This is a genomic window from Planotetraspora silvatica (assembly GCF_016863315.1).
GTDB classification, from domain to species: domain Bacteria; phylum Actinomycetota; class Actinomycetes; order Streptosporangiales; family Streptosporangiaceae; genus Planotetraspora; species Planotetraspora silvatica.
This window is the reverse complement of record NZ_BOOQ01000042.1, coordinates 57,672-139,697: the sequence shown is the minus strand read 5'-3', so window position 1 is coordinate 139,697 and position 82,026 is coordinate 57,672. Positions and strand designations below refer to the sequence as shown.

Annotated in this window: 75 protein-coding genes and 1 pseudogene; 37 read left to right on the top strand and 39 right to left on the bottom strand. The window is 69.8% G+C overall.

The window, feature by feature from the left end; all coding sequences use genetic code 11:
- Window positions 1-95 precede the first annotated feature (95 nt).
- Window positions 96-872, bottom strand: coding sequence for a DUF4190 domain-containing protein (locus Psi02_RS29505; protein ID WP_203979108.1), 777 nt, complete (start codon window positions 870-872; stop codon window positions 96-98).
- Window positions 873-933: 61 nt separating this feature from the next.
- Window positions 934-2,913, bottom strand: coding sequence for a HelD family protein (locus Psi02_RS29500; RefSeq protein WP_203979107.1), 1,980 nt, complete (start codon window positions 2,911-2,913; stop codon window positions 934-936).
- 111 nt (window positions 2,914-3,024) lie between these two features.
- On the opposite strand from Psi02_RS29500, the gene Psi02_RS29495 reads away from it, so the two are divergent.
- The gene (locus tag Psi02_RS29495; RefSeq protein ID WP_203979106.1) at window positions 3,025-3,330 is read left to right on the top strand and encodes a hypothetical protein; all 306 of its coding nucleotides are present in this window, start codon (window positions 3,025-3,027) and stop codon (window positions 3,328-3,330) included.
- Window positions 3,331-3,507: 177 nt separating this feature from the next.
- Here Psi02_RS29495 and Psi02_RS29490 read toward each other — a convergent pair whose 3' ends face one another.
- Window positions 3,508-5,163: a DNA repair helicase XPB gene (locus Psi02_RS29490; protein WP_203979105.1), complete on the bottom strand. Its 1,656-nt coding sequence runs from the start codon at window positions 5,161-5,163 to the stop codon at window positions 3,508-3,510.
- 49 nt (window positions 5,164-5,212) lie between these two features.
- Entirely contained in the window at window positions 5,213-7,582 is a 2,370-nt protein-coding gene (locus tag Psi02_RS29485) for a helicase-associated domain-containing protein (protein ID WP_308442282.1), read from the bottom strand.
- A 72-nt stretch (window positions 7,583-7,654) separates the two neighbouring features.
- On the opposite strand from Psi02_RS29485, the gene Psi02_RS29480 reads away from it, so the two are divergent.
- Window positions 7,655-8,530, top strand: a complete 876-nt coding sequence (locus Psi02_RS29480) for a hypothetical protein (RefSeq protein ID WP_203979104.1) — start codon at window positions 7,655-7,657, stop codon at window positions 8,528-8,530.
- Between the two features lie 147 nt (window positions 8,531-8,677).
- Window positions 8,678-9,076, top strand: a complete 399-nt coding sequence (locus tag Psi02_RS29475; RefSeq protein WP_203979103.1) for a cold-shock protein — start codon at window positions 8,678-8,680, stop codon at window positions 9,074-9,076.
- A 17-nt stretch (window positions 9,077-9,093) separates the two neighbouring features.
- Here the strand turns inward: Psi02_RS29475 and Psi02_RS29470 are convergent, their stop codons facing one another.
- Complete coding sequence (locus Psi02_RS29470; protein ID WP_239095257.1) at window positions 9,094-10,248, bottom strand: MFS transporter; 1,155 nt, start codon at window positions 10,246-10,248, stop codon at window positions 9,094-9,096.
- 227 nt (window positions 10,249-10,475) lie between these two features.
- On the opposite strand from Psi02_RS29470, the gene Psi02_RS29465 reads away from it, so the two are divergent.
- Window positions 10,476-11,276 carry a DUF3027 domain-containing protein gene (locus Psi02_RS29465; protein ID WP_203979101.1) on the top strand — a complete coding sequence of 267 codons (801 nt, stop codon included), beginning with the start codon at window positions 10,476-10,478 and terminating at the stop codon, window positions 11,274-11,276.
- Window position 11,277: 1 nt separating this feature from the next.
- Entirely contained in the window at window positions 11,278-14,316 is a 3,039-nt protein-coding gene (locus tag Psi02_RS29460; protein ID WP_203979100.1) for a sacsin N-terminal ATP-binding-like domain-containing protein, read from the top strand.
- A 34-nt stretch (window positions 14,317-14,350) separates the two neighbouring features.
- Here Psi02_RS29460 and Psi02_RS29455 read toward each other — a convergent pair whose 3' ends face one another.
- The gene (locus tag Psi02_RS29455; protein ID WP_203979099.1) at window positions 14,351-14,563 is read right to left on the bottom strand and encodes a DUF2530 domain-containing protein; all 213 of its coding nucleotides are present in this window, start codon (window positions 14,561-14,563) and stop codon (window positions 14,351-14,353) included.
- 176 nt (window positions 14,564-14,739) lie between these two features.
- Here Psi02_RS29455 and Psi02_RS29450 point away from each other — a divergent pair, with 176 nt between their 5' ends.
- Window positions 14,740-16,137 carry an NCS2 family permease gene (locus tag Psi02_RS29450; protein ID WP_203979121.1) on the top strand — a complete coding sequence of 466 codons (1,398 nt, stop codon included), beginning with the start codon at window positions 14,740-14,742 and terminating at the stop codon, window positions 16,135-16,137.
- A gap of 102 nt (window positions 16,138-16,239) precedes the next feature.
- On the opposite strand, the gene Psi02_RS29445 is transcribed toward Psi02_RS29450, so the two are convergent.
- Together Psi02_RS29445 and Psi02_RS29440 are read right to left on the bottom strand one after the other, a co-directional pair.
- Window positions 16,240-16,710: a hypothetical protein gene (locus Psi02_RS29445; RefSeq protein ID WP_203979098.1), complete on the bottom strand. Its 471-nt coding sequence runs from the start codon at window positions 16,708-16,710 to the stop codon at window positions 16,240-16,242.
- Between the two features lie 28 nt (window positions 16,711-16,738).
- The gene (locus Psi02_RS29440) at window positions 16,739-17,302 is read right to left on the bottom strand and encodes a TetR/AcrR family transcriptional regulator (RefSeq protein WP_203979097.1); all 564 of its coding nucleotides are present in this window, start codon (window positions 17,300-17,302) and stop codon (window positions 16,739-16,741) included.
- A 221-nt stretch (window positions 17,303-17,523) separates the two neighbouring features.
- Between Psi02_RS29440 and Psi02_RS29435 the strand changes: the two genes are divergently transcribed.
- From Psi02_RS29435 to thpR, 3 genes are read left to right on the top strand one after another with little or no spacing between them, the layout of a single operon-like run.
- A complete protein-coding gene (locus Psi02_RS29435) occupies window positions 17,524-17,967 on the top strand; it encodes a MarR family winged helix-turn-helix transcriptional regulator (protein ID WP_203953264.1) in 444 nt (147 codons plus the stop codon).
- Between the two features lie 5 nt (window positions 17,968-17,972).
- Window positions 17,973-19,226, top strand: coding sequence for an MFS transporter (locus tag Psi02_RS29430; RefSeq protein ID WP_203979096.1), 1,254 nt, complete (start codon window positions 17,973-17,975; stop codon window positions 19,224-19,226).
- Window positions 19,189-19,746, top strand: a complete 558-nt coding sequence (thpR, locus tag Psi02_RS29425; protein WP_203979095.1) for an RNA 2',3'-cyclic phosphodiesterase — start codon at window positions 19,189-19,191, stop codon at window positions 19,744-19,746. The genes Psi02_RS29430 and thpR overlap by 38 nt, the downstream gene beginning before the upstream one ends.
- Window positions 19,747-19,857: 111 nt before the next feature.
- Here the strand turns inward: thpR and Psi02_RS29420 are convergent, their stop codons facing one another.
- Both Psi02_RS29420 and Psi02_RS29415 read right to left on the bottom strand, forming a co-directional pair.
- Window positions 19,858-20,829, bottom strand: coding sequence for an aldo/keto reductase (locus tag Psi02_RS29420; protein ID WP_203979094.1), 972 nt, complete (start codon window positions 20,827-20,829; stop codon window positions 19,858-19,860).
- A gap of 171 nt (window positions 20,830-21,000) precedes the next feature.
- On the bottom strand, window positions 21,001-21,255 hold the full coding sequence (locus Psi02_RS29415) for a GntR family transcriptional regulator (protein ID WP_239095256.1): 255 nt from the start codon (window positions 21,253-21,255) through the stop codon (window positions 21,001-21,003).
- A gap of 284 nt (window positions 21,256-21,539) precedes the next feature.
- Here Psi02_RS29415 and Psi02_RS29410 point away from each other — a divergent pair, with 284 nt between their 5' ends.
- Complete coding sequence (locus Psi02_RS29410) at window positions 21,540-21,875, top strand: hypothetical protein (protein ID WP_203979093.1); 336 nt, start codon at window positions 21,540-21,542, stop codon at window positions 21,873-21,875.
- A gap of 211 nt (window positions 21,876-22,086) precedes the next feature.
- Here Psi02_RS29410 and Psi02_RS29405 read toward each other — a convergent pair whose 3' ends face one another.
- Window positions 22,087-22,395, bottom strand: coding sequence for a hypothetical protein (locus tag Psi02_RS29405; protein ID WP_203979092.1), 309 nt, complete (start codon window positions 22,393-22,395; stop codon window positions 22,087-22,089).
- A gap of 440 nt (window positions 22,396-22,835) precedes the next feature.
- Between Psi02_RS29405 and Psi02_RS29400 the strand changes: the two genes are divergently transcribed.
- Window positions 22,836-23,873, top strand: a complete 1,038-nt coding sequence (locus Psi02_RS29400) for a hypothetical protein (protein ID WP_239095255.1) — start codon at window positions 22,836-22,838, stop codon at window positions 23,871-23,873.
- Between the two features lie 24 nt (window positions 23,874-23,897).
- Here the strand turns inward: Psi02_RS29400 and Psi02_RS29395 are convergent, their stop codons facing one another.
- A complete protein-coding gene (locus tag Psi02_RS29395; RefSeq protein ID WP_203979091.1) occupies window positions 23,898-24,266 on the bottom strand; it encodes a hypothetical protein in 369 nt (122 codons plus the stop codon).
- A gap of 118 nt (window positions 24,267-24,384) precedes the next feature.
- Between Psi02_RS29395 and lhgD the strand changes: the two genes are divergently transcribed.
- The 3 genes from lhgD to Psi02_RS29380 are packed head-to-tail and all read left to right on the top strand — an operon-like array spanning window position 24,385 to window position 27,885.
- Entirely contained in the window at window positions 24,385-25,575 is a 1,191-nt protein-coding gene (gene lhgD / locus Psi02_RS29390; RefSeq protein WP_203979090.1) for an L-2-hydroxyglutarate dehydrogenase, read from the top strand.
- Between the two features lie 13 nt (window positions 25,576-25,588).
- Window positions 25,589-26,299, top strand: coding sequence for a response regulator transcription factor (locus tag Psi02_RS29385; protein ID WP_203979089.1), 711 nt, complete (start codon window positions 25,589-25,591; stop codon window positions 26,297-26,299).
- Window positions 26,300-26,304: 5 nt separating this feature from the next.
- Window positions 26,305-27,885 (top strand): HAMP domain-containing sensor histidine kinase, encoded by a 1,581-nt coding sequence (locus tag Psi02_RS29380; protein ID WP_239095254.1) that lies wholly within the window; start codon window positions 26,305-26,307, stop codon window positions 27,883-27,885.
- A gap of 269 nt (window positions 27,886-28,154) precedes the next feature.
- Here Psi02_RS29380 and Psi02_RS40845 read toward each other — a convergent pair whose 3' ends face one another.
- Window positions 28,155-30,110: an efflux RND transporter periplasmic adaptor subunit gene (locus Psi02_RS40845; protein ID WP_203979088.1), complete on the bottom strand. Its 1,956-nt coding sequence runs from the start codon at window positions 30,108-30,110 to the stop codon at window positions 28,155-28,157.
- 132 nt (window positions 30,111-30,242) lie between these two features.
- On the opposite strand from Psi02_RS40845, the gene Psi02_RS29370 reads away from it, so the two are divergent.
- The 9 genes from Psi02_RS29370 (at window position 30,243) to Psi02_RS29330 (ending at window position 40,067) form a co-directional block, all read left to right on the top strand.
- Entirely contained in the window at window positions 30,243-31,424 is a 1,182-nt protein-coding gene (locus tag Psi02_RS29370) for an efflux RND transporter periplasmic adaptor subunit (protein WP_203979087.1), read from the top strand.
- Window positions 31,421-32,158 (top strand): ABC transporter ATP-binding protein, encoded by a 738-nt coding sequence (locus Psi02_RS29365; protein WP_203979086.1) that lies wholly within the window; start codon window positions 31,421-31,423, stop codon window positions 32,156-32,158. Before Psi02_RS29370 ends, Psi02_RS29365 begins: the two co-directional genes overlap by 4 nt.
- Window positions 32,155-33,435 carry an ABC transporter permease gene (locus tag Psi02_RS29360; protein WP_203979085.1) on the top strand — a complete coding sequence of 427 codons (1,281 nt, stop codon included), beginning with the start codon at window positions 32,155-32,157 and terminating at the stop codon, window positions 33,433-33,435. The genes Psi02_RS29365 and Psi02_RS29360 overlap by 4 nt, the downstream gene beginning before the upstream one ends.
- A gap of 16 nt (window positions 33,436-33,451) precedes the next feature.
- Window positions 33,452-34,042 carry a hypothetical protein gene (locus tag Psi02_RS29355; RefSeq protein WP_203979084.1) on the top strand — a complete coding sequence of 197 codons (591 nt, stop codon included), beginning with the start codon at window positions 33,452-33,454 and terminating at the stop codon, window positions 34,040-34,042.
- Entirely contained in the window at window positions 34,039-34,731 is a 693-nt protein-coding gene (locus Psi02_RS29350; protein WP_203979083.1) for a response regulator transcription factor, read from the top strand. Before Psi02_RS29355 ends, Psi02_RS29350 begins: the two co-directional genes overlap by 4 nt.
- Window positions 34,715-36,154, top strand: a complete 1,440-nt coding sequence (locus Psi02_RS29345) for a sensor histidine kinase (RefSeq protein WP_239095253.1) — start codon at window positions 34,715-34,717, stop codon at window positions 36,152-36,154. Before Psi02_RS29350 ends, Psi02_RS29345 begins: the two co-directional genes overlap by 17 nt.
- A 9-nt stretch (window positions 36,155-36,163) precedes the next feature.
- Complete coding sequence (locus Psi02_RS29340; RefSeq protein WP_203979081.1) at window positions 36,164-36,697, top strand: hypothetical protein; 534 nt, start codon at window positions 36,164-36,166, stop codon at window positions 36,695-36,697.
- An 80-nt stretch (window positions 36,698-36,777) separates the two neighbouring features.
- Window positions 36,778-38,493: a GTPase domain-containing protein gene (locus Psi02_RS29335; RefSeq protein ID WP_203979080.1), complete on the top strand. Its 1,716-nt coding sequence runs from the start codon at window positions 36,778-36,780 to the stop codon at window positions 38,491-38,493.
- Window positions 38,490-40,067 (top strand): GTPase family protein, encoded by a 1,578-nt coding sequence (locus tag Psi02_RS29330; protein WP_203979079.1) that lies wholly within the window; start codon window positions 38,490-38,492, stop codon window positions 40,065-40,067. Before Psi02_RS29335 ends, Psi02_RS29330 begins: the two co-directional genes overlap by 4 nt.
- Here Psi02_RS29330 and Psi02_RS29325 read toward each other — a convergent pair.
- From Psi02_RS29325 to Psi02_RS29300, 6 genes are all read right to left on the bottom strand, one after another.
- Complete coding sequence (locus Psi02_RS29325) at window positions 40,028-41,152, bottom strand: SPFH domain-containing protein (RefSeq protein WP_203979078.1); 1,125 nt, start codon at window positions 41,150-41,152, stop codon at window positions 40,028-40,030. The two genes, Psi02_RS29330 and Psi02_RS29325, sit on opposite strands and share 40 nt — an antisense overlap.
- 3 nt (window positions 41,153-41,155) lie before the next feature.
- Window positions 41,156-41,587 carry an NfeD family protein gene (locus Psi02_RS29320; RefSeq protein WP_203953283.1) on the bottom strand — a complete coding sequence of 144 codons (432 nt, stop codon included), beginning with the start codon at window positions 41,585-41,587 and terminating at the stop codon, window positions 41,156-41,158.
- Window positions 41,588-41,645: 58 nt separating this feature from the next.
- Complete coding sequence (locus Psi02_RS29315; protein ID WP_203979077.1) at window positions 41,646-42,767, bottom strand: L,D-transpeptidase; 1,122 nt, start codon at window positions 42,765-42,767, stop codon at window positions 41,646-41,648.
- Window positions 42,768-42,803: 36 nt separating this feature from the next.
- The gene (fahA, locus tag Psi02_RS29310) at window positions 42,804-43,904 is read right to left on the bottom strand and encodes a fumarylacetoacetase (protein ID WP_203979076.1); all 1,101 of its coding nucleotides are present in this window, start codon (window positions 43,902-43,904) and stop codon (window positions 42,804-42,806) included.
- A complete protein-coding gene (locus Psi02_RS29305) occupies window positions 43,901-45,073 on the bottom strand; it encodes a homogentisate 1,2-dioxygenase (protein ID WP_203979075.1) in 1,173 nt (390 codons plus the stop codon). Before Psi02_RS29305 ends, fahA begins: the two co-directional genes overlap by 4 nt.
- 87 nt (window positions 45,074-45,160) lie before the next feature.
- The gene (locus Psi02_RS29300; protein WP_239095252.1) at window positions 45,161-45,829 is read right to left on the bottom strand and encodes a helix-turn-helix domain-containing protein; all 669 of its coding nucleotides are present in this window, start codon (window positions 45,827-45,829) and stop codon (window positions 45,161-45,163) included.
- A 27-nt stretch (window positions 45,830-45,856) separates the two neighbouring features.
- Here Psi02_RS29300 and Psi02_RS29295 point away from each other — a divergent pair, with 27 nt between their 5' ends.
- Window positions 45,857-46,984 carry an NAD(P)/FAD-dependent oxidoreductase gene (locus Psi02_RS29295; RefSeq protein WP_203979074.1) on the top strand — a complete coding sequence of 376 codons (1,128 nt, stop codon included), beginning with the start codon at window positions 45,857-45,859 and terminating at the stop codon, window positions 46,982-46,984.
- Here the strand turns inward: Psi02_RS29295 and Psi02_RS29290 are convergent.
- Window positions 46,944-47,153 carry an EF-hand domain-containing protein gene (locus Psi02_RS29290; protein ID WP_203979073.1) on the bottom strand — a complete coding sequence of 70 codons (210 nt, stop codon included), beginning with the start codon at window positions 47,151-47,153 and terminating at the stop codon, window positions 46,944-46,946. The genes Psi02_RS29295 and Psi02_RS29290 overlap by 41 nt on opposite strands.
- A gap of 103 nt (window positions 47,154-47,256) precedes the next feature.
- On the opposite strand from Psi02_RS29290, the gene Psi02_RS29285 reads away from it, so the two are divergent.
- Window positions 47,257-47,925: a response regulator gene (locus tag Psi02_RS29285; protein ID WP_203953326.1), complete on the top strand. Its 669-nt coding sequence runs from the start codon at window positions 47,257-47,259 to the stop codon at window positions 47,923-47,925.
- Window positions 47,926-47,929: 4 nt separating this feature from the next.
- On the opposite strand, the gene Psi02_RS29280 is transcribed toward Psi02_RS29285, so the two are convergent.
- From Psi02_RS29280 to Psi02_RS29270, 3 genes are all read right to left on the bottom strand, one after another.
- On the bottom strand, window positions 47,930-48,910 hold the full coding sequence (locus Psi02_RS29280; protein ID WP_203979072.1) for a ketopantoate reductase family protein: 981 nt from the start codon (window positions 48,908-48,910) through the stop codon (window positions 47,930-47,932).
- Window positions 48,911-49,164: 254 nt separating this feature from the next.
- Window positions 49,165-49,731 (bottom strand): TetR/AcrR family transcriptional regulator, encoded by a 567-nt coding sequence (locus tag Psi02_RS29275; RefSeq protein ID WP_203979071.1) that lies wholly within the window; start codon window positions 49,729-49,731, stop codon window positions 49,165-49,167.
- Complete coding sequence (locus tag Psi02_RS29270; RefSeq protein WP_203979070.1) at window positions 49,724-50,545, bottom strand: alpha/beta fold hydrolase; 822 nt, start codon at window positions 50,543-50,545, stop codon at window positions 49,724-49,726. The genes Psi02_RS29275 and Psi02_RS29270 overlap by 8 nt, the downstream gene beginning before the upstream one ends.
- Window positions 50,546-50,665: 120 nt before the next feature.
- On the opposite strand from Psi02_RS29270, the gene Psi02_RS29265 reads away from it, so the two are divergent.
- From Psi02_RS29265 to Psi02_RS29245, 5 genes are all read left to right on the top strand, one after another.
- Window positions 50,666-52,561: an APC family permease gene (locus tag Psi02_RS29265; protein WP_239095251.1), complete on the top strand. Its 1,896-nt coding sequence runs from the start codon at window positions 50,666-50,668 to the stop codon at window positions 52,559-52,561.
- Between the two features lie 123 nt (window positions 52,562-52,684).
- Window positions 52,685-53,968, top strand: coding sequence for an extracellular solute-binding protein (locus Psi02_RS29260; protein ID WP_239095250.1), 1,284 nt, complete (start codon window positions 52,685-52,687; stop codon window positions 53,966-53,968).
- 6 nt (window positions 53,969-53,974) lie between these two features.
- Window positions 53,975-54,970 (top strand): carbohydrate ABC transporter permease, encoded by a 996-nt coding sequence (locus tag Psi02_RS29255; RefSeq protein WP_239095249.1) that lies wholly within the window; start codon window positions 53,975-53,977, stop codon window positions 54,968-54,970.
- Window positions 54,967-55,824, top strand: a complete 858-nt coding sequence (locus Psi02_RS29250; RefSeq protein WP_203979069.1) for a carbohydrate ABC transporter permease — start codon at window positions 54,967-54,969, stop codon at window positions 55,822-55,824. The genes Psi02_RS29255 and Psi02_RS29250 overlap by 4 nt, the downstream gene beginning before the upstream one ends.
- Before the next feature lie 95 nt (window positions 55,825-55,919).
- Window positions 55,920-56,504, top strand: coding sequence for a superoxide dismutase family protein (locus tag Psi02_RS29245; RefSeq protein WP_203979068.1), 585 nt, complete (start codon window positions 55,920-55,922; stop codon window positions 56,502-56,504).
- An 87-nt stretch (window positions 56,505-56,591) separates the two neighbouring features.
- Here Psi02_RS29245 and Psi02_RS29240 read toward each other — a convergent pair whose 3' ends face one another.
- Complete coding sequence (locus Psi02_RS29240; RefSeq protein WP_203979067.1) at window positions 56,592-57,245, bottom strand: SH3 domain-containing protein; 654 nt, start codon at window positions 57,243-57,245, stop codon at window positions 56,592-56,594.
- 276 nt (window positions 57,246-57,521) lie between these two features.
- Between Psi02_RS29240 and Psi02_RS29235 the strand changes: the two genes are divergently transcribed.
- Window positions 57,522-58,682, top strand: coding sequence for a ZIP family metal transporter (locus tag Psi02_RS29235; protein WP_203979066.1), 1,161 nt, complete (start codon window positions 57,522-57,524; stop codon window positions 58,680-58,682).
- A gap of 32 nt (window positions 58,683-58,714) precedes the next feature.
- Here Psi02_RS29235 and Psi02_RS29230 read toward each other — a convergent pair whose 3' ends face one another.
- The 3 genes from Psi02_RS29230 to Psi02_RS29220 form a co-directional block, all read right to left on the bottom strand.
- The gene (locus Psi02_RS29230; RefSeq protein ID WP_203979065.1) at window positions 58,715-60,709 is read right to left on the bottom strand and encodes a multicopper oxidase family protein; all 1,995 of its coding nucleotides are present in this window, start codon (window positions 60,707-60,709) and stop codon (window positions 58,715-58,717) included.
- Window positions 60,706-61,152: a DUF6220 domain-containing protein gene (locus Psi02_RS29225; RefSeq protein ID WP_203979064.1), complete on the bottom strand. Its 447-nt coding sequence runs from the start codon at window positions 61,150-61,152 to the stop codon at window positions 60,706-60,708. The genes Psi02_RS29230 and Psi02_RS29225 overlap by 4 nt, the downstream gene beginning before the upstream one ends.
- Before the next feature lie 556 nt (window positions 61,153-61,708).
- Window positions 61,709-62,068: an STAS domain-containing protein gene (locus tag Psi02_RS29220; protein WP_203979063.1), complete on the bottom strand. Its 360-nt coding sequence runs from the start codon at window positions 62,066-62,068 to the stop codon at window positions 61,709-61,711.
- A gap of 421 nt (window positions 62,069-62,489) precedes the next feature.
- Here Psi02_RS29220 and Psi02_RS29215 point away from each other — a divergent pair, with 421 nt between their 5' ends.
- On the top strand, window positions 62,490-63,854 hold the full coding sequence (locus tag Psi02_RS29215; RefSeq protein ID WP_239095248.1) for a sensor histidine kinase: 1,365 nt from the start codon (window positions 62,490-62,492) through the stop codon (window positions 63,852-63,854).
- Here Psi02_RS29215 and Psi02_RS29210 read toward each other — a convergent pair.
- Complete coding sequence (locus tag Psi02_RS29210; RefSeq protein ID WP_239095247.1) at window positions 63,851-65,647, bottom strand: sensor histidine kinase; 1,797 nt, start codon at window positions 65,645-65,647, stop codon at window positions 63,851-63,853. The genes Psi02_RS29215 and Psi02_RS29210 overlap by 4 nt on opposite strands.
- A 160-nt stretch (window positions 65,648-65,807) precedes the next feature.
- On the opposite strand from Psi02_RS29210, the gene Psi02_RS29205 reads away from it, so the two are divergent.
- Entirely contained in the window at window positions 65,808-66,485 is a 678-nt protein-coding gene (locus Psi02_RS29205; RefSeq protein ID WP_239095246.1) for a response regulator transcription factor, read from the top strand.
- Here Psi02_RS29205 and Psi02_RS29200 read toward each other — a convergent pair.
- The 7 genes from Psi02_RS29200 to Psi02_RS29170 all read right to left on the bottom strand — a co-directional run bounded on the left by Psi02_RS29200 (window position 66,482) and on the right by Psi02_RS29170 (window position 72,551).
- Entirely contained in the window at window positions 66,482-66,940 is a 459-nt protein-coding gene (locus tag Psi02_RS29200) for a response regulator (protein WP_203979059.1), read from the bottom strand. The two genes, Psi02_RS29205 and Psi02_RS29200, sit on opposite strands and share 4 nt — an antisense overlap.
- 252 nt (window positions 66,941-67,192) lie before the next feature.
- A complete protein-coding gene (locus Psi02_RS29195; RefSeq protein WP_203979058.1) occupies window positions 67,193-67,507 on the bottom strand; it encodes a DUF6510 family protein in 315 nt (104 codons plus the stop codon).
- A gap of 1 nt (window position 67,508) precedes the next feature.
- Window positions 67,509-68,240 carry a ferredoxin reductase gene (locus tag Psi02_RS29190; protein WP_239095245.1) on the bottom strand — a complete coding sequence of 244 codons (732 nt, stop codon included), beginning with the start codon at window positions 68,238-68,240 and terminating at the stop codon, window positions 67,509-67,511.
- Complete coding sequence (locus Psi02_RS29185; RefSeq protein WP_203979056.1) at window positions 68,237-68,836, bottom strand: molybdopterin-dependent oxidoreductase; 600 nt, start codon at window positions 68,834-68,836, stop codon at window positions 68,237-68,239. The genes Psi02_RS29190 and Psi02_RS29185 overlap by 4 nt, the downstream gene beginning before the upstream one ends.
- An 88-nt stretch (window positions 68,837-68,924) precedes the next feature.
- Entirely contained in the window at window positions 68,925-70,712 is a 1,788-nt protein-coding gene (locus Psi02_RS29180; RefSeq protein WP_203979055.1) for a bifunctional metallophosphatase/5'-nucleotidase, read from the bottom strand.
- 84 nt (window positions 70,713-70,796) lie between these two features.
- Window positions 70,797-71,672, bottom strand: coding sequence for a helix-turn-helix transcriptional regulator (locus tag Psi02_RS29175; protein WP_203979054.1), 876 nt, complete (start codon window positions 71,670-71,672; stop codon window positions 70,797-70,799).
- 21 nt (window positions 71,673-71,693) lie between these two features.
- Complete coding sequence (locus Psi02_RS29170; RefSeq protein WP_203979053.1) at window positions 71,694-72,551, bottom strand: helix-turn-helix transcriptional regulator; 858 nt, start codon at window positions 72,549-72,551, stop codon at window positions 71,694-71,696.
- Window positions 72,552-72,822: 271 nt separating this feature from the next.
- On the opposite strand from Psi02_RS29170, the pseudogene Psi02_RS41170 reads away from it, so the two are divergent.
- Window positions 72,823-73,077, top strand: a pseudogene (locus Psi02_RS41170) (histidine kinase dimerization/phospho-acceptor domain-containing protein); the annotation flags it as partial.
- Complete coding sequence (locus Psi02_RS29165) at window positions 73,054-73,848, top strand: sensor histidine kinase (RefSeq protein WP_373317705.1); 795 nt, start codon at window positions 73,054-73,056, stop codon at window positions 73,846-73,848. The pseudogene Psi02_RS41170 and the gene Psi02_RS29165, both read left to right, overlap by 24 nt.
- A gap of 63 nt (window positions 73,849-73,911) precedes the next feature.
- On the opposite strand, the gene Psi02_RS29160 is transcribed toward Psi02_RS29165, so the two are convergent.
- From Psi02_RS29160 to Psi02_RS29145, 4 genes are all read right to left on the bottom strand, one after another.
- The gene (locus tag Psi02_RS29160) at window positions 73,912-76,287 is read right to left on the bottom strand and encodes an RICIN domain-containing protein (protein WP_203979051.1); all 2,376 of its coding nucleotides are present in this window, start codon (window positions 76,285-76,287) and stop codon (window positions 73,912-73,914) included.
- Between the two features lie 262 nt (window positions 76,288-76,549).
- Window positions 76,550-77,008: a nitroreductase family deazaflavin-dependent oxidoreductase gene (locus tag Psi02_RS29155; protein ID WP_203979050.1), complete on the bottom strand. Its 459-nt coding sequence runs from the start codon at window positions 77,006-77,008 to the stop codon at window positions 76,550-76,552.
- A gap of 110 nt (window positions 77,009-77,118) precedes the next feature.
- On the bottom strand, window positions 77,119-77,889 hold the full coding sequence (locus Psi02_RS29150; protein WP_203979049.1) for an HpcH/HpaI aldolase/citrate lyase family protein: 771 nt from the start codon (window positions 77,887-77,889) through the stop codon (window positions 77,119-77,121).
- Window positions 77,886-78,431, bottom strand: coding sequence for a MaoC family dehydratase (locus tag Psi02_RS29145; protein WP_203979048.1), 546 nt, complete (start codon window positions 78,429-78,431; stop codon window positions 77,886-77,888). The genes Psi02_RS29150 and Psi02_RS29145 overlap by 4 nt, the downstream gene beginning before the upstream one ends.
- 331 nt (window positions 78,432-78,762) lie before the next feature.
- Between Psi02_RS29145 and Psi02_RS29140 the strand changes: the two genes are divergently transcribed.
- Window positions 78,763-80,043 (top strand): Nramp family divalent metal transporter, encoded by a 1,281-nt coding sequence (locus Psi02_RS29140; protein WP_203979047.1) that lies wholly within the window; start codon window positions 78,763-78,765, stop codon window positions 80,041-80,043.
- A gap of 207 nt (window positions 80,044-80,250) precedes the next feature.
- Window positions 80,251-81,399: an oxalate decarboxylase family bicupin gene (locus Psi02_RS29135; protein WP_203979046.1), complete on the top strand. Its 1,149-nt coding sequence runs from the start codon at window positions 80,251-80,253 to the stop codon at window positions 81,397-81,399.
- The last annotated feature ends 627 nt before the right edge of the window (window positions 81,400-82,026 follow it).

Below are 82,026 nucleotides of genomic sequence, written 5' to 3'. Positions count from 1 at the left end.
ACTTCTAAGTCTTCGCTGTACCTGAGAAGGGGCGGTTCCCGACGGGAGCCGCCCCTTCTTCGTGTCTCAGTCCTCCACGCCCCGGCTTCCTGAGATCAGGGGCGCGCCGAGCCGGTCAGCTTGCCGGCCTGACCGTCGACCACCAGGCAGGTGACCGCACGGCCCCGGTTCCAGCTGAGCTCGTTCGGCGGATACAGGGCGAAGGCCCTGAGCCGCTCGATCATCGGACTGTCCGCCAGCACCTGGGAGAGCCGCTCCTCGCACGCGGAGGACGCCTGCTCGCCGGCCGCCTGCACCCCCGGCCAGTCGTGCGCCGGCAGGGTGATCTTGATGATGACCTCGGCGTCGTGAGGTTGGGCGCACGGCAGGGCCGCCAGCCGGGTGACCACCTTGCCGTCGACCACGCCGTCCACGCAGTCGCCCTCGTGCAGGCTGGTGCTCGACACCGAGCCGCCGCGGGTCACCGTGCCCGTGTCGTCGCGGTGCGCGGCGCCGAGGGCGGCGCCGATGAAGAGCAGGGCGACCAGGACGATCCACAGGCCGGAAAGGATCAGGCCCGCGATCGCGAGGCCCTTGCCCTTGTCGCCGCGCCTCCCGATCTGCACCAGCGCCACGATGCCGAAGATGATCGAGAACAGGACGCCGCCGATGATCCCGAAGACGAGGGCTGTGATCGCGAAACCGTTGGTTCGCGGGGAAGGCGGCGGATATCCGTACGGCGGGGGATAGGGGGACCCGTACGGACCGGGCTGGGGAGGGTTCGGCGGAGGATACGGGGACCCGTACGAGCCGGGCGGCGGGGGGTAGGGGGACTCGTACGAGCCGGGCGGTGGCGCCGCCGGCTCATTTCCCCCGGAATAAGGTTCACTCACGGCACCTAATAGTGCCGTGTCATGATTTATTGCGACAAATAGGTAATCGCTTTGTGGGCGGTCAAAGCAACTCGGCCGGAAGTTCGGCGGTGTGGAGCACGCTCAGAGATGTGACGGCTCGGGTCAGCACGACATAGAGCCGGGCCAGGCCGCGCTTCTCCGCCGCCACGATGTCGGCGGGCTCCACCACGACGACGTGGTCGTACTCCAGGCCCTTGGCGAGGCCGGCGGGCACGACGAGCACACGCTCCTCGCCGGTGGAGTCGGCGCCGAGGACGCCGTGCGGGATGTCCCCCAGAGCCGCGGAGACGGCCGGAACCGAGTCGTCCGCCACGATGACCCCGATCGAGCCCTCACGCTGGAGTGCCTGCCGTACCGCGTCGGGAACGGCCGCGGCCGCGTCGGGCGACCGTCGTACGGAAAGTGAGCCCGCGCCCGGACGGAGCGAACGGGGGGCGGCGAGGTCGGGCGCGACCGAGGGGAGCAGCCGGGCGGCGTAGTCGAGGACCTCGCGCGGCACGCGGAAGCCGAGGGTCAGTTCGGTCACCTCGCCGGACGGCTGGCCGAGGTGCTCGAGCACGGTCTTCCACGACTGGGCCGACCACGGCGTCGTGCCCTGCGCGATGTCGCCCAGGACCGTCGCGGATCCGGTACGGCAGCGCCGTCCGAGCGCCCGGAGTTGCATGGCGGACAGATCCTGCGCCTCGTCGACGACGACGTGGCCGTGGGAGGCGGTCCGCTCGATCAGGTCGGCCAGTTCGTCGAGCAGCGCGGCGTCGGCGGCCGACCACTTCGCCGACCTGTGCGACTTGGCCGGCTTGCGCCACAGGACGGCCTCCTGCTCCTCCGGCGACAGGTCGGTCCTGGCGGCCCGGGCCAGGAAGTCCGCGTCCGAGAGCAGCCGGAAGAGCACCTGCTCGGGGGTGAGCTTCGGCCAGACCGTGTCGAGGATCTGCTTGACCGGCTTGGAGCGGGCGACGGCGTCCTGCACCCGGTCGTCCGGAGACTCGCCGCGCCGCTCCATCTGGACGAGCACGGCGTGGGCGAGTCGCTGGGCGAGCGTCGCCCGGCCGGGGGCGTACCGGATCGTGCCGCGGAGCGAGGCGACGATCTCGCGTACCGCGTGATCGGCGAGGCGGTAGCGGTTGATCCCCTTGGTGTAGAGAACGCCCTCCTCGGGCTTGGTCACGTGCAGCCAGAGGGCGCGTTCGAGGACGGCGGCCATCCGGGCGTCCCCCTTGATCGCGGCCGTGACCGGGTCCTCGGGGAAGGAGTGGTCGCCGAGGATCCCCGCGACGGTGGTCTGGTCGACCTTCACCTCGCCGAGTGCCGGGAGGACCGAGGAGATGTACGACAGGAAGGCCCGGTTGGGGCCCACGATCATCACGCCGTTCCTGGCGAGCCGCTCGCGATGGGTGAAGAGCAGGTAGGCGGCCCGGTGCAGGCCGACGGCCGTCTTCCCGGTGCCCGGCGCGCCCTGGACGCAGACGGTCACGCCGAGATCGGCTCTGACGATCTCGTCCTGGTCGGGCTGGATGGTCGCGACGATGTCGCGCATGGGGCCGTTGCGGGGCCGTTCGATCTCCTCGGCCAGCAGCCTGCTCTGCGCGAGCTCCCTGCCGTCCATGGGCTCGTCCTCGTAGGCCGTCAGCTCGCCGCCCTGGTACCCGAACCTGCGGCGGAGCGTGACGCCCATCGGGTCGGACGGGCTGGCCTGGTAGAAGGCGCGGGACACCGGGGCACGCCAGTCGATCACGAGGGCGCGCCTGTCGTCGTCGTGGACGTGCCGGCGGCCGACGTAGATCGTGCCGGGCAGGTCGCCCCCCGCCGACAGTTCGAGCCGGCCGAAGAAGAGCGGCGTGTCCCTGTGGTCGGCCAGCGCGGCGACCCGCTGGTCGAGCAATCCCTGGAGGATCTGCTGGGAGACCCAGTCGCCGGCGGCGTCGGCGGACAACGACTGGGCGTGCTCGCGCATCGATGTGAGAGCGGCCCGTGATACCGCGAGATGGGCGCGCTCGGCTTCTAGGACGTTTTCCGGCATGCCGAACTCCTTCAGGACGCGGGAAAGACAAGAGCTTACAGACGGCCTTCCGGCGAACCCAAATGGTTTTCTTGTGCGTGTTGCACCTTCTGTCCGGGTACCTGTATCGAGGTGACGCGGACCTGGGTGCCTCCGGCCATTCCCACCATGGCGAGCCTGCTGCTCGCTCTCCTCTGGGTGTTGTCGGTCTTCGGAGGCTGGGGGGTGGAGGCCTTCTGCCCGGCCGCCGACTCGCCCGGGACGTGTGCCGACCGGATCGCCTCCGTCGTCGTGGTCTCCGGAGCGATCGCGCTTTTCGCCGCGGTCTCGACGGCGGCCGCCTGGTTCACCCGGAGGCAGGGTCTGCTCGGTGTCGCGGTGATCGCGTGGGTGGCGGCGGTCGGAGCGCTCTTCGTCGGGGGAGTGATCGCCCAGTAATCACCCCAATACGCTGCGATTTCTACCAAATTGGCATGGCTTGGGTAGGGCGAATTGCGTGATTTGCCACAAAGATGGGGTATGGGCGTTCCTGCTGTTCTGGTGTGGGGGGGTGATGCGGTTGTCTGGGGCCAAGGGGATTTCCTGGACCTGACCTGGCACCCGCACCCGGCGAGATCACCTCGCCGGGTTCTCCTCGCCCACGTCGTCGGCGTCCACGATGCGATAGGCGTATCCCTGCTCGGCGAGGAACCGCTGCCTGTGCGCGGCGAACTCCTGGTCGACCGTGTCGCGGCTCACGATGGAGTAGAAACGCGCGCCCCCGCCGTCGGCCTTGGGCCGCAATACGCGACCGAGCCGCTGCGCCTCCTCCTGCCGTGAGCCGAAGGTGCCCGACACCTGGATCGCGATGGACGCCTCAGGCAGGTCGATCGAGAAGTTCGCGACCTTCGACACCACCAGGACCTGGATCTCCTTGTCCCGGAAGGCCTGGAACAGGCGCTCCCGCTCGCGCACGCGCGTCTCACCCTTGATCACCGGGGCGTTGAGATGCTCCCCCAGCTCGTCGAGCTGGTCGATGTACTGGCCGATCACCAGCACCTGCTCGCCGCCGTGGCGGCGCACCAGGGCCTCGGTCACCCGGGTCTTCGACGGCGTGGTGGAGCAGAACCGGTACCGCTCGTCGGACTCGGCCATCGCGTAGGCCAGTCTCTCCTCGTCGCTGAGGGTCACCCGGACCTCGACGCAGTCGGCGGGCGCGATCCAGCCCTGCGTCTCCATCTCCTTCCACGGCGCGTCGTAGCGCTTCGGTCCGATGAGGGAGAACACGTCGCCCTCGCGACCGTCCTCGCGGATCAGCGTCGCGGTCAGGCCCATCCGGCGGCGGGCCTGCAGGTCGGCCGTCATCCGGAAGATCGGCGCGGGCAGCAGGTGTACCTCGTCGTAGATCACGAGCCCCCAGTCGCGGGCGTCGAACAGCTCCAGGTGGCGGTACACGCCCTGCCGCCTGGTCGTCATGACCTGGTAGGTCGCGATCGTGACCGGGCGGATCTCCTTCTTGGTCCCGGTGTATTCGCCGATCTCGTCCTCCGTGAGGGAGGTGCGCTTGATCAGCTCCTGCTTCCACTGGTGAGCGGAGACGGTGTTGGTCACCATGATCAGCGTCGTCGCCTCGGCGTGCGCCATGGCGGCCGCCCCCACGATGGTCTTGCCCGCGCCGCAGGGGAGCACGACCACGCCGGATCCGCCGTGCCAGAACGCGTCCGCCGCCTCCTTCTGGTACGGCCGCAGCGTCCAGCCGTCCTCGGCCAGCGCGATCGCGTGGTGCTCGCCGTCGACGTATCCGGCGAGGTCCTCGGCGGGCCAGCCGATCTTGAGCAGCAGTTGCTTGATGTTGCCGCGCTCCGACGGATGCACGGCGACGGCGTCGGATCCGATCCGGTCGCCGAGCAGCGGCTGGATCTTCTTGGACCGCAGGACCTCCTCAAGGACGGCCCGGTCCGTGCTGGTGAGGACGAGCCCATGGGTGGGGTGCTTGTCCAGGCGCAGCCTGCCGTAGCGGGACATGGTCTCCGCGACGTCCACGAGCAGCGCGTGCGGCACCGGATAGCGGCTGAATCCGATCAGCGCGTCGACGACCTGCTCGGCGTCGTGGCCGGCGGCCCGCGCGTTCCACAACGCCAGGGGGGTGACCCGATAGGTGTGCACGTGCTCGGGAGCACGCTCGAGTTCGGCGAACGGCGCGATCGCCTTGCGGCATTCGTCGGCTCGTTCGTGATCGACTTCGAGCAGCAGTGTCTTGTCCGACTGAACGATCAGTGGCCCGTCATTCAAAGGTCGCTCCCTTGTCCGGATAACCGCATAACAAACTACCGAGCCGAAATCAGCTCACGTCCGCGATGCCGGTTATCCGGTGCAGGGCGAACCGGTGGACGGCCGCCCGGGTCTCGTCGTAGGCGGTGAGGTAGCCACCCTCCATCCGGGCGGGTTCGAGGATGCGGCTGGTGGCGTGTCCCTGTGCGTCAAGGTAGCCGATCCAGACCCGCGAACCCTGGCGGATGGCGTCCTGGAGGGCCTGGATCGTCGCCGTCGCGGGCGACCGCGGCACCTGCCCGTCGGGACCGTGCGACGGGCGGCGGCGGGTGCGGTGGGCCTCGTCACCAGCGCGCATGGCGCGGATGGCGGCCGCCGCGACGTCGGGTTCCGGCCCGGTGGGGCCTGCGCCGCGGGCGACCGGCGGGCCGTCGGTCCGCCGGCTGTCGGCCCTGGAGACCAGCACGTCGCCTTCCAGGGACTCGGCGACCGGCGCGTATCCCATCGCGCGGAGCGAGTCGATCAGCGTGGCCCTGGACGTCTTCGACGCCAGCACGGTGGGCGCGAGCCGCCGCAGCCGCAGCAGCCCGGCCCGCTTGTCCGCCAGCACCTCGTCGAGCACGGAGGGGTCGTCGCACCGGACGTAGGCGGACGCCGTCCCGACGCGGATGCGTCCGTGGCGGCGGGCCACGTCGGAGATCAGGTAGCGCAACGGCTGGGGGACGGCGGTGGCGGAGTGGCGCTCCAGCATGCCGGCGACGTCGTCGGCCGACTGCCCGGCGTCGAGCGCCCGCCGGATCGAGCGTTCGCTGAAGCGGTAGACGGTCGCGCCCCCCTTCGACTCCACATCGGCGGTCAGGGCGAGCCAGCGTCCGAGATCGCTGGTCAGAGGCCCGGGGGCGACCGCGGTCAGGTCCGCCTGCAGCAGCACATGATCCACGGGCTCGGGGAGCAGCGGCGCGAGCAGCCCGGCGGCCGTGCCGTCCCCGCGCACGATCCCGTGGCCGTGCGCCGAGAGGACTCCCAGCCCGGTGACGCCCACCTGCTCGGCCTCCCGCAGGGTGAGCTCGGCGAGCCGGTCGCGCTGGGCGCCCCTGCGCCTGGGCTGCTCCCAGGAAAGCCTGGCGAGGACGGACGCGGCGGCGGGCGCGAGGCCGGGACCCGCGGACGCGAGAACGGCCAGCGTCTGGGCGCGCACCTGAGCGGCGGCGGGCCTGCGGAGATCGGGATGGAGCGCGTTCAGCGGCCGGTCGCGGTCGTCCCGCTCGCCGATGAGTCCGGGGACCCGATCCATGCCGGCCCAGGCGGAGGCCAGCAGGGCCCACCGGTCCTCGGTGCTCTTCACCCGCCAGCCGTCGTAGGCCGGCGTGGGCAGCCACTCGCCGTCGACCGATCCGCCGGACGCGACGAGCCCGGCGGCGTAGGCGATCTCCACGACCAGCCCGGCAGCCCATTCCGGCAGATCGAGCGACTGCGCCGTCCTCTTCAGGTCCCGGATGGCGAGACCGCCCGTTCGCAGGACCCCCGGAGGTTCGACGCTCCAGTGCTCGCACAGCTCCTCCACCGTCCGGACCAGGGTGAACGCCTGGCCAGCCGCGGTCCTGTCGGCGAGGACCTGGTCCCGCCGGGCGCCCTCGAGGTCCGGTGGGCGGGGGGACAGGTCGCGATGGACCCGCCCGTCACGGAGGAAGAGCGCCACCTCGCGGGGAAGGGCCACACTCTCGTCGCCGGTCGCGCCCAGCAGACCGCGCGCGAGAAGCTGCTCGATCGGCGACTGGGCGGTGGCCGTCCGGATGTCCCTGCGGGCGTTGGGCAGCCGTCCGCTCGCCGGGCCCCAGGACAACTCGTCGAGGGCGGCCCGCGCCTGCGGCGAGACCTCGGCGACCAGGCGGCCCACCGTCGTGGGATCGGCGAGGAGCTCGGCCAGCCTGTCGCGGGGAGACCCGTCACGCCGGGGCGCCCCGATGTCGTCCAGCAGGACTTCGAGGGCCTCCGGCGAATGATGCCGGAACACCTCCGCCGCGGGCGGCCCGAGCCCGGCAGGGGGGTCGAGCGCCTCGACGACACCCGGGGCGGGAAGCAGCGCGTCGTCGGGCCCGAAGGCGAGGCCTCTGGTCCTGAGCCGGTCGAGCGCCTCGTCGAGCGCCGCGTCCAGCTCCTTCTTGCCCGCCGTACCGGCCGCGGCCTTGTCCAGTGACGACCTGAGCGCCTTGCGGGTGATCGGGCCCGGCTGGAGAGTCAGCGTCTCCACCACGGCGAGGGTGAACCGGTCGAGACGGTCGAGCGCCCGGCCGAGGGCGGAAGGGCTGCCGGCGCGGGCGGCGAGCCCGTCGACGTGGGCGGGCACGGGCGTGATGAGCTCGGGCCGCGCTGTCACGAGGGCGCGCAGTTGCTCGTCCGTCCGGCCACGCAGCCACTCGGGGAACTCGGTGCTCATCATCCGTTCCATCGTAGGGCCGCATTTTTCGAGCATCACTCGACCAGGCGCGAGCGCTGAGGCAGTATGACGAGCATGATCGAGCGTGCGGACCAGCTCGTTCTCGAGTTCGTCAGCAAGGTGGCAGACGCCGCTCATGGCAGGCTGCGCCCCGAACAGCGGCTCGACTACGTCCAGCGGCTCCGGGCCAGCGTCGAGCGGGCGCGCGGAGGCAGCGAGGACGCCAGGCACGTCGCGAAGGTCATCGCCGGGTTCGGAACGCCGGACGATCTGATCGACCGGGAGATCCGCAGGCTCGCGGCCGCCGAGCATGCCGTCCAGCCGACCGCGCACCAGGCCGCCCAACCGGTCGGGGAGGACGACACGGCGGTGTTCCCGGTCGTCGTCGACGACGGGGAACCGAGGCGAGGGGTTCCTCCCGAGGTGGCCGACTACAGGCGGCCGCCTCCCGGCGTGAGCCACGGCCGCCGGATCGCGAGGGAGCGGATCTCCCGCCAGGCCGATCGGCCGGCCCCGCTGACGCGGTTGCGCCGGGCGGCGATGGCGGGGGGAAACCCGATGGCCACCGGGGGGAGGGACGCCCGGACGATCTTCCTGAACAACCGCCGCGAGACGCTGGCGCTCGTCCTGCTCGTGGTGGCCGGCCTGCTCGTCCCGTTCCGCCTGGCGACCGTGGCGATCTTCCCCGTGCCCGGGATCGTGTGGGCGGCGGCCGCCCTGACCCTGCTCTCCTGCCAAGGCTGGTCGTTCTCCGACCGGCTGATCGGCTTGGCCGCCCCGGTCGTGGCGTACGCGGTCGGCGGGGTCCTGCTCGGAGCGGCACGTTCGGAGGGCGGAGGCGTCCAGGCGTTCATGGTGTCGTTTCACAACGTGAGCGGTGTGCTGTTCATTCTCGGAACCGCCGCCGCGGTGTCCTGGCTGGCCTTTCGACTGCTCGATCCGCCCCCCTGAGAAAGCGGAAACAATCGCCGATAAACCACTCGCGCGTCGATCTCGTGATGTGCAGGCTTACTTCCCAGAGTGGGGGTCCGCAGGGGCCCTCTCAGGGCATAACCTACTTCCAATCACCTTCACGACAGTCTGAACGAGGTCACCCCTGTGCCGAGTGGCAAGGTCAAGTGGTATGACGCCGACAAGGGTTTCGGCTTTCTCACGCGCGATGACGGCGGTGAGGTATTCGTACATTCTTCGGCGCTTCCCAGGGGCACGGAGGCGCTGAAGCCGGGGCAGCGGGTCGAGTTCGGTGTGGCCGAGGGACGTCGCGGCCAGCAGGCCTTGTCGGTCCGGGTCCTGGAGCAGCCGCCCACGCTGGCGAAGGCCGCCAAACCCAAGGGCAAGCGGAAGGGTCCGGACGAGATGGTGGTCATCGTCGAGGATCTGATCAAGCTCCTCGACGACATCTCGAACTCCTACCAGAGGGGTAAGCATCCCGACGTGGCCCACGCCAAGAAGGTGGCGACGGTGCTGCGGGCGGTGGCCGACGACATCGACGGATAACGCGGCAGGCGGCGCGGCTATCCGGCCGGCTCGGGGGTGACGGTCGCCAGCCGCCTGCGTCGTACGGCGAGAAGCCAGACGAAGGAGAACGCGAGCCCCACGGAGACCACCGCGAGTCCCGCGGGGCCGGGCGTGAACAACGACATCACGAGGCCGAGCAGGCCGCCGAACACCCAGGCGATCTGCAGCAGCGTCTCCACGACGCCGAAGGTGGACGACCGGACCTCCTCGCCGATCTCCCGCTGGACGATGGCGTCGAGCGCGAGCTTGCCGAGGCTCTGGCCGAAGGCGCCCACCAGGGCGACGACGAGGGCCGTCCACAGCGAGAAGAAGAACGCCGCCGCGACAGTGGTGACGGTCGTGACGGCGAGCGTGACCAACACCGTCAGGAGCGGAGAGCGGGAGCGGGACCACGAGGCGACCGCCGCGCCGGCCAGGCCGCCTCCCCCCGCCGCGAGCGCGAGCAGGGTCAGGGCGGCCTCGGGGGCGAGTCCGTGGAGATGGTGGTCCTGCACCAGGAAGAGCAGGAAGAACACCAGGAAGCCGGCCTGGACGCGGATGGCGGCGTTCGCGGTCATCGCCTCGCCGACCACCTGGCCCACGCTGAGGGTGGTCCGCCATCTCGGCGGCCTCACGGGCTCGTCGGCCTCCACCTCCACGTCGGGCGAGTCGACGTGCCGCGGGAGCCGTACGGCGACGACGCCGGCGGCGAGAAAGAGCGGCATCGTGGCGCGCAACACCCATTCGGGTCCCACCAGGGCGGCCACCCCGGTCGACGCCGCCGCCCCCACCCCCGCGGAGACCAGGGCGAAAAGGGAGACCCTGGCGTTCGCCGTCACCAGCGGGATGTCGGCGGGCAGCACGCTCGGCATGATCGCCGCCCGGGACACGTTGTAGGCCTTGGACAACACGAGCACCGCCAGGGCGGACGGGAAGAGCGTGAGCGCGTCGGAGGAGTGGACGGCGCCGGCCATGCCCCAGCACAGCAGTCCGCGCGCGAAAAGCGTCCCGGCCATGATGTAGCGGCGCCCGGAACGGAAACGGTCGAGCACGGGCCCGACGAAGGGCGCCACGACGGCGAACGGGACCATCGTGATCAGCAGGTAGAGCGCGACCTGGCCGCGCGCCTGTCCGACGGGCAGCCGGAAGAGCAGCGCGCCGGCCAGCGACACCGTGATCAGCGCGTCGCCCGCCGAGTGGGCGGCGGTCAGTTCGATCAGTCGTCCGAGGCCGGTTCGGTCAGCGCCATTCGCATGTGTGAGCCGCCGTGTAGCCCGACCCGGCGCTCCCACAGCACGCACAACTTTCGGCCAAAAATTCACCATAGGCACCGACATCCCTTTCAGTGTTACCCCATAGAGCCGGTGCGGTCCGCTCTCGGCGTGGGTGAAAATGGAGTGTGAGTCGTACCCGAATCCGAAGCACTCCAGTCGACCAGGCGTGTGCCGATGCCGTCGACTTGGCCCGAGCAGTTGCCGAGGAGATGGCCCGCCCGGGTGAAGTGGGGGCGCATCTGGGCTTCGAGGGCGATGGCGATCGGCTGGTCACCCACTACTTCGAATGCCTGGAGCGGGCCTACTCGGGCTGGCGATGGGCGATCACGGTCACCCGGGCCTCCCGCGCGCGCAACGTCACCGTGAGCGAGACCGTGCTGCTGCCCGGGACGGGCGCGCTGCTCGCTCCGGCGTGGGTGCCGTGGAACGAGCGCCTGCTCCCCGGCGATCTCGGTGTCGGCGACCTGCTGCCGGCCGAGGCCGACGACGACCGCCTCACTCCCGGCTACACCGCCACCGGCGACGATCTCGACGAGCAGATGATCTTCGAGTACGGCCTGGGCCGGGCCCGTGTGCTTTCGCCGGTCGGCCGGGACCTGGCCGTGGAGCGCTGGCATTCCGGAGAGGCGGGCCCGCACACCCCGCTCGCGCACGCGGCTCCCGCCCAATGCTCGACCTGCGGGTTCTACTGGCCTCTGTCGGGCACCCTGCGGCTCGGCTTCGGCGTCTGCGCGAACGAGTACGCCCCCGACGACGGCCGCGTGGTCGCCGCCGACCACGGATGCGGCGCCCACTCCGAGGCGACCACGGTCCCCTCGATGGTCGTGGAGGCCCAGCCGCCGATCCTCGACGACCTGGGTTACGACGACCTCATGGAATCAGGTTCGGTCGACGCGACCGGCTCCGAGCCGCTCGGTCACTCCTGACATGTTCGACACCCGGAGATTGCGCGAGACGGTCCTCGCCGCCTGGACGGCCTCGCCCGCCCGCTTCCGTGAGGACGCCAACGCGGAGGAGGACTTCGCGCTCGGCGGCTATCGCGACCGGCTGGTCGTCGAGTTGGCCCAGAACGCGGCGGACGCCGCTCTGCGCGCCGGAGTGCCGGGCCGCCTGAGGCTGTCGCTGCGGCACGGCGTGCTCCTGGCGGCCAACACCGGCGCCCCGCTGGACGAGGCGGGGGTCGAGGGCCTTTCCACGCTGCGCGTCTCCGGGAAGAGGGACGAGGCGGGCGCCGCCGGTCGCTTCGGCGTCGGCTTCGCCGCCGTGGTGTCGGTCTGCGACGAGCCCTCGATCGTCTCGCGGGAGACCGGAGGCGTCCGCTGGTCGCGCGCGGAGACGAACGCCCTCGTGGGCGCCCGTCCCGAACTCGCCGGCGAGCTGGCCGGCCGTGATGGCCACGTGCCGCTGCTGCGCCTGCCGTTCCCCGTGGAGACCGGCGAGACCGCCGAGACGACCACTGAGACGGCCGCCCGGCCCTCCGAGACCACGGAGGCCGTGGCGGTCCCCGAGGGCTTCGACACGCTGGTACGGCTCCCGCTCCGCGATGACGCGGCCGAGCAGGCCGTACGGCGGATGCTGGAGGAGGCCGGACCGGCGCTGCCCCTGGCGATGCCCGCACTCGAGACCGTCGAGATCGAGATCGACGGGCACGCCCGCACGATCTCCACTGACGGCTGGCGGATCGCGACGGAGTCGGGGGCGTTCACGCCCGAACAGGTCGCCGAGCTCTTCGCCGGACGGCCCACCGAGGAGCGGGCCCGGCCGTACTGGGAGGTCCGGTGGGCCGTCCACCCCGAGGCGCGCACCCCGAGAGTGGTGCACGCGCCGACGCCGAGCGACGAGCCCCTCGATCTGCCGGCCCTGCTGATCGCCACGTTCCCGCTGACCACCGACCGGAGGCACGTCGCTCCCGGACCGCTCACCGACTTCCTCGTCGGCCGGGCCGCGCAGGCGTACGTCCGGCTGCTCCAGGACCTGCCCGCCACTCCGGCCCTGCTCGACCTCGTGCCCGGGATGATGGGCAAGGGAGAGCTCGACGCCGCCATCCGCAGGGAGATCGTCAGGCTGCTGCCCGGCACGCCGCTGCTCCCGTCGATCTCCGGAGTCCTTCCGGGCAACCAGGCGCGGGCGGTCGCGGGGTCGCAGGAGTTCCTCGACAAGATCGCGGACATGGTGCCCGGGCTGCTGCCCGCGGGCTGGGCGTCACGCAATCCCGCCCTCACCACCCTGGGCGTCAGGAGGGTGGAGCTCGCCGACGTCGTGGACATGTTGTCCGGCGACGCCGTACAGGACAAGGACCCGTCGTGGTGGCGGTCGTTCTACGCGGTGCTGCCCGCCGACGACCTCGAGGCCATCGGGGCGGTCCCGGTGCCGCTCGCCGACGGACGGCTGGTCCGCGGGCCCCGCGGCACGCTGGTGCTGTCTGGGACGCTCTCAGAGGCTCTCGACGGGGCTGAGGGCTCCGGACCGGGCTCGGATGCCCGGCCGCCCCTCGACCCGGCCCTGCTCGGCCCCCTGGGCCTGCGGATCGTGCACCCCGACGCCGTGCATCCGCTGCTGCTCCGGCTGGGCGCGGCCGAGGCGACGCCGAGGACGGTCCTCGAGGACCCGCTCACCCACGCCGCCGTGACCGAGTCGCTCGACAGCGCCGATCCCGAGCCGGTGTCCCAGGCCGTGCTGGCTCTGGTCGACGCGGCGGGGCTCACGGCCGGCGAGGCCCCATGGTTGTCGGAGCTGGCGTTGCGAGGCGCCGACGGCGAGCTCTACGCGGCGGGCGACCTGCTCCTCGAGGGCGGTTCGCTGGCCGGGCTGATCGACCAGGACGTGCCCTTCGGCGTCGCCGCGGCCGACCTGGTGGAGAAGTACGGCTCGCACGTTCTGGCGGCGGCGGGAGTGCTCGACGGGTTCGCCGTGGTCAACGACTCCGACGTCCTGCTCGACCTGTCCGAGTGCGATCACGACCTCGATCTCGAGGACGAGTGGATCGAGGCCGTCCTCGATCTGCTGCCCGAGTTCGACGTGCCGCCGGTGGCCAGGGAGTTCACCGCCGTCCGCGACCTGGAGTATGTCGCCGACTGGACCTCCGCGCTGGGCCTGCTCTCCCGGCCGCCGCTGCGTGCCGCGCTGCGGCCGCTCCGCGTGCTCGTGGCCGGCGAGACGGTCGAGGTTCCGTCGTACACGTCCTGGTGGTTGTCGCGCCATCCGGTGCTCGACGGCCGCCTGCCCACGACACTCAGGCTCGCCTCCGGCGACCCTCTGCTGTTCGGCCTGTACGGCGACGCCCCGGTGGGGATCGACGAGAGCGCGCTGAAGATGATCGGCGTCAGGTCGTCGCTCGAGGAGTTGCTGGCCTCGCACGGCGGGCCTGAGGAACTGCTCGACCAGCTCGCCGACTCCTCGGCCGAGGTCGACCGGGCGCAACTGCGCTCCCTGTGGACGGCGCTGGCGGGGGTGGACCCCTCCCGGGTGAGCCCGCCGGACGCGGTCCGGGCCGTGCTGAAGGGGGCGATCGTGGTGGCGGAGGCCGAGGAGGGCCCCGTCGTCGTGGAGGCGCCCGACCTGCTGCCCCTGGTCGAGGACCGGCCGCTCGTGCTGGCGCCGTTCGACCTCGCGGAGGCGTTGTCGGAGGTGCTCGACCTGCCCCTGGTGGGAGAGGTCGTCACGGGGGCGGTGACGTCGTCAGGGGTGGAGCGGCCGGTGCCGCCGGAGGTGCGCTCGCTGCTGCCTTCGACGCCGCTGAGCTATGTCGAGCACGACGATCTGCTGGTGGACGGCAGGCCGGTGCCCTGGCGCTTCTTCGAGGGCAAGGTTCACGCCTCGGGCGTGGAGGGCCTGGCCAGAGGCCTCGCGTGGGCGTCCGGGCAGTGGGGCGACCGGCTCGCGGTGGCCGCGCTCCTGCGGGATCCCGGCAGGGTTCCGCTGCTGCTGGCCGAGGCGGATCTCGATCCGGTGACCGCGCTCGGCTGACAGGGCCCGGCTCCGGCGGTGTGCCGCCGCCGCGTCAGCGGCGGCGGGAGTCGCGGCGGTGGACGTAGTAGACGCCGAACAGGCCCAGGCCGATCCCTGCCACGCAGGTCCAGATCGACCACGTGTGCACCGGTCGGATGATCAGCAGCACCACCAGGGCGATCGCCCATAGGGCTGTTCCCACCACGAAGGTCGTGGTGTCGTTCGTCTTGAGCGGTTGGGGATCCGGTCGGCGCGGCTGGGTCACTCCGCAAGCTTAAGAGGTCGCGGGAATCGGGATGACCCCGGATGACGAATTAGTCACAAAAGGACAACTGCGTCTTTTCGTCAAAGGTGTCACCCTGTCACTCTGCGCGCGTGAAGCAGACCAGCAGTTCCACTGCACTTGATCGCTATTTTTCGATCTCAGCGCGTGGCTCCACCATGGGCCAGGAGATCCGCGGCGGCGTCGCCACCTTTTTCACGATGGCCTACATCGTCGTCCTCAACCCCCTCATCATCGGAACCGTCGCGGACAAGACCGGGCAGTATCTCGGCGACGGCAGCGCCTCCAACACCCCGCTGGTCGCGGCCGCGACGGCGTTCGTGGCCGGAATCGTCACGATCGCGATGGGCGTGTTCGGCCGGGTGCCGTTCGCCCTGGCCACCGGTCTCGGCCTGAACGCCTTCCTCGCCTTCGGCATCGCCAGCCAGATGTCCTGGGAAGACGCCATGGGCCTGGTGGTGCTGGAGGGCGTCGTCATCGCCATTCTGGTGGTGACCGGCTTCAGGGTCGCGGTGTTCAACGCCATCCCCGCCCAGCTCAAGACCGCGATCAGCGTCGGGATCGGATTGTTCGTCGCGCTCATCGGGTTCGTCGACGCGGGATTCGTACGGCGCATCCCCGACGCGGCGAACACCACCGTCCCCGTCCAGTTCGGCTCGCTCGGCAACGGCTCGCTGACCGGCTGGCCGACGCTGGTCTTCGTCGTCGGCCTGATCGCGACGGCGTTCCTGGTCGCGCGCAAGGTGAAGGGCGCCATCCTCATCGGCATCGTCGGGACGACGATCTTCGCGGTGGTGGTGGAACTGATCGGCAAGCTCGGGTCCCAGCCCGCGAAGCCGAACGGGTGGAGCCTCAACGTGCCCGCCCTGCCGTCCAAGATCATTGAGGTTCCCGACCTCTCGCTGCTCGGCCAGTTCAGCCTGTTCGGCGCCTTCGCCCAGATCGGCGGTCTCGCGGCGGTCCTGCTGGTCTTCACGCTGATGCTGGCCGACTTCTTCGACACCATGGGCACGATCGTCGGCGTCGGCCGCCAGGCCGGGCTCGTCCGGGAGGACGGCACGATGGAGCGGACCCGCGAGATCCTGCTGGTCGACTCCCTCGCCGCGGCGGCGGGCGGCGCGGCCAGCGTCTCGTCGAACACCACCTACATCGAGTCGGCCTCGGGTGTGGGGGAGGGCGCCCGTACGGGACTGGCGAGTGTGGTCACCGGAGTGCTCTTCCTGCTCGCGATGTTCTTCGCGCCGTTGACCGAGATCGTGCCGTTCGAGGCGGCGACGCCCGCGCTCGTGATCGTGGGCTTCCTGATGATGACCCAGATCAAGGAGATCGATTTCAGCGACTTCGAGATCGCGATCCCGGCGTTCCTGACGATCGTGCTGATGCCGTTCACCTACTCGATCACCGTGGGAATCGGCGCGGGCTTCGTCAGCTACATCGTGATCAAGGCCCTGCGCGGCAAGGCGAAGGAGGTCCACCCGCTGCTGTGGCTCGTGGGGATCCTCTTCGTCGTCTACTTCGCGCTGGAGCCGATCAAGAGCCTTCTCGGGATCGGCTGATGTCGCAGGCCGTCATGGTGTCGGATCGACCACCATGACGGCCTGGTCGTGCAGTCCGGGCCGGCCGTCCCGCACGGAGGCCAGCCCCGTGACGGGAGGGCGTCACACCGCGCCGGCGGCGGCGAACGTGCAGATCGCGGCGGCGAGGATGAGGATGTGCAGGATCATGTGCTCGAGGTTGGGGCGCGGCCGGTCCTTCCGGGCGGGGAGCACGATGATGGTCTTCGCGTAGGTCCGTGCGTGCAGTCCGGCCCAGCTCTCTCCGGTGCCCGCGGTCGCCCAGGGCACCGTCACTCCGACGAGATAGGGCAGCCACCACAGGGCCAGGCCGCCGAGGACGACGAGCAGTTCGAGGCCCCCTCCGGCGTAGGCGAGGACCGGCAGTCCGGTGAGGCCCGCCACCCCGAGGAGCACGGCGGGGACAAGCATGACGGGCCCGTTGACGGACACCTCGGTGATCTGTTCCGACCTCTTCGCCTCCCGCACGTTATTGAACGGGAAGAGGTCCACGAGCGTGGTGAGGACGAAGTAGGCGTCGGCCACGATCAGCAGGACGAGCGCGACGGTGAACATGGGGGAGCCCTTTCGTTCGGGAGTGGGCTCAGGCGCCGTGACGCGCCTGGACTCCGGCGAGGAACGTGGAGACGGCGATGTCGAACCAGGCGTCGTAGTACGTCTGGGGTGCGACAGGCGGTTCAGGGGCCTCGCCGAACTCGGCGAGGGCGTGGCCGTTCACGAGGATGTAGAGCGACTGCACCAGGAACAGCGCCTCCTCGTCGGTGACGCTCAGGCCCGCGTGCATCGAGGCCAGTACCAGGGGGATCGCCTTCTCGAACACGTCGGGCGACACGTTCCGTACGGCGACGACCGCGGCGGCGCCCGGATGGGTGCGCAGGGTGGCCCGCAGGGCGTGTGCCGTTCCGTGCAGCAGTTCACGCCATCCCAGGCCGGGGGTGAGCGTCGCGATCACCTCTGCGGCGACGCGGTCCGCGACCAGTTGGAGCAGCGCGGCCTTGTTCGGCACGTGGTAGTAGAGCGACGCCGCCTTCACGTCGAGTCGCGCGGCCAGTGTGCGCATCGAGAGCGCGGCGAAGCCCTCCTGATCGAGGAGGTCGAACACCTCACGGAGGATCGACTCGATGTCCAGACGTGCCGCCGGGCTCATGGACGGCTCCTTTCTAACGCAGTTAGGTTGAATCTAACATCGTTAGAATGGTGCGCGCAAACGGCCTGTTCGGGAAGCCGGGACTTTCCTGCGGCGGCGAGGGGGCGACCTGGTCCCCGTGGCTGCGTCACACTGGGGGACCGCCTCGCGCCCGCGAGGCTCTGAGCTCGCGAATTGCGGAATATCGCGGCGCGACATAAAGTTAGCAAAGGTAATGAGACATGCTAACAAAGACAGAGAACCTACGCAGCGACGCCGGCCTCGCGTCCGCGTTGCGCGTTTCGCTCGCGCGGCTGAACCGTCGGCTGCGCAAGCAGGGCGCGCACCACTCGCTGACCCCCACTCAACTCGCGACGCTGGCGGCTGTAGAGAGCCACACCGAGATGACCCCCGGAGAGCTGGCGGAGCACGAGAAGGTGCAGCCGCCCTCGATGACACGGGTGATCGCCAAGCTGGAGGAGCGGGGTCTGCTGGCACGCAAACCCCACCCGACGGACCGGCGGCAGGTCACCGTCCGCCTGACGGAGGCGGGGACGGCGCTGCTCAAGGAGGAGCGCCGGATGAAGGAAGCCTGGCTGGCGCGGCAGCTCAAGGAGCTGACGCCGGAGGAGAGGGCGGCGCTGCGCGTGGCCGCCCCGATTCTGGCGAGGCTCTCCCAGATGTAGGGGGGATGTTCCGTTCGCTGCGCAACTACAACTACCGGCTGTTCGCGGCCGGTGGTGTGGTGTCCAACGTCGGCACATGGATGCAGCGGACGGCGCAGGACTGGCTGGTCCTCGATCTCACGGGCGGCAGCGGCTCCGCGCTCGGCGTGACCGTCGCGCTGCAGTTCCTGCCGGTGATGTTGTTCGGCCTGTGGGGCGGGATGCTCGCGGACCGCTACCCCAAGCGGCGCGTGCTGGTCGTGGCCCAGACGCTGATGGGCCTGCTCGCGCTCAGCATGGGCGTGCTCGTCCTGACCGGCTCCGTGCAGGTGTGGCACGTCTACGTGATGGCCTTCACCCTCGGCCTGGTCTCCTGTGTCGAGGTCCCGACGCGGCAGTCGTTCGTCGTGGAGATGGTGGGCCGCAAGGACCTGCCGAACGCGATCGCGCTCAACAGTTCGACGTTCAACCTGGCCAGGGTCGTCGGCCCCGCCGTCGCGGGCGTGCTCATCTACTGGATGGGAACCGGCCCGATCTTCCTGCTGAACGCGGTGTCGTTCGCCGCCGTGATCACCGGGCTGATCCTGATGCGGGGGTCGGAGCTGCGCAGCCCCGAGCCGGTTCCGCGGGCCAGAGGCCAGCTCAGGGAGGGGCTGCGCTACGTCTTCGAGCGGCCGGATCTTCTGCTGCCGCTGCTCATCGTCGGCTTCATGGCGATCTTCGCGCAGAGCTTCACGACCAGCATCGCCCTCATGGCCAGGGAGGTGTACGGCGCGGGCGCGTCGTCGTTCGGCATCGCGTCCAGCGCGTTCGCCGTGGGGGCCCTCGGGGGCGCGTTGCTGGCGGCACGGCGGGTCAAGCAGAGCCGCCGCTTCCTGCTCGCCGGATCCGCGTGCTTCGGCGTCTTCCAGATCGCCGCCGGCATCGCCCCCGACTACGCGGCCTTCCTGCTCCTGTTGATCCCGGCGGGGATGGCCATGATCACGGTCAACACCACCGCGAACACCATGGTGCAACTCGGTTCGTCGCCGGAGATGCGCGGCCGGGTCATGGGGATCTACGTGCTCGTCTTCACGGCGGGAGCGCCCGTCGGGTCGCCGCTCGTGGGATGGCTGGCCGAGTCGGCGGGCCCCCGGGTCGCGGTCGTGATCGCCGGCGCGCTGAGTGTCGTGGGCGTCGGCCTCGCCGCACTGCTGACCAAGGTCGTCGCCGCCCGCGCGGCCGCTGGGGAACAATCGGTCAGTGAGCAGGTTGTTCCTGGCGCTGTTGCCGCCGTCTGACGCGCTGGAGGAGGTCGCCGCGGCGATCGCCCCCGCGCGGGCCGAATGGCCGGGCCTGCGCTGGATCGACCCGGCCCTGTGGCACGTGACCCTCGCCTTCCTCGGCGAGGTCCCCGACCGGGTGCTGCCCGACCTGCACGTACGGCTGGCAAGAGCCGCCTCCCGCCATCCGGCGGCGACGTTGTCGTTCGCGGGGTCCGGAGCCTTTCCCTCTCCGGCTCACGGGAGGGTCTTCTGGGCCGGCCTCGGCGACGGCCCGTCCCTGAAGGGGCTGGCGGACTCGCTCGCGGCGGGGGCGCGGCGGGCCGGGGCGATGGAGAAGGACCGCATGCGGTTCCATCCCCACCTCACCCTGGCCCGCTCAAGGGACGGGGCCGACCTTTGGCCCCTGGTCCGCGCCACGAGCACGTTCAGTGGGCGCCCCTGGGAGGCGAAAGCCGTACATCTGATGCGAAGCCATCTCGGGCCGCACGTTCGTTACGAGCCCGTCGAGGCGTATTCACTCGGCCGTCGCGACTAGGCTCCTTGCCGTGGATCGTCCTCGTCGCTGGTTGTTGCCCACGGTGCTCGCGCTGCTCGTGCTCATCGTGGTGGTCGGGACACTGGTGGGATGACGCGGGCGGGCCGACCCCTACCAGGCGTACGCCTCGGGGGCGGCGTGGCCGGGACCGGGGAAGATCTCGTCGAGACGGGCGAGCGCGTCCTCGTCGATTCCCGTGTGCATGACCTGGTTCGCGCCCTCGAGTTGCCCCATCGTGCGCGGCCCGATGATCGGAGCGGCGACCGCGGGCTGGCAGAGCAGCCAGGAGAGCGCCACGACGGTGGGATCCGCGCCGATCTCCGCGCAGAACGCCTCGTACTCCTCGATCTTGCTCCGGTGCTTGTCCACCTCGGCGAGCATGGTGTCGGTGCCGGACCGCCCCTTCTCGAGCTTCTTCAGCACACCGGAGAGCAGGCCGCCCGCGAGAGGGCTCCACGGGATCACGCCCATGCCGTAGTCCTCCGCGGCCGGTAGGAGCTCGAGTTCGGGCAGGCGGTTGAGCAGGTTGTAGTGCGTCTGCTCGCTGACCAGGCCGAGGAAGTTCCGGCGCCGGGCGGCCTCCTGGGCCTTGGCGAGGTGCCATCCGGCGAAGTTCGACGAACCGACGTACAGGATCTTGCCCTGCTGCCGCAGGACCTCCATGGCCTCCCAGAACTCGTCGAACGGCGTGTTCCTGTCGATGTGGTGGGCCTGGTAGAGGTCGATGTAGTCGGTCTGCAGACGCTTCAGTGAGGCGTCAGCGGCCCGTCGGATGCTCAGTGCCGACAGCCGGCGCTCGTTCGGCCAGTCGCCCATGATGCTGTAGACCTTGGTCGCGATGACGGTGCGCTCCCGGCGGCCGCCCCCCTTCGCGAACCACCGGCCGATGATCTGCTCGGTGACACCTTCGCCCTTCTTCTGACCGTAGGCGTTGGCGGTGTCGAAGAAGTTGATCCCGAGTTCGTGGGCGCGATCCATGATCGCGTGCGAGTCGTCTTCGGTGGTCTGCGGGCCGAAGTTCATCGTGCCGAGGCAGAGCCTGCTGACCTGTAGGCCGGTTCGTCCAAGTTGTTGATATTCCACCGCGCCAGACTATGCAGCGACGCGGAGGGGCGGCGCATCGGGAACTCGCCGACCCTCAAGGACATCGTCTACGCGCGCAACGGCAGCGGCGGCGAGCCGGTCCCCGGTCTCCTGCGAGATCTGGTCCAACGCGACCATGAGCGACAAGCTGACCTTCCAGCGGGCGCTCGCTTACGCGCGCTCGCCCTCCTCCGACTGATCTCTCACGAACGAGCCCATGCCGGGCTCGGTGTAGATGAGGCCGTCGGCCCTCAGGGCAGTCATGACCTTCTGGGCCGTGACATTCGCGATTCCGAATTGCTCATTGAGCTGAAGCACGGAAGGGATACGTTCGCCGGGCTTGCGGTTCCCGGAGAGGATCTCTCCCCTGATCATCTCGTAAACCTGTCGCCACCTGGGGCGATCGTGCTTCCACTCGAATGACACGAAGGCAACGGTAGGTGTACTACCTGGCGCTACGCATCCGAGGCACGCTATGGCAGCGATGGCGTTTACTGTAGGACATGGTATCCGTAGTATGCCATGGCATACCTCATTGACCTACACTTCCAAGCCCCCGCGATGAAGGCCGCCAGCATGACGATCGCCAACCACTGTCTATGGCCTTTGGGCTCTCTCCAGGGGTCTCGATGGCCCCACGACGCTCGGCAAGTACTACGAGGGCCGGACTAACTACAACATTTCGTTCACGGAATGAGAGACGAAGTCAGATGACCGAATGGAAGGAGTCGACGGACGTGAGCAGCACGGGCACCGGCGGCCTCCGCGCTGCGATCGATTCGACCAACCACAACTTCGTTCTGTTCTGGGAAGCCGAGTTCCCCAACAACGTCGCCAGGGTCTCCCGACCCGTGTGGGACGTGGCACTGGCGCGCATCAAGCTGGTCGGAGGCGGGAGCTACGCGCTGCCGCATTTGTACGACGTGCTCGCGGTCAACCTGGGCGACCACCAGAACGTGATGACCACTCTGGCCAATTACGAGGCTTGGAAGCAGGCCGTGCGTGCGGGTGGCTTCGACGAGCTTCCCGTAGGGGAGGCGCTGTGAAGTGTGATGCCTGCCGAGAGGCTTGCGCCTGTGAGGCCATCCGCCAGTGGGAGCAGTACGGGGTCCTGCTCCAAGAGGCCGGGGAAGACGTCACTGACTTCTTTGACGCGCTGCCCGATTGGTACGTGAAGAGCCACCGATTGGTACGGGTCATCTGAGGAACATCAAGAAGAGCCCCCGCCCCTTTCGGCGGGGGCTTTCTGCTGGTTTCCTACATGCCCGATACGGGAGGCGGGAATACCTGGACCTCGCATCGCCAGCAGTGCAGTGGCTCGATCACGACCTCGCCTACGAGCGAGGGCTTGTAGGCGAGGAGCCAGTCCCACAGTTCGGTCACGAGCCAGGAGGCCACGTTCAGCGTGTCCGTGAACGCCCTGATGTCGCCACACGACAGTCGTTCGCCGAGCAGGATTCGGCGAACGTTGGGTGAGCCGGCCAGCCTCACGAGGTGGAGAAGCGTCTCCTGAAGGTCCCTCCGGGCCTCTTCGGACACGTGCTTGCGTCTTACGTTGTCCACCATGAACACCTCCCAGGGCGTGAATTGGTGGGATGACCCGCTCTTGGGAGTCCTGTATACGGTATACATATTCCGGTTTAGGTTTCAACCAACCCAGGTCTCGTACCGACCCGACTTACCACTTCTTGACGGTTGGTGGGTGATGTCAGCCCGTCTCTGACAGGCGAAACGGCAGGTCGGCCAGGGGCTAACCCTGCATCGCGGCAAAACTACGGCAAACTCGGCTGCGCCAGGCTGGCCCCAAGCCGAAGACGAGGACGCGGCGCAGCAGGAGTTCGACTGCCGAGAGCCCTGCCGATCACGCGAAGGGAGTCGACAAGCTGGTGGCCGAGAAGAAGGCGGCCGGTGAGTGCAGCTGACCCCGTAAGGCTGTGGCGGCAGAACAGCGCTCCCAGCGTTCGGGCTGGGGCGCGGAGGGGCGGCGCATCGGGAATGATTGCCGCATGGGGATCTCGCCGGTGGATCGGGTCAAGAGGGCGTTCTGGCCGGCCGCGTGTCTCCTCGCCGTCTCCGTCGCCGTCCTGCCTCCGCCGGAGAGCGCCCACGCCGACGACGACAAGCCCCTCTTCGCGATCAAGGACAAGCGCGTCACCGAGTCCAGCGGGCTGGCGTTCTCGCCGACGCACAAGGGCGTCGTCTACACGCACAACGACAGCGGCGGCTCGCCGACGGTCTACGCCGTGGGCCTCGACGGCCGGACGCGGGCGGCCTTCACCCTCGCCGGCGCGGTCGCCAGGGACTGGGAGGCGATGGCGACCTCCGTCGACGCCAAGACGGGCCGGGGCGTGTTGTGGATCGGCGACATCGGCGACAACCTGGACGGCGCCTGGTCGGACATCTCCGTGTACAAGGTCGTCGAGCCTCGCACGCTGGCCGACGCGACGCTCCAGGCGACCCGTTACCGCTTCCGCTACAAGGACGGCGCCCGCAACGCCGAGGGCCTGATGGTCGACCCCCGCTCCGGCCGGCTCTACGTCGTGAGCAAGGAAATCGACGGGTCGATCTACCAGGCGCCCGCCAAGCTGCGGACCGACAGGGTGAACGTGCTCCGCCGGGTCGGGTCCGCCCCCATCATGGCCACCGACGCGGCCTTCGCCCCCGACGGTTCGAGCTTCGTGATCAGGACGTACTTCTCCGCCTCGGTCTTCCGCTCGCCCGACCACCTGATCGCGCACGTGACGATGCCGCCCCTGAACCAATCCGAGTCCGTCACCTACACGCCGGACGGCACCGCCCTGCTGACGGGCTCCGAGGGTGAGCGGAGCCCGGTCTACGAGGTGCCGCTCCCGTCGGAGGCCCGTGCGCGGCCCGCGGCGGCCACCCGCTCTCCGGCGGCCACCCCAGGTGCGCGGAACTCGGCCGCGGCGGCGGAGAAGGCCGGCGACACCGGCGTCCCCGCCTCGATGATCGTCTTATGGGTGGCGGTCGCCGCCGGAGCGATCGGCGTGATCCTCGTGATCGCCTGGCGGACCGCCCGCTGAGGCCGGCGGTGCGGCGAGTGACTGTCAGCGTCGGAGCTTCTCGGTGAACCGCTCACCCCGGAGGGCCCGCTCGACGAGATCGACGGCCTGCGCGAGCCGTACGAGCCGGGGACCCTCGCTGCGGTAAGCCTCCAGCACCGCCTCGACGGCGTGCGGAGGCAGATGATCCTTCAGGTCGACGGCGGCGCCCCGATAGCCCTCCCTGGCGGCCTGGATCGACGCGCGCACGTGGTGGCCGGCCATCCGCGCCAGCGCGATCGGGTGCCGGCGCAGCACTCCATAGGCGCGGTAGTCCGGCGGCACCGCGTCGAGCAGCCACGCCATGGCGGACGACTCCCAGTCGGGGCTGTCGGGCGGGCGGACCTCCTGCGGCCATCCCGGCGGCACGTACATGGCCGCCAGTCTACCGAACGTCAGTTCGATCTCGGGTGAGTGGCAGACGAGTCCGTGAGGGCTGGGGGACAATGGCGGGCGTGGTGCCCTTATTCAGCCTTTTGTCCGCCGGAGCGACATGAAGCTTGGAATCATCGGTGCGGGAATCCTCGGTCTGGCCGTCGCCAGGGAGATGGCGCGGTCGGGCGCCGAGGTGACCGTGCTGGACAAGGAAGCCGAGGTCGCGGCCCACCAGACCGGGCACAACAGCGGGGTCGTCCACGCGGGGATCTACTACACCCCGGGTTCCCTCAAGGCGACCCTCTGCCGGGACGGCATGGCGATGCTCAGGGAATACTGCGCCGAGCACGGGTTGCCCTACGACGAGGTCGGCAAGCTCGTCGTCGCGTCCACCCGCTCCGAGATGGCGGGACTGCGCCGGATAGCCGATCGCGCCAGGGAGAACCAGGTGCCGGGCATCGCGGAGGTCGACGCCCTCGGCCTGCGGGAGATCGAGCCGGACGCGGTCGGCGTCGGCGCGGTCCACTCGCCGCACACCGCGATCACCGACTTCCCGGCCATCGCGCGCCGCCTCGCCGCCGACGTGACGGACACGGGCGGCACCGTACGGCTCTCGCATCCCGTCCGGGGCATCAGGGAGACGTCCCGGGGGGTCGAGGTCGTGGCGGGCACGTCGCGGTTCACCTTCGACCGGGTGATCTCCTGCGCGGGGCTCGGCACCGACAGAGTGGCGGCCATGGCCGCGGCGCCGGGTGACCTGCGGATCATCCCCTTCCGGGGTGAGTACTACAAGCTGACGGACACGGCGAAGACCATGGTGCGCGGGCTGATCTATCCCGTGCCCGACCCCCGTTATCCGTTCCTGGGCGTCCACCTGACCCGCAGGATCGACGGCGAGGTGCTCGTCGGGCCCAACGCGGTGCTGGCGCTGGCCCTCGAGGGCTACTCGTGGGGTGACGTCTCCCTCAAGGACCTGCGGCGGATCGTGACCTGGCCGGGCACCCGGCGGATGGCGGCGACGCACTGGCGCACCGGGGTGCGGGAGGTGTACGGCTCGCTCGCGAAGGGGTCGTTCCTGTCCGCCGCGCGGCGTTACGTTCCCGCGCTGACCTCCGGCGACATCGTCAGGACGCGAGGGGGAGTCCGGGCCCAGGCCGTGGCGCGGGACGGGGCGCTGCTCGACGACTTCGCCATCGACGTGCACGGACGGATCGTCCTGGTCAGGAACGCCCCTTCACCTGCCGCGACGTCCAGCCTGGCCATCGCCCGGCATATCGCCTTAACGGCTGCCTTAACTTCCAACTTCTAAAGTGCTGCATGCCATGGTCACTGCATCTCCCGAAGCTCGGCTGCTCGTCGTAGAGGACGAGCCCAACATCCTGGAACTCCTGGCTGCCAGCCTCCGGTTCGCGGGATTCGACGTCAACACCGCCTCCAACGGAGGCGAGGCGGTCGCGGCCGCCCAGCGTCACCGGCCCGACCTGATCGTTCTCGACGTCATGCTGCCCGACATGGACGGTTTCGACATCGTGCGCAGGCTCCGCGGTGGGGGCACGCACACCCCGGTGGTCTTCCTCACCGCGAGAGACGCGACGGAGGACAAGGTCCGCGGGCTCACGCTCGGCGGGGACGACTACGTGACCAAGCCCTTCAGCCTCGAAGAGGTCGTCGCGAGGATCAGAGCCGTGCTCCGCCGGACGAGCGGCGACCCGATGGCGATCGCCCCTCGGCTGACCTTCGCCGACATCGAGCTCGACGAGGAGTCGCACGAGGTGTGGCGCGCGGGGTCCGCCGTTCCGCTGTCACCGACCGAGTTCAAGCTGTTGCGGTACTTCATGGCCAACGCAGGAAGAGTCCTGTCCAAGGCGCAGATTCTGGACCACGTGTGGGATTACGACTTCCGTGGTGACGCCGGAATCGTCGAGTCCTACGTCTCGGTGTTGCGCCGCAAGCTCGACAACGCCCATCCGCGGCTCATCCACACCCTCCGCGGGGTCGGATACGTCATGCGGACACCGCCGTCCGCCGCCTGAGCGTCGTGTCAGGGCGCACGCCGCTGCGGATCCGGCTGAGCGCGGCCATGCTGGCGTTGGTCGCCGTGGCCATGGCCGTCATCGGAGTGGGCAGCGTCTCCGCCCTCCGTCACTACCTCGTGTCCCGCGTGGACCTGCAGCTCGAGATGGTCAGCGCCGACGTGGCCGTACGGCTGGAACGCGGGCCCGTACTCCTGGCCAGGCTCAGGGTCCCGCCGGAGGGCCGCGTCGAGGTCCGCGACGCGACGGGCAAGATGATCGCCGCGCAGGCGGGGATGGCCGTTGAGAGCCTCCCCGGCCCGGCCGCCGTCAGCTCGCAGACCCCCAGTACCGTCCCGGCGGTGTCGGGTGACGGATTGTGGCGCGCGCGGGTGGTTCCCGTCAGCGGCCTCGGCAGCGTGGTCGTCGCCGTCGACTTCGCCTCCGTGCGTCAGATCACGGGCCGGCTCGCGCTCATCGAACTGCTGGTCGGCGGCGTCGTGATGGTCGTGCTCGCCGTCGTCGGCGTCGTGATCGTACGGCGGAGCCTGCGCCCGCTGACGGAGATCGAGCGGACGGCGGAGGACATCGCCCAGGGTGACCTCAGCAGCCGGATCCCGGATCGCGACCCCCGCACCGAGGTCGGCCGGCTGGCCCGCTCACTGAACGGCATGCTGGCCCAGATCGAGACGGCCTTCGAGGCTCGCGCGGCGTCGGAGGCGTCCGCCCGCGAGTCGGAGGCCAGGATGCGGCGCTTCGTCGCGGACGCCTCCCACGAGTTGCGGACGCCTCTCACGTCCATCAGGGGGTTCGCCGAGTTCCACCGCCAGGTTCCGGACGCCGACGCGACCCGGCTGATGGGGCGGATCGAGAGCGAGGCCGCCCGCATGGGCCTGCTCGTCGAGGACCTCCTGCTGCTCGCCCGCCTCGACCAGCAGCGTCCGCTCCAGTCGGAGCCCGTCGACCTGCTCGCGGTCGCCGCGGACGCCGTCCACGACACCAGGATCCTGTGCCCGGACCGGGAGGTGTCCCTCGACGTCCAGGGCGACGTGGCCCTCATCGTCATGGGGGACGAGGTACGGCTGCGGCAGGTCGTCGGAAACCTGATGAGCAACGCGACCATCCACACCCCCGGAGGGACCCCCATCACGATGCGACTCGGGGCGACGGGCGCGCAGGCGTTCGTCGAGGTCGCCGACCAGGGACCCGGGCTCACGAAGGAGGAGGCCGAGCGGGTCTTCGAGCGCTTCTACCGCGCCGATCCGTCGAGGACCAGGCCGTCCGGGGGCAGCGGGCTCGGGCTGGCCATCGTCGACTCGCTCATCCGGGCGCATGGGGGAGCGGTCAGCGTCCGCACGGCACCGGGCGAGGGCGCGGCCTTCCGCATCGTCGTTCCGCTCGCGCCGGAGGCTCTGGCCGCCGACGACGGCTCAGACGAGGACGGCGCAGACGACGCCGACCTCGCCGAGGCATTCTCCGCGGCGGCGGTCCCCGGGGAAGCCGTCACCGGCGATGTCGCCACTGCCGTCTCCGGCGAGGTGGAGACGCTCCGGCTCGAGCCGGAAGCGGTGCCCGCCGTTCCCGAAGTTAGCCCGCAGGTTCGTTAGCCTATAGCCCTCGTTAACCCGCAGGCCCGGGATGCAGCAAGCCCGTTAGCCCACGGCCCCGGGAGGCCGGAGCCCGTAAGTCCGCAGCCCCCGTTAGCCCACAGGTCCGGGAGCTCGTAAGCCCGGGAGGCTGGAGCCGGTGAGTCCACTCAGGGCCTGGGATCTCTAAGAGCCCACTGGCCCGCCCGACGGCATGAAGGACAGGCGGCCGATGACCTCGAGGGCCCGCCCGGCGTGCGAAGCCCTGAGGTCGACCCTGGCGGATGCCCTCAGTTGGCCCCGGGGAAGCCCTCGTCGGGGAAGCCGCCGCCCGCGGAGCCGGTCGGAAGGACGACCTGATCCCCGTCGGTGAGCCCGTTGACGATCTCCACATACTGGTCGCCGCGGATGCCGGTCTTCACGGTCCGCCGCACCTGGCCGCCGCCCTGCTCGACCGTCACCGTAGCCGTCCCGTCGGGGAGCGTCCGTACGGCCTGCGCCGGCACGTACAGGGCGTCGTCGGCCGTGCCGGTGGTCACCTGTGCCGTCGCGCTCTGCCCGAGCAGCAGGTTGGCCGGCTGGTCCTCGAAGGAGATCGTCACGCCGTAGCGGACGAGTTGACCGCTCGTCGTCGCCGTGGGGTCGATGTGGGCGACGGTGCCGTCGTACTCCTCACCCGGATGGGTGGCCAGCGTGATCGTGGCCTTCTGACCCACTTTCAGGGACTGGATGTCCGACTGGGTGAACATCGCCTGCAACTGGAGGTCGCCGAGGTCGCCGAGCGTGATGAAGGTGCCGGCCGTGTACTGCGTTCCCACGGTTCCCGCGACCGACAGGATCGTCCCGTCGTCGGGAGCCGTGATCTTCACACCCGCGAGCGCCTGCTTGGCGTCGGCGAGGTCGGAGGTGGCCTTGCTGACGGCGGCCTCGGCCTCCGCCTCGGTCATGGGCGTACCGCCGCGGCCTCCCGAGCCGCCGAAACCGCCTCCAGCCTGGCCACCGCCGCCCCGGCCGGATCCTCCACCCTGACCGCCACCGGGTCCCCCGCCCTGGCCCGCCCCGCCCTGGCCGCCTCCACCCTGTCCGGGCGTTCCGCCACCGGGGGAACAGCTCGGCGAGGGCGTCGCGGACGGAGATGCGGGTCGCGTCGGAGAGGGTGACGGCGTCACGTGCGTGGGAGACGGGCTGGGAGTGGGTGTGGGCGTCGGGGTGGTGGTCGCGGTGGGCGTCGGCGAAGGACTGGGGTGCTTGGTCCAGGTCTGCCGAGCTTGGTCGGCCGTGGTTGCACTCAAGCCGCGCGCGGATGCGCCGGCGTTCTTCGTCGCGCTGTCGGCCGTGCCGGTGCCCGCCGCGCCGCCGGTCTTCACCGCACCGGTGTTCCCCGCGCTTCCGCCGGACCCGCGCGTCGCCGTGTGGCCCGTCCCGGCGCCGCTCGTACGGCCGGCGGGGGTCGGTGTGGGCGTGGGAGTCGGTGTGGGGGCGGACAAGACGAGTGGCGTGCGCTTCCGGCCGTGATCGCCGGACTCGAACGACACCAGGGACACGTTGAGGGCGAGCCAGCTCTGGCTGGACGCCACGTCCGTGGAGGCGGACGAGGAGGTCGAAGCGAAAGCCGGAGTGGTGGTGGAGGCGGAGGCCGGAGTGGTGGTGATGCAGGACGGCGAGGACCCTCCGGAACTCCCGGAGCCCCCCGAACCGGCGGAGCCTCCCGAACCGGCGGAGCCCCCGGATCCCTGGGAACTCCCGGCGCCCTGGGAACCCCCGGAGGATGAGCCTGAGGAGCCGTGTCCCGACGAGGCGCCCTGGCCGGAGGACGTGCGGGCCATGGCCGGGATGACCGTGGTCCCCCCGGACGCCGACGTCGCGGTCACCGAGGTGCCGGCCTCGACCTGGTCGAGGGTGTCCTGCGCGGCCGCCAGCGCCGCCTTGGCGGCGTCGTAGTCCTCGCGGGCGATCGTGTCGTCGATGCGGGCCAGCACGCGGCCCTTCTTCACCTTGTCCCCGGCCTTGACGTTGAGCTTCTGCACCGTGCCCGCCGCTCCGAACGCCAGGTCGCTCACGCCGTCGTTGACGGTGTTGCCCGCGGCGGAGACGTACGCCGACACGGTGCCGCGCTTGGCCGCGGCGAGCGAGATCTGCCCGGCCGCCGAGGATTCGCCGCTGTTCACATAGATCACGGCGAAGCTCGCGATGGCGACCCCGGCGAGGGCCAGTCCCCCGACGCGGATCGGAATGCTCGGTGTCATGGCGGCCATCCTTGTGACGCCACGTCATCGCCCGCTTGGCACCACCTGAGAGTTATCTGAAAATACGGCTTCCAGGAAACTGTCAGCATCGGCCGAGGTTGCCCGAAGCGGGATCCGCCAGGGTTCAGCATCGTGAAGCTGTCGACGAAGCGCAGAGCGCTGATCATCAACGGCGTCCTGGGAGTGTTGCTGATCGGTGGAGTCGGCGTGGCCTACGGCTCCCTCGGGAGCGACTCATCGAACGAGGCGGCGCCGCTGACCACGCGGGTGACGCGCGCAACGGTGTTGTCCTCGGTGTCGGCCTCCGGCTCCGTCGCAAGCTCCCGGACGAGATCCCTCGATTTCGGTACGAGCGGCACGGTCGAGTCGATCGCGGTCGAGTCAGGCGACAAGGTGAAGAAGGGCCGCGTACTCGCGCGCCTCGACGATACCGCCGCGCAGGAGAGCCTCGACGCCGCACAGGCCGCCTTGGACGCCGCGAACGCGGGCGACACCACGACCCCGTCCGGCTACTCGCAGTACATCAGCGCGAGGAACTCCTACCGGGCGGCCAAGCGGGCCGTCGCGGGAACGGAGATCAAGGCGCCGTTCGCCGGGACCATCGTCGCGGTCAACGGCTCCGAGGGCGGGTCGTCGGGCGGCTCGGGGGGCGGCGCCTCCTCCGGTGGATCGTCGGGCGGTTCCGGGTCCGGTTCGGGCGGGGGCTCAGGCGGAGGGGCGTCGAGTGCCGCCACCGCCACGTCGAGCACGGGCACCGGATTCATCGAGATCGCCGACCCGGCGCGGCTGCAGATCGTCGGCCAGTTCACCGAGGCCGACGTGACCAAGCTCAAGGTGGGCCAGCCGGCCACCGTCACCTTCGACGCGCTGACCGGAGTGACCGCGAACGGCAAGGTGACCGTCATCGACCCGCAACCCCAGACCAGCAACAACGTCGTCCAGTACGCGGTGACGATCTCGCTGAGCGGCGTCCCGAAGACCGTACGGCTCGGCCAGACGGCCAGCGTCCAGGTCACCGTCGCCAAGGTCGACGACGCGCTGGCCGTGGCCAACGCCGCGGTCACCACTGCGGGCGGCCGGAGCTCCGTCAAGGTCCTCGAGAACGGCAAGCAGGTCGTGAAGCCGGTCGAGATCGGCGTCAAGGGCGACACCCTCACCGAGATCAAGTCAGGGCTCAATGAGGGCGACCAGGTCGTCAGGACCCTGTCCACCACAACCGGCACCGGCGGGGGCTTCCAGTTCCCCGGTGGCGGCGGCGGAGGGTTCGGCGGTGGCGGCTTCGGCGGCGGCGGCGGACGGGGAGGCAGAGGATGACCGGGCAGGCGCCGGTCCTGGACATCCGGGCCGTGGCCAAGGTGTACGGCGAGGGCGAGACCGCGGTCCACGCGCTTCGGGGCGTGTCCCTGAGGGTCGAGCAGGGCGACTACGTGGCGATCATGGGGGCCTCCGGATCGGGCAAGTCGACGCTGATGAACATCATCGGCTGCCTGGACGTCCCGTCGTCGGGGAGCTATCTCCTCGACGGCACGAATGTGGGCGTGCTCGATGAGGTGCGGCTGGCGATCGTCCGCAACCGCAAGATCGGCTTCGTGTTCCAGTCCTTCAACCTCATCCCGCGGATGAGCGCACTGGCCAATGTCGAGCTGCCGTTGGCGTACGGCGGGGTGAAGGCGGCGGAGCGGCGCAAGAGGGCGCTGGCGGCGCTGGACCAGGTGGGTCTCGCGCAGCGGGTCGGCCACCAGCCCAACGAGCTGTCCGGCGGTCAGCAGCAGCGGGTGGCGCTGGCTCGTGCGCTGGTCACGGCTCCGACGTTGCTACTCGCCGACGAGCCGACCGGAGCCCTGGACAGCAAGTCCAGCGACGACGTGATGCGGATCTTCGACGGGCTCAGCGCGGACGGCCGGACCATCGTGCTGATCACCCATGAAGACGACGTGGCCGCGCACGCCAAGCGGGTGATCCGGCTGATGGACGGCCAGGTGGTCGAGGACGTCCGCAGGTCGCCGGTCGGCGGTCTGCCCCCACGGCTGGCAGAGGTGACCACGTGAACCCGTTCGAGGTCCTGCGTTTCGCGCTCCGCGGCCTGGCGGCCAACAAGCTTCGCAGCACGCTCACCACGCTCGGCATCCTGATCGGCGTCGCGGCGGTGATCCTTCTGGTCGCCGTCGGCCAGGGCTCCTCGCAGCAGATCCAGCAGAACATCCAGCGCCTGGGTGCCAACTCACTGACCATCTCCCCGTCGACGTCGGGTGGCGGCGGGGGAGGCGGTGGTGGCGGTTTCGCCCGGGCGTTCGGCGGCGGAGGAGGCGGACGGCAGCAGGGCTCGGGCCCGCGCACCCAGGCCAAGGCCCTGACGGTGGAGGACGCCCGTGCGCTGGCCGACCCGTCGGGGGCGCCCTCGGTCAAGAGCGTGTCCCCGGTGGTGACGGCGCAGTCGCAGACGGCCACCTACGAGGGCGCCAGTCACACGATCCCCCAGCTCGTCGGCACCTACCCGAGCTACTTCGAGACGTCGAACAAGCCCGTGGTCAAGGGCACCTACTTCTACAACGACGACGTGATCGCCGCCCGGAAGGTCGTGGTCATCGGGAACACCGTCGCCGAGGACCTGTTCGGGACGGTCGACCCGGTGGGCAAGCAGATCGTGGTGTCCGGGGTGCCGTTCACGGTCGTGGGGGTGCTGAAGGAGGCCGGGTCGTCGGGGTTCCAGGACGCCGACGACGTGGCGATCGCGCCGCTGCCGGCGGTGCAGCAGAGCCTGACCGGGTTCGGGGCGCTCGGCCAGATCCTGGTTCAGGCCAAGAGCGCCGAGGCGGTGGACTCGGCCCAGGCCGAGGTGACCGACATCCTCAACCAGCGCCACGGCATCACCGGGACGGCGACCGCCGACTTCCGCATTCTCAACCAGGCGACGCTGCAGGAGACGGTCAGCGCCGCGACCGGCACCTTCACGGTGCTGCTCGGCGCCGTGGCCGCGATCAGCCTGCTGGTGGGCGGCATCGGCATCACGAACATCATGCTGGTCACCGTCACGGAGCGGACCAGGGAGATCGGTATCCGCAAGGCGATCGGCGCCCCCCGGGGAGCCATCCTCGGCCAGTTCCTCGTCGAGGCGACCGTGCTCAGCCTCGTCGGCGGCCTGTTGGGGGTGCTGATCGCGGTGATCGGCGCCCAATTCACGATCGCGGGCGTCAAACCCGTGCTCGTGCCGCTTTCGATCGTGCTGGCGCTCGCGGTCTCGGTCGCGATCGGCCTGTTCTTCGGCAGCTATCCCGCCAACCGCGCCGCCAAGCTGCGGCCGATCGAAGCCCTGCGCTTCGAGTGACAGCCAGGAGATGAATGTGAGCAGGCACAAGGCTGCGGACCTGCTGGAGATCTCGCCCTTCGACGACGATCTCCAGGCCGAGCTGGCGGCCCAGCCCGCTCGGCGCGGGCCGTCGAAGTTGACCATGGCGCTCGGCGCGGGCGTGGTGCTCGTGGCCGGGTTCCTCGTGGGGGTCCAGGCGCAGAAGCACGCCGCCACCCCCTCCGGGGGCGTCCCGTTCGGCTCGCTCCTGGCCGGCCAGGGCAACGCCGGCGGGCAGCGGGGGCAGGGCGGCTTCGGCCGGGCCGCCGGGGGCGGCGGAGGTGGCGGCGGCGGTGGCGCTGGACTCGGAGGTGGCGGCTTCGGCGGCGCCGGGGCGGGCGCGACCTTCGGGACGGTCAAGCTCGTCGACGGCGACAAGATCTACGTCCAGACCGCGAACGGGGACGTCGTCACGGTGAAGACCAGCACGACCACCAAGATCCAGGTGTCCAAGGCGGGGAAGGCCAAGGACCTCAAGACGGGGAGCGTGGTGATCGTCGCGGGCGACAAGGACGCGCAGGGGACGGTCGACGCCACGTCGGTCACCCAGAGCTCGGCTCTCGGCGGCAGAGGGGCGGGCTCATGAGCGCCGAGGCGCGGCTGCTCGTCGTCGACGACGAGCCGAACATCCGGGAACTGCTGTCGGTGAGCCTGCGTTACGCGGGGTTCGAGGTGATGACGGCCTCGGACGGCAAGGAAGCCGTCCAGATCGCGGAGCGCACGAGGCCCGATCTGATCGTGCTCGACGTGATGCTTCCGGACATGGACGGCTTCGCCGTCGCCGGCAGGCTCAGGGCCACCGGACGGCGCATCCCGGCGGTGTTCCTGACGGCCAGGGACGCGGCCGACGACAAGCTCGCCGGGCTGGCGCTCGGGGACGACTACGTCACCAAGCCGTTCAGCCTCGACGAGGTCCTGGCGAGGATCCGGGCGGTGCTCCGCCGCACCCGCGGCGAGGCCGCCGCGCCGCCGCCGCGCCTGCGGATCGCCGACCTGGAACTGGACCAGGACGGTCACCAGGTGTGGCGTGGAGGCAGGCCCGTACGGCTCTCGCCGACCGAGTTCAAACTCCTGCACTACTTCATGATCAACCAGGGCCGGGTGTTGTCGAAGGCGCAGATCCTCGATCACGTGTGGCACTACGACTTCGGCGGCGACCGCAACGTCGTGGAGTCGTACGTGTCCTATCTGCGGCGGAAGATCGACACGGCCGATCTCAAGCTCATCCACACGCTTCGCGGCGTGGGCTATGTTCTCCGTGCCCCGCGCCAGTGAGCTGAGACGGCGGGTAGCCCGCACCCCACTCTGGCTGCGCCTCGTCGGAGGGACGCTGCTGCTCGTCACGCTGGCGATCGCGCTGACGGGCGGCTTCGCCGTCCAGTTGCTGCGCGGCTACCTGGTGCAACGGGTCGACACCCAGCTTCTGACGATGGGCAGGCGCCCGCCGGACCTCGCGATCGACGCCGTGCCTCGGCCGTCCGGGCTCCCCGGAGTCCCGCTCCGGTTGTTCGGCTCGTTCTACATCGTCCAGCTCGACGGGACCGGCGCCGTCATGCGGACCATCCAGGAGCCGCCGAACGCCGACCTGCCCCTGTTGCCCCGGCCGTCCGACGGCGGGCGCGGCCTGTTCACGATCGAGTCGCCGTCGGGGTCGAAATGGCGGGCGATCGTGGCAGACGACGGCGAGGGCGGGTTCCGCGCCGTCGCCATGAACCTGAACGAGATCGACGGCACGGTCTCCCGGCTGATGGTCATCGTGTCGGGCGTCGGCTTCGCCGTGCTGGTCGCCCTGGGAGTCGCCTGCTACTGGCTCGTACGGCGAAGCCTGCGGCCGCTGGGTGAGATCGAGCGGACCGCGGAGGCGATCGCCTCGGGCGACCTGTCACGGCGGGTGCCGCTCCGGCATCCGCGGACCGAGATGGGCCGGCTCGGCCGATCGATCAACGGCATGTTGTCCCAGATCGAGGCGGCCTTCCGCGACAGGGAGGCCTCGCAGGAGCGCATGCGCCGCTTCATGGCGGACGCCTCGCACGAGCTGCGCACCCCGCTCACCTCGATCCGCGGCTTCGCCGAGCTCGCCCGGCAGCAGCGGTCGCAGGACCCGCTCCGCCTCGTGCGCAGGATCGAGGACGAGGCGGCCAGAATGGGCCTGCTGGTGGACGACCTGCTCCTGCTCGCCCGCCTCGACCAGGAGAGACCCCTGGAACGGCGGCCCGTCGACCTGCTGAGCCTCGCGGCGGGCGCCGTACTGGACGCACAGACCCTCGCCCCGGACCGGGAGATCGACCTGGTCCGCCTGGACGGCTCCGACCAGCCGGTGTACGTGCTCGGCGACGAGACGCGGCTGCGGCAGGTCATCGGCAACCTCATGCGGAACGCCCTGAAGCACACTCCTGCCGGGACGGCCTTCCGGGTCGGAGTGGGAGTCACGCCCGAGACCGAGCAGGCCGCGGTGCTCGAAGTGACCGACGAGGGGCCCGGCCTGTCACGCGAGGACGCCGAACGCGTCTTCGAACGGTTCTACCGGGCAGATCCCGCGCGCAGCCGGTCCGACTCGGGCGGCACCGGACTGGGCCTGTCCATCGCCGCGGCCCTCGTCCAGGCCCACGGCGGCACCATCACCGCGGAGAGCGAGCCGGGCCACGGCACGACCTTCCGCGTTCGCCTTCCCTCCTGTTCGCCCGTTAAGAAAGGCTAGGTAGATCCCATGCGCTACGTACATGTCGCGATGGCCGCGGCGCTGGCGGTCGCGGTCGCCGGATGCGGCGGCGGCGGAAGCACGTCGGCGGGCTCGACGGCGGCGGCCGCTCCGAGCGGCGACCAGAGAGCCGCTTTCACCGCGTGCCTCCAGAAGAACGGCGTCACCCTGCCCAGCGGACGGCCGAGCGGACGGCCCAGTGGACGCCCGACGGCGAGGCCGAGTGGGCGCCCCAGCGGACGGCCGAGCGGCGGATTCGGTGGATTCCGGTCGATGTCGCCGGAGATGCAGAAGGCCTTCCAGGCCTGCGCGTCCCTCATGCCCCAGGGCGGCGGGTTCGGCCGCGGCGGCGGCGGTGGGGGTGGGAACGGAGCCAATGCGAGCGCGCTGCAGGCCTTCCGCACGTGCATGAAGGACCACGGGGCCGAGCTTCCCCAGGGCGCGGGCTTCCGCAACATCGACAGGAACGACCCGAAGATCGCCAAGGCGCTGAAGACGTGCCAGCCGTTGCTGCCGACGGCCGCCCCCTCGCCGAGCGCCTGAGCCCCCTCCCCGTGTCCCCCTTCGCCGAAATTTGTCACTGATCGCGGCTTGGGGGGCCCGGGCACGGGAAAGCCGGGGGTATGCAGGGAAACGAAGGGCTACTCGCGGCCCTCCAGAGCCTGCGTCACCACCTCGACCCGGATCTGTTCCCCCTGGCGATCGGGGACGTCGCGGCCGACCGGCGTGCTCTGAGGGAGCTGCGCGGGCAGCTCGACGACTACCTGCTGCCCCGGCTCGCCGCCATCGACGCGCCGCTGCTCGCGGTGGTCGGCGGCTCGACCGGGGCGGGGAAGTCCACGCTGGTCAACTCGCTCGTCGGCGAGAGCGTCACGGAGCCGGGAGTGCTGCGGCCGACCACGCTCGCGCCCACCCTGGTCGCCAATCCGGCCGACTCGGCCTGGTTCATCTCGACGAGCATCCTCCCCGGCCTGCCCCGGGTCACCGGGGACGGTCGCGGCGAGCCGGGCACCCTCAGGATCGCGACGGCCGACCTGCTGCCCGCCGGGCTGGCGTTGCTCGACGCCCCCGACATCGACTCGGTGGTCACCGCCAACCGCGAGCTGGCCGCCCAGTTGCTCGCCGCGGCCGACCTGTGGTTGTTCGTCACCACGGCCGCCCGGTACGCCGACGAGGTCCCATGGAGTTTCCTGCGGACGGCGAGGGACCGCAGCACGGCACTCGCCGTCATCCTCCAGCGGGTGCCGTCGGAGGCGCGCGCACCCGTGACCGCCGACCTCACCCGGCTCCTCCGGGAGAACGGCCTGAGCGGCACGCCGCTGTTCGTCGTGCCGGAGCTGGAGCTGCCGTCGGAGCGCGCACGGCTGCCCGCGCAGGCCGTGCAGCCGGTCGCGACGTGGCTCGCCCAGCTGTCGGCCGACGCGCGGTCCCGGGCGGCCGTGGTTCGGCGGACGCTGACGGGCGCGCTCGACAGCCTGGGCACCCGGGTGCCCGCCCTCGCCGACAGGGTCGACCGCCAGCGGATGGGGATAGCCGAGCTGCGGGCGGTGGCGGAGAAGGCCTACGAGTCGGGCATGTCCGCCTTCGACGAGGGCATGCGTGACGGCATGCTGCTCCGCGGCGAGGTGCTGGCCCGCTGGCAGGACTTCGTCGGGACCGGCGACCTCATGCGGTCTCTGGAGTCGCGCATCGGGTGGCTGCGCGACCGACTCACCGCGGTGTTCACCGGGCGGCCCGCGCCCGCGAAGGAGCTGAGATCCGCCCTGGAGAGCGGGATCGAGTCACTCATCCGCGCGAGCGCCGACGGATCCGCCGAACGGGCCGTCGAGTCGTGGCTGGCCATGACCGCGGGCCGTGACCTGCTGGAGCATTCGGGCGTCCGGATCAGCGGGCGGCTCGGGCGCGCCTCCCCCGACCTGCAACCACGGGCGGGCGCGGCCGTACGGGCCTGGCAGGGCTACGTCCTCGACCTCGTCAGGTCGGAGGGCGCCGATCGGCGGACGACCGCGCGGGCCGCGTCGTTCGGCGTCAACAGCCTGGGACTGCTGCTCATGCTGGCGGTGTTCACGTCCACCGGCGGGATCACCGGCATCGAGATCGGCATCGCGGGCGGCACCACCGTCCTGAGCCAGAAGCTGCTCGAGGCCATCTTCGGCGACCAGGCCGTGCGGACCCTGACCCAGAACGCCCGTGAGGACCTCCGCCGCCGGGTGCGTGAGATCTTCGATCTCGAGCAGGCCCGGTTCACCTCGTTGATCGACGGCCTCGGGCCCGCCGACGACACGGCCGCCCACCTCAGGGAGGCGGCGAAAGCCGTACAGGAGAGAGGCGCCCTGTGAAGCTCCTGCGCGGCAAGGCGGAGGCGTCCCTGGACGACCGGCTGGCGGCGCTCGCCGAGGCGGCGGACCTGGCCGATGGACGGCTGGACCAGGCGGTGGTCGACCGTGCCCGCGACGTGGTCGCCCGGGCGGGCGTACGGCGCAGCCTCTCGGTGGACCACACCGCGGTCGCCCTGGCGGGGGCGACGGGCAGCGGGAAGTCCTCGATCTTCAACGCCCTGGCCGGCCGGGAGCTGGCCGAGGTGGGCGCCACCCGCCCCACGACCTCGAAGGCCCAGGCCGCCTTGTGGGGCCTCGAAGGATCGGGACCGCTGCTCGACTGGCTCGAAGTGCCCGTGCGGCACGTGGTGGGGGAGGGTTCCGGGCTGATCCTGCTCGACCTGCCCGACCACGACTCGATCGTGCTCTCCCATCGGCTGGAGGTCGACCGCCTGGTCGGCGTGGTCGACCTGCTCGTGTGGGTGCTCGACCCGCAGAAGTACGCCGACGCGGCCGTGCACGAGCGTTACCTCAAGGCGCTCGGCCGGCATCGGGACAACATGCTCGTGGTGCTCAACCAGATCGACCGGCTGCCCGAGCGGGCGATCAGGCGCTGTCTCGACGACCTGCGCGGGCTGCTGGCCGTCGACGGCCTCGAAGGCGTCCCGGTCCTCGGCGTGTCGGCCCGGACCGGTCAGGGACTGCCCGACCTGCGGACCGCGCTCGACCGCAAGGTGTCGCGCCGCACCGCGTGGGCGGCGAGGCTGGCCGCCGACGTCGGCACGGCGGCCGACGCCCTGTCGGAGACGGCGGGCGGTGGGACGGCCTTCACGCCCGTGCCGCAGACCGCGCTGGTCCGCCCGCTGTCGAGGGCCCTGTCCGAGGCGGCGGCGGTGCCGCTGGTGGTGCGGGCGGTCGCCAAGGCGCACCGGCACCGTGCGGTCGCGGCGACGGGATGGCCGGTGACCCGGTGGGTGCGCGGACTGCGCCCCGATCCGCTCCGCCGCCTGCACCTGTCGCGGAAGGGACGCACGTCGTTGCCCGCGCCGACGGCCGTGCAGCTCACGATGGTCGACACGGCCGTGCGCGACGTGGGCGCCGCGGTGTCGGAGGGTCTGCCCGAGCCCTGGGCGTCGGCCGTGCGGCACGCGGCGCGGTCACGGTCGGACGAGCTGGGCGACGCCCTCGACCGGGCGGTGGCCACGGCCTCGCTCGACGCCTCGAAGAAGCCGCGCTGGTGGCGGGCGATCGGGACGCTGCAGTGGATGGTGACGGGGACGATGGCGGCCGGGGCCCTGTGGTTGCTCGTCCTGTTCGCCCTCGGCTATCTGCTGCTCCCGAAGCCGCCCACGCCGACGGTGGGACAGGCGCCCTGGCCCACCGTGCTACTGGTCGGCGGAGCCGTGGCCGGGGTGGTCATCGCCCTGCTCTCCCGGGTCGTCGCCTGGATCGGCGGACGGCGAAGGGCCCGCAAGGTCGCCAAGACCCTGCGGGCCGCCATCGACCGGGTGGGCGAGGAGCTGGTGATCGTCCCCGCCTGTGCGGAACAGGGCCGTTACGTGCGCTTCGTCGACCGGGTGGCGTCGGCGGGCTGAGCCTCGGGAAGCGCGGCCTCGGGAAGTGCGGACTCCGGGAGCGCGGCCTCGGGAAGCGCGCCGATGTCGGCGGAGCCGGGCCCGATCTGGCGGTGACCGATCGTCTCGCTGTCCTCGGCGGCGGCCTTGGCCTCGGCGGCGGCCTGCTCGGCCGCCGCGACGGCCTCGCTGCCGGCCCGGCTCGGCTCACGCTCCCGGGTGGCCGGCGACGCGGGAAGCGCCTCGGTGAACGCCCTGGAGATGCCCTGCAGCGCTCCCGTGACCTCGCTCGGGATCACCCAGAACGTGTTGCCCTGGCCCTGGGCGAGCTGAGGGAGCACCTGGAGGTACTGGTAGGCGAGCAGCTTCGGGTCCGGGTCGTTGCGGTGCACGGCCTGGAACACCTCGTCGATCGCCTGGGACTGGCCCTCGGCCTTGAGGATCTGCGAGGTCCGCTCACCCTCGGCCCGCAGGATCGCGCTCTGCTTCTCGCCCTCGGCGGTGAGGATGTTCGACTGGCGCTGGCCCTCGGCCGTGAGGATCGCGGCGCGCTTGTCCCGCTCGGCGCGCATCTGCTTCTCCATGGCCTCCTTGATGGACTTCGGCGGGTCGATCGCCTTGATCTCGACTCGGTTGACCCGGATGCCCCACTTGCCGGTGGCCTCGTCGAGCACGCCGCGGAGCTGGCTGTTGATGGTGTCGCGCGAGGTCAGCGTCTTCTCCAGGTCCATACCGCCGACGACGTTGCGGAGTGTGGTCACGGTGAGCTGCTCGACGCCCTGAATGAAGTTGGCGATCTCGTACTCGGCCGCGCGGGGATCGGTGACCTGGAAGTACAGGACCGTGTCGATGTCGACGACGAGGTTGTCCTCAGTGATCACGGGCTGCGGCTTGAACGACACGACCTGCTCGCGCAGGTCGATCATGGGACGGACCCGGTCGACGTAGGGGATCACGAAGTTCAGCCCTGGCGCGAGCGTCCGGTAGTAGCGGCCGAGGCGCTCGACGTTCCCGGCCCTGGCCTGCGGCACGATGCGGACCGCCCGCAGAACCGTGAACACCGCGACAAGGGCGATGACGAGTCCGGCTATCAGGGCTGCGTCCATGCTTCACTCCCGTGGATAGACGAGGGCTGTGGCGCCCTCGATCTCGATGACGTCTACCGTGGCCCCCGGGGGGATGACCAGTGTCTCGTCGTAGGCCCGCGCCGACCACTCCTCGCCCCCGATGCGGACCCGGCCGTCCCGGCCGGTGACCTCTCTGGTCACGTACGCGGCCTTGCCGACGAGCGCCGACACCCCGAAGCGCTGCGACGGAGGTTGCCTGATGTGGCGCTGGGCGATCGGCCGGACGCCGATGAGCCCGGCGGTCGAGGCCACGATGAAGACGACGAGTTGGAGAGAGGGCGGCAGCCCGATCAGGCCCACTCCCGCCGTCAGGAGGGCGGCGATCGACAGGATTCCGAGCGCGGCGGTCAGCGTGAAGATCTCGGCGACGCCGAGCGCCGCGGCCAGGATGAGCCAGATGATCCACGAGTCCATTGCCTCGCCTCCATAGCAATGAACGGATTCCGATCGGGCAGGGTTCCTCCCTTTTACATTAACTCTGTATGGGAAGTTCGCTGCCACTGAGCCAGTCGGCCCACGTGAATTGCCAAAATCCCCACCCGTTGTCCGGTGTCAGTTTTCTGGTGGTTCCTGTGATGATGACCGGATCGCCACGCAGGGCGTGCTCGTAGAACCATTCGGCCTGGTCGGGCCGGGCGTTGATGCATCCGTGGCTCACGTTGGCGCGGCCCTGGGCCCATTCGTTGTCCATGGCGTGGACGTATTCGCCGCTGTTGGAAATCCGCACGGCGTAGTCGATCACCTCGTCGTAATAGCCCGGTTCGCCCTTCTCGCGGCCGGGCGAGATCATGCGGACCGGGTCGGCCTTGTCCATGGTCAGGTGGACGCCGCTGGTCGTGGTGTACTCCTCGGTGGTGCCCATGCCCGCGCTGACGGCCATCCGCTGGGCCACCTCCCCGTCCTGCTTCACCACCATCTGATGGGTCCTGGTGTCGACCGTGCTGACCATCGCGCGGCCGACCTCGAAGGAGACGGTCCGGTCGGCCGTGCCGTACGTGCCGGGTCCTGCCCGGACACCCGCGAGGTGGGCGTCGAGAACGACCTCGCGCCTGGCGGGCCACATCGACCGTGTCCGGTAGACGACCTGCCGGTCGCCGAACCAGTGCCAGGCCCCCTCGACGCCGCTCCGCACCTCCAGGGCCCTCTCGACGGCCGCCCGGTCCGCGACGGGGCCCGTGAACGTCACGATGATCGGCATGCCCACGCCGACGGTCTCGCCGTCGGCCGGAGTGACGGAGCCGATGGCGAGCGTGTGCTGCGGGCTGAGGGTCCGGAATCTGCCGGCGATCTGGGCGGCGACGCCGTCCCCGCCGGCGGCGACGGCGTTCACCACGTATTGGGTGCCGGGCCTGAGCGTCCAGGACGAGTGCCACCTCGTATGGGAGGCGTCGAAGGACCCGGGGACGAGATCCCGCCCGGCGTAGGCCAGCACGCTGGTCAGCCGTCCGCCGTCCGCCGTGACGGTGAGGCCGCGTTCCGTCGCGGCCGAGGCGGTGTCGGCCGCAGGGGACATCGTGATCCGGGGGGCTGGAGGGACGACCCGCGCGCAGGCCGCCAGTAAGAGCAGGATCATGATCGTTACCGCGAGACGCATCGCCCCAGAGTAGCGAGGAGTGACGACAGGAACACGTTAGGTGGTGGGCAGGATGGTCCCCGACACCTCGCCGAGGCTGAGGCCGCCCGGCGTCGCGGCGGAGATCGTGACGACGTCGCCGTCCTCGAGGAAGATCCTCTTCTCTCCGCTCCCGAGCTCGATCGGCTGGGCGCCGTTCCAGGTGAGCTCGATGAGGGACCCGGGCCTCCCGGCCCCCGACACCGTGCCGCTGGCGAACAGGTCGCCCGTGCGCAGGGACGCGCCGTTCACGGTCATGTGGGCGAGCATCTGATCCGGCGTCCAGTACATGTCCCGGTACGGCGGGGCCGAGACCGGCTCGCCGTTGAGCTCGACGCGCAGGGTGAGGTCGAGACCCCATGGGGCGGCCCTGCGCAGGTAGGCGACCGGTTCGGGATCCTGGGCCGGTCCCTCGACCCTGGCGTCCTCCAGTGCCTCCAACGGCGTGATCCACGGCGAGACCGAGGTCGCGAACGACTTGCCCAGGAAGGGGCCGAGCGGGACGTACTCCCAGGCCTGGATGTCCCTTGCGCTCCAGTCATTGACCAGCGTCACTCCGAAGACGTGGTCCTCGAAGGCGCCGGCCCGGCCGCCGAGCGCGGTGGGCACGCCGACGACGAACCCGAGTTCGGCCTCGATGTCCAGCTTCTCCGTCGGGCCGAACGACGGGCGCTGCCCCCAGGGCCGCCTGATCGGCGTGCCGGAGACCACCACCGTGCCCGCCCGCCCGTGGTAGCCCACGGGGAGGTGCCGCCAATTCGGCTTCAGGGGCTCCTCGCCCGGCCGGAACATCCGGCCGAGATTCGAGGCGTGCTCAAGCGAGGCGTAGAAGTCGACGTAGTCGGCCACCTCTATCGGCAGATGAAGGGTCACGTCGCCGAGCGGGATCAGGTGCCGGGGGTCCCCGGAGGCCGCCACCCGCCTGATGCGGGCCCGCGCCCGTGCCCACGCCGTACGGCCCAGCGCCATGAAGGCGTTGAGGGACGGCGAGGCGAAGACCGGGTCGCCCAGGGCGGGGGCGAGGTCGAGGACCTGGTCCTCGACCCGCACGCCCACACGGGGCGCCTCGCCGGGGCGGGAGAACACGCCGTAGGGCAGGTTCTCCACGCCGAAGCTCACGCTCGCACCGCCCAGGTCCAGGCGTAACCGGGATCCTCGCAGGCGAGGGCCGCCGGGCCGAGGTCGAGGGGCCGGAAGGTGTCGAGCATGACCGCCATCTCGCTGGTCGTGGACAGGCCCTGCCGTACGGCCTCGACGACGGCCTCGACCGCGCCGGGCTGGGGGCCGTGGGTGAAGCCCGCCGGATGCAGCGAGACCGAGCCGACGTCGATGCCGGAGCCCTTGCGCGCGGTGTAGTCGCCGCCCGCGTAGAACATGAACTCGTCGGAGTCGACATTGTGGTGGTTGTAGGGGATCGGCACGGCGTCCGGGTGGAAGTCGAGCGGCCGCGGGCAGAACGAGCAGATCACGAAGCCCGGGCCCTCGAACGTCTGGTGGACCGGCGGCGGCGCGTGGGTGCGCTTCACGATGGGCTCGAAGTCGCGGATGTTGAAGGCGTACGGATAGAGGCAGCCGTCCCAGCCCACCACGTCGAAGGGGTGGTGGGCGTAGGTCAGCCTGGTCAGCCCGCCCCGCGTGCGGACCAGCACGGCGACCTCCTCGCCGTCCACGAGGAACGGCTCGGCCGGGGCGCGCAGGTCACGCTCGGAGTAGGGGGCGTGCTCCAGGAACTGGCCGTGCTGGGAGAGGTAGCGCTTCGGCGGGCGGATGTGGCCGGACGCCTCGATGACCAGCGCGGTCACCGGACCGTCCGGCACCCAGCGGTGGATCGCCCCCGTCGGGACGACGACGTAGTCGCCCTCGCCCACCTCCATGGCCCCGTAGGCCGACTCGAAGCGCGCCCGCCCGCTCGCGATGTAGACGCACTCGTCTCCCATGGAGTCGCGGTACAGCTCGCTGGGCGCGCTGGTCGCGGCATAGGAGATGCGGACGTCGGAATTGCCCGCCAGTAACATCCGGCCGGAGACGAGGTCGCCGTCCGGCCGCAGGTCCTGGGTGCGGAAGTGGCGCGGGGAGAGCGGCAGGTTCGGGCTCAGCCCGGAGCCGCCCTGATCGACGGCCTCGGCCTTGACGATCGCCGTGGGCGCGTACCGGTGGTAGAGGAGCGAGGAGTCGGAGGAGAAGCCCTCCTCGCCCATCAACTCCTCCTGGTAGAGCCCTCCGTCAGGCCTGCGGAACTGCACATGACGCTTCTCCGGTACCTCGCCGACGACGCGGTAGTACGGCATGGCGACCCTCCATGTCCGAATATCGGACGCGCGCGTCCTCTATACGTACGACGATCCGCCAATGCGCACCAGATGTCAAACCATTGCCTATGGGGGAAAATCATCTCGTTTCGGATGGGCAAGCGCGGCGGCGACCTCCGCGGCCGCGGAGAGCACCAGAGGGCCGACCGCCTCCACATCGAGGTCGCTGAAGGTCACCACGCCCACCGACGCCTCCAGGCCCGTGAGCCCCCGCACGGGGGCGGCGAGGCCCCGGGCCCCCTCCTGGAGCTGGTCCCTCGTGAGGTGGAGCGGCGGCTCGTCCTGTCCCGACCGGAGCGCGAGCAGGGCCAGCCCGGCGGCGCCGCGCGTCAGCGGGTGCCGCGACCCCTCGCGGTAGGCCACATGGAAGTCCGTCCAGGACGGCTCCACCACCGCCACGGCCAGGCCGTCGTCGCCCTCCGCCACGGTCAGGTGGGCCGTCGCGCCGGCCCGTTCCGCGAGCGTCCGCAGCACGGGGACGGCGGCGGCCCGCAGCAGCGGCTGCACGGCCTGGGCGAGCGCCAGCACGCCGAACCCGAGGTGCACCCGCCCCTCCGCGTCCCGGCGGGCGAAGCCCTCTTCCTGCAGGGTCGTGATCAGCCGGTAGACGGCCGGGCGGCTCAGGCCGAGCTCGTGGGCGAGCTCGGTGGGCGTGTGGCCGCCGTGGCCGTCCGCGAGCAGCCGGAGCAGCCGTAACCCTCGTTCCAGCGTCTGTGCCGACTCGGCCGTCATCATGTTCACGATTATCGCGACAATGAACAGGTGAAGTCGGTGATCGTGGTCGGTGCGGGGATCTGGGGACTGTCGCTGTCGTTACGGCTGGCCGAGACCGGCTGGCGGGTCACGCTGGTCGAGCAGTACGCGCCGGGTCACGTCCGCCAGGCCAGCGCGGGACACACGCGGCTGCTGCGCAGCTCGCACGGGTCGGACGAGTGGTACGCGCGGATGGCGCGGCGGGCCGTGGACGGCTGGCGGAGGCTCGGTGAGCGGGCCGGCGAGGAGCTTCTCGTCCAGTCGGGGCTGATGTGGTTCGCCTATCGGGAGGACGGCTGGGAGAGCAGAAGCGCCCAGGTCCTGAAAAATCTGGAAATCCCCCATGAGCTGCTCGAACCGGAGGAAGCCGGCCGGAGGTTCCCCGCCTTCCGGGGCGATGACCTGGCGTTCGTGCTCTGGGAGCCGGAGGCGGGGGTCCTCAGGGCCCGCGATGCCACGCTGGCGGTCGCCAGGCTCGCCCGGGCGGCCGGTGTCACGTTCGTCCGCGCCAGGGCCCTGCCGTACGGCGAGCGGACCGGCGTGGTGGCCGACGGCGAGGTGCTGACGGCGGACCGGGTCGTGTGGGCCTGCGGGGCGTGGCTGCCCGGCCTGTTCGACGTGCCGATGAAGGTCACCAGGCAGGACACGTTCCACTTCGCCGTGCCCCGCGCGTGGGCCTCGCCGCCGCTGCCGGCCTTTTGCGACTACGACCTGTCGGCCTACGGGCACGGCGACATCGGCGGGGCCGGTATGAAGATCACCAGCGACGCCGAGGGCGAGCCGTACGATCCGGAGACCGGGAGCAGGCAGGTGCTCGCGGCCAACGAGGAACTCGCCCGGGACTACATCGGCCGGCGGTTCCCCGCGCTCGCCGGCGCGCCGGTGCTGTTCAGCCAGGTCTGCCAGTACGCGCTGACCGCCGACGCCGAATGGATCATCGCCGAGGCGGCCGACGGGGTCTGGCTGCTCGGCGGCGACTCCGGGCACGGCTTCAAGCACGCCCCCGTCCTGGCCGAGTACGTCGCCGATGTGGTGGAAGGCCGGGCCGAGCCCGATCAGAGGTTCGGCCTGCACGAGCGGATGTCCGCCCGGGGCCTCAGGACGAGCGGCCTTCCAGCCACACGCCGAACTCCTTGAGGTTGATGAGGCCGTCGCTGTCGGCGTCCACCTTGGCGATCGCGTCCTGGGCGCCGTCGGCGGTGATCGGCTGGCCGAGCACGTCCATGAGCCGGACCAGTTCGGTGGCCGAGATCAGGCCGTCGTTGTCGCCGTCGATGAAGGCAAATGTCGTGGTGTAGTCGCTCATGTGGTCCTCCTGGGGGATTGGCGCTCAGCACCCTAGCCGATCAAGTGCCTTCTCCTCAGGTCGTAGCCTGGAACTTGTGGGTCAACCTTCGCTGAGCGGGATCATGCCCCGCATCCTCGTCGTCGACGACGAGCCGCAGATCCTCCGCGCGCTGCGGATCAACCTCGCGGCGCGCCATTACGAGGTCGAGGTGGCGCCCGACGGCGGTGCCGCCCTGAGGTTGGCTGCGGACTGGCATCCCGACCTCGTCGTCCTCGACCTCGGCCTGCCGGACATGGACGGTGTGGACGTCATACACGGCCTGCGCGGCTGGACCAGCGTCCCGATCATCGTGCTGTCCGGGCGGCCGGGAGGCTCGGACAAGGTCGACGCCCTCGACGCCGGCGCCGACGACTACGTCACCAAGCCGTTCGGGGTCGACGAACTGCTGGCCCGGATCCGGGCGGTGACCCGGCGCACCAGCCCCAAGGAGGCCTCGGAGGCCAAGGTGCTCCTGGGAGACCTGGAGGTCGACCTGGCCAACAAGACGATCTCCAGTGGCGTACGGCTGACGCCGACCGAATGGCACCTGCTGGAGATCCTCCTGCGCAATCCCGGCAAGCTCATCAGCCAGCGCCATCTGCTGACCCAGGTGTGGGGGCCCGCGTACCTGAAGGAGACCAACTACCTGCGGCAGTACATGGCGCAGTTGCGCCGCAAGCTGGAGCCCAACCCCGGCCGGCCCGAGCACCTGCTGACCGAGCCGGGGATGGGCTACCGCTTCCAGCCGTAGGGCTTTACTCCATGAGGCGTTCCAACTCCTCGACGCCCAGGGTGCCGGGCGTCAGACGCTCGCGGGCGAACCGGTTGGACTCCCGCTGGAGCACCAGGTTGACCGGGGTGGGCACGCCATGGAGGCGGCCGAGCAACACGATCTCCCCGTTGAGGTAGCCGGTCTCGATCGAGCCGGTGCCCCTGGCCAGGCTCTGCCACGACGACCCTCCGCCGCGCGTGACGCCCTCCAGCGGGCCGACCTCGACCGAGTCCCGCCGCGTCGCCCGCTCCTCCTCCCGGGAGGCGTACGGGATGCCGGCGGCGTCGAGCACGGCGCGGCCCTCCTCGTAGGCGCGCCGGACGAACTTCTGCCGGCCGTCCGCGTGGCCGCACAGGGCGTCGACGGCGTTCCCGAGATTGGTCAGCAGCTTGGCGTACTTCCACCGCATGACGTCGGCCACGGGGAAACCGGCGAAGTTGCTCGCGGTGAGGTCGGCCGCGATCCGCTCGGCCGTCTCGTCCACACCCTGGGGATAACGGCCGATGGGGAGCATGCCGGACAGCGGCCTGCCGTACGTCGCGACGATCCCGGGCTCCAGATGCAGAGCGGGCAGCCACACGCACATCCCGTAGACCCGGGCGAAGCGGCGCAGGGCGACCCGCTCGTTCTCCACGGCGTTCTGCGCGCAGACGAGTGGCAGCCGTTCCGCGGCCGTGCCGCCCCCGTCGACCGGCCGGTCCGCCCACGCGTCGAGCGCGCCGGCCGTGTCCTGGGTCTTGGTCGCGAGGACGAGCACGTCATCGCCGCCGAGCCGTACGGGCCGGTCCGTGACCGGGATCGGCAGGTGGGCGTCGCCTTCCGGGGTGATCAGGCGCAGGCCGCCGTCGCGTAAGGCCTCGTAGTGTGCGCCGCGGGCGACGAGGAGGACGTCGTGGCCGCTCTGGAAGAGCCGCCCGCCGATGGTCCCGCCGATGGCGCCGGCGCCGATGATGATGTACCGCACCGCTCGATCCTGGCACGTGCCGCCGGGCCGGGGTTCCGGCAGGTCCCACGACCGAATATGCTGCGTGCGGTTCACTTTCGCGCGCGTCATCCGGAGGACGGGTCCATGTACAAGGAGTTCCTCGGCGAGGTCGTCGTCTGGCTGATCCCTGTCGTCGTCCTTGTCGGACTGGCGATCCTGATCACGCGGCCCGCCTAGCCGTTTCCGAGAATGCCCGGCCACGCCGCGGCGGAGCATGATCCGCTCGACGTGGCCTAGTCGTTCTCCGCCGGCAGGAGACCGTCGACGATGGTCTTCTCCAGCAGCCGGTAGGACGTGTCCAGATCCTCCGACAGTCCGAAACCTCCGGCCACTTCCAGTACGGCGAAGCCGTGCACGGCCGCCCGCAGGCAGCGGGCGGTGTGGACCGCTGCTCCGCCGTCCAGCCCGCACCCGCGCAGCACGGCGAGCACGACCTCCAGCAGCCTGCCGCCCGCCTCGGCGAGTGCGGGGTCGGTCAGCGGCGCCGGGGGCATGGCGGCGTAGCGGAACGGGTGCTCGACGGCGTAACGGCGCCACACCCGCATCAGCGCGATGACGGCCTCGGGCCCGCCGCGGCCCATCACGGCGGTGCCCACCAGGTCGGTCATCTCCTCCATCACCCGCTGGGCGATGAGCGTCCGCAGTTCGCCGATGTTCCGTACGTGTTTGTAGAGGGACGGCGTGGCCACGCCCGTGCGGCCTGCCACCGCGGACAGCGTCAGAGCCTCCAGCCCCTGTTCGTCGATGAGGGCGAGCGCCGCGTCGACGACGCCGGTGGGGGACAGGCCCGCTCTAGGCACTGACGGTCTCCAGGAGGAACTCGCGGATCGCCTCGGCGGTCGGCCCGGGCATGTCCTGGTAAGGGTAGTGTCCCGAGCCCTCGATCATCGAGAGGCGGGCGAGCGGGGCCATCAGGTCGACCGCCAGCCGGGCCTCCTTCTCCGGGTCGGGGAAGTCGGGGTCCCTGGTGCCCATGACGACCAGAACCGGGCATCGCACGTCTCCCGTGCGCTCGGTCCAGCGGGTCTCGGTGGGCGCGACGACTCCGCGGGTCGCGGCCATCCTGCCCGACTGGCGGAGGGTCGCCCTGAGGTGGCGCAGGTGGTCGTCGAGATCAGCGGGCTTCACGTTCGGGAACAGCGACTTGTAGTACACCCCCCACAGCAGCGGGCTGTGCGTGACCAGTCCCTGCGCCGCCCGCAGGAACAGGCTGAGCTTCGGGTCGTCGACGAACGGGCTGATCAGCACGAGTCCGGTGACGTCGCCGGGGGAGTCGGCCGCGGCCCACGTCGCGGCCGCCGTGCTGGAAGAACTGCCGACCAGTACGGCAGGGCCGCCGAGGTGGCGCACGAGGGCGAGCAGGTCGCCCGCGACGTGCTCGGGAGCGTAGGACGGCCAGCCCGTGCTCGACTCGCCGTGTCCGCGCACGTCGACCACGGCCACGCGGTAGCCCGCCTCGGTCAGGAGCGGCGTCAGGTGCCGGTAGGCGGCGCGGGTGTCGCCCATGCCGTGCGCGCACACCACGAGGAGTCCGTCCTGGGGACCTTCGACGCTGTAGGCGAGCCGCCCGCCGGGCAGGTCGAGGAACCGCGCCTCACTCTTGCTAATGCTCATAGCTGAAAAGCTAATCTCTTTAGCCATCGTGTGTCAACCGCCAGATCAATACCGGTTTTTGACGCCTTGGGACTCGGGCCGTATGCACAGCTCTCAGTAGGGTTTCGTGATGTGGCGGCCATGGACCGGTTGCGCTCGTGGCTCTTGGAGGGACTCCAGCACGCGGACCTGAAGGCCGTGGGGCCGCATGGTCCCGAGGCGCCGCATGCACGGCACCGGTGGTGGCAGGTGATGTGCCTGACCGGTGTCGACTACTTCTCGACACTCGGCTACCAGCCGGGCATCGCCGCGCTCGCCGCGGGGGCGCTGTCCCCGATCGCCACGTTGTTCCTGGTGCTCCTGACGCTGCTGGGGGCCTTGCCGGTCTACCGGCGGGTGGCGGTGGAGAGCCCGTACGGCCAGGGTTCGATCGCGATGCTGGAGCGGCTGGCCCCCAAATGGTGGGGCAAGGTGTTCGTGCTGGTCCTGCTGGGGTTCGCGGCCACGGACTTCGTGATCACGATGACCCTGTCGGCGGCGGACGCCACGGCGCACATCCTGGAGAATCCCTTCGCGTCACAGGCCCTGCAGGGGCAGCGGGTCGCGGTCACACTGGGCCTGCTGGCACTGCTGGGCGTGGTGTTCCTGGTGGGGTTCAGCGAGGCCATCGGTATCGCGGTGGTGCTGGTCGGCGTCTACCTCGCGCTCAACGCGGTGGTCGTCACGGTCGCCCTGCTCCACATCGCCGAGAATCCGATCGTCGTCGCCGGCTGGCATCGGCTGTTGCTGACCGAACACAACAGCCCGCTCGCGATGATCGGGGTCTCGTTGCTGGTGATGCCGAAGCTCGCCCTGGGGTTGTCCGGCTTCGAGACGGGTGTGGCCGTGATGCCGCTGGTCAAGGGAGATCTGACCCGCCGGATCAGGGGGACGAAGCGGCTCCTGACGACCGCCGCCCTGATCATGAGCGTCTTCCTGATCCTCAGCAGCTTCGCGACGAGCGTGCTGATCCCGGAGGAGGAGTTCCGCAGGGGCGGGAGCGCCAACGGGCGGGCCCTCGCGTACCTCGCCCATGAGTATCTGGGCGACTACTTCGGGACGCTCTATGACGTCAGCACGATCGCGATCCTGTGGTTCGCCGGGGCGTCGGCGATGGCGGGACTGATCAATCTCGTCCCGCGTTACCTGCCCCGGTACGGCATGGCCCCCGACTGGACGCGCGCCGTCCGGCCCCTGGTGCTGGTGTTCACCGCGATCGCCTTCGCCATCACGATCATCTTCCACGCCGACGTCGACGCCCAGGGCGGCGCGTACGCCACAGGCGTGCTCGTGCTGATCCTCTCCGCGGCCGTCGCGGTCACCCTCTCGGCCCGCAGGCAGGGTCATCGCAGGCTCGCGGGCCTGTTCGTCGTGGTCGACGTCGTCCTCGCCTACACGCTGGTGGCCAACGTGATCGAACGCCCGGACGGCGTGAAGATCGCGTCCTTCTTCATCGTCGCGATCATCGTGACCTCGCTCATCTCGCGGGTGACTCGGTCGATCGAGCTTCGGGTCACCCACGTGAGGCTCGATCCGGTCGCCGAGGACTTCGTCAACGAGGCGGCCGGGGGGATCCACCTCATCGCCAACGAGCCCGGCGCCCGCGACCAGGCCGAGTACAACGACAAACTGCGTGAGCAGTGGCTGACCCACCGGCTGCGCAGCGAGGAGCCGATCATGTTCGTCGAGGTGACCGTGCCGGACGCCTCGGAGTTCGAGGCCGAGGTGCGGGTCTGCGGCGAGGACCGGTGGGGCCATCGCGTGCTGCGCCTGGAGAGCCCGACGGTGCCCAGCGCACTTGCCGCGCTCCTGCTCTACCTGCGCGATCGCACGGGACAGGTGCCGGACATCTACTTCCACTGGGCCGAGGGCAACCCGGTCGTCGCCATGATCCGTTACGTGCTGTTCGGCGGCGGAGACGTGCCCGCGCTGACCCGTGAGGTGCTGCGCAAGGCTGAGCCCGACGTCGCCTGCCGACCACACGTGCACGTCGGTTGACCACTCCGCGTAACAGCTCGACAACGGCCGTTGATCCCGCCTTAACGCCGCTGTACCGTCGGCGACATCGGACGGAAACTATCGGATGATGCCCGAAAGTTTCAGACCCAGGAGGGAACCACCGTGAAATCGTTTCGGCGAAGTGCGGCGCTCTGGGCGGCGGCGGTACTGATCCTCGGAGGTTGCGGGAGCACGGGGAGCGATGACGGCGCGGGCAAGAGTTCGGCCGGAGCGAAGGTGACGGTCGAGTTCTGGAACATCGCGACCAACGAACCGCTCAAGACGGTCTTCGCCACGGCCATCAAGGACTTCGAGGCCAAGCACCCCAACATCACCATCAAGAACGTCCCCATCGAGAACGACGCGTTCAAGCCCAAGCTGACGACGACCACCCAGTCGGGCAAGGCGCCGGACGTCTTCCAGACCTGGGGCGGCGGCGTGCTCAAGCAGCAGGCCGACGCGGGTCTGGTCAAGGATCTGACCGCCGACACGGCCTGGATCGGCAACTTCACCGACGCCGCGCTCGCCGCCTACCAACTCGACGGCAAGACGTACGCGATCCCGCACGACATCGGCATGGTGGGCTTCTGGTACAACAAGGCGCTGTTCGCCAAGGCCGGCATCACCGAGCCTCCCGGCACCTGGGCCCAGTTCCTCGACGACGTGACGAAGCTCAAGGGCGCGGGCGTCACCCCGATCTCGCTCGCGGGCAAGGCCAAGTGGCCGGGCCACTACTACTGGGCCTACCTCGCCATGCGGATCGGCGGGCTGGACGCGCTCAAGCAGGCCGGCGACGGCAAGGACTTCACGGCCCCCGCATTCGTGCAGGCGGGACAGAGCCTCAAGCAGCTGGCCGACCTCCAGCCGTTCCAGAAGGGCTTCCTCGGCGCGGCGTACGACACGCCTGACGGCCAGGCGGCGACCATGGGCAACGGCAAGGCCGCCATGGAGCTGATGGGCCAGTGGGCGCCGTCCGTGCAGTCGTCGGCGGGCAAGGGCATCGGCGACGACCTCGGCTTCTTCCCCTTCCCCACTGTGGACGGCGGCAAGGGCGCGGTGACCGAGGCGTTCGGCGGCGGCGGCGGGTTCGCCGTCGGCGCGACCGCGCCGGCCGAGGCCGTGGAGTTCCTCAAGTTCCTCACTGACAGCACCGAACACCGCAAGGCGGTCGAGTCGGGCGGCGTCCTCCCGGTCCTCAAGGGCGAGGATGACGCGGTCAAGGACCCGAATCTTTCGGTTGTATCCAAAAACCTTTCGGGCGCAACCGGATTCCAGCTCTACCTCGACCAGGCGTACCCGCCGGCCGTCGGGCAGCAGGTCAACGACAGCGTGGCCGAGCTCATCGCCGGGACCAAGACCCCCGAACAGATCACCCAGGCCATCACGGAGACGGCGAAGTCGGAGTAACGCCGCGTGGAGACGACGACGACAGAGCCGGGCGCGTCCCGCCTCCCCGCCGCTGAGGCGGGGAGGAAGGCGCGCCCGGTCCGCGCCGGCGCGCGAGGCGGTCGATTACGCGGCCTCGTGACGATCGCCCTGTTCCTGCTACCCGGGCTGGTGCTGTTCTGCCTGCTGGTGGTGGCACCGATCCTGGTGGCGTTCTACACCAGCACGTTCAAATGGAGCGGCCTGGGCGGACCGCCCACGGAATTCGTGGGACTCGACAACTTCACCAGGCTCTTCGCCAACGAGGTGTTCCTCGGCGACCTCTGGCACGGCGCCGTCCTGATCGCCCTGTCGGTGGTGGTGCAGCTTCCGCTCGCGCTCGGCATCGCGCTGCTGCTCAACCAGCGGCTGCGCGGCCGGGCCTTCTACCGGCTGGTGTTCTTCGCTCCGTACATCCTGTCGGAGGCGATCACCGCGGTCCTCTTCACGATGATCCTTTCTCCGGATCAGGGGCTGGCGAACCAGATCCTCGGCTTCTTCGGCCTGGACGGCCTGGAGTGGTTCGCCGACCAGTCGACGGTGCTGATCGCCCTGTTCCTGGTGATGACGTGGAAGTACTTCGGCTTCCACGTGATCATCTATTTGGCGGGCCGGCAGGGCATCCCGAAGGAGCTGACGGAGGCCGCCCAGATCGACGGCGCCTCCGGCTGGAAGGTGTTCAGGTTCGTCACCCTGCCGCTGCTCGGCCCGACGATCCGAATCAGCGTCTTCCTGTCCGTCATCGGGGCTATCCAGCTCTTCGACCTGGTGTGGATCATCACCGAGGGCGGTCCCACGCACTCGTCGGAGACCATGGCCGTCACGATGTTCGAGTTCGGCTTCAACCGGTTCCAGGTCGGCTACGCCAGCGCGATCAGCGTGGTGATGTTCCTCATCAGCCTGGTCTTCGCGCTCGCGTACCAGCGATTCGTCCTGCGCCGTGACCTCGAGGGAGCGACCACCGTCATGCGAGACCAGCGATGAACGGCCGGCGCGGGCCGGCGAACCCGGTGATCCCCGGAAGGCTGCGCGGCCTGTCCCTGCACCTCGTCGTGCTGGTGATCGCGGCGTTCGTCGTCGTGCCCCTGCTGTACGGCGTGCTCGGCGGGTTCAAGGACACCGGCCAGCTCTCGACGAACCCCTTCGGGCTGCCCTCGCCATGGGTCCCGGAGAACTACACGGACGTCATCATGTCGGCGTCGTTCTGGCGCCAGCTGGGGAACAGCACGTTCATCGCGATCGTGACGACGGTCATCGTGGTCGGCGTGTCCGCGATGGCGGCCTTCGTGTTCGCCCGGTTCGCCTTCCGGGGCAGGGAGTTCCTGTTCACGCTGTTCGCGGCCGGGCTGATGTTCCCGTTCGCGGTGGCGATCCTGCCGCTGTTCGTGCTGTTGCGGACCTTCGGCCTGCTGGACAACCCGTTCGGTGTGATCCTTCCGCAGGCGGCGTTCGGGCTGCCGATGACGATCGTCATCCTGCGCGGCTTCTTCCGGGCGATCCCCGGCGAGCTCGAGGAGGCCGCGACGCTGGACGGGTGCGGCGCGTTCGGCTTCTTCTGGCGGATCCTGCTGCCGATGGCCAGGCCCGCGATCGCGACGGTCTCCGTGCTGGCGGTCGTGGCCAGCTGGAACAACTTCATGTTGCCGCTCGTCGTGTTCAACGATCCGAACTGGTGGACCATCCCGCTGGGAGTGCAGCGGTTCCAGGGGCAGCACGCGTCGGAGACGGCGCGCATCCTGGCCTACATCGTGCTCGCCATGATCCCCGCCCTCGGCTTCTACGCCGTGGCCGAGCGGCATCTGATCGGAGGTCTCACGGCGGGGGCGATGAAGGGCTGACCCCAAGACCTTGACGCCGCCTTGGCCCCACGGCGTCCGCCGCCGTGTTTACCCTGGCCATAGAGGCAACGGGATCTTGTCACGGGGAGGCCTCCATGGTCGGGATGACATCTGTGGCCCTGCTCGCCGTACTGGGGACGGGGGTCGCCGCGCCCGCCCCGAAGGCGCCGCCGTCGCCGTCGGACTCGAAGGTGAGCGCCGTGATCAAGGACGTGCGCGGGCAGACCGTCGGGACGCTCCAGATCGAGGACAGCGGGAACGGCAAGTCCCTGGTGACCGTGGCGGTCGCCGGCCTGTCTCCGGGATTCCATGGATTGCACATCCACAGCAGGGGCGTCTGCGACCCCGCCTCGAAGGATCCCGCCACGGGCAGCCCGTTCTTCAACGCGGGCCCTCATCTGGGGGCGGGCGAACACCCGAACCACACGGGTGACCTGCCGAATCTCCTGGTGGGACAGGACGGGATCGCCGGTGCCAGCTACGTGACGGACCGTTTCGTCGTCAGGCAGTTGATCACCCGGCAGGGCACCTCCATCGTCATCCACTCGAAGCCGGACAACATGGCCAACGTCCCCAACCGGTACAGCCACGACGGAAAGACGGGCCCGGACGCCGAGACGCTGAAGGCGGGCGACTCCGGCGACCGGATCGCCTGCGGCGTCATCGGGAGCCGGAGGTGAGGTTTCCCGCCCCCGGCTGGTGGGAGGCCGGGGGCGGGAAACGCGGGGTGGATGGTTCGAGGTGCGGGCCGGGAAGGGTGTTCCGGCCTATTTCTGGAGGTAGCGGGACGAGGCCCAGCCCGGCCGGCCGCTGGATGACGTGACCGCGACCCAGCCGCGCCAGGCGCTGCACGCTCCGGCGAAGCGGCCGTCGGCCTGGTCGAGCGTCCCGACCGGCTTGTAGGCGAGGCCCGGGCCCTGCCTCACCTGGAGGTGGCTGCCCCTGCGCAGGTTGGCGACCCGGTAGGTGCAGGAGAGCGCGGGACGCCGTACGACCGAGGGATGGGGTGTGGGGATCCGGTACAGGTAGCCGGCGGAGGCCCATCCGATCCGGCCGGAGGAGGACTTCAGCGCCACCCACCCGTGAGATCCGCTGCACGCTCCGGCGAAGCGCCCGTCGGCCACCGTGAGCTCGCCGACGGGCCGGTAGCGGAGGCCCGGCCCCTGCCTGACGTTGAGGAAGCTCGACGGGCGGACCTTGACCACCTGGTAGGTGCACGACAGGGGCGGCCGGTACGGTTCGAGCACGGGCTTGGCGACGGGCGCGACGGCGGCCGGTTCGTCGATGGGTTTGACGGCGGGCGCGGCGGCCGGTTCGTCACGGGGTTTGGCGGCGGCTCGGGCGGGCGCGGCGGCGATCATGAGCAACCCCGCGGTGGCGCACAGGGTCAGGGCGGGGATGATCCGCTTGACGATTGCCACGGTGGCTCCCTTCGGACGTGTTATCACTCTGGGTTGTTGACCAGTTACGCTCTGTTTACACGCCGATCCGTCCGCGCGGGATTTCTTTACCGTCAAATGACGAGCGGGAGGCGAGATGTCCACGAAAGTCGCCATTCTCGACCGCCCTTTTCTTTGCGGACCACGGTGTTTCCCGGGACGGCCTCCGGGGGGATCCAGACAGCGGGCGGTCGCCCAAGGGACGGTCAAGAAGATCTCCCAGGAATGGTCGCCGCATCTTCGAGGAGTGGTTGCGACATGCCCTCAGCCGACTGGACCTGGTCCGTGGCGACGATGCTGCATCCGGTGTCGGAGCGCACCTGGACGGCCGTGCTCCTGGTCTGCGTCTCCACCGTCGCCGGAGCCTGGCTCGCGCGGCGCAATTCCCGGCGGCTGACGGCATGGCTGGCGATCACGTCGGCGTTGATGCTGGTCACGGCTCTCGTCGACCTCCTGCCCGACGCCTGGAGCGACGCGGTCGCCTGCGGCGTCCCCCTGTGGGCCGTGGGACTGGCGGCGGCCTTCGGCTTCCTCGTGATCACGCACTACAGCCACAAGTCCTGCGCCTGCGATCTGGAGACCACACGGCAGCGCGTCGCCGAGCACGCGCCCGGGCGGCACCGTCGTATGCGGGACGCGGTCGGCGCCGCCGTCTTCGGCGGAATGGAGACCGCGGCCGCGCTCACCCTGCACCGGGCGATCGAGGGGGCCACTTTGGCGTTGAACGCCTCCCTGGTCGTGGTCATCGCGCTGATGGTCCACTCGGCCAGCGAGGGGCTGGCCCTGGCCGCGCTGCTCGACGTGGGAGGCCAGCGCCTGACCCCCTGGCTGGTCGTCGCCTGTGTGAGCCCGGCCGTCGGCGTCCTCGCCGCGACCCTGAGCCCGCTTCCCGGCCAGGTGGTGCCGATCCTGCTGGGCATGGTGACGGGAGTCGCGCTGCGTACGGCCATCGCCGGCATGAAGCACGCCGCCAGCAGGCACGAGCGGGGCTTCCTGTCCAAACGCCACCTGGACGTGGCGGCCGCGGTCATCGTGACCGGCGGCGTCGTCCTCGTGGCCGCTCACGGCGTGCGCGCCCACCGTGAGCAGGACGAACAGCCGGTGGCGAGCGCCTCGAGCACGCCGACGGCCACGCCGGAGAGCACGCCGGAGAGCACGCCGGAGAGCACGCCGTCCCCGATGACCCGCGCCGACCTCGGGACCGCCGTGGCCTCAGGCCGGATGAGCCTCGCCGACGTGCTCCGGGACGATTCCGGCGTGGCGGGCCGGGTCGGCGTCCTGTGGATCCTGCGGCACCTGCCCGGCCACGGCTCGGCCAAGGTCGGCGCCCTGCTGGCGGCCATCGGCGTCGACGGCAGGAGCCATGTCGGAGATCTCGACTCCCGCGAGCGCAGCGCGCTGGTCAAGACGTTCCACTAGACGACCCTTTGGGAGGATCCACGGCTGTGCCGCTAGCCGCCGTGCGCCCCGTGGAACGGCGTCGTGACCCCTTCGTACGCCAGGTGGAGGGCCATGCCCTGGTCGGCGTGGACGAGGTTGTGGCAGTGGTTCATCCACAGACCGGGGTTGGTGGCGCGGAACGCGACCTCCCATACCTCGCCGGGCTGCAGGTCGAAGGTGTCCAGCCACAACGGGCTGCCGGTCGGTGCCCGCCCGTCGCGGGAGAGCACCAGGACACGGTGCCCGTGCAGGTGCCACGGGTGGATGTCGCGGCTCCGGTTGACCACGGTGAGGCGGACGAGATCGCCGGTCGACACGATCTCGGTCGGGATCGAGGGGAACGCGTGCCCGTTGACCGTGTACGCGTACATCGGCCGCCCACCGGCCAGGGAGAGGCCGCGGTCGAGCACGAGGGTGAATCGGCGGTCGAACGTGTCCGCCGCGGTGAACGGCGTGGTGGCGGGCGTGCCGTACGTGGTGAGGTCCAGGTCGGGCCAGCTTTTCGTGTCCTCCGTCGCACTGGCTGTGACGCCGGCCGCGGCACTGGCTGTGGTGTCGGCTGTGGTGCCGGCTGTCGTCGTCGGGGCCGAGGCCTGCCGCGTGAGCCGTACGGACGGGGTGCGGTCGTCGGTGTTCAGCACGACGTCATGGTCGGCGGGCATGGTGAAGGTCAGGTCGTACCGGCCGCCCGCGGGCAGGCGCAGACCCGTCCGGTCGAGTTCGCCCGGGCCGTTCAGGTCGGTGCCGTCGACGGCGACGAGCCGGTACGGCGTGCCGGCGAGGGTGAACCGGTGCGGGGTGTTGTCGGTGTTGATGAGGCGCAGCCGTACCTGCGTTCCTGGAGAGACGCGCTGGTCGAGGGGCTGGTCGCGGCCGCCGACGACCGTCCTGCCCGCGAACGTGTGGACGGGAAGGGTCAGATCGACGCCCGCCGACGGCGGGCCGACGACCATGGTGCCGTACAGGCCCATCCTGACGCCGAGGTCGGAGACCTCGTGGGTGTGGTACCAGAAGGTCCCCTGCCGGTCGGCGAGGAATCGGTAGACGAACTCCTGCCCGGGGAGGACCGCTTCCTGGGTGAGCCCCGGCACGCCGTCCTCACCGGCCGGTACGTCGTAGCCGTGCCAGTGCAACGTCACCCCCGACCGGATGTTCGCGTTGCGCAGCCGTACCTCGACGAGATCGCCCACGTTCGCCGTGATCGGCGGGCCGGGGACCTGACCGTTGAAGGTCCACGCGTCGACCTTCCGCCCGGACGACAGAGTGATGGCGGCGGTCTCCGCGGAGAGCGTGTAGCGGCGGACGACTCCGCCCGCCGCGGGTGCGGCCGGCCCTCGTAACGAGGTCACCGGCCGGCCCTGCGGTTTCGCCGGGGAGCCGGCGGCCATCGCGAGATGACCCATGCCGCTGTGGCTCAGGGTGTGGTCGAGGCCGTCGTCCATCGTGGGGGAGGGGAAGAAGGCGAGCCCCGTACCGGCCAGGCCGGTCACGAGCGTGATCGCGATGACGATCCGCGGCGACCGGCCGGGACCCGCGACGATCCGCCAGGTGACCAGCATCGCGACGGCGACGACGGCCACGGTGATGAGAGCGGTGCTCAAGGTCGCGGGGTAGCCCATCAGCAACGTGCCGGCCAGACCGCCTGCCGCCGCGTATCCCGCGCCCAGCAGAGCCACGACGACGGCGGGCGATCCGGCCAGGTCGGCATCCGCCTGGGAACGGACCGCCCTGACCAGCCGGGGAGCGGCCAGTACGGTCGCGGCCACCCCGGTGACCAGGAGCAGCGGCAGGGCGACCGTGACCTTCTCCTGGACGAACCACCAGCCGGAGCCGGCGAGCCCGGCCACGACGCCCGCACGGGCCAGCGAGGCGAGCACCGCCGACGCGAGGAGGGCGAGCGCCGTCCTCGGGCGACGGGACGCGGCCGCCACGCCGGCTCCCAGCCACGTCGCCGCGGCCAGAACCGCGGCGAGCAGGTCGAGCGTCATGAGCAGAGCGGTGGTCATGAGGCGCGCGCCGCCGTGTTTTGCGTGTCGCCCGCGGCCGTGCCCATGGCGAGTCGTCGTGCCTGGCGGAACACCATGACCGAGACCGCCGCGATCGCCATTCCGTTGATCGCGTGCAGCCCGAGGACCGCGAGCGAGGCAGGAGTGGTGTTGCCCGAGCTGTCGTTCAGGGCGTTCCCGAGCGCGATGATCAGGACCTGCACGATGATCAGCCCGAGCGGGAGGATGGTGAGCCCGATCGTGCGGCCGGGCGCCTTGGAGAGTGCCGCGGCCACGGTGGCCAGCAGCGAGAGGATCGGAATGATCATCATGCCGTTCATGCTGTGCAGTGCGAACGAGTCGTCCTCCTGCGGCTTGTCGAACGCGCCGACGGCCGCGAGATACCACTGCACCATGACGGCGGCCAGCATCAGGCCGGCCAGGCCGAGATAGACCCTGCGCAAGGCGTGCTCCCTTCAATGTGGACCAACAGTGGCGATGGTGTCCCGGCATGGGTCGCCCCGTCGTCCGCCGCCCGGCGACACATCGCCTACGGCCCAAGGAGTACGCCCTCCCCCTCGGCTACTACCCCCCCAGTAGTCCCACCTGGCCGTGATCATGCACAGGTTCGTGATCACGCCCCCTGACCGGCCACAACCCCGAGCGTGATCATGCACAAGTTCGCCGGCGCGTTGCCTGAGCAGCGGAAACGTTTCCCGTGATCATGCGCAAGTTCTGGAATGTGCCGTGTGACCTGCGCGAACATCATCCGTGGTCATGCACTTGGGGCGTTGGCTGCCGGATGCGAACGACATTCGCTGTGCGGTTGAAACCGCGGTCGGGGTCGCAGGTCGTGCATGATCACGGCCGATGTTCGTCCAGGTGGTGCCATACGCGGCCGAACGTGTGCATGATCACGAATGGTGTTCGCGCAGGTCGGGCCGTACGTGACCGAACCTGTGCATGATCACGCCGGAGGTGTGGGGAGGTCGGGGCGTGCGCGGCCGAACCTGTGCATGATCACGCGGGGGGGTGTGAGGTTGAGGCTGAGGTCAGGGCTTCGTGGAGGGTGGGGTAGATGGGGAGGCGGCCGGTGAGGCCGAGTATGTGGAACAGGCGCCGGATGTTGGGCAGCAGGCCGCAGACGGCCACCCGGTCGCCTCGCCCGAGCCGGCCGTACGCGTCGAGGATGACGCGGAGTCCCGCGCTGTCGAGGAAGCGGAGATCGGTGAGATCGAACAGCAGTCGCACCGCCGGCCGGTCGAGGAGTTCGTCCACCTGGGCGCGGAACGCGGGTTCGGTGATGATGTCGATCTCCCCGCTGACGGAGACGACCGTGAATGGCGGGTGCGTCTCAACGGTCACGCGGAAGTCGCTCATATCCATCTCCGCAAACAGGCAGGAAGTCAGGCGGTGCGCCGTACGTAGTAGCTACCACATCCAGATCACAGCCGATCAACGTGTGAGGGGGACGACGGAGTGTCCCGGTCCGCACTTCTCATTGGAATAGTTCTTTTACTTGAATGAATCCAGTTAATTGTTATTATTGGTGTGTACCCGTTTGACTTGTGTCCGGGATTTGAGCAGGTGACGCACCGCCTGGCGGCTACGCCGGCGAACTCCGGCCGCGGGTGCGGCGAGGCCACGAACATCGACGGCTCACGCGGCCGTCCACATCACACATCCCTCCCTGTTAGGCTGGATGTACGAAGATCGTATACAGTATACGAGAATGCCGAGGAGGAGCGCGGTGCGCGGAAGGTCCGGATCAGTGGTGGGCTTACGAGGCCGTGTGGCCCGTATGCGGCCACGGTCCATCCGCGGCCGCATCACCGCCCTGGTCACGCTTCTCGCCCTCCTCCTGCTGATCCCGACCGCGCTCGCCGAGGGCGCGGTGGGACGGCAGGCCGTCACGGACGGGATCTGGCTGTCGGCCCGGCGCCAGGCCGACCTCACCGCCGCGGCCGTACGCCTCGGGCGGCTGTCCCAGCCTGTGCGGCCGGAGGTCGGGGGCGTCGGCTTCGTCCAGGTCGTGAATTCCGGCCATCAGGTCGTCGACGCGTCCCGGCGCGCTCGTGGCCTGCCGGTCCTGAGCCGGGTGTGGCCGACCCCACTCGATCCCGAGCGGGACGTGGAGACCTGTACGTCGACGGCTCACCTGGGCTGTATCCGGATCGCCGCTCTCCGCGTCGAGCCTGAGGCGAACTCGCCGGTGGTCTACGCGGGCCGCCCGGCGGCGAGCCTGAACTCGACCGAGATCTTCGGCCGGTTCTTCGGCCTCCAGGACGGTCTGCTGATCATCCTGGCCGCCTGGGCGACCTGGGTGATCACGGGGCGCACGCTCAAGCCGGTGAAGGCCATCAGCGCCGACCTCGCCGCCATCAACGGCAACGACATGAGCACCAGGGTGCCCGAGTGGCCCGGTCAGGACGAGATCGCCCAGCTGGCGCGGACCGTGAACGGCACGCTGGGCCGGATCGAGGACGCCAAACGGGTCACCGACCAGGCGCTCGGCCGGCAGCGTCAGTTTGTCTCCGACGCGTCGCACGAGTTGCGGACCCCCCTTGCGGGGCTTCGCGCCGAGCTGGAGGAGGCCCGGCTCCACCCCGCGGAGACCGATCTGCCTGATCTGCTCGACCACACGCTGTACGACGTGGACAGGCTGGAATCGATCACCACCGATCTGCTCCTGCTGGTCCGGGTCGGGGCGGAAGGGGACGCCGCGCGGACCCGGGTGGACCTGTCGGAACTCGTCGAGCGCGAGGTCGTCCGGCGGCTCGACCGGCTGCCCGTGCGTCTGCACGTCGAGCCGGGGGTGACTGTGCACGCGGCCGTGCCTCAGATCGTCCGCGTGCTCATGAACCTGATCGACAACGCCCAGCGGCACGCGCGGCATGCCGTGGAGGTCTATCTGCGGCGTGGCGTCGGCTACGTCGAGCTGTCCGTGACCGACGACGGGCCGGGAATCCTGGCGGGTGACCGTGAGCGGATTTTCGAGCGGTTCACCCGGCTGGACACCGCGCGCAGCCGGAACCACGGCGGCACCGGCCTCGGGCTGGCCATCGCGCGCGACATCGCCCACGCTCACGGCGGCACGCTGGTGGCGGCCGAGTCGCCGGGGGGCGGCGCCCGGTTCGTCTTCAGGATTCCCGTCTGCGACGACTAGCCCTTGCCAGGGTCGTCCGCCGGGGTCGGAATGGCCACGAGCATGGACGTCCCGCCGCCGGGCGGGCTCGAGATCTCCATGGTCCCGCCGAGCACTTCGACGCGGTCGCGCAGGCCGATGAGGCCCGAGCCCCGCACGGGGTCGGCGCCGCCGATCCCGTCGTCGCGGACGGACAGGCAGAGGCGGGAATCCTCGATCGCGAGATCGACGTGGACGATCGTGGCCCTGGCGTGCTTGGCCACGTTCGTCAGCGCCTCCGACACGATGTAGTACGTGGTCACCTCGATGTTCTCGGCCAGGCGTCTGGGGGCGATCACGCTCAGCTCGACGGGTACGGCTGAGCGACGCGCGAGGGTGCGCAGAGCCGAGGCGAGGCCTCCCCTGGACACGATCACGGGATGCAGGCCGCGCGACAGCTCCTGAAGATCCTCGACGACGCCCGCGAGGTCCTCGGACGCGCAGGACAGCTGCTTCCTGAGGTCCGTCATCTCCGGCGAGGCGGCGGCCTCGACCGAACGCAGCCGTAGTCCGAGGGAAATGAGCCGCTGCTGTGTCCCGTCGTGCAGATCACGTTCGATCCTGCGGCGGGTCTCGTCGGCGGCCGCGACCACACGGGCGCGTGACGCGGCGAGTTGCTGGCGCACCTGGGCGTTCGCGATGGCGGTGGCGACGAGTTCGGTGAACTCCAGCATGTGCGCCTCCACACAGGCCGGGGGATCGGGCTCCGACGACAGGGCGACCGTCGCGCCCCACAGCCGTCCCTCGACGACGATCGGGATGCCCACCGCCGAATTGACCCCGTGCTTCCTGGACCGCTCGAAGACGGCGCCGGCAGTGGTGGCGTAGTCCGTCATTCGGGCCGGTCGCCGGGTCTGACGGACCATGCCGGCCACACTCGGTTCGTCGGCGGACCAGCGTGTCCCCTCAGGGACCACGAAGTCGGGACCACGAACGCTCCACGAGCCCACCACGATGAACGTTCCGTCGGGGTCGAACCGGGTTATCGCCGTGTGGTCGACCTTGAGGACCCGGCCCATCTCATCGGCGACGGCTCCGAAGAGCTCTTCCGGAGCCACCCGGTGTGCGACCAGCGTCGCGACGCGCCGCAGCGCGGCCTGCTCGTCCGCGACCCGCTGGAGCTCGTCGTGGCTCGTCTTCAGGGCCCTTGTGATCGACTCGCGGTCGAGCGCCGCCTGCAGCAAAGCGCTGAGCGAGCAGGGGAGAAGGTCGTGAACGCGCTGGAGAGCCGGCTCGGGAAGGTCCTTCGGGACGGCCACTCTGCCGATCGTCCTGTCGCCGTTCCTGAGTTGTACGGCGGTGCGCAGCCGATCGTCCGTGATCGGCTCCAGCTGAATCGTCAGGCCGGGGGCTCCCAGCTCGACGGCGAGCAGATCGGAGGCGGTGCGGAGGGGCACGCAGAGATCCTCCGCGTTCAGCAGGAGGCCGGCCAGCTCGGCGGCCAGGGAGGCCTCCCTGCGGCGCTCCTCGGCGTCGACGGCCGCGGAGCGGGCCAGGGCCGCGAAGGACCCGGTCAACACCGCGACGACGAGGAAGACGGCGAGGGCCACCCACTCCGGGCCTGTGGCGATCTTCAGGACGAGGAAGTAGCCGAAAGCGAACGCGCTGGCCAGCGCGGTCAGGGTCCCGAGCCTCCACCCCCATAGGAGCGAGACCACCAGAACACCGGGCAAGTAAACTATGCACAGGGAACTCGGTGGCGCGACCTTCGTCAGCGGATTTGCGACAAGGGTCTCCACCGCGACCAACAAAACGCCTATCAGTATCCCCGTCATGAGGGGTGGGCGCGTTGGGCGTAGCAACGACGACAACAGTCGTGCGCGCACAGTCACTGAATATACTCGGGCTCCGCCCGAGGAGATCGGGCGGCCACCTTCTCGGGTGCCGGACGCGATCGCCCTCGTGGCACCGCCCGATGAGGGGTGGCGTAGACCGGTGCGAGACGACGAAGTGGTGGAACCCACCCGGACTCGGATAGCGCTCGCGGACGATGACGTACTGCTCCGCGAGGGGCTGGTGAGCCTCCTGCAACGATCGGGGTTCGAGGTCGTCGGCCAGGCGGGAGACGGTCCCGAACTGATCGACATCGTCAGCAAGCACGAGCCCGACCTGGTCATCGTCGACATCCGGATGCCGCCGGGCCACTCCACCGAGGGGCTCGAGGCGGCCAAGGTGATCAGGGAGGACTTCCCGCGGACGGGCATCCTCCTGCTGTCGGCGCACGTCGAGGTGGATCAGGCGATGGAGTTGCTCGCCGCCGGTCACCGGATCGGCTACCTCCTCAAGAGCCGGGTGACGGCGATCACGGACTTCATCGAGACGATCAACCGGATCGTCGCGGGCGGCTCGGTCGTCGACCCCCTTCTGGTCCGTGAGCTCTTCGCGGCCCGGCGCAGGAACGACCCGCTGGAACTCCTCACCGAGCGTGAGCGCGAGGTCCTCGCCCTGATGGCGGAAGGGCGGTCGAACGCCGGGATCGCCCACAGGTTGTGGATCACGGAGGGCACCGTCGAGAAGCATGTGCGCAGCATCATGGCGAGGATGCGGCTGCCGGAGACGGCGGACGACCACCGCCGGGTGCTCGCGGTGATCACCTTCCTCGACTCCCGCTAGTACGGGCCGGGGTGACGCTTGCCGCGGGCCCGCCAGGAAGAGTGCCCGTTGGGAGAGGCACGGTCGGGGGAGGCCAGGTCCGGGGGATGCTCGGCGGCCCGGACGATCTCGCTGATCGCCCTGCCCGACAACCTCGCCTTCGGCAGGAAGGCGATGGCGGGACTCGCCGTGATGATGTCCGCCAGGTCCCCTTCGGCGTAGGTGGAGATCAGGATGACTCTCGACGGCTCCGCGTGTTCGCCCGAGGCGAGGTCCCTGGCGAGGTCCAGGCCGGACTCGTCGCCGAGGGTGATGTCGACCAGCAAGACGTCCGGGCGGAGCGTCGCCGCCTGACTGATGGCGTCGGCCCGGGTGGACGCCACGCCGACGATCTCGATCCCCTCTCGGCCCAGCACGTCGCACGCGACCTCGAGGAAGTGGTCGTTGTCATCGACGATCAGGCAGCGCAGGCCCATGGATCCAGGATCTCGTAGGGGGATGGCCGGGGCATTGCAGCTAACGGTAATGCCGCAGGCTCCGCTGGCCTGTGTCACAAATGCTGGCTGGCACCGAAGACGGCCGGGCTCGCGCCTGGCATCGTGGCCCGGGTAAGCACACTTCGTCCCTGGAGTCCTCATGCGATGGCAGATCAGAGTCCGCAGACCGCGGCGACCAGCCGGCAGGCTCGCGCTGGATCTGCGGACCCCCAAGGGGCGGCTCCTGCCGTACTAGGCAGTGCCCTCCCCGGTCTCGTCCGGCACACCCGGGCCGGGCAGGGGGATGCGCAGGGAAACGGTTCCACGCAGGTCGAGCCACGCGCTGTCGGGACCGCGGACGAGGCGGAGCACCACCTCGTCGCAGGCGGGGCAGCGTGCCACCATGCCGAGGGCCGGGCCGTACACCCGGAGCGAGGCGACGGGCCCGCTGAGGCCGCAGTGGACGCACCGGCCGACGGCCGCGGTGACGTCGACGGCGAAGATCTCTCGCAGCGGGCCGGCCAGGGCGTTGCCGTCCTGATAGGAGTCCTGAGCGGGTTCGGTCATGTCACCCTCCGGTGGGGCCGAATCGTTCGGTCTTGATCGCACGTGCGTCGTGGCCCATGGCGAGCAGGATGTCGGAGGCCGTCTCGACGAAGCCGGTCGGCCCGCAGACGAAGCACTCGGGCCCGAACTCCGCCGGCCAGCCGCCGGTGTTCATGTCGGCGATGGTGAGCCGTCCGGCCTGGCGGGCCCACCCGTCGGGGACGACACGGGTGTAGAGGTAGGTCACGTCCAGGCCGGGGTGCGGCAGGCGTAACTCCTCCGCGTAGTAGCGCTCGCCCGGCTCGCGGAGCGAGTAGATGAGGCGGAACGGCGTGCGACTGCCCGCCTGCCTGCGGGCGCGGATCATGGCCATCAGCGGCACGATCCCCGAACCGCCCGCGACCAGCAGCACGGGCGCGGTGCCGGTGGGCCGCCACACGAACCAGCCGCCCACCGGGCCGCGGATCTCCACCTCGTCGCCGACAGTGAGTTCCTCGGTCAGGTACGGCGAGACCTCGCCGTCGGGCACCTGCTGGACGGTCAGTTCGACCCGTTCGCCGTCGGCGGGAGCGGCGATGGAGTAGCTGCGCTGAGTGCTGTAGCCGTCCTCGGCGGTCAGCCGTACGTCCACGTGCTGGCCCGCCAGGTGGCCGGGCCAGCCGGGGATCTGGAGGACCAGGGTGCGCGCACTCGGGGTCTCGTCACGGATCTCGACCAGCCTGGCGATGCGCCAGACCAGCCTGCGGCCGTTCAATCTCCCTGGTAGCGCTGCTCGCGCCACGGGTCGCCGTAATTGTGGTAGCCGGCCGTCTCCCAGAATCCGGGCCAGTCCTCGTTCATGAGCCGGATGCCCTGGACCCATTTCGCGGATTTCCACAGGTAGAGGTGGGGGACCAGGAGCCGGGCCGGACCGCCGTGCGCGGCCGCGAGTTCCTCTCCGTCGAACTGGTAGACGATCCACGCCTTGCCGTCGAGGAGATCCTCGACCGGGAGGTTCGTCGTGTAGCCGCCGTAGGAGTAGACGAGGGCGTACTCGGCGCTCGACTCGACGTCGGCGAACAGGGTGTCGAGGGACACCCCCTTCCAGTCGGTGCCGAGCTTCGACCATTTGGTGACGCAGTGCAGGTCGACGGTCGGGGTCTCGCTGGGCAGGGCCATCAGTTCCTGCCAGGACCAGCGATGTGTCCGCCCGTCCTCGGTGTCGATGGCGAACTCCCAGCGGTCCAGCGGGACCCGCGGAGTCGGCCCGGCCGACAACACCGGGAAATCGTGAACGAGATACTGGCCTGGCGGCAGCTTCACGCCCTCATCTCTGGGCCTGCCGCGAAAGCCGCGCGAAACGAATCCCATTGATACCTCCCCGGGATCACATTAGCGAAATGCCGTAAAGGGTCGGGGACCCGGTGTGGAGATCCACGCCGAGTCCCCGGGTGCGGTGCTAGAAGACAGGAACGCCCTCGCGCACGAGCTTCCAGTTGGGGTCGGCGAAGGTGGCGGGATCGATGGTGCCGGACGCGGAGGCGTACTCGATCAGCGCCTGACGGATCTCCACCTGGGCGTTGTAGACCACGGGGGCCGTGGTCACGCCGGGGAAGCCGCCGCCGCCGGACTGCCGGTAGTTGTTGATCGCCACGACGAACTGCTGGTCGGCGGCGACCGGCTGCCCCTGGTAGGACAGCCCGATGATCCGCTGCCCCACCGGCTTGGAGATGTCGATGTCGTACGTCACGCCGGACAACTGGTCGTAGTTGTAGTCCGGGGTGCCGCCGGCGTTGGTGAGGCTTCCGAGATCGATCGGGGCGCCGGGAGCGACCTGGGCGAAGTACCTGGCGGAGTACTCCAGGTAATCCTTGACCTGGGCGCCGGTCAGCTTCACGCCGAGCAGCGTGTTGTCGTAGACGTACAGGCCGGCCATGTCACGGACGCTCACCGGGCCCGCGGGGAAGACCGCGCTGCGGCTGAACGGCGCGGCGATCGACAACACCGGCAGGGAGGCGTCGGCCGTGCCCGCGATGGCCTTGCTCACCAGATCGGTCTGGACCCGCTGGATGTAGTCGAGGATCGGGGTGTCCTTGTACGGAGACTCCGCGGCGGACAACTGCTCCTTCGACTGGGCGACCACCTGGTTGACGTAGGCCACCGTCTTGTCGTGCTGCTCCTTCATGAGAGCGACGATCTTCGGGTCCTCGGGGACCGTGTTGGTGTTCAGCGTGGTGGACGACTTGCCGGAGACGCTCCACCTGCCGCGCTGCTTGGTGAGGGTGAAGTCGACCACCGACAGCCGCTGGCCCCACCTGCCGGGCTCGGTGAGCAGCACCTGCTGCCCGGTGACCTTGTTGGTCACGAACCGCTGCGGCACGTCGTTGTGGGCGTGGCCGAACAGGACGGCGTCGATTCCCGGGACCTGCTCGGCGACGAGGGCCGAGGCGTTCTCCACCGGGAGGTCGGAGCCGTAGGACGACATGCCGTTGTCGCCCGCGTGCGCGGTGACGAGCACTACGTCGGCGCCGAGGCCGCGCAGGACCGGCACCCACTTCTTCGCGGTCGCGACCAGGTCGAGGAACTTGAGCTTGCCCTCGACGTTGGCCTTGTCCCAGATCGCGATGCCCGGGTTGGTGAGACCCAGCACGCCGACCTTGATCGGCTTTTCGCCCTTGACCTTCATCGTCTTGATCAGGAAGGGCTGATACGCCGGAAGGCCGGTCCGCGCGGACACCGCGTTCGCCCCCAGCACCGGGGCCTTCATCTGGTCGATCCACTTGGCCAGCAGGGGCAGGCCGTAGTTGAACTCGTGGTTGCCGAGCGTGACCGCGTCGTATCCGATGGCGTTCATGGCCTTGGCCATGGGATGGATCTTCCCGGTCGTGGTGACCGGCTCCATCTTCGCGTAGTAGTAGTCGAGCGGGGTGCCCTGGATGGTGTCACCCGAGTCGAACAGCAGCGTGTGATCCGCCCCGCGGTCGGCGCGGATCTGCTTGACGAGGGTCGAGACCTTCGCCAGGCCGACGTCGTTGTGGGCGCTGTCGTCATACTCGGCGTTCTTGAAGTAATCCCAGTTGACGGCGTTGCCGTGGATGTCGGAGCTGGCCATCACGGTGACCTTCACCGAGTGGCCGGAGGATGAGTGGCCGGAAGATGCGGTAGCGGGAGCACTGGGGGCCAGGAGGCCGAACGCCGCGACGACGGTGGCGCCGGCGGCCAGGGCCTTGCCGATCTTGATGGACATTTCTGTGACGATAACGAGGCGATATCACCGCCACGTCACAGAGTTCTTAACCGGACATTGAGGTCGAATGTCAAGATTGCGTGGTTAGGAACTCCCATTGTCCTGTGACTGGGAATCGTTGGCCCTGGCCCACTTGGCGAGGAGCCGGAGGGCGGTCTCGGACGGCGAGGCGGGGTCCACGGTGTAGATCAGCAACATCTGGTCCGCGTCCCCGGGGAGGGTGAGCGCCTGGTAGCCGAGGGTGAACTCGCCGGCGGCCGGGTGCCGGTAGCGCTTGACCCCGGAGATGCGTTCGAGCACGTGATGTTCGTCCCATATCCGCCGGAAGTCCTCGCTGTGCAGGCAGAGCTCCTTGGTCAGCTCGTGGAGCCGGGGGTCTCTCGGATGCCTGCCGATGGCGAAGCGCAGCAGGGCGGTGGCGTCGGCCGCCACGATGGCCCAGTCGCGATGCAGCTCCCGGGACCGGGGGTCCAGGAAGACGTATCTGGCCAGGTTGCGTTCGTGGGGCGACATGGTGTCGAAGCCGATCATCAATGCCCGGAACATCAGGTTGGCGGCCAGGAAGTCCGTGCGAAGGCCGATCACGGCGGCCGGGACGTCGGCACGCTCCAGGGTGTCGAGCAGGACACGGGTCTCCGGAAGGACGTCTTGCTGGAGGACCTTTCCGCAGCGGGCGGGGTTGCAGATGGGGTTGGCCAGGTCGAACAGGTGCTCGCGTTCGGTCTCGTTGAGCTGGAGCGCGCGGGCGATGGCGTCGAGCACCACGGGGGAGGCGTTCTTGCTGCGGCCCTGCTCCAGCCGGGTGTAGTAGTCGACGCTGACGCCGGCGAGTTGTGCGAGTTCCTCACGCCGCAGCCCGGGGACACGTCGATGTCGCTGAACCTCCATCCCGACGTCCCCGGGATTGAGGCGGGCTCGGCGTGAGCGGAGGAAGTCCCCCAGCTTCACGGGGTGGTCCATATGTCCAGTATGTGCCTTATGTCACTTTTTATCGTGATGAGGGTCGCTCCGCGTCCTGGCCCACTTCGCGAGCAAGGCCAGAGCGGCGGCGGACGCCGACTCGGGCTCCGCGGTGTGGACGCACATGTACTGGTCGGGCTCCGCCAGCGTCAGGCCCTGGTAGTTGACGGAGAAGTCCCCGGCGATCGGGTGGCGGTAGTACTTGATTCCAGAGGGACGGTCGTGAACGTGGTGAACGGCCCACAGCCGGCGGAAGGGGTCACTTGCTGTCAGGAGTTCCTGGATCAGCTCGCGCAGTGCGGGGTCCTGAGGATGCCGGCCGACGCCGAACCGCAGCATGGCGGTGACGTCGCCCGACACGACGTCCCAGTTCCGGAGCAGCAGACGGCAACGCTCATCCAGGAAGGTGAGCTGCGCCAGGTTCCGATTCCGCGGCGGCCCGTCGTCCCACATCAGCAAGGCCCGATACAACCGGTTGGTGGCCAGGAAGTTCGTGTAGCGGCCGAGCACGCACGCCGGGGTGTCGCCACGGTCGAGCGCGTCGAGCAGCTCGTGGGTCGAGGGATGAACCGCCTGCACAACAGGGGTGTACGTGTGGTCGAGAACAGGTCCGGCCAGGTCGAACAGGTGCTCGCGCTCGGTCTCGTTGAGCTGGAGCGCGCGGGCGATCGCGTCGAGCACCGCGGGGGAGGCGTTCTTGCTGCGGCCCTGTTCCAGCCGGGAGTAGTAGTCCACGCTGACACCGGCGATCTTGGCGAGCTCCTCGCGCCGCAGCCCGGGGACACGTCGATGTCCCTGGACCTCCATCCCGACGTCCTCCGGATTGAGGCGGGCTCGGCGTGAGCGGAGGAAATCCCCCAGCCTCACGAGGCGGTCCATACGTCCAGTATGTTCCTTGCTTCATTTTTGGCTGTGGCGAGGGTGGCTCCGTGTCTTCGCCCACTTCGCGATCAACGTCAGGGCGTCGGCCGACGGAGACCTCTGCGCGGCGTATGTGCCGCACGTCACTTTTCCATGCGTGGGGCCCGAGGGTGGCCCTGGTGGTCCGTGTCTAGAGGGGGCCTGTTCAGAGACCCAATGGGCCGCTCGGTGATGGTTGTCTGGATGGTGACAGATCGCTGACAGGGCCCGACCGAGGAAGGAGCCACCGATGAACGGCTCGATCCCACCGACAGACCGTGAGACCGTCATCGGCGCACATCCGGACCCGGCGGCGGCCGAGCAGGGGTGCCGGTTCGCCGCCGACGCCGCCCACGAACTCTGCACACCGGTCGCGGCGCTCCGGGTCGAACTGGAGGAGGCCCGGCTTCACCCGGATGAGACCGATCTGTTGGACCTCCTCGATCGCGCGCTGGGGAACGTCGACCGGTTGCAGACGATCGTGACCGACCTGCTGACGCTCGCACGAGCCCAGTCCGCCGCACCCATCGACCGGCAGCGGGTCGATCTGGCTGAGCTGATCCGCCTCGAGGTTTCGAGGCACGTGGATCGGTATGAGACGTCAGTGGTCCCTGTGGTGGACGGCGACGCCGGGGTCGTCGTCGACGTCGACCGCTTCCAGCTCCGCCGCGTGCTGGCGATCCTGCTGGACAACGCGTACCGGCATGCCCGGAGCTCGATCCGCGTTCAGGCGCGGTGGGACGGTGACGCGGCCGAGCTGTCCGTCACCGATGACGGCAGAGGAGTCGCCGCCGCGGATCGGGAGCGGATCTTCCAGCCTTTCGCCCGGCTCGACGCCGCCCGCGACCGTCGTAACGGTGGGGCGGGACTCGGCCTGGCGATCGCCCTGGAGATTGTCAGAACTCATGGGGGGACCTTGGACGTGGACGACGCGGCCGCGGGCGGTGCCCGATTCGTCGTCCGGCTCCCCGCCGCCCTCCCGGCGGAGGCGGAGCGGCTTTCCACGAACCGCGAGGAATCCCGGCTCGAAGCTCGGCTGGAGGAGCGGATCAGCGCTCTTCCCGAGTGTGGACCCGGCCGCCTCGATCACACGTTCGAGGATCTGCTGGGACGTGGAGCCCGCAGCCGGTGGGGGCACAGGTGCGGGGCGGCGGTCCGTAACGCCTACCGTGCCGGACGCGCATGCCCCCGGTGCCGGCGCACCGAGAGCGCGGTCGCCCGCGAAGCCTCTGTCGGAGACCTGCGCCGCCCTCCTGGTGCGGCCTTCCGCCGCTGACGGCGGAAACCCGCGCCGCCGGGGCGACGCGGGCTCCACTCGAACCTCTGGACCTGTGTGCTTCTACGGGTAGTTGATCAATGGGGACTCGAGGTGTGAGGAGTTGGCCGGGTCGCCGCTGTTGTTGATGACGCGGCTGATCGTTCCCGTACCGCCGAGCGAGACGGTGATCAAGCTGTGGAACTTCACGTTCGCCGTGTTCGGCACCTCGAAGGAGCGCGCCTCGACCACGCTCGGGTTCACGTTGAAGTACGCGTAGCTGCCGAGCCCCCATGCCTCGTGGCTGGTGACCGAATTGCCCACCTTGTAGGCCGCCCAGCCCTGGGTGGAGCCGTTCATCCAGGCCGACTGGTTGGGCGGGTCGTAGGGGAGTTCGTTCTGGAAGAAGTACGTCCGGCCGCCGTTGCCGTTCCAGATCACCTGGTACTTCTGATAGTGCTCGACGAACAGGCCGTACATCGTGACGTTGTCGCCGTTCACGATCAGCCCGGTGTCGGCGGGGTTGACCGTCCAGCCGACGGTGCCGGGGTGGGAGCTGTCCGAGTGGTCGGCCCGCCACAACCACATGTGGTCGCCGATCACGTCGGAGCTGTTGATCACGAGACTCTGGGTGGCCTTGCCCGCGATGGGGCCGCCGATGCGGAAGAACACGTCGTGCAGCGACGTCGGGTTGGCCGCGTGGCTCTGCGTCGAACCGGAAGGACCGACCTGCATCAGCAGCGGCGAGTTGGTCGTGCCCGCCTCGATGAGAAGGCCGGCGACCTTCACCCCGTCGACGTCCGCCACGGACATGGCCATGACGCCGTTGTCGGCCTGGAGCGTGGCGAGCCCGAGTCCGAGGACCACCGTGTTGGCCCGGCTCACCCTGATCGTGTCGGTGAGGTGGTAGACGCCGGGTGTGAACAGCAGGTTCTTGCCCTGGGCGAGCGCGGCGTTGATGTCGGCGGCGGAGTTGCCCGGCTTGGCGATGAAGAACTGGTCGATCGGGATCGAGGAGCCCGCCGACGTGCCCGCGGTCCAGGTCGCGCCTTGGGCGTTGGTCCGTAGCGCGGGCACGAAGACCTGGTAGGCGCCCGCCTGGTCGACGTACAGGAACGGCTTCTCGCGCACCACCGGTGTCGTGCCGACCGTGGTGTACGACGGGTTGGGGAAGGTGGTCGCGGGCGCGCCGGTCACTCCGGCGAACACGATGTTCCAGTTCTCGCCGGCCCAGCTGCCGATCTGGGAGTTACGGGTCAGCCACTGCTGCTGGCTGCCGGAGTTGACCTGTCCGTCGATCTTCGAGTCGGACATCCAGCCGCCGCTGGACCATCCGCCGTCGTCGAGCCGGAGGTTGCCCCGCACGTGCATCCTGCGGTACGGCGCCGCCTGCGAGACGGCCCACCGGTCGGTGCCGGACGGGGGGTTGACCGAGAGGTTCTCCGCCCCCCGCCAGAAGTTCTGGGTCGCGTTGCCCTGGAACCAGTCGGCCTCGACGTGCACGCCCCCGTTGACGGTGACGTTGTCGGGGGACATGCCGAGACCGAGGACCTGCGTGTAGAAGCCCACGTTGACGTCGACGTTGTAGGAGCCGGGCCGGAACAGCAGCGCGTACCGGTTGGTGCCGAACTGGTTGCTCTGCTGCTGGCCGAACACGGAGTTCAGCCTGCTCTGGATGGTCGAGGCGGGCATCGACGGATCGAAGACGAAGACGTTCGGCCCGAGGTCTGGGGTGCCGGGGGGCGGCGGGGGAGTCGAGGGGGTTCCCATGGTGAAAGACTGCGCCGCCGTTCCGTTGCAGGTGTACTGCCCGAGCTGGACGCTGTCGGCGGTGGACGCGGCGGGCACGTCCAGGCACTTGCCGCTGTAGCGGTTGACGAAGTGGTAGGAGCCGCCCGGCTCCTCCACGGGCTGCCACTGCTGGTTGTTGCCCCTGCTGTAGCTCCACAGCTGGATGGGGGCGTTGTCGGCGGCGGAGACGTTGGTGACGTCCCAGGCCTGGGCGGTGTTGGTGCTCACGTTGACGCGGTAGTAGCCGCCGCTCGTCGCCTGGAACTGCCACAGCTGGGCGCCGGTCCCGTTGCAGGCGTACTGCTGCACGGCCGTGCCGTTGGCGGTGGCGGCGGCCCGTGCGTCCACGCACTTGCCGCTGCCGAGGTTCACCACAGTGGTGAAGCCGGTGGGTACGGCGGCCGCCTTCGCGACGGCGGTTCCAGCGGTGGTGCCGGTCATGGCGCCGGTGGTGGTGCGGGCAGTGGTCTCAGCGGCGGTGCCGGTCATGGCGCCGGCGGTGGTGCGGGCAGTGGTCTCAGTGGCGGTCCCGGTCATGGCGCCGGCGCTCGGGGCCACCGCGAGTGTCAGCGCGGAGGCGGCCAGCGTCGCCAGGACCGGGATGAAGAGCCGGTGCCGGCGGCGGGGAGGGGAATGGATGAGGCCGGTGTCGTCGCGTCCCAGAGTCACGAGATCTCCTCTTGCCGCGGTACGCCCCGCAGTCCGGTGCGCACATGGCGGACGTCGTGCTTCGCCCATCCGGCAGGCGGCAGGAGACGCCCGCGGACGGGTGCGGTCGGTGAAGCCTTCTGAGTCGGTGAAGCCCTCTGAAAGGCAGGCGAATCACCGCCCGGGTGCGCCGTCCGGGCGGGCGGGTACGGCGGCGCCCGGCTTGTGGCCAGGCCGCCGCCGGGAAACGTATTACTGTAAAGTTTCTTTGTCAATAGGCCTGTCAAGTCCCTGTGACAGGCGGTTCCTGCGTGCGGGTGAGGACGACGACGGGGATGACCCTGTCGGTCTGCCTCTGGTAGGCGGCGTACCGGGCGAAGACCGAGACCATCAGTTCCCAGAGCCGTGACCTGTCGTCGGCACCGGCGACGTCGGCCCTGGCGGCGAACGTGTCCGCGCCCACCTGGACGGTCACGTCCGCGCAGTCCAGGAGGTTCAGATACCAGGACGGATGGTTCGCCGCGCCGCCGTTCGAGGCCACCAGCACGTAGCGGTCGCCGTCGGGAGCGTAGATCAGCGCGGTGCGGCGCAGCTTGCCCGACTTCCTGCCCCGGGTGGTCAGCAGCAGCGTCTCGTTGCCGTAGTAGCTGTGGCCGTCCTGACCGCCGGTCTCGACATAACGGCGGATGTGCTTGGCCACCCAGCCCGTCGGGCTGTCGGTGACCTCTTCCGGTGTTTCCATGGGGGGTCTCCTGCGGATCTTGATCGTTCGGGACCCGCCCAAGCTATCTCTGCTCGATCTCTCGCGGGTCGTGCCCGGTGGGATGTGGCCGAGCACATCGGCGGGCTGGTTCACGACTCTTCCTGGGCGAGCAGGCGGTGGGCCAGTTCGAGCCGCGGCTTGTCGATCATCTGGCCGTCGACGCGTACGGCCCCGCCGCCCGTGGCCGCCTCGACGACCCGGCGCGCCCAGTCGAGTTCGGCGTCGGTCACGGAGAACGCCCGGTTGACCGGCTCGACCTGACGCGGGTGCAGGCAGAACTTGCCGGCGAAGCCGAGCCGGCGGGCGCGCCGCGCGTCGGCGGCCGTCCGCGCCGGATCGGACAGGTCGGTGGTCACCCCGTCGATCGGCGCGGCGATCCCGTAAGCCCGGGAGACCACCACCAGACGGGACCGCGCATACAGGAGATCCTCGTCCGTGGCGCCGATGTCGAGGCTGAAGTCGACATTGCCGAAGGCCAGCCGTACCGTCGCCGGATGCGCCGCGATGAGCGCGGCGTTCTCGAGGCCGGCGGCCGTCTCCACGAGCGCGATCACCGGGACGCCGAGCCCCTCGAGGTCCGCCGGCCCCTCCACCTTGGGAAGGAAGACGCCGAGCAGACCGGGACGGTCGGCGATCGCGGCCATGTCGTCGTCATGCCATGCGGTGTCCACGCCGTTGACCCGCACGTATGCCCCGTGCCAGCCCAGCGCGTCCGCGACGGAGGCCCGCGCCGCGTCCTTGCTCTGCGGGGCGACCGCGTCCTCGAGGTCGAGGATTCCGACGTCGGCCCCGCTGGCCGCCGCCTTCGCGAACCGGTCCGGGCGATCGCCGGGCGTGAACAGCCAGGAGCGCGTTCTCATGATCGGCCCACCGCCCGGAGCGCCTGCTCGTCCCAGACCGGCCGTACGGCCGTCACGTCGGGCCCGTGGCCGCGCCGGTAGACCATCATGGTCCGCTCGAAGACGATGACGATCTCGCCGCGCTCGTTGAAGCCGATGGTGCGAACGGTCACGATCCCCACGCCGGGACGCGACCGCGACTCCCTGAGCGCGAGCACCTCCGACTGCGAGTAGATCGTGTCGCCCTCGAACACCGGATGCGGCAGCCGTACCTTGTCCCAGCCGAGGTTGGCCATGACGTGCTGAGACACGTCCGTCACGCTCTGGCCGGTGACCAGTGCCAGGGTGAACGTCGAGTCCACCAGTCGCCGGCCGAACTCGGTCTGCGAGGCGTAGTGGGCGTCGAAGTGGACCGGCATCGTGTTCTGGGTCAGGAGAGTCGTCCAGACGTTGTCCGTGGCGGTGACCGTCCGTCCGAGCGGATGCCGGTAGACGTCGCCGACCGCGAAATCCTCGAAGTACCTGCCCGACCACGAGACCTTCTCCGTGGATTCGGTGGTCATGTCGTCTGCCCTTCCCCTCGGTGGTGTCCCTCCTTCCAGTCTGGCGAGGCTTCTGTCGGGTGGTTCGTGCCGGGTGACCCGGTAGCTCTTATTCGCGTATTAGGGGAAGAGTAGTTATTTGTCCGACTGGCCAGTCGGTGTGATTTACGAAAATTCCGATTTAGTGTAGAACTCGCTGTTTCTCATTATCCTGCCGCCTATTTACTTTCTTCTGATGCCTCGCACCGTGTTGCCGCCTCTTCGGCCGGGTATTCGTGACTCAAATCCCTTCTCTGTCAATTCAACTGGAAACGCTGATTTATCGGACATCTACCTGAATGGGGAAAGGTACGTGATCGTTCGCAGCAGCACCGCGGCACCCGGATCGTTCACGGGCGACCACCCGGCGGCGCCGAGAACGGCTTCGCGGATGGCGCCGATACTGGGCCCCGCCTTCGTGGCGGCGATCGCCTATGTCGACCCGGGAAACGTGGCCACCAACCTGACAGCGGGAGCGACGTACGGCTATCTGCTCGTCTGGGTGGTCGTGGTGGCCAGCCTGGTGGCGATCCTCGTCCAGTTCCAGGCGGCGAAGCTCGGCACGGCCACAGGCAAGAGCCTGCCCCAGTTGTGCCGTGAACGGCTCCCCCGGTGGGGGACCCGGTTGCTCTGGGTGCAGGCCGAAGTGGTCGTGCTGGCCACCGATCTCGCCGAGTTCGTCGGCGCCGCCATCGGGATGCGCCTGCTGTTCGGGATGCCGGTCGCGATGTCGGCGGCAGTGACCGCCGTGGTGTCGCTGCTGCTGCTGGAACTGCGGCGGCAGGGCCGTACCCGCCGATTCGAGCTGATGAGCGCCGCCGCGCTGCTGCTGGTGGGAGCGGGCATCGGCTACGACATCCTCGTGGTCGGGAACCAGTCGGCCGCAGGGCTCGCCGGAGGGCTCCTGCCGGGCTTCCACGGCGCGGACTCACTGGTGCTGGCCATGGGCATCGTCGGGGCGACCGTCATGCCGCACGCCGTCTACCTGCACTCCGCCCTGGTCCAGGGGCGAGGCCTGTCGGCGGAGGCGGCCAGGAGAGACCCCGGGCTGGTGCGCCGCGCCCTGCGGCTGGACTGCGTGCTCGCCCTCGGGATCGCCACGGTGGTCAACGTGTCGATGATCGCTCTGGGCGCCGGTCTCGGCGCGGCCACGGGCGGGTCCTGGACCGGCGACCTGGTCGCCGCGCACGGGGAACTGGCCGGCAGGATCGGCGGCCTCGCCGCGCTGGCGTTCGCCGTGGCGCTGCTCTCCTCGGGGATCTCCTCCTCCGGCGTCGGGACGCTGGCGGGCGACGTGGTGATGCACGGGTTCCTCGGGTGGCGGGTGCCCGCGCACGTACGGCGGATCGTGACGATGGCCCCGGCCGTCCTCGCGCTCACCCTCGGCGTTCCGCTGACAGGGCTGCTGGTCGCCAGTCAGGTGGTGATCTCGCTGGGCGTGCCGGTCGCCTTGTTCCTGCTCGTCTGGTTCTGCCGGGACCGCTCGCTGATGGGCCCACTCGTCAACGCACCACTGACCACCCGGATCGCGGGGGCGACGGGCGCGCTGGTCGCCGCTCTCGGTGTCTGCCTGCCGTTCACGCTCTTTTTCTGAGACGTGAGACGTGAGACGTGAGACCTGAGGTCTGAGACCTGAGGTCTGAGGTCTGCGCCTTTTCGCCGACCATCTTGCTTGTGATCCCGCGCATTGTCCCGCCCGTGATCCCGGGCACTGTTCCGCACGCTTTCCCAGGCACGTCCCGCTCGTTTTCCCGCGCACTGTCCCGCTCGTTTCCCGCACGCCAGAAAAGGATGAGCTCGCATGTCCGACCGTACTTTTCAGAACATTCCGCAGCCGCAACGCAACGGGCAGGGCGGCATCGACACGGGCCCTCGAAACATCGAGCTGGACCGCCAGAACCCGGATCTGCTCACGCCGCCCGAGACCGACCACGGCACCCTGCCGAACATGAAGTTCTCCTTCTCCATGGCGCACACCCGGATCGAGGAGGGCGGCTGGACCCGGGAGGTGACCGCGCGCGAGTTGCCGATCGCCACCACGCTGGCCGGCGTCGACATGCACCTCAACCCGGGTGCCTACCGGGAGCTGCACTGGCACAAGGAGGCCGAGTGGGCCTACGTCCTGGAGGGCAGCTGCCGGATCGGCGCGGTCGACCAGGAGGGCTGCAACTTCGTCGACGACGTGCAGAGGGGGGACCTGTGGTTCTTCCCCAAGGGCGTCCCGCACTACATCCAGGCGCTGGACGAGGGGGTGGAATTCCTGCTGGTCTTCGACGACGGCTCCTTCTCCGAGAACTCCACCTTCATGATCAGCGACTTCTTCGCGCACACGCCCAAGAGCGTGCTGGCCAAGAACTTCGGCTGGACGATGCAGCAGATGGCGAACATGCCGGAGAAGGAGAAGTACATCTTCCGGGGCGAGGTGCCGCCTCCACTGGAGTCCGACCGGGTGGTCAGCCCCACCGGTGACGTGCCCCGGACCTTCAAGCACCGGATGCTCTCGCAGGAGCCGATCCGGTTCGACGGCGGCACGGTGCGGATCGTCGACTCGAGGACCTTCACGGCGGCCACCACCATCTCGGCCGCTCTGGTGGAGATCGAGCCGGGTGGCCTGCGCGAACTGCACTGGCATCCGACCGACGACGAGTGGCAGTACTGGATCTCCGGGTTCGGGCGGATGGGCGTGTTCGCCAGTTCGGGTCTGTCGCGCACCTTCAACTTCCAGCCGGGCGACGTCGGCTATGTCCCGTTCGCCTACGGGCACTACATCGAGAATCTCGGGAAGGAGCCGCTGGTGTTCCTCGAGATGTTCCGTAATCCGCGTTTCGAGGACATTTCAGCCATGCAGTGGATGGCCAACACTCCGCCGCAAGTCAGCGCCGACACACTCAACGTGCCGCGGTCGATGATCGAGGCGTTGCCGAAGAACAAGCACAGCGTCATCCGGTGAGACGGGCGGCCACCGCGGACAGACGCGGTGAGATGCCGGGCCTACCCGGTGAGACCCGGCGAGGCGCCGAGATGCGCCGCTGGACGTGGGCGAGACGCGGTGAGGCGCGCCGGAATCCGCAGTCGCGCGGGGGCGCGCCGGCCGGGTATCCGGGTGGACCGGTGCAAGGCCGTCTCACTCACAGCTGATCTTGATACATCGGATGTATTTTCTGACCGGCGTCCGTAACTGTTTGCTGCTGCTGGACGAAATCCGCCCAGATAGCTGGCCGTTGCCCAACAAATGCCCGATTTGGGCCTGCGGATTGGGCGGCTCGCCGTCTCTTGACGCCTCTAGACATCCAATGTTAACTACGCGTAACAGTCTGCAGCTGTGATGGGTGCGACTGGCTCGGGTGCCGAATCCGTGCCGGTTCGCACCGGTCTTCGCTGCGCAGGGGGGCGGTGAAACCGCCGTCGCCGGTCGCCGATCACCGGTGGCGGCGGTGGAGCCGTCCCCCTGCCAGGTTTCGCATCCCCGCACCCTTGATGATCTTGGTGTGGGTGAATCATGCGATCGATCGAGGTACGGCCAGGCGAGGCCGCTGCCAGGTGACGTCACAGCAGCAGCGAGTAAGGGAGATCATGT

Coding starts and splice junctions, on each gene's coding strand:
- Psi02_RS29500 (WP_203979107.1), bottom strand. CDS start 2,913: ATGCCGGAAAACGTCCTAGAAGCCGAGCGCGCCCATCTCGCGGTATCA.
- Psi02_RS29485 (WP_308442282.1), bottom strand. CDS start 7,582: ATGATGAGCACCGAGTTCCCCGAGTGGCTGCGTGGCCGGACGGACGAG.
- Psi02_RS29480 (WP_203979104.1), top strand. CDS start 7,655: ATGATCGAGCGTGCGGACCAGCTCGTTCTCGAGTTCGTCAGCAAGGTG.
- Psi02_RS29460 (WP_203979100.1), top strand. CDS start 11,278: ATGTTCGACACCCGGAGATTGCGCGAGACGGTCCTCGCCGCCTGGACG.
- Psi02_RS29450 (WP_203979121.1), top strand. CDS start 14,740: ATGGGCCAGGAGATCCGCGGCGGCGTCGCCACCTTTTTCACGATGGCC.
- Psi02_RS29445 (WP_203979098.1), bottom strand. CDS start 16,710: ATGTTCACCGTCGCGCTCGTCCTGCTGATCGTGGCCGACGCCTACTTC.
- Psi02_RS29440 (WP_203979097.1), bottom strand. CDS start 17,302: ATGAGCCCGGCGGCACGTCTGGACATCGAGTCGATCCTCCGTGAGGTG.
- Psi02_RS29435 (WP_203953264.1), top strand. CDS start 17,524: ATGCTAACAAAGACAGAGAACCTACGCAGCGACGCCGGCCTCGCGTCC.
- Psi02_RS29430 (WP_203979096.1), top strand. CDS start 17,973: ATGTTCCGTTCGCTGCGCAACTACAACTACCGGCTGTTCGCGGCCGGT.
- Psi02_RS29410 (WP_203979093.1), top strand. CDS start 21,540: ATGACCGAATGGAAGGAGTCGACGGACGTGAGCAGCACGGGCACCGGC.
- Psi02_RS29405 (WP_203979092.1), bottom strand. CDS start 22,395: ATGGTGGACAACGTAAGACGCAAGCACGTGTCCGAAGAGGCCCGGAGG.
- Psi02_RS29400 (WP_239095255.1), top strand. CDS start 22,836: ATGGGGATCTCGCCGGTGGATCGGGTCAAGAGGGCGTTCTGGCCGGCC.
- Psi02_RS29395 (WP_203979091.1), bottom strand. CDS start 24,266: ATGTACGTGCCGCCGGGATGGCCGCAGGAGGTCCGCCCGCCCGACAGC.
- lhgD (WP_203979090.1), top strand. CDS start 24,385: ATGAAGCTTGGAATCATCGGTGCGGGAATCCTCGGTCTGGCCGTCGCC.
- Psi02_RS29385 (WP_203979089.1), top strand. CDS start 25,589: ATGGTCACTGCATCTCCCGAAGCTCGGCTGCTCGTCGTAGAGGACGAG.
- Psi02_RS40845 (WP_203979088.1), bottom strand. CDS start 30,110: ATGACACCGAGCATTCCGATCCGCGTCGGGGGACTGGCCCTCGCCGGG.
- Psi02_RS29365 (WP_203979086.1), top strand. CDS start 31,421: ATGACCGGGCAGGCGCCGGTCCTGGACATCCGGGCCGTGGCCAAGGTG.
- Psi02_RS29350 (WP_203979083.1), top strand. CDS start 34,039: ATGAGCGCCGAGGCGCGGCTGCTCGTCGTCGACGACGAGCCGAACATC.
- Psi02_RS29340 (WP_203979081.1), top strand. CDS start 36,164: ATGCGCTACGTACATGTCGCGATGGCCGCGGCGCTGGCGGTCGCGGTC.
- Psi02_RS29335 (WP_203979080.1), top strand. CDS start 36,778: ATGCAGGGAAACGAAGGGCTACTCGCGGCCCTCCAGAGCCTGCGTCAC.
- Psi02_RS29325 (WP_203979078.1), bottom strand. CDS start 41,152: ATGGACGCAGCCCTGATAGCCGGACTCGTCATCGCCCTTGTCGCGGTG.
- Psi02_RS29320 (WP_203953283.1), bottom strand. CDS start 41,587: ATGGACTCGTGGATCATCTGGCTCATCCTGGCCGCGGCGCTCGGCGTC.
- Psi02_RS29315 (WP_203979077.1), bottom strand. CDS start 42,767: ATGCGTCTCGCGGTAACGATCATGATCCTGCTCTTACTGGCGGCCTGC.
- Psi02_RS29305 (WP_203979075.1), bottom strand. CDS start 45,073: ATGCCGTACTACCGCGTCGTCGGCGAGGTACCGGAGAAGCGTCATGTG.
- Psi02_RS29300 (WP_239095252.1), bottom strand. CDS start 45,829: ATGATGACGGCCGAGTCGGCACAGACGCTGGAACGAGGGTTACGGCTG.
- Psi02_RS29290 (WP_203979073.1), bottom strand. CDS start 47,153: ATGAGCGACTACACCACGACATTTGCCTTCATCGACGGCGACAACGAC.
- Psi02_RS29285 (WP_203953326.1), top strand. CDS start 47,257: ATGCCCCGCATCCTCGTCGTCGACGACGAGCCGCAGATCCTCCGCGCG.
- Psi02_RS29270 (WP_203979070.1), bottom strand. CDS start 50,545: ATGAGCATTAGCAAGAGTGAGGCGCGGTTCCTCGACCTGCCCGGCGGG.
- Psi02_RS29265 (WP_239095251.1), top strand. CDS start 50,666: ATGGACCGGTTGCGCTCGTGGCTCTTGGAGGGACTCCAGCACGCGGAC.
- Psi02_RS29250 (WP_203979069.1), top strand. CDS start 54,967: ATGAACGGCCGGCGCGGGCCGGCGAACCCGGTGATCCCCGGAAGGCTG.
- Psi02_RS29245 (WP_203979068.1), top strand. CDS start 55,920: ATGGTCGGGATGACATCTGTGGCCCTGCTCGCCGTACTGGGGACGGGG.
- Psi02_RS29235 (WP_203979066.1), top strand. CDS start 57,522: ATGCCCTCAGCCGACTGGACCTGGTCCGTGGCGACGATGCTGCATCCG.
- Psi02_RS29230 (WP_203979065.1), bottom strand. CDS start 60,709: ATGACCACCGCTCTGCTCATGACGCTCGACCTGCTCGCCGCGGTTCTG.
- Psi02_RS29220 (WP_203979063.1), bottom strand. CDS start 62,068: ATGAGCGACTTCCGCGTGACCGTTGAGACGCACCCGCCATTCACGGTC.
- Psi02_RS29215 (WP_239095248.1), top strand. CDS start 62,490: ATGCGGCCACGGTCCATCCGCGGCCGCATCACCGCCCTGGTCACGCTT.
- Psi02_RS29210 (WP_239095247.1), bottom strand. CDS start 65,647: ATGACGGGGATACTGATAGGCGTTTTGTTGGTCGCGGTGGAGACCCTT.
- Psi02_RS29200 (WP_203979059.1), bottom strand. CDS start 66,940: ATGGGCCTGCGCTGCCTGATCGTCGATGACAACGACCACTTCCTCGAG.
- Psi02_RS29195 (WP_203979058.1), bottom strand. CDS start 67,507: ATGACCGAACCCGCTCAGGACTCCTATCAGGACGGCAACGCCCTGGCC.
- Psi02_RS29185 (WP_203979056.1), bottom strand. CDS start 68,836: ATGGGATTCGTTTCGCGCGGCTTTCGCGGCAGGCCCAGAGATGAGGGC.
- Psi02_RS29180 (WP_203979055.1), bottom strand. CDS start 70,712: ATGTCCATCAAGATCGGCAAGGCCCTGGCCGCCGGCGCCACCGTCGTC.
- Psi02_RS29175 (WP_203979054.1), bottom strand. CDS start 71,672: ATGGACCACCCCGTGAAGCTGGGGGACTTCCTCCGCTCACGCCGAGCC.
- Psi02_RS29170 (WP_203979053.1), bottom strand. CDS start 72,551: ATGGACCGCCTCGTGAGGCTGGGGGATTTCCTCCGCTCACGCCGAGCC.
- Psi02_RS29155 (WP_203979050.1), bottom strand. CDS start 77,008: ATGGAAACACCGGAAGAGGTCACCGACAGCCCGACGGGCTGGGTGGCC.
- Psi02_RS29150 (WP_203979049.1), bottom strand. CDS start 77,889: ATGAGAACGCGCTCCTGGCTGTTCACGCCCGGCGATCGCCCGGACCGG.
- Psi02_RS29145 (WP_203979048.1), bottom strand. CDS start 78,431: ATGACCACCGAATCCACGGAGAAGGTCTCGTGGTCGGGCAGGTACTTC.
- Psi02_RS29135 (WP_203979046.1), top strand. CDS start 80,251: ATGTCCGACCGTACTTTTCAGAACATTCCGCAGCCGCAACGCAACGGG.